We start from the raw sequence: 115,343 nt of genomic DNA, 5'->3' as shown, positions 1-115,343 counted from the left end.
TGAAAAAACAAAAAAGTATATTGTAACATTCGTGTTGTGAAGTGTGGTCGTTGGAGTGACCGCTCCTCGCACACTTACAAACACAGGTTACTAAAAAAACAGAACACCTACGAGGATGAAATGATTTTCGTAACCATTTATTATTTATGGTCAAAATACTATTTAAACTTAATTAAAATAGTCGCTAACGGAAAGCGAAGTTTACAATCCATAGCTGGGGCTATAAACAAATATCACTACTTTTTACAAAAAAATATAAAAAAGAACTATTCTTTTTTACATACTTTTATGAATTAGAATCAGAATTACATGAAAGATTTAATGATAAAAGGGTTAATAAAATTAACATGAGAAAAGAATTCTTCCGTATTAGTATTGATGATGTTAAACAGATTGTTGAAGAGAATAAAGGTCAAGTTCATAGTTTTATTGAGCATCCTGATGCTGAAGAATACTTTGATACTTTGAAAATCGAGAAAAGGAATAGTTAAGTTTTTTAACTATTCTTTTTATTTTATTACGTTGTACAGTTTGCTATCTTTTACTATTTTTTGTTAAACACTAGATTTTAAAACACCGGTGTTTTATTTTTTTGACTGTACAAATTAATATATTTGTATTGAACTGGTTAAACATTGTTTAATTTAATCAAATAATAAAGTTTATATATTCAAAATTAAATAATCTATTATTAACTCAAAATAAATGGGATTTAAAATGTCATTCGAAAATAAAATAAAAGAATTCTCAAAAGAAATAAACACAAAATTAGAACATATAGATAGTGAAGAAACCACAAAACTAGCATTAATAATACCATTTTTAAAATTAATGGGTTATGATACTGCTAATCCTGCTGAAGTAAGAGCAGAATACACCGCAGATGTTGGAACAAAACAAGGAGAAAAAGTAGACATTGCAATAATAGAAGATAACAATCCAGTAATATTTATTGAATGTAAACAAGTCAACAATCCGCTAACTGCAGATTATATTTCGCAATTATATCGATACTTCAGTATAACAGATATTCAAATCGGAATATTAACTAATGGATTAGAATATAAATTTTTCACTACTGGAGATGATAATAACAGAATGGCCGATAAACCATTTTTAGATATTGATTTGTTAAATTTAACAAAAAATGATATTAAAGAACTGGAAAAATTTATTAAAAGTGAATTTAATATTGATGATGTTGTTAATCGAGCAGATGATTTGAAATATCGTAATTTAATTAAAAAAACTTTAATACAAGAATTAGAAAATCCTTCAGAGGATTTTGTTAAAGTTATTGGTAAGCAAGTTTATGAGGGAATTTTAACCCCTGCTATTAAAGAGAAATTCACTTCATTAATTATATCTGTTAATACTGAAATACTTAATGAAAAAGTTGAAAAAAGATTAGTTGATGCAGTAACAAATAATGATAAACTTGAAGAATCCACTCAATCTACTTTAGAAGAAATTGAGGAAACTGTTGAAGATAAACCTAAAATTATCACAACTGATAAAGAATTAGAAGGTTTTTACATTATTAGATCAATTGCAACTGAAATAACTGATTGTGATAGGATAGCAATTAGGGATAGACAGTCTTATTGTAATATCTTATTTGATGATAATCAATATTACCCAATTGCTAGATTCCATTTCAATAATCTTAATAATTTAAGAATTGAATTATTTGATAAAATTGAAACTTATGATTATGGAACTAAAAAAGGAGATAAGATAGATATAATTAAGATATCAGATGTTTATAATTATAAAGAAAGAATTTTAAACATTATAAAGAAATACATTAAGATTAAAGATGAAAATTAACAATAATCTTTCATTCTTATTTTTTTTGAATAAAAGAATATAAATAATTTGAAAAACAAAGTTAATGATTGTAACAATAACGTAGGGGGTCTTAGGAACGGCAATTCCTCACCCCTACATCGGTTACTAAAAACAGAATACCTTGGACGGATATAATGAATTCTGTAACCAATAATAATTTATGGTCAAAATACTATTTAAGTTTTTGTTTATCTTTTAAACAAGATATGATAAATTTTAAAATAGTCGCTAACGGAAAGCGGAGTTTAAATTACTTAGCTATGCTTTTAAACTTTTTTTATAAATATTTTAAAAAAAACATATTGCATATCTTGATTTTAATTTGGTTATTTTATTCTTGTTTTTTAGCAATGACTTTTATTTCTCCATCTTCAATATCTACTTGCCAATTCATAGTATCGCCTGGTTTCACATTTAAAACTTTAACAATTTCTTTAGGCAATCCTACTTTTAATGATTTTGTTTCGGGATTAGCATAATTAATTTTACTAGTATAATTGAACATTATCATAATACTTCCTTTGTGGTTAGTTATATAAATATCTACACCTTTTTATATAAATAGGTTGCTTTTTAAATATATACCTAAATAGATACTTTTATATAGTATGAAATCAAAGTATAGTATAGGAAGAAAATTTTCATGAACGGCAATTCTGAAAATTTTTCTTTACTAAAATCCTTGGACGGATATAAAATGAATTTAAAGAACAGAGAAACAGAGATTAAACTATTTTTATGGCAAAACCCACATGACCAAAAATGGCACGTGGTAGACATTGCAGGATACAGCTATGGGGAATCACTCAATCCTCAAAAAGCAAAAAATTCACGCGAGTGATAGAAATGTCTGAAATAAAATTTGAAATTGAGATTAGGGATAATATGGTTTTTTTGTCTGGTAGGTGTATTCCTGAGGATGAATTGACTGTATTGGTTAAGCAAGGTTTGAAGTACGGTGCTTTGAAAGAAAAGTTTAATAGTATTAAAGAAGAGGGGATTGTATGAGTGTTTACTCTTCTCTTGATGTGTATCCTGCTGATGCTGATGAACTTTTTGATTGTGAAAGTCAGTTTTGTGATGATTGTAGTTTTGATTGTCATAAAGAAGAGGATGATTTGTTATCTTATCTGAATAATCTTCAATATGAAATCAATACTATTTTCAGTGAAAAAGGGTTTAGAAGTGGGAATCGGAATTATGTTCAGGATGATCCATGTTTAACTATGTACTTGAGTGAGGCTAAAAAATTTAGAAAACATATGGAGGAATATGGTTACAATGTAATTATTGGACCTGGTCATAATGAATTTTGGGCAACTGTACTTATTTGTGATGAGTTTGGTGTTGTGGATCCAAAAGATCTCCTGGATATTTTTCGTGCGATGGAGGGTATATAATGAATATCCTCCAATTCTTTTTTAATTTTAAGTCTAATGCTCCGGTTTATGATTTGAGGAAAAAGGAATCTAAATCCTTCACTGTTGAATTAAATAATTGGGTGGAAAGGAATTTTTACAGTATTGTTTTTTTAATTTTGGTGATTGTTGTAAGTTCTTTCCTTCTTTTTTGTTTAATGTGTGGGTTTTCTGCAACTGAGTCAGGAGCTATGAGGAATTTTATTGCAAGAGGTGTTTAAAATTGGTTCTTAAGTTTAAACAAAGAGGCACACATGACCTTAAAAAAGTCATGATATATGGAATGGATGGGAGTGGGAAATCCACTTTCGCAGAAAACTATTGTAAAGAAAACGGATTAAACCCTGTTGTCATCGATATTGATGATACTAATTACACAAGTTTACCTATTCTTGAATTGAGTTTAACTAATGATGTATCTACTTTTAGAAGTATTAAAGATGCGATAAGTGAGATTAGTAAAAGTAGTGATTTTGACACTATCATATTGGATGGTGTTACTTCATTATTGGAAATGTTAGTGTCTAATTCTAAAGGTCTTGCAAAGTATAGTGACCGTGCTATGAGGTTTCAGAAGATATTACAATCTTTGTTATCTTCTGGTAAGCATCTCATATTCATAGGGCAAATTGATATGAAGCTTGTTTATAATGAGGATGTTCAGTCAAGTAAGATGGTTATTAAAGTGAACAGTATTGTGAATGAGAAATACTTGTGTAAATGTGATGAGAAAGGGAATTTCACCCATGAAGTGGTGAAATTCAGAACCACTAATTCTATTGTTGATGGTGAAACCCCCGAAAGTGTTGTTGATGATCCAATACGTAACATTTGTTTTGAGATTAAAAAAATCTTAGAAGCAGATGGTAAACTTGTCACAAAATCCAGTATGAGAAGTTATGCTGTTAGAAGGATTAAAGAAGGAGAAATTGAGGAAAAATTAAGGCCTGATGTAATTAATTACATTAATAAACATTGCTCAGATTTGAAGGAGGAGTAATTAGTGACTACATATATTTTAAATGGATTTAGTTTTTTAATGAATCAACCAGATGAGGGTAATATTAAGTATAAGTATGTTAGTAGTTGCCCAGGAAACTATGTTCATGTGAAATTAAAGGAGGCTGTTGTATGAGTGTTTCTAAAACAATCATGGCAGGTAAGTTATGTAATGTTCAAAAAAGTTTAATGGAGTACAAGGTTGAGAGTTATAATCTTAACACTTTGCTCCCTTTAATTTTCAAGGAATGTTTAAAGGAAAATATGACTTTTTGGTTTAGTTTCATTGAAAATTATTGTGTTTTAAACTTACGTGATGTAATTAATGAAAACTATGAATTAAACATTAGACAGTACCATTCCAATAATGATAATCTTGATGAATTAAAAATCCAAGTGTTATGTAATACTTTCCTCTTAACTAATGAAAAATATCACATTTCACATATTGCTAGCTCAGCAAATGAAACAATAATCATTAGTGGGGATAAACCAACTCCAAAACACATCAGTAAAGCGATTGAAACTTTAAATGCTAAAGGAGTGCCAATAACTGTAGATTCTATTAAAAATCATCTTCCATTAGGTCAGATGAGTACATCTGCTAGATTAGAATGCAACAAGTATTTGGAACAAATGGGGGCCTGAATGATGTCTTTAAAACTCCTTGAGAGTAATGATGAAACATTATTCATGGAAGTATTATCAAGTGATGGTACACAATGGTATGATGTCTGGTATGATAGGGATCATCATTGGTTATGCACTTGTCCGGATTACTATTATCGGAAAAGGTATTGTAAACATATGAAACAATGTGCTGAATTGATAGGAATAAGTGATGTTGCTGTATATGCCGGGGTGAATGTATGAGGTCTGGTGATGATTTTCCATGTGTTGTTAGTGGTAGAGTTACTGCTAGAGCAAAACAGTTAATGAGTGAATATGGTTTTAGTGTACGTGATGCTGTGGAATGGTATTTGATTTATATCGTTGATCAAAAAAAGCGTAAAGAATTGGAGAAAAGTATTTTGCGTGCTGAGATTAATACTTTGAAGATGGATTTAATTGCAAAAGAAATGCAATTAGAAGAGTTAGAGGGGGAGGCTCTTGATGGAATCCAAAAATAAGAAGAAAGTTAGTATTAGTATTGATCCAGATATTTGGGAAGATGCTAAAATTAAACTTGGTAATTGTAGTAATTTTATTGAGAGTCAACTTGAGATGTATCTAAGTAATGATTTATCTGAAGAGCGTGAGGTGCTTAAACTTATTGAAGAGAAAAATGCTGAATTAAGTGTTTTGGAAGGGAAGTTGTGTAAATTACGTGAGGCTCGTTTGTCTAAAGTTGATGAAATGAATATTTTTGAGGCTCCAATGGTTAGTATTAATAGGATTCATGGAAATTTAGGGCATATTGGTAAGAATCAGATTAAAAGGTTTGCTAGTCGAAATGAAGTGCCTTATGATGCTTTGTTGGATCATGTAGTTAATGAGGGTTTGAATGTTGTGAATTTTGCTGAGGTGAGACAGTAAATGTTTACAAATTTGTTTACATCTGAACGGGTATATATGCGAAAATTGGTATGGATAAGTATGGATATCCATACTAGTATGGATAAATTTTCCATACTTAACCCGTTTAAACGTATACATTTTTGTTTACACGGAAAATTATTATTAATATTATTATTATTAATATTAATTTCTAAATAAATGAAATAATATAACATTGTTATAAAAAAAGAAGAGATTGAAAAATGGTGGATTATGACAAGGTTTACTTTGAGGTTAGGTAGGTTCTATGATGGTGATAAGATTCTTCAACATGAAGAAGTGCTTGAATTATTAAATAACTTTGATGAGTTATTGGAAGAGGTTAGGCATGAATTAGTTTGTATTACTGGTTTAAAAGCATATGATAATAATTCTAATGATTCTTTTGAATTAGATTATACTAAATTAATTAAAAGAATAGAGGAACATACTAATTGAAAATCAATGAATGGAGTGAAAATTATGAAAAAAATAATATGGCTATTAAAGCAAATATTGCCGTTTAAATATGTTACTACTTATAAAAATTCAAATGGTGAAAAATTTACTTGTAAGTGGAGAATGTGGTTAGGAAAACCGTTTTGTATTAAACATTCAAAAATATAAAAAAAAGATGGAAAGGGTTAATATTTACCCTTTCCTAAATTCACAGTTATGACATTTTGCACATGGAGGTAAAGTATCAGTATTGTCATCTAAAAATAGATCTTCACCACATTTTGTGCAAACATATCTTCCTTTTCCAGATTTTTCACCACAATGATATGCCATATTTTTTTTCACCTCCTTTTTATTGTGTGATTTAAAATTATGTTGTTTGAATTTATTAAAAAATTTGGGAATAAAAAAAAATTTGAGAAAGGGAGGGATGATAAATTGAAACAAAAAAAGAATCCAAAATATTCTTTCTTTGATGAAAGAAGAAAGTTATGAGTTATTCGCAAGAAAAAGAAATGGAAAAGTTGGGCTGTAAAAGCCAAAGTTGAAAAAAATTATTATATGAGGATTAAAAAAATGGTTCAAGCTGAATTAAACAGTAGTACATTAAAGGGTAATGGTTTAATAATTACTCGTAAAGTGTATACTAAAGAGTATGTTGATAAGAAATGTAAGATTTGGGTTAAATCCAGACAGTTGGGTTTTGATGGTTGGCCTTTCTGTTCATATAAACATTTGGAAGAAATTGAGTGGGTTAAGTGTGCTATACTTGATGCGTTGAATAATCCTGAAACTTTTAATGCGAGGGATAATTATGCTGCTTTGTGTAATTTGAAAGATTTGATTAAAGGTAGTAAGGCTGAAAAGTTACGTTCTAAGTATGCTGTTCCTGTGAAGTTGGAGTATCGTAATGCTAAGGGTGTTAATTGTATTGTTGATGTTAATCATGGTGATAAATTGGTTGTTCCTTTAACTTCTGGTGAATTGTTGGATGTTATTGCTGATTTGAATAAAGGTCGTAGTGTTGAAGATATTTTTGAGGTTTATGATTTTTATCATGGTATGATGACTATTGAATATTTGGAGAAGTTCAAAGCTTTGTATTGTAGTGGTAAGTTGAATAAGGTTATTCGTTTTATTTGTGGTAAGAGTAATGATCTTGGTGGGTTTCATGATTATGGTGTTGGTGTGATTCGTAATCGTTTAACTAGTTATTATTTATTTGATGTTCGTAGAAGAGGGGATGATTAAATATGACTGCTATAGAGAATTATGATTTGGTTAAAAATTTGAATGATTTGATTTTGGAGAAAAGTGAAGTTTTAAACACTGTTAATATTGCTGTTGATGAATTTGTCAATTTAAAAAATGAGTATATAATGCGTAGTAATGAGTTACGTTTAAATACTGATTTTAAAGAGGTATTGGGTTTGAGTAAAGTTGCTACTGAGAAACAACAACAAGCATATATTGATAATGTGTTAAAGGATTTAGTTCAGGATGTTCGTATTGCTGAAGAAAATGTGAAATCTTTGAAGCGTGATGTAGATTTACTTAATGATAAAATTACATTGGAAAAGTATCGTCTCAAATTATTAATGCAGGGGTTATAGATTATGCCAGTTGTTAGTCATGATATGGCTTTATGCAGTCAATGTTTAGAGTGTATTGAGTCTTGTTCTAGTGGTGCTTTAAGTTAATGAAGGAGTATTCTTATACTCCTCCAACAACTGCACAATATGTGAATATTGTATGGATAGTTGTGATAGTGGAGCAATAAAGGTGGAGTAGGTTTTGCAGATGTTTTGCAGTAATGATTTTAAAGTAAATCCAACATGTGAAAATTGCAGATATGCTAATTTATACACTCCATTTTGGACATATCCACATCATGATCCAAAATGCAGTGTACATAAAATTAATATTAAACCAGATGATTCATGTAGAAATTTTGAGTTACTTGGTAATTAAAGATGTTAATGGTACAGTTGTTGAATGTATAATTTTAAGTGATGAAAGAAATTCTGAAAATGATAAATGGTGAATATATGATTATTGAATCGTCACAGGAAGATATTCATAATGAAACAATTGAATTGTTCCTGAAAATGAAACCTTATTTAAATGAGGGAGATAGTTTCACTAAAGCATTGAAAAAAGTTGGTAAAAATCCTAGTACTAAAGCTGGATGGTACAAACGCATTCATCAATATGTATTAAGTCAAGGATATAAAATAAGGGGAAATAAGTTATGAAAATTAATCATGGAAGGTATTATTATCAGTTTCATAGATTAGTGGAAAAGTTAAGAAGTGAAGATAATACTTGTTTTATTTGTGGATCTGCAAAGAATGTTAAACCTCATCATATTAGGCGAGTTAAAGAATCAAATAAACAATATGCTTCAGCATCAAATGTTGTGTTATTGTGCAGTCATCATCATAATAAGTATCATAAAATTTATGGTTCTGGAAAAGGAGTTAATAGGGCTACTTTTGATATTTATGTTAAAAAGGAACATTTGCATGAAATTAATAAACTCACAAAAGAGAATAATCAATTGAAAAGTTATAAAGAAAATGTAATTATTACATTGGATTCTGCAGTGAAAAAGGAAAGAACAGAATTAGGTAATAATGTATTAAGAAATTTAGCAGCTAACCTGGGAGTGAAAATAGAATGAAACTTGAATTTCATGTGAAAAATTATAGTATTGCAGATTTTATTAGACTTGTGTCTGTGAATATTTTTCAAGCATTGCAAATTTTATGTAAAAATAATAGTGAAATTGAAGAATTACTAAAAAATTATTTGGATTATAACTTACCTGAAAGGGTGGAAGTGAATTCAGATAATACTTATATTACAATTAATTATCCTGGAGGATTAAATCAAAAAATATTAACTTTGTTGAATATCACTCAAAAGGATATTGAATTCCAAACTTACAGAGATTCTAGAGGAAAAGGTGTGGAATGTGTTTATTATTTGAAATGGGAACATGTATTACAATATGATAATCATAAATGAATTTTAAAACAACTTTAGATGGGGGTTTAAATGAGTTATAAAGTAAACAAACCAGTTAATATTATTAAATTTCATAAAAAATATTATTTAAAAATATTAAATAAAGATAAAACTCAAACTATGCGTTTAGCACGTAAAAGATTAGATGTTCATGAAAATGATATTGTCACTGCAGTTTTTCCTGGTTGGGATAAAACTTTGAAAATTAAAATTACAAAAATTGGGTATAAGCAAGTTAAAAGTATTAATGAAAAAGATGCATATTTAGAAGGTTCAAAAACAAAAGAAGAATTATTAAATGATTTAATAGGATTTTACCCAAATCTCAATATATGGGATAAAGTATATTATTATAAATTTGAATTAATCTCAAAATAATTATGTGGATGATGCTATGAGTCGTACTAGTTTTCTAATTAATAATTATGATAAAAAAAGAATGCCTTATGAGAATCCGAGGAAAAGAATATGATAAAATCCGTAAAAGGGAAAATCGAAAAAAAGAATTATATGAAATATGTGAGGAATTATTCTTTGAATGTGATAATTATAAAAAATTAAAATTAACTAATTATCAAAAAGAACGTGTTAATTTTCTTGTAGACAAATTTGGAAGTGATTTTAAAAGATTACATAGAACTTCAAAAAAGGAAGCAATAATTTTATCATTCATATTTTTTATAAAGAAGAATACTGTTTCGTCTATTAGGTTATCAGAGTATAAAATTGCCTCCAAGTATAATTTGACTAATGATGTTTTTGAGATGATTATTTGTAGATTATTAGAGTATTATATGAGAAATACTCCTCTACCAGTTACTGAATCAAGAACTCATAATCATGAAATTTTACTAAAAAATGCAGGTAAAATTTAGTAATATGTCATAAACTCATTAACTTTTAAATTTAAACCTACATTTAGGAAAGTGATTAATTATTTTGTACGCAGAGATGAAGACATCAAAAAAACTCCTTTCAAAACAAGTGCTACACATAAAAAAATTGATGAAAGTAATTGTACAAGTTTTTGTGTTGGTCTTGATTGGAAATTAATGTCTAAATATAAAGAATATAAGGATGAAGTAAAAAGATTAAATGAAAATTTTTCCAACATAAAAAATCTTTATGGATCAAAAGGACAGTTAGTTCCAGAAATGAATAGATTAATCGAAAAAATTAGTTATCACACAAGTTTTTGAAAGAGTCAATAAAGAAATGAACGGAGGATATTTATGCAAAAAGAAGAATATATATATGAAAAAATTAAAGTATATGAAACCACGGTTGATAATTGTTTTAAAAAAATGCAAACATTACCTATAGGGTCTAAAGAATATCAATCATGGAAATATGATTGGAGTTATTATAATGGACGCTTAGATGCATTAAAATGGGTATTAAATGAATTATAATTAATTTTTAACAAGTAAAATTAAAATACAATTTTTCTCATTGATTGGAAACTTTATTTAGAACAATATTTTCTATTTTTAGTTCCTCTTTTAAGCTTTCAGCAATTTTGTTTATTCGTTCATCGTTAAATTTATTGGATGTAACAGGGTCAATCTGTTTTCCTTTTTCATCGTATCCTAAAATATAAAACTTAAAACTATTTTCTTTGATTTTTTTAGGAATATCTTCTGTTAGATTTTTAGTAATTTGTTTATTGTTACCGGATATATAACTTGAGGATTTTAATTCAATTATTTTATCTTCTTTTATTTCACCATTAATTCTAATTTCTTCATTTAATTTTTTAATAATTTCTTTAAATAAAATCTTAATGGGGAAATTATCATTATATTTTATTAAACAACAAAATATTCCATATATTAAAAGTTTACTTATAGATGGGGGAAATTCATTTTCATTAAAATAATCAATTAAAGGGCTAAACATATCAATATTTAATTTATTTAATATTTTTAAATTTCCAATAATTAATGGTTCTTCGTTAATTGGGGGTTCCTGCATGAAAAATACATGTTTTTTCATTATTTAAAAGTTTAATCATAAGTTTATTTAGAAATTCTTCAGTCAGTTTAATTTTATCCCAACAAAAAAATATAAAAATATTTTCGTTATATTTTACAATATTTATTGTTTGATTTTCAGTTCCTACACGTTCAGGATAATCGTAAATTTTTTCCATATAGAGATCCATAGTCTGGTTTAATTTTTTATACTTATCACTATAATATTGTAATTGATATCTTCTAGATATATACTCTCTATGGAATGAATTATAATTATGGTATTTTTTATTTTGTCGAGTAATATGTTTTATTTCTAATCCTTTTAAAGGATTATTAAATGTAATGGATTTATTTTCTATTTTGATAGTGTTTTCTTGAGATATTTTTTCAATATCTTCATCTTTAAGTTCTATAACTATTGGATATCCATTTATCTCGGAGTAAAATTTATTTTCACCTCCAAATGTGTAAAATAAATTTTTTTCAGGTATGCCTAGCCATTCTCTAAAGAATTTTGATTTATTTTTCTCGTAATGTTCCATTTTTATTTCATTATTTTTATATTCGAATGAAACAAATCTCATGATGTTATCTTTATCTAATAATCTTTCAAAAACTTTAAAATCGGGATTTATGGATTTTTCTCCCATAGTACTATGTGCTAAAATTAATCTATTTTCTAATAAAATCAAAATAACATATTTATCTTGTTTTCTCATATTAGTATTCATTTCTTCTGAAAATGAGTTAAGGAGATACTTACTAACTTTTTTATTATATTCATTTGAGGTTAATAACTCTTTAATCCATTCTTTAGGGTTTGATTTCATATTTGAACTTTCTAATTTAAATGGTTTAGATTTATTTAAAGAGTCTAAAACATTTAATAAAGAGTTAATTTGTTTCTTTTTAAAATCATTTTTAGTTTTTTGTTCTTGTTTATTCACTAATCTGTAAGTCATTGTGAATTTATTAGAGATATCTGAATATTCTTCTGTTTTTATTATTTTTGTTTGTGTTTCCATAATTATGACCTAATTATAATTTTATTAATTGGGAGTTATTATTTTTTTCTAAATCGTTACAGTTTATATTGAAGGGAGAACTTAAAGATAATAATGTGTAATGTAGATGAAAATATTGTTGAACAATTAGATTTCTGCCCTGAAACAAAAACAATCATTGAAAACGAATGGGGGAAGAATACTGTAGTCAATGTGGCCTAATAGTGAGATCCCCATACACATATGTAGGAGGTCAATGAATCATCCTACCTTATGGTATTAAAATTTAAACAAAAATTATTCAATAAACTATTAAAATAAATTATTAATTTTTGTTGATTTTCATGATTAGGAGAAAGTTATTCTATTGCTATGTCCAACCTTATTTTTTAAGCATTTTAAACTAATTAATTTAAATCTAAAGAATTTTAAAAAGACTTTTTTTTTCAACCAATGCTTTTGCTATGTCCTCTATAGTATAGTAAGAGGGGGGTTATATTGAATTGTGTGATGAAATTAGTGATGATGCTAGATTAAAACATGAAGACCCAATCAATTATTATTTAAAACATTTCCACGATCAAGAAATTATGGGTGAACTCCGATGGAGTGATCCATACTTATATTTTCAAATCAGTAGAATACATTACATTCAAGAATTGAAAGATAAAACCCTGACATCTAAGTGTCCAGATTGCGGAGATGAAATCATCCAAGGTGAATGGGGAGAGGAATATTGTAATTCTTGTGGGTTGGTAACAAGATCAACTTATGATTATGTTGGGGGGTTTAAAATATATCTGCCATATGGGTTGAAATAGTAAAAATTTATTTTTATATCATCATTATTCTTATTTTTTCTTCAATGAATCATGTTTTATTAACACTTACATTATAAATTTTCAATCTCCAAAAAAAAAATGATAGTTTAGTTTAACTAATAAAATAGAATAATACATGGTTTCAATATCTTCCTCTTATACGTCCTCATTTTTAATTTAATATTTATCTTAATGGTCCTGAAAAAAACAAGAAAAAATTCTATTTTTAAATGGTGTGAATATATTTTATTACCTCTTTTTTTTGATGAGTTTTTTGTTATCTTTAAATTTTTGCTTTGTTTTCTCAGATTGGTTTGATTCCTTCCAGGGCCCCTTTAAAAATAATATGGAAATACAATTTGTTTAAAAAAATTAACAAAATATTATTAAAATGTTCAAGTTAATTTTAAAAAATCCTGTATTTTCGAAAATCATGTTTAATAAAATATTTAAAAAACTGTTCAAAATAACAAAAAAATAATAAAGGTGAAAATTAAATGGCTGAAAGTTACAAAAACAAATCAAAAATAGCAACTGCTATATCATTCATAGCAGCATTAATAGTATACCTTGGTAAAGATGGATTAACACAATTACTACCAGTAGAATACGCAAGTATAATCCCATTACTCATATTTGCAGCGGGATATATTGTAACACAATCAACTGAAAACAAAAGAGTAGAAATTGCAGAACAATTAACCCAAGAAGAATATGAACGCACTGAACCTGAAGATGATTTAACCGAGGAATATTAAGGAGATCAAAAAAATGTCTCAGGATATTCATGATTGTGTGCGTGAAGAAACATTCATAAACATAGAAAAAAGACTCACAAGCAACGAAGAAAAAGTCAACACAATCACAACCGAAACAACCAGACTAGAAAAAACACTAAACAAACTAGATGCAACTCAAGACAAACTAGCAATAGAAATAGCACAATTAAACAGTGCATTCCATACAATAAAATACCTAATAGGTATTTCAATAGCCCTCTTCGGAACAATATTCGCATTCCTAATCACAGAACTAATCAAAATAATCTGAAAAAACAGGATGGGAGGGGAGTTTTTTGATTGAATTATATAAAAGAGATTGTTTAGACATACTACCTACCTTAATCAATAATGGGCAAAAAGTAGATTTAATTTTAATAGACCCACCATATCTTATAAATTACAAAACAGGTCATCGTAAAAATAAAAAACATTTTCTGCAAACCCATACTAAATGATAATAACCCAGAAGTATTAAAAAAAAGTTTTAAATTACTATATGAGTTATTAAATGATAATTGTGCTTTCTATTGTTTTTGTAATGCAGACAATATTGATTTTTTTAAACAAGAAATAAACAAATATTTCAAAATTTTAAAATATAATCGTGTAACAGGAAAACTACAACAACATCAAAACCAAAAACCAGTAGATTTATTAAAATTTTTAATTGAAAAATCTTCAAAACCCCACGATACAATACTTGACTGCTTCATGGGCTCTGGAAGTACAGGAGTAGCATGCACACAAACAAATAGAAATTTCATAGGAATAGAACTCGATGAAAACTATTACAATATAGCAGAAAAAAGAATACAAAAACACTAGTTTTTTTTATACTTATACAATCCTTTACAGTGTAAACCTTTACAGACCATTTACACTTTACACTTGTAAACCTTTACAAAATTTAATAAATTAGATACTATGCCTCCAAAAAGTGCAGTTGAAAGAAGTGAGCATAGAGATGAAATTGACGACTTATTAATGAAAGTATTTCTCACACTAAATAGGAGATGATATGTTTTGGTTAGAAGTAAAAAAATAGAATTAATTGAACCTATTTATGAAATCCAAGAAAAAGAAACTCCAAAACAATATTGGTTCGCAAATGAATATTTCCATTTTGACGGAACTATTGAGTCATTTTTAGATTATTGGTATCCTGAAGATAAAGACGGCAACACATTACCTACACCTAAGCAAGCTCCTAGCGGGGGAAAAAACCCATTTGCAAAACTACCTGCAAGAGCAACAATGAAAAATTGGAGTAAACTAAAACGATGGTATGTTAGAAAAAAAGCTTATTGGGCAGATTTCATCAAAGACATTCAAAATAATTTGAAAAAAGACATTGGAGAATTTTTTAAAGAAGATAGTAAAGAATTAATTAAATCTTTAAATAATGACTGGAAATTAGATGTGAAAATTGATAAGTCTAGAAAAATCAATCCTCATACAAAAGCCAGAGGCAAATCTGATTTGGCAAAAGCTCATAAAAAAAAAGTAGATACATTACTAACAGAATCTGGTATGCCTAAAGATATCTCCAAAAATGATTCCACAGTTAAAGTTGATGCTGAAATAAATACTAAAAAAGAAAATTATTTATTTGTTAATGAATTAAGTGATTATAATTTAGATGATGTGTTAACTGAAGTGACTGAAAATGTTGATAGAAAATAAAATATCAATAACTAATAAAGAACAGTTGTTACTTCAAAAAACTATCATAGAAAATCCTTATTGTTTATATAAACCGTACCCTAAACAGTTAATACCAATTATTTTAGCTAATCGTGAAGAAAAATATGCTGAAGATGGAACTAAAAAACCTAACGCAGTATTAGCTGGAGCCGGAGGATATGGAGGTAAAACATATCTTGGAAGTATGTTATCAGTACAATACTTACATAAAGATGAAGATTATACTTGTTTAGTTACTCGACGTAATCATGCAGAACTAGTTGACACTAACAGTATTTGGGATAATCTTGTTGACTGGTGTTGTGGAACACATTTACCTGAAGATATCTGTTGTGATTTTAAACAAAGTCCAATTCCACAGATAACTGCTCCTAATGGCAATACTATTTATTTCAAAGCATTTGATCATGATGAAAAAAAGCAAAAATTCAAGTCCGCTAGTTATGATCGTATTGTTAATGATGAAGCTTCAGAATTACCTGAAGCCGTATTAAGATTTCAATATAGGTCAATGAGAAATACAACTCAAATTCCTAGAAGCATAATTAACTTATCTAATCCTGGTGGGGATAGTACTGAATATTTGGTTAAAGAATTTGTTGATGGTCTGAAACCTTATATTGCTTTAGATTGGCGTGATAATCCTCATATTGATAAAGCAGCTTATGAAGGTTCTTTAAATGAATTGGATTATATTGATCAACAGTACCAAAAATATGGTAATTGGCATTACAGACCTACTGCTGGGGATTTGATTAATCGTGATCAATTAGTTAATGCTTATATTGATGTAGAGGATTATGTTGAAAGGGAAGTATTGTTTTGTACTATGGGTATTGATACAGCAGGTACTGGAAGGGATAATACTGTTGCAATGAATCTTATTAGATTAGATAATGGTTTAACTGTCTTGAACGATTTAAGTATTGATGGGTCAGCTTATCCTGAGGATAGTGTTTATAATATTATTGAGAAGCAAATACTTGAGAATAATTTATATAATGTTGATTTTGAAGAAGAACCTGGTGGAGATAGTGTGTATGCATTAAGATACTGGGTTGATGATGTATTATCTGATTTAATAGAAAAATATAGTATTGATGTAAATGGTGTTTCAGCAATTAAATCTAAATATACTCGTGCTAGACCTATTGCAAAAGCAATAATTAAAGGTGAGTTAAAATTTAGTAGTCATTTAAAAGAGCAATTAGAAAGAAAAGATGGTTTATTCGACCAATTCATGTATGTTAGTCCAAATCCTGAAGAAATGAAAAAACATAAATCTCCAGATGAATTAGATGCATTAGGATATGCATGGAATAGTATACTAACTAATTTTGTGAATACTGTTGAATTAGAATTAATTGAATTGTGATATTTTATGAAGATTATAGATTCGATAAAAGGAGTGGCAAATCATCTTCCAGGGTTACGCAGACCTGAAAGATATAGTTTATATGATCTGTTCATGGATGAGTATGGATGGTCATTCACTACTCCTGATAAAAATATAGGTGATTTAAATACTTATTATCAAGCATTTAAAAAGAATGTTTGGGTTAGGCGTTGTTGCATGGTTACTTGTGATGAAATATTATCAGAAGGGTTTCAAATTAATAATCCCAATACAACTACTGTTAACCATGAAAAAGTTAATTATTTAACTGATTTATTCAATGCTCCGGCAGGTAAATATGCTGAAGATACATTTTCCTCATTAATTAAGCAAATCGTACCATCTTGGAAAGTGACTGGTGATACATTCATTGAAGTTAATCATGATAAAATATTCGATAATATACCGAATGGGTTTAAATTCATACCTACTGAGTTAATGGGTTATGATTATAATCGTGATGCTTGGTGTATCAGGAATACTGAACATGTCTTTGAACCGGAGAATATTATTCATATTTATGAACCGAAAATCCAGATACGTGGTAGTAAATGGGGTACTAGTCTTATTGATACTATTGCTATGAATATTAGTCTCGAAGCACTTGGTTTGAATCATAATAAGAATGTTTTCGAAAATCATGGTTTAGATCCCAGAGGAGTTTTAAGTTTTGATAAAGATTTAAAACCACAAATTGTTAAAGAGAATATTCAACGTTTGAAAAAACAGAAGAATCAGAAAGGTATAATTGCCATGCAAGGAGGTAATTATCAACACACTAACAATAGTAATAAAGACATGGAATTTTTAGAGTTAATAAGATATTCTCGTGATTGTGTAATAACAATGTTTGGTGTGCCTCCTGCTAAAGTAAGTATTATTGAAACCGCGAATCTTGGAACGGGTAGTGGTGAATCACAAGATAAAAACTTCGGTAAAGTAATAAACAGTAATTGTAAAGTTATTGAAGATGCATTCAATAAAAACTTGGGGAGATCCGGTTTTCAAGAATTATTTGAGTTTATTCGTGAAGATCATGAGAACAAATTGAACCGTGCAGAAATAGAGGATAAACAATTACGTAATGGAACTACTTTTATCAATGAGGTAAGGTCAGGTTATGGTTTATCTCCAGTAGATTGGGGTAACGTACCAATGAATTACAGTCAATTTGCTTTAGCCACCAGTCCAGAAAACATAGATAATTCTGTTTTAATAAACCCACAAGAAAACGAAACAAAAAACCTTGAAGAATTTGCCATGTTAAAATCAGTGGTTATGGACAGAATAGATAAAGGTTATTAAAATGAGTATTCAATCTGAAAGGAATTATACTAATGAATTAATCTTAAATTATCTTGATTTGTGGCCTGAATTCCAGTATAAAAGTTTAGAGGATAGTAGATCATTAAGATATTATGTTTTATTAATGAATCTTATTGATAACCAATTAGACGCTGGAATACGTTGGTTAGACAGTGATGATGCTAGAGATTATTTTTTCGCTGAAGCGGAATATCAACGAGAGGTATTTCAATCATTAGAAAATGAATGGGATGAAATTCTTGAAAGCAAATATCCTAGTGTTGAAGCATTGCTTTCAGAGGTTTACCGTAGAGGTAAAGCACAGGGATATTCTGATATGCAAGAACATATCAAGTACACTGAAGCAGATAAACAAGCTTTACGTTTTATTACAGAATATAATGTGGGTTTAATACAGCGAATTGATAATGATGTTAGAACCCAAATCAAATATAAATTAGTTAAAGGAGCGATTGCGGGTGAACACCCCTATAGTTTAGCCCCTCAAATATTAAGTATAGCGGAAGAACAATTAGCAGACTCTATTTTCACACCTCGACACAGAGCAACAATGATTGCTCGTACAGAAATAAGTCGCACACAAAACACAGGTATTCTTCAATCTTATGTGAATGAAGGTTATACTGAAGTGAAAATATTAACTGCTGAAGATGATAATGTTTGTGCTACCTGTTTATACTATGCTTATCATTTTGATAGGGGTGCGGAGTTAACTTATGCTAATCGTAATGGTGAAAAAGTTCATAATATTAAGAAATTACTTGATGGTGGAAATTTTCCACCTTTCCATCCGTTATGCAGATGTACTTATTTGTCAGTATGGGAAAGTAAAAATAGCAGTGGTGAGAAACTTGATGTTGTAAATTTAACTATTGATCATAGTAAATATATTGAGGAACTTTTAAATAATGGGTTCCATAAATATACACCTAAAGGCAGGCCACATGGAGTCTATATTAAAAGAATCACAGGAGACTCTCAGGAATTTAGAGAATCATTATTAAAATCTAAATCCACTAATAGTAATCGTGATAAATGGCGTGTAGATGTTCATGATGCAACAGATTATGATGATTGCGAATTATTCATAACAGACCACGGCAGCACTATTGCAATTAAGCCTAATGGGGACATAATCTCAGTGTGTGCTAGCCAACATCCTAAGGATAGTGGTGAAGCATTATTAAGATATGCAGTTGCTAAAGGTGGAACCAAATTAGATAGTTATGATGGAAATTATAAATTTTATCGTAAGTGTGGTTTTGAACCTGTAAGTTACTGTGAATTCGATGAAGAATTCGCTCCTGATGAATGGGTAAAAGGAGTAAATAAGCCTGAGCACATTATATTTTTCAAGTATACTGGTAATCAAAGTGAATATGAAACTAAACATGATTTTTATGATGTTGTTGAGGTTAGTGAAGGAGAGAGTGATTTGTCTGCTTATGATGTTGCAGAGAAAGTAAGGGATGATAGTTTATGAATATTTTGGGGGTTATTTTATGAAAAAGATTGATGAGTCCAAATATCCTATGACTGAAGAGGAGTTTATTAAACGAGTTAAAGAATTATACCTGGAGCACAGTACCTGGCCAATGGATATTAAATTAGATTACATCAATAGTAAAATGGGGCTTGAAGATATGAAACATGAATATGTAAATGAATGTTATGATTATGATAGGTATGTTAATGATTATCCAGAGTATCCTAATCTTGCTTTTACTGATGAGGGAATCTTAGGAACTGCTGTAAGTACTTTAGATCTTATAACCGAATAACAATTATTTTTATTTTCATTTGGGATGATGCTCAATGGGGTCACTGAGCTTAAATGTGGCCTTTTTCAATGTACACGTCTGCATCTTCGTCATCATCATCGTAGATGTGAACTTTCAGAATCACGATTTATCACCTCCTATTTTTATTCTTTTTCAATATGTTTTTATTTTATTTATAGTCATTTCGCTATTTTAAATTCCACCTTGGCGCATTATTGTGGATTTTAAACTGTTTCCATTATTTTTTTTAATTTTTTTCCTGTAATGTGGGATTAATTATTATTAGTTATTTTATGTTTGAGATGGTTTGATTCCATCATCCCACTCTATTTTTTAATAAAAAAATATTTTTTTTTGTAGTTGAGGAAATTTATGACAACCGAAACAATAAATGAATTGAAACAATTCCAACTATACGTTCCATTCACTACTAAATCTCAAGAAGATTCAACTCAGTATACTGAGAATAGTAATGGAACATTAACAATAGACGGAGTTGCTTCAACATCGAATAAAGACCTTCAAGGAGATATTATACTTCCATCAGCTATACGTTCCATGAAAAAGCAGTTGCTAACAACTACTAAAAACTTACATGGAGATCATTGGTATGGTTTGGAGGGAATATATGGTGCAATTAAAGAAGTGTTAGAATCAGATGATACTTCTTTAAAGATTAAAGCAGATATTTTAAAATCAAAATCCCCACAAATCAAAGAAATGCTTGATGTTGGAGTTAATCTAGGATTATCTATTGGAGGGAAAATAACTGAGTACACCATCCTTGAAGATCAAGGGTGGGAGATTAAGGATTTACTCCTTATGGAAATATCATTAACAGGCATGCCTGCAAACTGGGATACTTACGGTACAATACAAGAATCTGTTGATAAAAATATTGTTAAAGCTAAGTGTCTTGCTGGTGCTTGTCATGTTATACGTAAAAATAGTGGTGATACAATGACCCAAAAGAAAAAAATAAGAACTTTCAAAAAGAAGAAACTGACGGTTTCACTAAAGATGATGCAGTTGATTTATTCAATGAATTAATGGCAAGTAAACAAGATGAAATTGTTCGTGAAATTGCTAGTGAAACTGTAAAACAAGTCAGTAAAGAAATTCCAAGTTTAGTTAAATCAGAATTTGAAAAATTAAAAGACACTTCCTCAAAACCTACTGAAGAAGAAGATGATGAGAGCGAGGAAGAAACTGAGGATAAAGAAAAAACCTTAACAGAGTTAATTAATAAAACTGTGAAATCTGCTGTTGAAGAGAATATAAGTAATCTCTTCAAAGATTTAGAAAAACATCGTGAACCTAAATTCAAAGTGGATACTGTTAAAGAAAAAGATTTAGATAATGAATCCAATAATGATGATGATGATGTTGATGCTAAAGGCATGACTAGTCAAGAGATTGCTGAGAAAATGTTTCAAAACCAATCTCAAGATAATATGATTAGATCTTTATTAGGATAAAAAAAACTAATTTTAAATATAATTTTTTTTTAGGTGATTTATTTTATGTCAACAATAAAAGATTTAGAAGCAAAAATTGCTTCCACAAATGAAAATATTGCAACTTTGCAAAAAGCGTATGATGATTTGAAAAAAGATGCAAGAATGATGGTAACTGGTGACGCACCAGTATCTACTCAAATTCAATATAGTCCAGATTTAAAATCTAAAGTGTTTGAAAAAGCACCTTTCTTCAGATTCTTGGAATCTAAAGGAAGAGTAGATGATAGTTTCAGTTCTGTTTATGCAGGATTTTATAAAGAAGTTGATGGAAGTCTTGCTTCATGGTTAGATGAAAATGAGGACATTCCTGCTGCAAATGCTTCTGAGTATAAAGAAGCAATGAGTAAAATGAAAACTTTAATCCACCCAATTGATGTATCATTAATGGCTCAAATGGGGAATAATGCTATTGATATTCTTGCAAAAGAAATTGATAAAGGATTTATTAAAGTAACTAATGAATTAGATAGAACTCTCTTGCAAGGTACTGGTACTTCTGCTGCTAAAAACTTTGAAGGTTTCACTAAACAAGTAACTAGTAATGTTGAAACCATGAATGCAAATGAAGCAATTAGTGAAGATGTCATTGATAATATGTTAACTAAGATTATAGATGGCAATGGAGGAACTGTTGATTGTATTGTAACTACTAATGGCGTTGCAAAGCAATTGAAAAAACTTGTTGCACCATACAGAAGATATAATGATAAAATAGACATTGGTCTTGGTCATAGAGTTGTTGCTTATGAAGCTCCGAATGGTGCGGAAATTCCAATCCTTATTGATTCTAATTTGGATCAAGTGTCTGGTAAAGATTTAATGTTGTTTGCTGATTCTTCAACTATTGAAGTAAAACGTTTATTGCCTCCAACATTAATGACTAATTTACCTACTAATAAATTAGGTACTAAAAATGCTGTTGTATCTTTTGCAACTGCTAATGTTACTGCTGAGTTCTGCAATGGTATTATTAAAGGTATTGATACTTCTTTAGAAGTTAAATCTCTGTTTAATGTTAATGTCACTACTTCAGCTGGCGGATAAAATATTTTAAATTTTTTTTTAGGGGAGTGTGTAACTCAAAAATGCCTAATCAAGAAACAACTCCTGGAGATACTTCAGGAAATAACTTAGAAGAAATTTTAAAAAAACGTTTAGAATTAGAGTTAGGGTTACCTTTAACTCCACAACCTGGAAAACAAGTGGAACAATTTTTTGATGATAATATTATTCTTATTAATAATTTTCCAATTCAATCTATTAAAATTTTAAAAATAGATGATGTGATTCTCAATGAGGAAGATTATATTTTAGATGAATCAGAAGGTTGTATTTACTTAAAAGAAAATCATAACGGTTTATTATACTTAGAGTATGTTTATGGTTTACAGGAATCTGAGTATAAAACTTTACTTGATTTGATGATTGAGTATGAGAATGATACTAGTTGGAATAAAAATGCTTCTAGTGTTAAAGAGAACAATGTAACTGTTTCTTATGATACTAGTGTGGGTAAAGGTGCTCGTATTCAAAATATGATTCAAGATTTACGTAATAAGTATAGTTGTTATGTGGAGATGATTTAAATATGAATCCTCCATTTTTCCCAAATGAAACTATGAACATATACACTTTAAAAGACAATAGTGATGATTACGATTACTATGGTAGTAAAAATGAATATGTTCTAAAGGAAACAATACCTGTGGACATTCAACCACTATCTCCAACTTCATCTCTTCGTGAATTTGGTAAAATACTTCAAGACACATACAAAGTCATATTCAATATCGAAGTAGAAATCAAAGACACAGACCAACTAAGAATAAATGATACCAATTATGAAATAATTGGGTCAATCAGCACATGGAACCATGTTCTACCTCACAAAGAAATGCTAATTAAAAAACAAAGAAAAAAGGCATTATAAAAATGGTTGCTACTCTAAGTGTGAAAGTTGCATTCAGTGACGATTACCATAAAAAATTAGGATTTAAAAATAAAAAATATTTTTACAAAGTAATAGACCCGGCAGTAGATCATACTCTACATGATGCGGAAAATATTATTAAAAGAGAAGCTCCAAGACCTGGACACTCAATGTCAAAATCAATTCCCCCTTATAAACCTACTGGTAACCTTCAAAGAAGCTTTCATAAAAATAAAATTTCAAACGGCAGAGGGGATTTAAGGAGTAATGCAAGAAGTAATGGAGTATTATACTGGCCATTTGTACAATATGGTACAAGTAAAATGCCCGCTAATCCTTTTGTAACTAGAACTGCAAGAAAAGTTTCACCTAACCTTCAAAAATATGTGCTTGAAGAATTAAAAAGAGCAAATATCATAGAATAAAAAAAATAATGCATTTTTTAGAAAAAGAATTCATTGATTTACTACGAAACCATCTATATATCAGTAATGATAAAATTTACGCAGGAAACAGACTTCGAGTAGAAGACATAACTCCCTGTGTAAATCTACTTTTAGCAGATGAAACATTCATCAGAAGAAAATATGTTGAAATCAATAACCAACAATACATTCAACAATATTACAATGCTGAATTATGGATTAATATTTGGTGCAATACTGAAGAAGAAAGACAACAATTAATTTCAGAAATTACTTTAAGAATTAACCAAGCATTAGCTAATCATTACACTACATGTCACAATTTCATTCGTAACCAAACGCTTTGTAGTAAAACAAATGAAACATGTGAAGCGTTAACATCACAAAATACAAGGGCAAATAAAAATCAATGTCCAGATTTAACGAAATACCAATCTTTTTTCAACTATTGTCACATACCCAAAAGAACATTTCATATTAATAGTATCACTGATTTAGATGAATTAGAATTATCTGAAACATTATTACGCTCTATTCTTAAACTCAATATGAATTATTATACTTATTATAAGATTGGTGGAAGAGTATTCACTGATTTCACAGTAGAGGAATAAAAATTATGACTGCTAAAAAAAATAAAACTGAAAAGAAAAAAGACGATTCTGCAAAGAAAGCACCTGGAGAAAAACTAATTCTTTGTGAACTCGTTGAAGCATATCCTGTTGAAAAAAATATCATATTAGGTGCTTTAGCAAAAGCAGGATTATTAGACCAATACACTCATGAACTCATTGTTCATGAAAAAGAAGAAATTAAACCATCAATAACTGTTGATGAGTTAACTAAAATCTTAAATGACTTTTTATAAAAAAAAGGAGAATTACAATTTATGATTACTGAAAATCCAAAAATCAAACTGTATGAAGCTGATTCAAGTGCTCTTAATAGAGGTGTTGGTGGACAAATACCAATATTTATTAGTCCAACTATGAATAACTCTCCAGTTCCAGATATAATTACTTATACTAATTATACTGATGCAGCTAAATTAACATCTGCAGGAGGAATTGGAACTGATGAATCAAATATTTTATTACCAATACTTAAAGACTTTTTTGAGGAATCATTAAAAGTTAATAATGATGATATTGGGGTTCCAAATGTTCATGTAAAAGATTTAGGAACATCTGTTCCTGGAACTGCAACTCCATGGATTAATGCAATTGAAGAAGTTAAAATTAAAGATGATGTTCAAGTTGAAGCATACATTTTCCAAAAACCATCTGGTGCTAATGCTGAAGCAGTAACTGCATTAACTAATAGTATTATTGGGATTATGACTAGTGTTGCAGAATCACTTAAAACAGAAGCTGGAAAAGGAAAACTTCGCATTGCATACTTCACTATTCTCGGATTCACTGAAGAAGAATTAAAAGAATTAACTAAAACAGCAAATACTAGTAAAATTCAAGAAAGTAGAGTGTACTTAATGGCACCAGAAAGCTTTGGTAAAAGATTGGCAAGGATTTGTACTGCTCCTTACTATGATGAACCAGGTTACTATGCTTATCGTAGCGTAAAACCAGGAACTTTCACTGAAAGAACTGATGCTGCAGAAGAAAGTTTAAGAGAAGCAGGAATTGTATTTGATCATGATGAAAAAACCAATTCTGCAATTTATCCAAAAATTAACTTATGTGTTGCAACAAGTTATGCAAAAGGAGATAATAGGCCATTAGACAGTTTACTTCATGTTAGAAGAAATGTTGATCAATTAGTACGTGAAGCAGTTGATATTGTTTATGCTCAATTGAAAAGAAGAGAAACTGCAGGATACCTCTCAGATACTCAAGCAGATTTAGATTTATTAGTCCATGAGAAAGTGGATGCAGGATACATGAAAAAAGACACTAGTATTTCTGTTGTTGAGGATGAAAATGCTCCAGAAAAATTAACTTTAATCACACATGCATATCCTGTAAATATCACTGGATTAATTGAAATGACAACTTACATACATTAAATGGAGGATGATTAGATATGCCAATTGATATTGACCCTGAAAATAGAGAGTATGATATGGCTGAATTCAGATTCAAAGACCAAGTTGTACACTCAAACAGCCTTGAAGTAGGTAATACTAAAGATGGTGGAGATGAAAAAACTGTAACTAACAGTGATGTTCCAGTAAGATATGGTAGATCTCTTAAAAAAAGAACTTGGAGTGCATCAGACATCTTACCCGAATATTATGATTTATTCATGGATTACTATGAATCTGGAGAATTAATTCCAATTAAAGTTTTCAACTTTGGTCCTGATGGAGAATTTTCTCATAAAGGTACTTTAACTCATGCTAGTGTTGATGAGGTAACATTGAACTCCGATGATGATGGAACTGGTTTTGATGCTAGTGGCAAAGCATTAAATTTCATCAGATCATAAAAAAAAGAGAGAAAAATTCTTTTTAATTAACTATTAATATTTTTTTAACTCTTTTTTTTATATTATTTTTTTTATAATTATTTTATTTTTTTTTGAAGAGGTTTTACCAATGGATTATGATATTGATACAAAAGCAAGAGATGATTTTTTATTAAAAACAAGATTTCCCGAAGAATGCAAAAGACTACCCTTTGAATATCTTGAACCTAATGAAAAAATAATCGCAGAAAAATGCATAAACAACGAAAAATTAACTGAAAAAGAACTACATGAATTAAAACAATTATTGGCAGATTACAGGCCATATATGAAGAAATATGATAGTGTTCAAGTAGAACAAAATCTTGAAGAAAATGTAAGAATAATCAAATCTTCAAGAGAATTATTAAGCTTATTAAATAACCCCGATCGTTATAGATTTGACATGCATTATAAAATTAACGGAGAATTGGTAAGATTCCAGTTCAGGATAAAACCTTTGTCAGATAATGAATATATTGATTTGTTAAATGTTCAAACTAGAATCTTCCGTGATTTAAATAATAATGAAAAACTTGTGTACAGTAAAGCATCTAATCAAATGCAATTATCTTCTAAAGAAGAAAAAATGCTCAAAAACATTGAAGATAAAATTATTGAAAAAATAGGAGATGTAGATAATAATAATGATATGATTACTAATTTTTTAATAGATCATGTTGAACTTGTTGATGATGAATCATTAACAAGAATAGAACAAGAATCTTTATGGACTAGTTTCGATATTGGAACTCGTACATTAATTTTCAATAAATGTAAAGAAATTTTAAAAGTTGATGAGGATTTAGAAGTTGATTTATTTCCAGTTATTGGATAGTTTCATTGGTGAAGTTTATTTTCGTGTTAGTAAACATTTAAGTATCCCTATTTCAGAAGTTGTACGAGGTTTTTATGCTCATGATTGGGATGTCATATTACTTATGAGAAGATATGGTGAAGAAATAAAAGCTGAAGCAAAAAATGCTAAAAAAATCAAACAAGATAAACCTTCAAAACAGAAACGTAGGCGTAGAATGAGGGGATAGGAGAGTATGAATACTACTGAACAAATTTTATTAACATTAGGTGCAAGAAATGAAGCTTCTGGTGTTTTTGGTCAGGTGGATAGAGATGCTAAAAATATGGCATCCAGTATTTCATCTGCATTCGCTAGTGTTAATAGTGGAATGATGAATCTTGGTGCAGTTACTGATAACATAATGCAGGGACTAACTGGGAAATCTGCATTAGATAATATTCTTGGAACTAGTAGTAAAGCAGAAACTAATAAAGTTCTCCTGAATAATATGACTGAAACTAAGAAAGGTGCTGAAGATTTATATAATACTGTTGATAAAGTAACAGATTCATCTTTAACTAGTATGCAGGAATTAATACCTGCAATGAAAGCATTTAAATCAGCTACTGGTGCATCAGATAAAGAGATGAATAATATTACTGATGACATGGCAAACTTTGGTGCTGCAGTATTGGCTCAAACTGGTTCAACAGACTTAGCACAACAATCCATGATGGATCTCAGTAAAGGTATTAAAGGTGCTTTTGCAGCGTTAGACCAATATGGTATTACAGAAGAGTCTCTTCGAAGAACTGGTTATTGGAATGGTGATGAAAAAGATGTTGAAGGTTTCATGAAAGCAGTTAGTAAAGTCACAGGTTCCACAAAAGAGTTAATGGAAACAAATCAAGGATTAGATGCACTTATTGGAAAATCTTTTAGTAGAGCAGGTAAAAAAATAGGAAATGAATTTTTACCTGTCCTTAAAGATATAAAAAAAGGTTTTATAGATCTAGATGATTCTGTTGGTGGAGGGCTTGCAGCTTCTATTCTAATGGTTTCTGCAGGAGTGGAAACTGCAAATAATGCTTTTTGGAATATCTCAACAACAATAAATGGTGTTAAAGACTTAGGAAATGCATTCAAATTTGTCATCAACAACATTAAAGGAGTTGAAAAAGCAGCTGAAGGTGCAAGTGATGCATTAAACACTATAAGCAATGTTTCCGATATTGGTGCAATGGGATCAGAAGTTTCCAAAGGTAAAAAATTTGTTGAAGTAAGTCCTGAAATTGCTGAAGCAGCTGCTTTTGCAAGTAGTGGTTTTGGATATAATGCTGGAAGTACACTTGAAGAAATAGAAAAATATGCTGGAACTGCAAAAACTACTGAAAAAGATGCCTTAAAATTATTAAACGATGGGATTGAGTCACAAAAAACTGTATTAAATAAGGCTAATGAATTTAATGACGTAGTTGATGATGTTGGGGATTTAGGTAAAACTATTTCTGGTGCTGATGAAATTGCTGATGTAACTACTGGTCTTGCGGGTGCTGGAGCTGCAGTAGGTGCTGCGGGTCCTGAAGCGGCTGCTGCAAGTGTGGCTATTGAAGAAACAGCAGTTGCAACTACTACTTTATCTGGTGCTTTTACATCTATGATTGTTCCTTTGCTTGCAATAAGTGCAGTTATTGCTATTATGATTCCAATTGCAACAGGATTAGTTATTGAGGCTTTGTTTTTCTTAAACATTATTCAGCAAGTTTTCGCTGCAATGAATTTTGGTGATGTTGATTTAAAAGATAATATTGATGGGATTAAACAATTATCTGAAGGTATTGCATGGATTGGTGTTGCAATGGGTGCAATGACTTTCACAGGAATCATGACTGGTTTAGCAGTTATCACTGGAGGTTTTCTTGGAATCACTGGACCATTAAAAATTGCAGTTGATACATTAACTAAAGCAGCAGAGTTATTAAAACAATTTGGTACTGTGGGTATAGATCCAAATATTCCGGATAATTTGAAAAATATTAGTGAAAGTTTAATGAGTGTATCTTCTGCAATGGGAGCTTTAACTTGGACTAATATTACTACAGGATTTAGTAATTTTATTGCAGGAGCTCTTGATTTTGGTAGTGTTAGTGAAGGTTTGGAACAGGCAAAAACTGATATTATAAATGCATCTACTAAATTAAATGAATTTTCAGGCATGACTCCATTAGATAAAGGTGTTGCACAAAATATTCAAAATGTTTGTGACTCTTTGGCAAGTGTTGGTGATGCAATAAGTGCATTACGTAGTATCAGAGATGGTCAAAACTGGGATGATTTAATTGGAGGATTCATTGGAGGAATCTTCGGTGAAGGTGTAGATATTCAAACTGCTTTATTAAATGTTAAAGATGATATAGTAAGAGCTAGTCAATCATTAGCACAGTTTTCAGGAATAAGTGATATTCCAGATGGTGTTGCAGATAAAATTAAAAAAGTTTCAGATACTCTTACAAGTGTTAATGATGCTTTCAACACTCTACGAGGAATGAGAGATAATAGTTCTTGGGATGAATGGATGAACGGTTTGTTTGGTGGTGTTGATATTGCAACTTCATTAGATCAAATTAAAAAAGATTTAATGACCGCTTCCCAGAAACTCGCAGAATTATCTGCAATGAGTGAAATAACTGATGACACAACAACTAAAATTGCAAATGTAGGAACTGCATTAACAAAAGTCTCAGAAGTATGTTCCACTTTAACTAATCTCCCTCCAATGGAAAGTTTTGATCCAACCCAAATAAGTACTGCAGTAAATAATGTTCAAACTGCAGCTAATGAATTAACTAAATTAAATGAAACTACTTTTAGTAGTGACAGTGTTAATAGTGTTTTAAATAATGTTCAAACTGCATTAAACAATTTAAAAACTACTCTTAGTAGTGCAAGTGGTTTTTCAGAAGTATCGTTAAGCATTGGTTCTCAAATAGTATCGGGTGTTCAAACTGGTCTAGCACCATTAAGTCCTGGAGTACAAGGCAAAGTTGCTAATGCTATCAATTCTGCAAAACCCACCGCAAATACTTATGGTAAAGGTTTAGGATATAATTCTACTCAAGGATTTAAATCTACTTTAAAATTATCAGAGGTAATGAGAACTGAAATGACTTATGTGAAAACCGCTGTGGATAATGGTATTGGTGCTGCTAAAATTGCTGCTCAAAATGGTGCGGCTGAAGTTGTTGAAGCATTTAAAAATGGAATTGATGCACATTCTCCAGGACTCATTGCCCGTACAATGAAAGGCGAAATGAATTATACTCGAGAAGCAATTTTAAATGCATATTCCTCTTTAAAAGAATCTGCTTATAATGCGGGTTCTTTAATTGTTGATTCATTTGGGAATCCATCACTTGATGTTGGAAATAATGGGCAATTAACTGCTGAATATATTAATGCTTTAAAAACAACAAGTAGCAAATCACCAGATAATACTAGTAATAAATCTGTAACAATTATTGTTCAAGAAGGTGCAGTTGCTGTTGATGCAAGAAATAAAACAGAACGTGAAGCTCGTGGAATATTAACTATTGCTTTAGAATCATTAGAGAATATTACCAATGTCGATGTTGAGGGTGAGGGATATTATGGGAATGTATGATGATATGGTAAAAGGAGTATCTGAAAGCATTACAATAATGGGCATTCCTTTTTATGCAGAAAACATTCGCCCAAAAGAACCTTATAATAGACGTGAAAGAGAATTCACACCAATTCTTGGAGGTACAGAAATAGTCACTCAAGGAAAATATATTCATAGAGAATGGACTTTTAATACAACAATTTTTTTCCCAACAGACAAACCAGATGCATATGATAACCAATTTAGAGAAATGCTTAGTAAACCCGTTGAAGTTATCTCAAGATATATGGGTGGAAAATTCAATGCTTTAATATCATTATCTCCTGAATTTCCAGAATACTCTATTAATCACATGGAATTAGAGATTACAGTAACAGAAATACCTGATAAAAAATCACGCATTCCTGGAGAATCATTCATCATACCTAAAACTAAAAAAGTATCTACTAATTCTAAAGTCACTACAACTAAAAAAACTACTAATTCTAAAAAATCTTCTAAATCAAAATCAAAAAGAAATCAAGTTGCAAAGAAGAAAAAAAGGAGTTAAAAATAAATGATTGCTCAAGATAGTTTAGCAAGGTCAGGATTGGAGATATACAAAACAAAAGATTCAAATGTTGAAAAAGTATCTGATGAGGAAGATAAAGAAGGATTAGTTTTACAAAATGGCACAATAATTGAAATAGATTATTTCAATGAAATGTTTAGTAACAGTTTTGACTATGACTACGAAGACATTAGTAGTAATGGATCTGTTAAATTACCTAGTGTTGATGATACAATTTTTTATAAAGGTAAGAAAATACTACTTAAAAAAGAGTGGAATCCTCAGAAATGGGAGGATTTAAAAAATTGTTTATTGGGTTTTATCACAGAACAAAAATATTCAGAAGATGGAGTGGAAATTAAAATATCAGGAATGAGTAAATTATTAGACCAGAAAAAAGAATTTAGTTTCACTAAAACAAAAAGAAGCAAAATTCTAAAAAATATTATAGAATCTGCAGGATTAAAAGCAAATATTAATACTAAAGGTTTGAAAGATGAAAAAATTAATTATAGAAATGTCTCGTCATCTGGAACAAGTTTTAGTGGTAGTGAACAAGTTAACTCCCTTGTTCAAAGAGCTGTTGGAAATGAAACTGATGATTATAAAAAAATGGAATTAATCAATAAAGAAGTAAATAATGTCTTAACTTATAGTAATTATCCTTGCTCGAAGTGCAGCACTCCTGAGGAAGTATTATCGAAAAAAAAGGTTAATTGTGCAGATACTTCTTTATTAGAATGCGCATGCATGAAAGCAGCTAACCTTAATGCAACTGTTGTGCATGGTTGTAATCATTTCTGGACTGTTGTTACAATAAATGGAAAAGAATATGCATGTGATGCAACTAATAGTCGAGGTATTGGATATGTTTGGAATTGCAAAACAAGAAATTCTGAAAAAGTATCCGGTGGAGGACCATATCATAAGAAAAATGGAGATAAACCAGACTGTTAAAGAGGTGAGGTTTTTTTGGCAGATATTTTATTAGGTTGTGATTATCACAGTAAAAGTTATGATCAACAATCTCAAAAAGTTGTTAAAAATATTCTTGAAAAAGCAGGGCATAAAGTTGAAGTGTTAAATGTTGGACCAAACCACACTCAAACAGCAATGGGTAAAAAGAAAAATAAAGGTAAAATTGCAATCTACATGGTAAATGGTGCTGATTTACAAACTTATAAAGACTTTGCTCAAGGAATTAAACAAGGATATTATCATGTGAAATATGCTTATTTTGGATTACAAGGTTATATTAATAGCAAAACATGTAGTTGTAATGGTGCTAAAACTGCAAAACTTAAAAAAGCTCATGATGATGCAAGTTCAGATAGTTACACAAAAAACCTTTGGGGTATGACTACATCAGAAGTATGTGAAAAATACAAAGCACAAATAGCATACGCATGTGGAGCTACTCGTGAAGAATTAGGAAATAACCTAGTTAAAATCATTGGAGGAAATAATACTTCAAATTCATCTTCAAAAAATTCATCTTCAACCATTAAAGAAGCATTAAAAGACGTGCTTTATGGATGGGATGGAGATGCAGAATGTTTCATAAAAGGAGATACAGTTCACATAAGAAAAATCAAATCCCCTTCAACAGCAAAATTAAGCATTATTGAAGGGGATAACATTCATGCAGATAGTGTGAATGTTAATGATATTAATCCATCTACTGTTAATCATTTAACAAGTGATTTTAAAAATACAAGTTTAACCATTAAGGATGATTATTTAATTAAAAGATTTGGGAAAATCTCTTCAAGTATAGCAATAGATGATTCAATTAAAAAGATAGATGATGCAAAAGATTTTTTACTGCGTGAATGGGCTAAAATCAAAAGAGATAATGGACATTCACTTGAATGTAAAGTTCAGGGGAGCAGTAAATGGCAACCTGGATGGTGTTATGTTTATTTACCTTCTTTTAACATTCAAGATTACATGTACATTTCAAAGATTTCACAAGATGATCAAGATGGGGATTGGAACTGTAAATTAACATTAGTTGATTATCCACCAGGGTTTGGTGAACCAATAAATAAAGAAAATGATGAAACAAATAATGGAGAATGATTGAAGCATGAAAACTTCAGAAAATATTACAGTTACAGATGCTCGTTTAAGAAACGCATTAAAAAATGAATTTAATTATAGCATCTCACCAGAGATTAATACTAAAATTTCAAAAGTGACACAAGACTTGAAAATGCAGATAGGAGTAATGACTAAATTTTACCCGTATCTTGATAAAGCCGAAATTCGATTAAAAAATAATAAATTAATTTTATGTAAAATTCTACACCGTTACACAGGTAACCTTATTGATTTTTTCACTCCTGATGGAGAAGATGATTTCTGTGATAAACTTAAAGAGCCTTGCATTATTCCTCGTAGTGAATTAGAATGTCTTATTTTAGATATTAATAATAATACTAAAGAGCAAATATTAGTTGGTTTCATAAATTCTGAAGAATTAATTGGTTTAAATCCAGCAAAAAAAGGTAATTTAAAATTAATGGACATTGAAGGAACAAATCAATATTGGATTAAATTTGGAGGGGATGGTTTAGATTTCAGATTACCCTCAGATTCAACAATTAATGTTGGTGAATTGGATTCTGATATGAATCTTATAGAATATACTAGAAAATCTGATTTTGATGCTAAAATAAATGAACTTGAAACTAAAGTAAATAATATTGATTTAGGGAATATTGAATTATTGGATTATGTTAAAAAAAGTGATGTAGGATTAAATATTGATTTAATGAATAATGGTTATTTAAAATTAGATTTAAATATAGGAGAGTAGAAAATGGTTCAAATAATAAAAGATATTGTAACATGGTTAAAACAATGGTTCTACACAGAATCAGAAGTAGACGTGTTTATTAATGGTTTACAAAGTCAAATAAATAATAAAGCAGATGCAAGTGTTGTTAATAATATAACTAATAATGTTGAGAGCAAAACAGTTACTGTTGAAGAACAAAGTATTGCTGAAAATGGATTTTTAAAAACATATGTTGTGAAACAAGGAGGAATGCAAGTAGGAAGTAAAATAAATATTCCTAAAGATTTCCTAGTTAAATCAGCAACAGTTAAATCAGCAACTTTACCAAATGTACCTGTAGATGGGTTAAGTATTGGTGATAAATATATTGATTTTATCATTAACTCAAAAGATAATTCAAGCAATGATGAACATATATATTAAATTAAGTGACATTATGGATTATTCACATTTTAATAATATATATGCTCCAAGAGATCATGTTAGTTCTGGAGCTACATATGGTATAGGTACTACTGATAAGTATGGTCATGTTAGAATAATTAATGGATTAACTCAAGCAGCACATCAAAGTGGATTAGCTTTATCAGCTTATCAGGGAAAAGTTTTGAAAGATTTAATCACTGAAGTTGATGAAGAATTATCTAATCTTCAACAATTGAATGCGAATAGTATTCAATATTCCCCAAATCCGAATGATTGGGGAGAAGCAACTCAAGTTGCAACAAATATAGCTAATGCTTTAACATATTTAATGCAGAACAGTAATTTAAAATCTTATAAAAATCAAACATTAGGGGTTAATATCACTTTAGTTGATAAAGGCAAAACTAATGAAGGTTGTATAATATTCAATACAATCAACTGAGGGAGTGTATGATATGACTCAAATAATTAAAGATTTGGTTACTTGGTTACGACAATGGTTTTACACAAAAGAAGAAATTGATTCAATAGTAGAGGGAAACATTGTAGTTACAGATACTGGTTGGCTTTTACTCACATTAAATAGCAGTGATGTACAACAATATTCTGTTGATGCTAAGCCTAGGATACGATTAAAAGATGGTGTGGTGTGGATTTCAGGTGCAGTTAAAAAACAGACCAGTATCTCTAATCAAACCAGTTACAAAGTGGCAACATTACCCGAGGAGTATCGACCAACATATACACATAATTTTGTGCAACAGGGCACAGGTGTGAACCGATTCAACCTCAACATCAAAACAAATGGTGAAATCATAGTTGAAAGATACTCTGATAATGACACTACAGCACAAACCATACCTAATGAACATTGGTTGAATTTAAACTGTTCTTACCACATTTAAACCTTTTATAAAAAAATATACGGATTATAATTGAGGTGAAAACACGAATGTCATTACCAATAAACAAATCTGATGATTTCTTATTCTACAAAACATTAAATGAAGATGTTAAATTAAAATCAAATAAACATAGTAAATATGATATCCAAATGAGTAATGGAGATTATGTTAATGTTACTGGACAAGAATCATTAAAAAATGCAATAATAATTGCAATAATGACTCGATACAATGAATTAAATGATATTCCAATATATGATAATTTTGGTTGCCGTGTACATGAACTCATAAAAGTAAGGCAAACAGGCATGACAAGGTATAAAATGGAATTGTTCATTACAGATGTCCTAGAAAACATGCGTAGAATCAAAGAAATAAATAATATTGAAATTAATGATGAGTCTCATTCATATTTTGTGAAATATAGTGTTACAAGTATTGATGATGAACTTATCAACGATGGAGTGACTTTATGAATTATGCTGAAAAACAATATGAAGAAATTTTTGAAGCAATGCTTGATGACTCACTGAAAAAAGGATTAATAAGTCATGCAGAAGAATTTCCAGCACTTATTAAAAACAATGAAGACATCAGTAATTATTATGTCATGGATAAAAGTGTTATTGCATTAATGTTTAGTAAAGTTTACAAAGATCTCACCAAAGTTTATGAGTCTGCAAAAGTAGAATATGCTGAAGGATCAGACCTTGATAGTTTAGGTGAAATTTTAGGTATTTCAAGACCTCGAGCAACAAGTGCTGAAGTAATATGTGTTTTCACTTTAAATGAACCTGCTGAAAATAATATTAGTATTCCAGAAGGAGTAACAGTTAGTACAGATTCTGGAGTGGAGTATATTACTCTTGAAGAAATATTCATCAGTGCCGAAGAGATACAGACTAGTGTTGCTACACGAGCAATTGTTCCTGGAGTATCAAGTAAAATAGTTGAACATCAAATTACAAAGATTGTTGATGATTTAGAGTATTCGTTAATTGTAGATAATCCAGTTTCAAGTAATGGTGGAGAAGAAGAATACAATGATGATGAATACAGATATTTGTTAATTAACTGGACAAGAATTCACTTGAAAGGTTCTATTGAAGCTTATGAGAATTATTTTGCTTCTTTTAATGGTATTGATTCTTATAAAATAATTCCTAATTGGGATGGTGCCGGAACAATAAAATGTGTTTTGGATCCTGGAACGGATTATCAATTAAATAAAGCATACAAGGAATTACAAGAAAATATTACTCAGGCTACGGAAGACATTTTCATGTCGTCTCCTACACCTAAGCCAATTGATATTTATGCTAAAGTCAATGTTGATATAGATCAAGTTAATCCTTACTCTTTAATGGAAAAAGAAGATATTAAATCAAAAATTATTAATTGTATTAAAGTTTTTATTGATGGGGGTTATAGGGTTGATAGTTCATGGTATCCTGGGCTTGTTTTAGGGGAGGATTTTATTCCTCATAAACTTGCTGTTTTTTTAGATGATGAAGTATTTGAATTGAAGAATATTACTTTCATTTATCCTGAAGAGTATATTAGTATTCTTGAGGATGAAATTGGGATTATTAATAGTATTACTATCGAGATGATTTGATATGGTTAGGGATAGTTTAAAAAGTTTACTAGATATGTTTCCATGGTTTTTGGATAAAGATATAAGTTCAAATTTTTATAAAAGTCAAAATGTTTCTAATAATCAATTCAAGAAGATTTATAATGATCTCAATAATATATATCATAGTTTCAATTTAAATAAAAAATGTTTGATTTGGCGAGTACAAAATGAACCTTACAAATATACTGTTAATTTTATTGCAAATTATCCTCATTTAAAAAATGTGACTTTATATAAAAACAATGAAGTCATATATACTGAATCATATCTTTCTGAGAATAATATTTCTTCTTTTAATTATTCATATGTTCACAACACATCAAATGATATTGAAATTGAAACTAGTAATGATTCTGATGAGGAAAATCCAGAAAATATTAATGAACCAGATATTATACCCCAAGATAACTTCAAAATAATTATTGAAACATTTGATGAATACACTATCATGAAAGGATACCCTGAAAATGACACTATTCAAAATAATGTGTATGATCATGATATTAGTCTTGATGAAATAGGAGCATTATACAATCTTCCACGTAAAGATTATCAACCAGTAACTGAGGAGGAATATTTTTTAACTGAACCTCCATTCAATGATAAATTAACAGAAGATGATTATCATTACATGAAAAGAATAATTAATTATATAATTTTAACCCATACTGTACCTTTGCCTGTTGCTGAAATATATAAAATATATGGGTTAACTACTGTAATGGAAAATAGGAGTAGGTATTTATTGAAAGTGTTTGATATTTTCCAACACCCACATTATTATGATGATTCTGTTGATGAAAATGAGGATTACTTTTGTGATGGAGATAGATTATTCGTAAATGAATGGATTCCTCGTGAATGGGAGCATAAAGATAAGTTTTATGATTATCAATTAGAACATGGAGCATATTTTTTCACAAGAATCAATACTAAGTTACCATCCCCTAATCAAAAGATAAGATTATCTTTTCGTTTTTTGAATAATCTTGCAGAAGAATTAATCGGAGATTATCTTGTTGATATACAATTAAATGATACTAATATTATCTCTAATTTTAGGGGGAATAATTACCCACCAGAAGGTTCTGAAGAAAATTATCCATATATTCATGAATTATTAAATCCTTCCAAAGATAATGTTTTAAAAGTAACTGGTAAAAACATAGATGGTGAAATTATAGGAGTTACACACATTACCATTCGTGTTAAAGGATGTGGTACTGGATATTATTATGTTAACCCTATCATGGGGGATGATAATAATGATGGAACCATGAACTTCCCATTTTTAACATTAAATAAAGCATTATCAAAGGTTACATCAAATAAAAATATTGTTGTATTAACAACTGGTGAACATACTATCGATTCTACAATTAATTTAAATAAGAATGTTACTCTAATGGGATGTTCAAATACAGAACATGGAGTAATTATAAATTCACCATCAAATCAATTTTTCAAACTTTCTTCTGGTGTTGAATTTAATCTCCAAAATATCGTATTAAACAATAATGAAAACACTCAGCATATTACATCTAATACTTACACTAACAATAATTTTAATCATCCAATGTACATTGAAACAGAAAACAATCAAAAAATACTATTTAACCCTTTATTCGATGGTTCAGAGAACATGATAATACAAGGAGACAATTCAAATGCTTATAGTGTATATAATAATGTTGGAGTGTTGAAAGGCGCATGTTTTAGTGAGGGATGGGACAATACGGGTTTATGGGAATTATCCGTTGATGTTGCATATTTAACTGGGTTAAGATATGTTGGTTTAATTTTATTAACTAGTCCAGATAATCCGTTTAATGGTTGGGGGATATTTGGATGGGAAGGAAGTGTAACTTCAAATCCACGTTTAGATAATAATGGAACTCCAAATTATACTAAAACTCCAGATTCTAATCTTAATGATTTAACAGGAAGTATTTGGAGTAATCCTACTGTGGACTGGTACACATTGCATATGAAAAAAACAAGCAGTACTACCTTGGAAGTATGGAAGAACAATAACATAGAAGATAAAGTTGTTTATGAATGGCTTGAATTATCTGACAAACCAATTGTCACTATGGGAGCCAGTACAAACATGGCAAACCTTGCTTCACAGGAATTATTTGGTTCTATTTATTTGAAGAATTTAATTGTAACCAAAATATAAAACATGGAGAGAGTATTATATGAAGTTATTTAATGAAAACTGTAAAATATTCCGTGATGAAAACGAAATGAATCCATCTAATTTTGATATTTATGTAAATCCTAATGATGTACCTGCAAATATCAGATTAGAAAAATCTTCACAATTACAAAGAAGATTGCAAAAATTAATGCCTGCTTCTAAAAAAATTCATTTTCATTACATCAGAGAACCAAAAAAATTACCTGCAGGTAATAATATCGTATTGTCTACGAAATTACGAATTAACAATAGGGCTGTGAATCTCATATGAACATTATAGGTACATATAAACTAACAAGCAACGGAAGAGTATTATGTGAAAATCATAATATTATTACCTTACTTGGTGAATCATTTTTCCTACATCGTGCGATAGATGATGAATTCAATCCAATACAGTATATTGTATTAGGTGATTCATCTATTAGTGCTAATAAGAATGATTTAACTCTAGGTAATGAAACTGTAAGGAAAATCTGCACAAAAGAAGTAAATCTAGATACTAAACAAATTATTTTAAAATGTAATTGTTCAATTGGAGAAATTGAAAATACGTGTGAGATTGGTGTTGCAAATAATAATATTCTAATAAGTCATGATGTTTATGAACTCCCAGAAGACATGTTAGACTCAAGTATGGAGAGTGTAGATATTAGTTATATTTTCCAGTTAACTACTTTAACTGATAGGAGGGATTGGAAACCAGCCACTAGTTTTGATGAAGAAACTGTGAAATATAATATTTATTATCTTTATGAAGAGAATAATGTGACTGGTGTTTTTGAGAAGGATACCAAATCAGGGTATCATTATGTCAATAGTGCAGAATCATTAAAAGAAAATACTGGTGCATACTATTATGATGTAGTTACTGGAACATTGTATATTCGTACAATTAATAAAAACAATCCTAAAAATAAGGAAATTCTTATTCAAACACAATAAAAATATGAGGTTTAAATATTATGGTAAAATGTAAACCTGTTTATAAAAATCTAAACTTAATAAAATCATTCAGTGAACAACAATATGCTACTGTTCAATGGGCAGAGCAATGTTGTCAAAATGATGAATGGTTACGTCAGCAAGTCGAAAAATTAAAATATTTAACTCCTCCAGCTATTCGTAAAAATTATAATATTCGTACATTTTTTGATGAAAAAAGTAGTTATGGTTGTAAAGTCAATGGGGGAGAAGTAGGATTTAATAATAGTGTATCTGAATCAATTCTTGTTGATTTCACCGATATGAGTTTAATTGATTATTCAAAATCCACTGTGGATTTTGTAACTGAAGATATTGGTGATGGCGAAAGTGTAACATATTGTAGATTACAACAACACCCAGTTAAAACTCCTCCTAATGTGGAAACATTCGGAACAAGTACTGGTGGGAGTAACAATAGTTTCTGGTATGTGGGGTATAATAAGTCTAAGAATTATAATTTAAAAGCTGATTGGTTAAAGGATTGGAAAAGATATGATATTCCAAGTGTTTGTCGTGCTCAAACTTTTAAAGCTAAGTATTCTGGTGCTTTAACAAGTATAGATTTAAAATTAGATTATAATGGATCTAGTAGTAAAAGTTGTGCAAGTCCAGTATATGTTCAGATCTGGAAAACTTATAAAAAATTTGTCCCAAAAACTAAATGGAATAAAACTAAAAAGAAAATGGAATATAATTATGTCCCCTATGCTTCAAAATACAAGGGATATCAAAGATATAATAAATATCAAAAGAAATTAAAATACACTAGTGGTAAACATAAAGGTGAGTACAAAAAAGATAAAAATGGCCATATACTCACTGAAACTGCATATCGTAAAGCAAGTAATGGAACATATGTTATTGAAAGAGAATACATTCAATGGTTAGGGCATAATAAAAAGAACCCTAAATATCAGAAAGGAGTTAATAATCCTTATTTATCTGATGTGTATCATCCATTAGCAGAAGCTGTTTATGATAAAGCAGGTAATCCTTGGCCGAATATTCAGTTTGAAAAACCTGTGAATATTAAGAAAGAGGAAACTTATGCTATTGTAGTGTTTAGTCCTTTGTCTGATTGGAAACATTGTCCAAGATGGGGTGGATGGGGTCGTAATTGTAAAAGAGACAATATTTACCCTGATGGTAATGCATTCATGTCTGAAGATAATGGTCGTACTTGGAAACGTTATGGTAAAAATGGTGTGGATACTGGAGAGAATGGTAAACTTTTAGAGTATAAAAAAGGAAAATACACTCCACAGGATTTTGCATTTCAATGTCATGTGGAAACAAATTCAGGTTCATCTAGTGCTGTTTATAATGATGATGTGGAATATTTGTATTTAAATCCGATTTTCTCAAATCCTATTCGTCAAGTAATTTTGTCATATAATGATAATGGTAGTGAAACAGTAAATTCTGAGAATCATATTCATGTTGAATATGAGTATTCAACTGATGGGGATTATTGGACAAAAGTCACTAACACCAGTGTGATTACTTTTGATGAGAATAAACCTACTATGCTTCTTTTTAGAGCGAAATTATGGAGAGACACTAATGTTGTAGAAGGTAATGATACGTATGGCAATCTCACTCCACATATTGAGAATATTAATATTAATCTTGTAACTGTTCCTGCGAAAGAAATGTATGCTCGCACATCTTTTCATGATCCAAATACTGAAGGCATTCTTGGTGCTAGTGTGTGGGGGCGCATTTTCGCTCCATTCTCAAAAGATGCAACTGTAAATTGTGAGGTGGAAATTATTCAAGGATCTACTGTTACAGATCATTTTGATTTTATTAGGTTAAATGATGTTGATGAAAAATTGTCTTTACTTGGATTAGATTATCCTGTTGTTGCGAATTACATTGATGAAGAACGTGCAATATATTTAACCGACCATCCTGAAATTCTAACTGAATTAAAAAGTAGATATGTTTATGTTAAACCTTATGAATTTGAGAATAAGTTATATCTATTAAGTTTCAGTCCATCTCCTGAAGACATGATTGTTTATAAAACAAGTGATGATGATGCCTTTTCTGATTATGATCTTGGAGGTTTAAGTTTTAGTAATGAAGTTGCTTTTCCTATTCAAAAGGTTCGTTTGCAAGCTCCAGAGCATGAGGGTCTTGATAATGGTGTTGATGTTTTTAGTGAGTGGATTGATTATACTTTTGATTATGAAAATAATAAGTTAATATTTAAACCTGAAACAATTGATGACATTGTTGATGGTGATTTATATATTACTTATAATCCAGTTTTCATTAGTGGATTGTCTCCTGAAGAAGTGGGAATTCATATTGATAGTAGTACTGGTTTGTATAGTGAAGGTTTGATTCTTGATTATTTTAAAGAAACAATACTTGTTGAAGAGGTTCATCTTGAAACAAGACGTGTTAGTTTGAAAGCCAAACCCGTAGATCCTATACGTCAAGTGTATTTGTATAAAAATGGGATAGATGATGAGCCATTGGAGTTATTTGAGAATAAAGATTTTATATTGGATATTGAATCTAATGAGCTTGTTTTTACTGTGAATGTTAATGATTCAGAAACTATAATTCTTAGTCAAGGAGATATTTTAGAGATTGTTTATACTCCTAATTTGGAGGATAATAAGATTGCTTTAGGTTATTATGCAACAAGAGAAGATATTGATATGCAAGTTCATATTAAAGATGTTTATTTTGAAGTAAAAGTATAAAATTGGAGAGGTTATTGTAAAATGGTTTCTATTGAAAGTAAAATTTATAACAAAAGCAGTGATAATGAGACTATTATTGGTGCAACTATCATATTATATAATGATGTGAATAATGAAATTACACGAGTTAACGTTGTTGATGAACAAGAAGTTAATAATTTAAAATCAAAATTGAATGTTATCGATGAAACATACATTAAATACAATGAAAATAGTCATTTAAAAGGCAGAACAATTGATGACATATTAAATAATAGTCTTCAGAATATTGATATTAATGCAACAAAACTATCTGGAACTCCTAAAAGTAGTTTTAGTCAAGTAGGACATGATCATGATGACAGATATTATACTGAATCTGAAATAACTTCAAAATTATCTGGAAAAGCAAACAGTGTACATACTCATAACTCTGCAACAAACACTGATGATGGGTTCATGTCCTCTTCTGATAAAAATAAATTAGATAATATTGTTTATGATAGTGGATGGCAACGTCCTATCTTAAATCCAATTGCACAATCAGTATTTGTGGAATATGATAAAGCTAGATCTGTAAGGTATCGGAGAAAAAACAGTATTGTTCAAATTATTGGTGCTGTAAAACCCACTGCAAAAATAGTTTTGAGTGGGGCACAAACTATACCAGTATTAAAATTACCTTCAGACTGTTGTCCTCCTCAAGATCTCGTTATTCTACAACAAGGAACAGATTCATTTAGATTTGTGATGATAATTAACAGGGATGGAATGGTGTATATTTCAAGGTATACTAATAACACTAGTATTGGTCAGAACATCCCTCAGGGAGCTTGGCTTAATTTGAATTGTACATATATGGTGTAAAAGGGAAGTGTAACTTTATGAAAATTAATAAAGAATGTAAAGGATGTTGTTATAGGAGAACATGTGCCCAAAACTTAGAAAATTGTTGTTACCTTGTAAGAAGAGAGAGTATACGTAATTGCCCTCCTTCTTTTATTAATCTACAAAAATCAGGAGTATGAAAATAATGATATGGAATGATACTGTGAGCATAGCAGAAACTGTGAAAGAATATGTTGAAAAAAACAAGAAAATTCCAACTAAAGTGAAAGGATTAACCTACGCTGAATATGGATGTTTATTAACAAAAGCAGTTATATCTCCAGGTAAAGAATTAGTGAAATTAAATATTAAAAATGCACCTAATCCTAATGGAGATAATGTTAATATTACATTGAGTAAAAGTGAATATGTGAATCTTGCTAAGATTATTAATAAATTTATTTCAACTAGTAATAGATTACCGAATTATGTAATTTATAATAATAAAAAGATTAATCCGAAATTATGTATTTATTGTTTTGCAAAAATTGTAACTTTTTATAATGCAAATAAAAGATTACCAAACACTTGCACATTCAATAGTGGAGTGTTCAAATCATCCTCAGTAAAATCTAAAAATAAGCATGGGCATGCAATAAAAAGTGGTTGTGATAATGTTGGGCAAAATAATGGATATTATTGTGGGTGTCATAGTCTTCAAGAAGTGTTTCGTAATTTAACTGGTAAAGTTGTAAAACAATCTACAATTGCACGTGTTGCAGGAACTACAACTAGTGGTACTGACCATAAAGGTTTAGAAACTGCCGTGGCATGGTTTAATAAGAAATATGGTTATAATTTACGTGTGGAATGGAAAAATTTATCTGATATTGGTTGGAAAGGAATTAAAAAAATAATTGATAGTAATAATCAAGACTGTGTAATTCACAATAAATATCGTAGAAAATGGGGACATTATGAAGTGATAAATAATTTAAATAATGGCATTGTTAAAGTACAAAATAGTCTAGGAGATAAATGCAGTAAAGGTTGTTATTGTGGTTATGTTGAAAAACGCAGTACAAATGAATTCACATCATATATTCAGCTCATAAGTCAAAAATCAATCATGATTATAACAAAGAAATAGTATGAGGGTATTTTTTTATGAAACAGATAATAATAACAATATTAATTAATTTAGCACAAGCATTGCTCAACAAAGCATACAATCGTTCAGGTTTAACAGATAGGATACTACAGGACCAAATACGAATTAATGAATTACGTAATAAATATGATATACCGGACAAAAAACAAATTAATGAAGATGGTTATGTGCAATGACGCCTGAAGAATTTAAAGTTTTTAATGAAATTAATCAACGTAATATTATTCGTGCAAAGATTAAAGCTTTGAATTTTAGATTATTAACTTGTTTAGATGATGAATGTCAAGAAATTGAAGAAGAACTTGCATGTTTAAGGGTGGAATTAGATAAACTTATAAAAGAAAATTTTTATATATCTGGGATGTCAGATTAATTATTACATTTTATTAAAATATTTGTTCGTTAGTATGTTGCTGAACATTTATTTTTCATGTTTTTTTAAAGTCGTTTTAGGTTTGAAAAAATCAAGTAACTAACTTCGACTATAGAACAAAAATATATTTATTCAATTAGAAGTAAAAATTTAAGGTAGGTGTAATTATGGAGTATGAAGTTAAAGTTATTCCAGAACAAAAATTGGGAGTTATTAATTGTAAAACTCCTATTTCAGATTTAGGTGTTTTCCTTTCCATGCTGATGGGGTGGGTTGATGCTGAAGAGATTGAAACTGAGGGTGAACCATTTATTGTTTATTTCTCACCAAGACATGAAGTTAATCAAGGCGATGCAGTTTACGATGTTAGTATTACAATTAAAGAAGATGCTGATGAGACCGATAAGATTCGTGTTGTTGATATGATTGCAAATAAAGTTTTAGCAGGTAAACATTATGGTCCGACAGATAATATTTTGGATACCTATGCCGAATTAGTTGAAGTCGCTCAAGAAAATCATTATGATATTATCGGATCTCCTAAGGAAGTTTTAGTTAGAAGTTTCCACAATTGTGATGATGAAAATGAATTTATAACTGAAATTCAATTGCCAATCATTGAAATGTAAGTGATAATATGGCTAAAAAAGAACTGGATATTGATGAGGAAATTAAAAGAATTGCCCGTCAATCCAACATAAATATGAGAAAATCCGAATATTCTTTTGATAAGCAATTAAATAGATTGGATAAAGAAATTAATAAGCTTTCAGATGATAAAATTAAAAGCTTTGATGATAATAAGAAGATGACTCATGATTATCTGGAGCTTGATTTTAGTCATGATACAGTTGATAGATATCGGGAAAAATTGAAAAAAATCTAATTTTTCTCAAAAAAACTTTTTTTTAAAATAATTCTATGAATTCGTTTAAGGGAATGGCTAGTGAAAACTTGCTAAATGGATTAATAGCTATTCCAAAATATTCTCCATCACTATCCTGAATTATTTCAGCTAAGTTTTCAGTATAAATATTGATTACATCAAATTCCACATTACTTTTAATAACTTCGTCTTCATCACTAAACAATGCTATAAATTGATTTTCATTATCATCAGCTATTTTCAATGGCTTAAAACGTAAAGGTTCTTCAATATTCTCAATGGTGCTGTTTTTAAGAGCATCTGCAGAAATAATTTCAATAGGCATTATCAATTGGGCTTTTTTTAACTCTTCAACTAATAATTCATCATCTTTAGAGCTTGCTTCACATTCAGGTATTGAAATTAATTCTTTGAGTTTTTTGTTCATTGTCCAACAACTCTTAAATTATGAACTAATAATTTTGGAATAATGTAATGTCCATATTGTTTGACTTCGGATTTCACTCCTTCAATTTCTTTCATAATTTCAAATACATTTCCAGAAATCATGGCTTTGTTGATAGGATCGCCCATTTCTCCATTTTCTATTTTAAATGCATTACTTACTTCTACTGAAAAGTCTCCAGAAATGGGATTTGCAGTATGGGCTCCAAGCACACTGGTTGTTAAAACTCCATTGCTGATTTCAGACAAATCCTTCATTTCACTGAATTTAAATTCGAGGTTTGTTGGTGAAATCATTGGTGTTGATAAGTATGTTCCTCTAATTCCATTGGAAGTAGTTTTTACGCCTTCACGATTGGCAGTGTAGATGTCATAAATAAATGAGCTTAATCCACCATCCTTAATTAGTGCTGTTTTTTGAGAAACACTTCCTTCTCCATCACATTTGGAGGTATACATTCCCTTTTCAAGTAATGGATTGTCAATAATGGATAATGTTGAATTTGCAATATTTTCCCCTAATTTATCTTTTAAGATTGATCTTCCTCTACTTACATTTTCACCATTAAAAGCACCTAAAAATGTTTGCAGAAGTCCAACTGCAGCATAATAATCAAGTACCACATCATAATCTCCAGTTTCAACAGGTTTTGTGTTAAGTGAACTTTTTGCAAGGTCACATGCTTCATTAGCTAGTTTTTCACCATCTATATCAAAGAATCTTGATGATTGTGAGTTATAGCCAGTTGCAATTTCACCATCTTTTTGTATTGTTACAGATAAACCAAGACCAAATCCTGTTCCTTTATTTTCAATGGAGACATCATTTGAATTTATAATTAATGATTTTCCTTCACTTGCACTAAATCCAGAACCAGTTACTTCACATCCGCTTTCACCAGCAATTGCAATGGCATGTTTTAAAAATTCCACCATTTCATCAAGACTTAAATCTTTGAATTTATTGTCGTAAACTTTTTTTACTTCAGCTACTTTTTCAGCTTCCGCAAATGCATAATTCTCATCTACTTTTGTTAATTTAGTGTTATCAATAGCTTGCAACCCGGTTTCAGCTACTTTGTCCAAGTTTGAGGTAAATGCAAAACCTTGTTTATTGTCTTTTATAACTCTTACTCCAAGACCACGTTCAATTTCTTCTTTTGCAAAGTTTAATTCATCTTTAAGTGAATCTAATTGGATTGTTTTGCTTTCATCAATATAAATTTCGTAAGCATCACATTTGTTTTCAACAGCTTTTTTCACATCTTCTGCAATTTCATATATCATATTATCACTATAATGCAAATTTCTCAATGGCTTCGGCTACTCCATCACCGAAGAAATTTTCACAAGTATAAGTACTAACCTCTTTTAATTTGTCGTCTGCATTTCCAACAGCTATTTTATATCCAACTTCTCTTAAAAATTCTTCATCATTTAGACTGTCCCCAATAGCCATTACATTTTTCATGTTTATTCCATTTCTTTCACATAAATATTTAAGGGAAGTTCCTTTATTAACACGTTTATCGGTAATGTGAAGTGCAAAACCACTATCGTAGATTTCAAGCTGATCACTATATTTAAAATCTTTTAGGGCATCTTCTATTTCTTTTTTATAAATAGTTTTGTAAAACACGGTTTCTGTTAAACGGTACATATTATCGTGAGATGCATGTTCGTTAAATTTATCACCTAACTTTTCTTTTAAGTGATTTTCAGCGGAGGTTATAAAATCACGTTCTATCATGGTTTCAACAGCATTGTCATTTTGACCTTCCTTAAAAACGATTCCTCCGTTTTCTGCAATTAATCCTCCGCTGCATCCGATAAACACTTCTGCAGCATATGCAAAATTAACAACATTTCCGGTGACTATAATTGTTGGAATTCCCGCATCTTCAGCTTTTCTTAAAGCTTCGATTGCTGAGATGCATATTTGACGTTTCTCATCGGTTATTGTACCATCAATATCAACTGCTATTGCTTCAATTGTCATGTTATCCTCTTGAATATCTGTGGGCAATGTTACAAGTTCCTTCTTTGCTTACCATACATGCTCCGATTGGGTGAAGTGGATTACATGCTTTTCTAAATAATGTACAATCGTCAGGTCGTGCAAGACCTCTTAAAATCGGTCCACAAATACAGCCCTTTGGAGCTTCATTAACATCTTTAACTTCAATATCATATTTTTCACGGGCATTAAAGTCATCAAATTCTTTTTTAACTTCTAAAATCGAATTTGGCATTTTGGGAAATCCTCTCCATTCTCTAGATGTTACATCAAATACCTGATTAATCATATCTGTTGCAACTTCATTTCCTTCTTCTCTAACAGCTCTTTTATATTCATTTTCTACTTTCGGTGTTTCATTATGAATTTGTCTTAAGATCATATAAACTGACATTAATATGTCTAATGGGTTAAATCCGGCCACTACCTGTGGGATTCCATAATCTGTTGAGAAGTATTCGAATGGTTTAGTTCCAATTATGGTGCAAACGTGTCCTGGCTGGATTAAAGCATTTAAACTGGTCTCTCCGGAATTGATTAAAAAATCAATTGCCGGTGGGATTAATCTGTGACAGGACAATACTGAGAAGTTTTCTGGAGGTGTTGAAAGTAATTCTGCAGCGGTTGTTGGTGCGGTCGTTTCAAAACCTGCTGAGACAAAAACAACATCATTGTCTACTTTTTCAGCTATTTCAATAGCTCTATTGATTCCATAAACTACTCTTACATCTCCACCTTCTGCTTTAGCATCTGCAAGTGATTTTTGTGAACCTGGAACTCTTAACATGTCCCCAAATGTGGTTACTGTAACGCCCTTATCAATAAGTTCCAGTGATTCATCAATTTCACGTGATGGAACTACACAAACGGGACATCCTGGTCCGGCAATTATTTCTACTTCTTCGGGAAGTAAACTCCTAATGCCGTTTTCCATGATGGTATGTTCATGTGAGCCGCAAACATGCATTATTTTAACTGGTGTAGCTAAATCATTTATTTTATCTAACAATTTTTTTGACATCTCTTTCATATTCATTATAGCACCGAAGATTTAATATTATATTATTATAATATTTAATATTGCATTAATTAAATTTTATTGTAATTTTTAAGGGATAGACATGTTTAACAATAATAAAATTTTAGTAGTTATTCCTGCAAGAGGGGGTTCAAAAGGTATTCCTCGTAAAAATATTCGTTTACTTGATAACAAGCCTTTAATCTCTTATTCCATCAATATAGCTAAATCTTCAGCATATGTTGATGATGTTGTCGTAACTACTGATGATTCTGAAATAGCATTATTATCTGAAAAATTTGGTGCAAGCGTTATAAGACGCTCTAAAGATTTGGCGAGGGATGAGATTCCACTTGATCCGGTTGTTTATGATGCTATGATTCAAAAAGAAAAACAGGCTTTTGATGAATATGATTTGGTAATCACACTTCAACCAACTTCCCCATTGTTAAAAACTTCAACTTTAGATATGGCTATTGAAAAATTTGAAGATTTTGGGATAGATAGTGTATTGTCTGTTGTAGATGATAGGCATTTAAGTTGGAGATATAATGAGGATAATCAGAGATATTTCCCAAATTATGTTGAGAGAAAAAACAGACAATATTTGCCAAAAAATTTTAGAGAAACGGGAGCAATTCTTGCAACCCGCAGACATTGCATGCATGAAGATTCACGTTTAGGAGTTAATGTTGACTTAATTGAAGTATCACGTGAAGAAAGTGTCGATATTGATAATTATGAAGATTGGTGGATTGCTGAGAATTATCTGCAGAAAAAAAGAATAGCTATTGTCGTAAATGCTTATGATGAAATCGGCACTGGCCATGTTTACAGGTGTTTGTCAATTGCCTCTAAACTGGTTTTCCATGATGTATTATTTTTCCTTGATGAATCTCATCAGTTAGGAATCGACATTGTAAATAATTATAATTATCCATTCACTACATATGATGGCAGTGATGATTTATTAAATAAGTTAAGACAATACTCTCCACAGCTTGTAGTTAATGATATTTTAGACACTACTCGTGAATATGTTACTATCTTAAAAAATAATGGTTATTTTGTAGTTAATTTTGAGGATTTGGGAACTGGTACGGAAGTAGCTGATGTGGTCTTTGATGCATTATATGAGCATGAGATTGGTGAAAAAAATGTTTTCACAGGTCATAAATATTATATTTTAAAAGATGAATTTTACTTTCAACCTCAAAAAATCATCACTCAAGGGGTTAACAACATTTTAATCACCTTTGGCGGAACCGACCCAAATAATTTCACAGAAAAGGTCATTGATTCAATTTTAACTACTAATTATGAGGGAAGAATTAATGTAATACTTGGATTAGGTTACAGGGATATTGAAGGACTTATTTCTAAATATGAACCTTATCCGTCAATTCAAATTTATAAAAATGTTTTAAATATTAGTGAATTCATGTTCAAAGCAGATATAATATTTACTTCTTCTGGCAGAACAATGTATGAGGTTTGTTCACTGGGTGTTCCAACAATCTGTCTGTGTCAAAATGAAAGAGAGTTAACTCATGTCTTTGCTAACAGTAGAAATGGTTTTATTAATCTGGGTTTGGGTGTTGATGTTGGAAGGCAAGAAATAATCGATGAATTTATTAATTTAGTTAATAATTATGATTTAAGAAGAGAAATGAATGAAAAAATGTTGGCTACTGATTTAAAAGACGGTTTTGAAAATGTTTGGTCTATTGTTCGTGAAGAATATCGCAAATTTGTCCTAGAGGTAAAACATGAAAATTTTTAAAAGATACCCATATTTAATAGCAGAAATCGGTGTTAATTTTTATGACATTGCTAAAAAAGAAGGAATGTCTGACATGGCCGCAGCTAAATTCATGATTAATGAAGCAAAAGAATGTGGTGTAGATGCAGTAAAGTTTCAATCATATAAAGCTGAAACAATAGCATCAAAAAACTCTCCTGCTTATTGGGATTTATCTGAAGAGCCGACTACTTCTCAATTTGAACTGTTTAAAAAATTTGATAAGTTCGGTGTTGGGGAATACAGGGAACTTGCAGAGTATTGTCAAAATATCGGAATCAACTTTTTATCCACTCCATTTGATTTTGAAGCCGTTGATTATTTGGATGAATTCATGGATGTTTATAAAATTTCCTCTTCTGATTTAACGAATATTCCATTTATTCAATATATTGCAACTAAAAACAAACCTATTTTACTTTCCACCGGCGCATCAACATTAAATGAGATTAAAGCGGCAGTCAATGCTATTGAAGAAGTTTCCACTATCGATATTGCAATTATGCATTGTGTTTTATCTTATCCTACAGCATATGAGGATGCTAATTTGTTGATGATTAAAGATTTAGCTGCAAATTTCCCTGATTATGAAATAGGGTATTCTGATCACACAAAACCTGATAAGAATATGGCTGTTTTAACAACCGCTTATAGTTATGGAGCAGCAATAATTGAAAAACATTTCACATTAGATAAAACACTTCCGGGTAATGATCACTACCATGCAATGGATCCTGATGATGTTATTAAATTCAAATGGAATGTTCATTTCTTATCAAAAATTAATGGTAAAAAGAATAAACAGCCATTAATTTGCGAATCTTCTTCCAGAAGACAAGCAAGAAGATCAATCGTTGCCGCAAATGATATTAATAAAGGTGATGTGATAGCTGCTGAGGATTTAACATTCAAACGTCCGGGAACTGGTATTTATCCTTCCGAAATTGACTATGTCGTTGGAAAAACTGCAAAGATAGACATTTTGGAAGATACATTACTTGATTTTGACATGTTGGAATAATTTGGTGTTTAAATGGTTAGTGTTCGCGATATCTGTGAGGCATTTTTTAGTCTTGAAGAGAAATATAATCTTAATTATCAGGAAATTCAAGGCTGTTTTGCTTGGCAATTAATTAGAATGCATCTCTATTATGATATCACACGAAAAACACAAATGTTTGGAGCCCCCCAACAAAAATCTTTATCTCTTTTAGATAAGGTAAATTCATTTTTACCTTTTTTTAAAAATTCATTACTTCACAATCCTTTCACTGGAAAATACAATAAGGACATTTTAATTTTTGACCATTCCCGTAAGGTTATCTTTAATGACGAGTATTGTGATATTTACAGTAACTTTTTAGTGGACTTTTTAAGTGATGACTATTCATTTGAGGTTTTGGAATCTCCTTATTTAAATCATCATTTCACACAAAAACAGGATTATATCTCATACACTGATGCGATTCAGTTAGGTTCTTATATTCACAAAAAGCTTAACAAGATAGAATTTAGTCAAAGTGAAAAGGAACTTATTTTAAAAGTTCAAAATGAACTTGAATCAATTTTTAACATTGAGCTTAATATTCCATGGATGTTAACAACACATATTTTAAATTTTCAATATGATTATAAAAAATATATTGAGTTGTTTAAAAAAAGAAATCCTAAAATTGTGTTTGTTGTTGTAGCTTATGAAAATCATCCTATTGTAGCCGCCGCTAAACATCTGGGAATTGAAGTCATTGAACTTCAACATGGAACCATTACAGATTATCATTTAGGATATTCTTATCCTGAAAAAACTAGATTAAATGGCGAAATTCCCTATTTCCCAGATAAAATATTGTCTTTTGGAGATTATTGGCTGAATGAGGATACTTGTCCGATTATCCGGGAAAATGTCATTCCTATTGGATTTTCATATTTCGAATCCCAATCTAAAGACTTCATTGGCATTGAAGCTATTGATAATCAAATACTGTTCATATCTCAGGGGGTAATAGGCAGATATTTATCAAAACTCGCAGTTGAATTTGCAAAAACTCAAAAGGATTTAAAAATTATTTATAAATTGCATCCTGGAGAATATGCAACTTGGAGAGAAAACTATCCTGAATTAGCTGAAGTTTCAAGTTCTCACAATTTTGAAGTCATCGATAATAGTGAAGTTCCTTTGTATAAGTTATTGGCGGAATCTAATTATCAGGTGGGAGCATTTTCAACAGCTATCTATGAAGGTTTGATGTTTAATTGCAAAACATTTATTTTGGATGTTCCGGGAGTTGAATATCTAAATGATTTAATTGAAAAGGGTTATGTTTTTAAAATTAGGGATGCTGATGATTTAAATGATAATTTAGATGAATTCAAACCAGCTGTTTATGATAAAAATTTCTTTTTTAAGAATTTCGATAAAGGCCTGTTAAAGAGAGTGGTTGACAATGGATGAATATGTAAAATTCATCAAAAGAATTGGCATAGTGGGTATTGCAAATATATTAATATCTATCAGCGGATTAATATTCATTCCAATCATTACTAAGAGTTTTTCGACTGCGGATTATGGTGTTTGGTCTCAGGTAAATACGTTTGTATCTTTGGTTCCAAATATTGTTAATTTGGGTCTTCCATATACTATGGTGAGATTTTTAGCTGCTGAAAAGGACAAAACAATTATCAAGCAATCATTTTACTCAATGATGCTATTGGTTTTAGCGTCAACAATAGTCATGATTGTAGCATTGTCAATATTCTCAAACCAAATAGCTTTAGCTTTATTTGATGGAAGCATGCAGATAATGTACATCGTTATTGTGATGGCATTTTTCGCATGTTTAGATTTGATGTTATTGAGCTATTTTAGAACATTTCAGCAAATTACTCTTTATTCAACTTTCTTAGTGTTGCAGACTTATATTGGTGTGATATTAAGCATTATTTTAACATGGATGCATCAACCAATAGATGTGGTTGTTTTAGGGCGTTTGTCAGGTTTTCTTTTGGTATTTGTAGCAATGGCTATTTTAATTGTTAGGGATTTGGGTTTTACAACTAAACTTAAGAGTCTGAAGGATGAATTGAAATTTGCCATTCCTACTGTTCCGAATAATGTATCTTCATGGGTTGTTGATTCATGTGATAAAATAGTTATCGGTGTTTTTCTAGGATCTGCTGCTGTAGGATGTTATTCTCCGGGTTATTCGCTAGGAAATATTATACTGATGTTTTTAACTCCATTTGCAGTTTTACTCCCCGCGGTATTGCCTGAATATTATGAAAAAGGGGATATGGATAAGGTAGATACATTTTTAACTTATTCATTGAAATATTATCTTTTAATCACTATTCCTGCTACAGTAGGTTTAAGTTTACTTTCTAAACCGGTGCTTTATATTTTAACTACAACCATTATTGCAGATAGCGGATATTTGGTCACTCCAATGGTGGCTTTAGGTGCAATGTTTATGGGTATATACGGTATCGTGAATAACATAATCATTTTAGAGAAAAAAACAATGATATTAAGCCATATATGGATTACTGTAGCTATTTTAAATATTGTATTGAATATATTTGCAGTTCCATATATTGGAATTTATGGAGCAGGTATAACCACTTTAATTTGTTATTTCTTTGCATTTGTAATTACTTTAATTTATTCTAAAAGATATGCTCGCTTACCATTTGATTATAAATCAATAGCTAAAATAATAATTGCATCAGTTGTGATGGGTGTGTTTGTTGGCATTGCAAATCCAACGGGCATCATTAATATTGCAATCGTTGTTTTGGGGGCGGTTGTAATTTACTTTGCAGTGTTGTTCTTGTTAAAGGGAATAAATAAAAAAGAAATAGAGTTAATTCAAAGTATGGTGTAAGTGAATTTTATTAGTGGAATTTCCCTTCTTGTTTTAATTCTTCATAATGGTCAATATCGCGATGTTTAAAGACTTTTGCAGGATGGCCTCCGGCTATTGCATATTTTTCAACATCTTTAACTACGACGCTTCCTGCCTGAATAATTGCACCTTCACAAATCCTTACTCCGGGCAATATTGTCACACGATTTCCTAGCCATACATTATCTTCAATTATAACGTCTTTTGAGATAATTGTATTGTCATAGGGTATCGCATCACCATTATCATAATTGTGGATGCTTGTAATTATCATGCATTCAATGCCTGAATGGAAATTGTCCCCGATAATGACATTGCCGTTTCCTTGAATTTTCATTCCATTAAAATTAACATTATTTCTCAAAGTGGTTTTTGGTGTAACGTAACTTTCCCCATTTACCTTGAAGCCGCTACCATAACTTTTTGCAACTCTCTGGCATCTATGTTGATAAAATTTTTTCTTTAATTTATCAAAAATCATAATATCTAAAAAAAGAAATTAAATTTCCGCAGAACAGTCTGCAGAATATTTATTAACTAAAACAGCACATTTGTCAATAGTTTCTTGGTCTAATTTAATAGTGCTATTTTTTATTTGATTTAATAATTCTTCAATGAATAAATCTTCATCAGTTAAAGGCATATTGATTACAACAACCTCATGGTTAATAAATCCAACTAATGGTTCAACAAAGCAATTTTTTATATTATTTTCGCTTAAAAAGTTAATTAAATCTTCCCCTAGGGACAATGCTTTTTGTTTTATTTTATTGTCTTGTGAAAACTTAGCCTGTTTAGTTGTATACCTGAACCTTCTTTCGCTTCCATAATTTGGAATTTCTTCAAGTTTATTTTCATCACTTTCACTAGAACCGATTAAATTTAAATTTTCATTTTCCGATTCTAATCTGAGTTTAGGATTATATTTTTGGGATAATAAAGCATAAATTCCAGTTGGACCAACAACTAAATGATTTATACCAGATGGAGCGGTTGGTATTTTAACATTGTAAAAGACATAGTATTCATTAGGAAGAGTCAATAAATGTTCCCGTATGATTCTTGATCTTTCTTCGGTTTGTTGAACGTCCCTAGTCTTATAAATTCCATAACATAATAAAATTACTCCAATAAATAATGTTATGATTCCCACACCACTGTTAATAGTTAATATTTCAATGATACTGCCTATAAAAATAAATGCTCCAATGATTAATATTGTCCGATTCATATCTATATTAACTTCATCATAATTTAATTCATCATTAAGTGAAGTTTCATTAGGCACTATTTCATCATTTTCAGGTTCTTTAATACTTATCCTATTGAGAAAACTTCCAGAACTCTTTTGTTTTTTTCCAGTATTGGGATAATATTTATCCATACTCTTAAAGAATTCTGTTTTAAGGAAATCCTTTAAAATATAATAATCATTTGTTTTTGGAATAGCAAATTCTTTTCCGAATTTAGATAAAACAGCATCAGGAATTGTAGTTCTTGCGGTTTTAATAAATGGTTCATCTTCAATTTCCTGTTCATTTCTCTCATCATGAGCTATCTGGAGCATACTTTCTTCTGAAAAGAATTCTCCAAGTTTGTCAGTAAATGATTTTAAAGAGTGGTCTTGTTCTTCATTTGTTATTTCTTCAGATGTTGGTTCGTTGACATTAGATTCCTGCTTTATGTTTTCAAGCTCTATTGTTCTCTCTTCAATATATTTATCCAATTCTTTATTCATGTCATCGTCTAAATATCTTAAAAATCCACCACAACTATCACATTCATAATCAAGTATGCTGTCGCTACTTTTAATTTTATATTTTAATCCGCAATCTTCACATTGAACAATATGGGAATTATCATATTTGAATGTATTAGTAAATGACTTGTTTTGCCTAATTTCACCATTAGAATAATTTTCTAAGTATTCTAAGTCACCTGCACATGAAGAACACTCAAATGTGGATATATCGTCATCATCATCGAGCTGGTATTTTGCACCACAGTTCTTACAGCATACAACTTTCATTATTATCCTCTTAAAATTGCTTTATGGTAATATTTTTTAATTTTTTTTATTATATATGTTTCTAATATTTATATAATGCAATTTTCATAAATGCTTTCAATTTGCTTGGAAACTTTATTCCAGTTATATTTCTCCTCGATAAGTTTTCTACCAGTTTTTCCAAATTCTTCACATAATTTTTCGTTATTCAATAATTTTTCAATACAATTACTCAAATCATCAGTATCAAATTCACATACAAGCCCCACAGAATCCTTAACCCATGTGTGGATATGATTATTTTTTGTTAAAATTAATGGCTTTGAACATGCCATTGCTTCAAGACCGCTGGTTGTAAATGATTCATAACGTGATGGCATGACAAATATGTCACAATCAATTAGCGCCTCAATTTTATCACTGCCAGTCAATACTCCTGGAAATATAACTTTTTCATTTAAGTCAAATTCGTTAATTAATTTCTCAACTTCCCCTTTAAAACCATAATCCTCACCAACTATTGCTAATTTGATATTGTCATTTGAAATCTGGTTAAAACTTTTAATTAACAAATCCAAACCTTTAATTTCATGAATTCTTCCTAAAAATAATATTAATTTATCATTTTCATCAATATTTAATCGGGATTTAAATTTGCCTTTCTCTGGAAAGTCAGTATAGTCCTCTAAATTTATGCCTAAGGGAACAATTTCAATATCTTCTTGTTTAATTCCCATTTTTAGATATTGTTCTTTTTCAACTTCTGTTAATGCAAATACTTTAGATGCATCGTGCAATATGTCAAATCCCCACACCTTATCGAAAATTTCTTTCATTTTTTCTTTTTGGAAAAATGGAAGAACAGACCCATGAGCTTGTAAAACATAAGGAATATTATTTTTTTTAGCATATCTGTGTGTCGCTATAGCTAAAGAGTGTCTGTGTTCATGTAGGTGGATTATATCAAAATTATTTATTGTTTTTTTAAGATATCTAATTAAAGAAATCGGCATGTCAATGGTAAGTTTTGTTTTAACACTATTTGAAATATTTCTAAAATAAAAAACCTTTATTCCATCAATATCCTCATTATAATTATTTTCAAGTTTAATTCGCTCTTGGCAGCTATCTGTAGTATAGACACACACGTCATGTCCATTTTCAACTTGTGTTTTAGCTATTTCATAAGCCGCATTTACAACTCCTCCAGCTGAAAAGCAAGGAGCAAAATATGTTACAACATGTAAAATATTCATATTAAACACTTTTTTTGTATAAATATAGGTTACCCATATTTTTTATTTCATCATAATTATTTAGCTTGTCTAGCTGTTTATTTGAAATATAATATGTAACATTACTTTCATCAATTGCCGTTTGGTTACTGTTGACTATTCCAACTACATTTTCACCTAACCACCAGCTATATGGGCGGAGATTGTATGCTCCAATTGATACTGTGTCATAATGAGGGTCATTGTCAACAATATACTTAGACATCTCTTCAGGATGTCTAAATTCATCGTTTACATCAAATGTTGAGGTAAAAGCAAATGCCTGTATAATGAATAACACGATTAAAATTATAGGTATGAAGCTTTTGTTGATTTTAAGATGATTATGAATTTGAGTAATTCCCATTAAAATAAAGTAGATTAATGGTGGAAAGACAGGTAAGATATACCTATTGACTTTTATGCTATAATAACTGTAAAAAATAAAGTTGGTTAAAATCCAACCTGCCATAAAATATCCTGTTTTATTCTCATTATCCTTGCCCATTAAGAACAATGTAAGTAGAGATAAAAGTATTGTAATAAATGAACTAATATGTGAAAAAGTCGCGATTGTTATGATTATGAGGGTTATGACAATGCCATCTTTCTTATTGAGTTTTCTTTTATTGTCATACAACCATAATCCGGCACCGATTAGCAATATTGCAAAAATGGCCCATGATAACACTGTCGGATTTTCTAAAATAGGATTGCCTTTGATTATGGTGTGGGAATTAGATATGAAATTAGGCAAATTCATTAAATAATAGCTTTCATCTGCATTGTATGCTGGATCGAGCTCAGATCCTTGCTGTCCAGTAATGCCTGAAGATATTTGATATCCAGCACCAAATTGGCCACTGCCCATTATTAGGAGTATTGCAAGAACAATAACGCCCAGTATTGCCGCGATTTCAATGCCTTTTATTATATATTTCTTATCTTCAGACTCAATTTTAAATCCTTTTTCATAAACATAGTATAACATTATTGCAGGCAACACTATCATTACAGAATATCTTGTGAAAACTCCTAAAACAAATAGGGTAAATAGATATTTGTAACATTTAGGGTTATTTTTAATAGCAATAATTGAAAATAACACAATCCAAATAGTCATTGTATTTGCAGGAATGTCTAAAGTGCCGTTTGCCAACCATGTTAGGTAAAGTGTAGATGCGGAATAAATTATTGTTCCGGTCAAACTCATTGTTTCATTAAAATATCTCTTTAACAACAAGTAAAAACCGATATTTCCCAATATTGCAAAAGCTCCGGTTACGATATAAATCACAGTTCTATCAACAAAGCCCATTCTAAAGAAAATCGATGTTATAAAACAAATTACTGGAGATAAATAAATATTGCTTGTAGAATGTATATTTTTTCCGGTATAATAAATTGAATTTAGTAAATAAACATAAACATCAGAACAATAAATGCCGAGATTAATATTAAATTTAATATAGTATGCAACTAAAACAGTAGTGAAAATTATGATAAATAATAAATAATATTTATCTTTTTGTTTTATATCCAAATCTTGTATCATTGCTTTTATTTTTTTAATATTTTTATATAAATATTAGATGGTTTTTAATTTAAAATGATCCAAAGATAAATGCAACAAACGCAATCAACATTCCAATTTTTAGATATTTGGCTACTTTAGCTGCAGTATTTCTGTTCTGTGATTTAATAATGGACATTGCACAGTAAAGAAACATTAAAACTGCAACTGCAATAACTACTAAATAATAAATTCCGAAAATGTGGTGGAAATAAAGTATGGGACATAATGCAGAGTCAATGATTATTAAAATAGTTGCAATAAGTGCAGGAACTTTTTCACCGATTAATATTGGTAATGTCTTAGCTCCGTCTGCTTTATCACCTTCTATATCCTCAATATCTTTAACAATTTCACGTGCAGTTGTCATTACAAAAGCAAAGAAACCTAAAAATATTGAAGTCATCACAATACTTGGATTGTTTATTGTATATCCTCCGAAGACAAATCCAAACCCGGTCATGAATCCTACAGCTAAATTTCCAATTAAAGGTGTTGCTTTTAGTTTATAAGCATATAAATAAAGTATCACATCAGCTATTAAAACTATGATAAATGGAATCCAGTTGTTTGTCAAATAACTAATTAAAAATCCACATATTGTTCCTGCTAAAAATAAGAGATATGCATAATTTTTTCCTTTTCTTAAGGAAATTCTACCTGAAGGAATAGGTCTTTCAGGTTTATTAATTAAATCAATATCATAATCAAAACAATCATTGATAACGTTTCCCGCTGCGGTTTCAAAAAATACTGTTATAATTGCAAGTATTATGGGAATGCTGATAGTTTTATCAATAAGCGCAATCAAAACTATTGAAATTGCTCCCATAATTGCATTTCCCGGCCTCAAAATTTCAACATATGGATTCATATAATTTCCTCAAGAATTTTTGAAAAGTTCTTTGCAGTATTTTTTAAAGAGTAATCCTCTGCAAATTCATTTCCACTATATTTTAATCCGTTATTATAATATTTGGAATAATAATCATAAATAGCTTTTTTACATTCACTAACGCCGGATACATGATATCCAATATTTGTTTTTTCAATTAACTCTTTAAGGGATCCTTCTTCATATCCAATTGATAAAACTGGCTTTTTACATCCAATGCAATCATAGATTTTTCCTGGAATAAACATTTTTTCCGATTCGTTCATCCAGGAGATTAACAATAACACATCCGAGTTCATCTGGTGTTGCAGGACTTCATTTTGAGTTATTCTTCCATGAATATTAACATTGTCCTGAATATTGTATTTTTGAGAAAGTTCTAAAAGGTTTGTCTCATCTCCATAAAAATCAATAATAATTTTATCTTTTTCTATTCTGTTTTCATTTATTAATTGATTTATCGCATCAAATAATATTGATGGGTCTCTTTTTCCATTATAAAGGGAACCGGCATAGATCAAAGTTAATTTTTCGCTGTGTTCTGTCTGTTTTGCACTTTCAAAATCTATTGGGTCGAAACCCGAAATGACAGGAATAATCTTTTTGCTTGGATGGATTCTTTGCAATGTCTGTTTAGCTAATTCAGTAGTTGTAGTCAATACATCAACATTTTCAAATGTTTTCATCTCTAATCTTTTTTCAAATTGCCTTCGAATAATGTTGTGATTAATATAGGGGTTCAAATTCCATAAATCTCTTAAATCAGCTACCCATGGAATGCCATATTTTTCTTTTAAATCATGAGCTATGAGATGTGAGGTCATGGGAGATGAGGTTGACATTATTGCATCTATTTTTTCATTTTCGATAATTTCAGATGCCACTTCAGTTGCAGGTTTCTTCCAATATTTCATGCTGTCTGGATATGCGAATATTTCTCCTGCAAGGGATAATGCTTTAGACATGAATTTATTGGACTGATCATTACCACTCACTTCACGTTTTCTACCGGCATTATTTTTATTGGAAATGGGCATAAATTTTGAAATCATGTCTCGGTAATCGCTTTCAACAACTCTAACATTGTCAATCTGCACTGTTTCATTTGAAGTTCTAGGTACAATTACAATAGGTTGCCAGCCAAGTGTTGGCAGGTATTTTGCAACACCTCTTAATCTTTTTGATGCAATTCCGGTGTCATGATTATAATTAAATGCAACATAAATGACTTTTTTCATCTTCTCTCTCAGGTTGTCATTTTCTTTAAAAGTATTAATAACATGATTTTTTAGCTTAAAATACACTTTAAACATAATAACTGTTTTTATATTATAATTTTTTATTTGCAAATAATTTATATATTTAACTATTGGATTTTTTTTGTTCTTATTATTATCATGCTCTTTTCTTTAAAAAATTAATTATATGGTGTAATCTGTTTTAATTATAAGTTTAAAGAGTATTTTGCCCATAAATTTATATATCTGATATATTTAAAAATATAGTTTGAAGTTTTATTTTATCATTCAATAAATTTCATATGCTGAAGCTATTTTTACTTAATATTTGGTGTAACTATGAGTTTGGAAGACTATTATCTTAAATTGCCCGATTTTATAAAATTCAATTCTAAAGTTCTAAAATTGAGTTTTGATATTGTAGGTAGGATTAATAGCTCCACGGGAGTGTCACCTCAAGACTACATTTCAGAATTATCTTCTAGGGATGATAAGTTTAAAAGAACTCATAGTAAATTTCAGGTATTATATGTGGAATTGCTTATTTTCATAGATAAGGTTTGTAATAAATATGGAATTGATTATTGGTTAGGTTTCGGTACGCTTTTAGGTGCTGTAAGGCATGGGGGTTTTATTCCCTGGGATGACGATATTGATTTAGTTGTTCTTAGAAAGGATTATAATAAGTTAATCGAAGCACTCCCAAAAGAACTCAATAAACATGATTTAAAAGAATTTTGCGGGTTAACATTACTTTTGGAAAATAGAAAAAATTATTTCAATGATTTTAATAGTGTTTATGATGTTAAAGATAAAGAGGGCAATAAAATAATTGATGGAAAATATAACTTTTTACAAATCGCCTGGTTAAAACCATTTGTTAAAATAGATCTCTTTCCTTTTGATTTTATTGAAGATGACAAGTTAGGTGATATTTATACTAAATTTGCACCTGCCCAGTATAAATTTTATCATGAAATGTTATCGAATAAATCTAAATATGTTGATCAAATTGATTTGGCTCGTAAGGAAGTTGGATTTACAGATTTGAAAACAAAGCAGTTTTCGGATACTATTGAAGGGGTTCCCCATTGGAAAATAAGAATTTTCGATACTGATAAAACATTTCCATTAACTTCCATAAAATTTGAAGGACATGAGTTTAATTGTCCTAAAAATGTTGATCATCATCTCACTTCAATGTTCGGCCCTCATTATATGGATTTTCCTGAAGTTATTGAGAATCATGATACATTGGAATTAATTGAAACTCAATTTAATTCAAAAGAAGAAATGGATAATTCTTTTGATGAAGCAATTAAATTCTTAAAAAATATTAATGAAAATTTCGAATAATTTGTAAAATAGCTCCATAAAACAATAATTTTATAAAGTATATAATGTAACATAATATTAGTATTTAAATTATTTTAAAGTATTAATTTTATATTAATTAATTAGCTGGTGTTTATATTGGAAAAAATTAAAATAGGAATTGTTGGATTAGGAAACTGTGCAAGTTCTTTAATCCAAGGAATACATTATTATGATGGTAAAGACCCAAAAGATGCAATAGGACTTATGCATTGGGATATTGGGGGATATACTCCTAGTGATATTGAAGTTGTTGCAGCATTCGATGTTGATGCAAGAAAAGTTGGTAAAACTATTGACGAAGCAATATTTGAAAAACCAAACTGCACAACTGTTTTCCAAAAAGATATTCCAAAATATGATGTCAAAGTAAGCATGGGTCATGTTTTAGATGGTGTTGCAGAACACATGTCTAATTATGATGATGAATACACATTTGTAGTAAGTGAAGAAGAGCCTGTTGATGTTGTTAGTGTTTTAAAAGAAAGTGGTGCTGAAATTCTAGTAAACTACTTGCCGGTAGGTTCTGAAGAAGCTGCAAGATACTATGCACAATGTGCACTTGATGCTGAAATCGCATATGTAAATTGTATGCCTGTATTTATAGTAAGTGATGACGAATGGGATGCTAAATTTAAAGCTAAAGGAATTCCTATTGTTGGTGACGATATTAAAGCTCAAATCGGTGCTACTATCACACACAGAACACTAGCTAGCTTATTCATGGATAGGGGTGTAAAACTGGATAGAACCTATCAAATTAATACTGGTGGTAACACTGACTTTTTAAACATGCTTAATCGTGAAAGATTGGATTCTAAAAAAGAATCTAAAACTGAAGCTGTTCAATCAGTATTAGATGAAAGAATGGATGACAGGGATATTCACATTGGTCCTAGTGACTATGTCCCATGGCAAAATGATAATAAATTATGTTTCCTTAGAATGGAAGGCCGTACATTTGGTGATGTTCCAATGAATATTGAACTTAGATTAAGTGTTGAAGACTCTCCAAACTCTGCAGGATGTGTAATTGATGCTGTAAGATGTTGTAAAATTGGTTTAGAAAGAGGAGTCGGTGGTCAATTAACTTCAATCTCCTCATATACTATGAAGCATCCTCCAATTCAATACACTGATGATGAAGCATATGAAAATGTCGAAAAATTCATTTCTGGGGAATTAGAAAGATAATTTTTCAATTTATTTCCTATATTTTTTAATTTTAAATAGATATTGTTTAATATCTATTAATGATTCATTTTATTTTTTGTTTTAACTTATTTTTAATGATTATTTAGGTATAATAACATAATTTATATAAACTAATAAGGACATATATTATAGTTGGATAATTTAAGATTACTTTATGATAAAAATTTAGAGAGGTGTAATTAATGGCTAAAGTAAGATTTACAGAAACAGCTCTTCGTGATGCTCACCAATCTTTACTAGCAACTAGGATGAGAACAAGAGACATGATTCCTATTGCTGAAGAGATGGATAAGGTAGGATATTTCTCTGTTGAAGCGTGGGGTGGAGCAACCTTTGATACTTGTATTAGATACTTAAACGAAGACCCTTGGGAAAGATTAAGACAATTAAAATCTGAATTTAAAAATACTCCAATTCAAATGCTTTTGAGAGGACAGAATTTAGTTGGTTATAAACATTATCCTGATGATGTAGTAACAAAATTTGTTGAAAAATCCTATGAAAACGGCGTCGATATATTTAGGATTTTCGATGCTTTAAATGATATTAGAAATATGGAAAAATCAATTAAAGTTGCTAAAGATCAAGGTGCACATGTTCAGGGAACAATAAGTTATACTTTAAGTCCAGCACATACATTAGATGATTTTGTTAATTTAGCAAAAGATTTAGAATCTCTTGATTGTGATTCAGTAGCAATTAAAGATATGGCAGGTTTAATAACTCCTACTGCTGCTTATGATTTAGTATCAAAACTTAAAGAAGAAACTGATTTGCTTGTAGATTTGCACTGTCATTGTACTAGTGGAATGACTCCAATTAGTTATTACGCTGCATGTCAGGCTGGAGTGGACATATTGGACACTGCAATTTCACCTCTTGCTTGGGGAACATCACAACCTCCAACAGAAAGTATTGTTGCATCACTACAAGGAACGGAATTTGATTCTGAATTGGATTTGAAATTATTGAATAATATTAAAAAATACTTCTTGAAAATCAAAGAAAAATACTTAGGAATACTCGATCCTATTTCTGAAAGTATTGATACTGATGTATTATTATATCAAATTCCAGGCGGAATGCTTTCAAATCTTATTTCACAATTAAAAGAACAAAATGCTCTTGATCGATACACTGATGTATTGGATGAAATGCCAAGAGTTAGAAAAGATATGGGTTATCCTCCACTTGTAACTCCAACAAGTCAAATTGTAGGTATCCAATCAGTAATGAACGTTTTAGGTGGAGAAAGATACAAAACAGTATCTAATGAAGTTAAAGAATACATGAAAGGAATGTATGGTAAACCACCAGCACCAGTAAATAACGCAATATCAAAAAGAATTATTGGTGATGAAGAAATAATTACCTGCAGGCCGGCAGATTTACTTGAACCTGAATTTGATAAATTCAAATCTGAAGGTAAAGAAAAAGGATTTGTAAAATCTGATGAAGATGCTTTAACTTATGCATTATACCCATCAATTGCACCTAAATTCCTTAAAGGTGAAGCTGAAGAAGAAGAACTTAAACTAGCTCATACAATCAATGATGATGGAATTGGCATACCAACTCAATATAATGTTGAAGTTGATGGAGATATGTTTGAAGTTAAAATCATGCCTACTGGGTTTATGGAAATTGAAGAAACTCAATCTGGAAACTTTAAACCGGTTGAAGGGGCAGTTACTTCACCAATGCAGGGTATGGTAATCAAACTCAATGTTAATGTTGGGGATAAAGTTTCACAAGGATCCACTATTGCTGTAATCGAAGCTATGAAGATGGAAAATGACATACAATCTGAAGTAAATGGTGTTGTTGAAGAAATATTCGTAGAAACTGGTGATGCAGTAAGTATTGGGGATACTTTGATGGTAATCAAATAGATTGCCGTTATATATTTCTTTTTTTTGAGAGTAGTGAGTGTTGGCAGCAATTATTTGATTTGGAATATTTCTCATTTTCTCCTTTTTGATAATTTTTTATCAATTATTTTACTATTTTATGGAATGGGTATTAAAATTAGTACTAAAACAGTGACTAAAATTATTGAAAAATTTACTTATAAAAATTGTGAAAAAATATTTGAGAAAACAATAATAAAAGTTAATGAAAAAGTTTCATTATATAATCCTTATGAATTAATCAACCCAGTTAATTTAAGAAATTTATTTTTTAATTTTTAATTATATTATATTTTTAAAATAAGTTTTACCTCTTTTCTAGCCTAATTAGATTATCAGCAATATTTTCACATCCAAATCGAGAAAAATCACCAGATTGATGGAATTCAGAAAACTCTGGAATAAAATCGGAAAGTTTATATTCTTTTAACTCCATACACTTCATGTGGAGCTTTGATATTGTTGTTTTTCATATTAATATTTAAGTTCCACATTTTATATTAATTTTACTACTTTTAAATTAAAAATAAAGAAAAAATTAAACGAAAAAAAATTCGTGGCTCAAAAACTAGTGAAAATTCAAATCACACAAGTTGAAAGAGAATTATTAAAAAGGTTTTTATACACAATATAATAATATTATTACTCATGGTAAAAGATGATAGAAGTGCATTAAATCCTTTCACAGGCAAAAAACATTTTGACATGGTAGATGATGATCAGTTCCTTCAAGAGTCGTATAATGAATATTATGGAATGATTAATCAAGCACAACTTTTAGATAATTCTCAAAACGGTCAAACAGTCATTAATGTAGCTATTAATTTAATTAATGCTGTTAATGAGTATTTAGCTAAAATTGATAGATTAGATTATGTTGAAGATTACTACGATTGGGATGTTCATTTAGTGGCAGAGGATACTGTAAATGCTTTTTGCATGCCTGGAGGTAAAATTGTCATGTTTTCAGGTATTTTGTCATTTGCAAATACTGAAGAGGAAATTGCATTTATTTTAGGTCATGAAATGGCACATGCACTTCTTGATCACTCAAGAACAAGAATCAGCGCTCAAAATGCTCAAAATGCTATAACTTCAGCTGCTTGGATTGGTAGTTTTGCAATGGATTTGGTAGGTTTGGGAGGGCTTGGTTCTCTAACTCGTGCAGCTACCAATGTTGTAAGCATTGGCTCTCAATTTTTCCTGATGAATCCGTGGGGAAGAGACCAGGAACTTGAAGCAGATCATTTAGGAATGCTTATAATTCATTGGGCAGGATATGATATTGCTCATATTCCTCATTTCTGGCAAGCAATGTCTAATCAAAACTCTAATGAGCACGATTTTTTCTCTACCCATCCTTCTGATTCTAAAAGAATTGCAGCCATGAACGAAATAATTGTTGAAATTAATAATGCTGATGATTTTCATTCAAAACCAGTTATTGGTGAAGTTCCTACTCCAAAATCAGAATTTAGTGATAGTCATTTGACTGAAAATAATATTAAATTTTGTCAAAACTGTGGAACTAAAGTCGGTTTGAATGATAAATTCTGTACAAATTGTGGTTTTAAATTTTAAGAAGAACTTAAATATCCTAATGTGAAAATAAGATTTAACGGTGGTTTTAATGGTTGGTAAACAGAAGTATGTGGAAAGGTCTTCTTATAGGGTTCGAGTTTTAAAAGCTATTGGTGGCGGTATTAAAATTCCAACTCAAATCGCTGATGATAGTGGGATATTGCGCAGTCATATTTCTAATGTCTTGACAGAACTTAAAAATGAAGAATTAGTCGAATGTCTCAATCCCAATGCTAAAAAAGGCCGTCTTTATAGATTGACTGATGAAGGCATTGATATTTTAGAAAATATTAAATAGTTAATGTTTCATCGAAACATTTCTATGATATAAATTATTAATATGTTGTGAATAAGTTAAATATAACTTATTAATATGCAACTTGGGGATATGAAAACAGCACCTCAAAACGAAATATTTGATTTAATTTTTATCATGGATCGTAGTGGATCTATTATAGGCTCAGAAAAAGATACAATTGGCGGATTTAATTCTTTTATTCAAAGAGAAATGAAAAAAGACTCAGAAACTACAGTACTTTTTGAATGCTCTATTTCGCCTAACGCAACTTTCACAAACACCACAAGGTTCCTCTTCTCCTTTATAGCAGGAATAACTTAATTTCATTGGAGCACCAATTTTAACACCAAATTCAACTAATTCCTCTTTGGTTAAATCAATACATGGTGCTTCAATTTTAATATTATTTGGTGAACCAACCTTAATTAACTCATTAAACTCTTTTAAAAAATTTTTGGAATTGTCTGGAAAAGTAGCGCCTTCTTCATTATTCCAACCAACAATGATTATCTGGGCACCAATGCTTTCAGCATAAGAAAGGGCGATAGATGTAAAAACAGTATTTCTGGCAGGAACCCAAACATTACTGGCGGTTTCACTGCTTTTATCTAAATCATTCAAATCACTTTCAGATACTTCAGGAACATCTTCATCAGTATTTAAACTTGAATTGCTAATATCTGAAAGCCAAGGAAGGTCAATTACTTCATGATTCCAACCCATTTTTTCACAAATTTTTTTAGATACAATTATTTCTTGTGTTGCAGCTTTTTGACCATAATTAAAGGTTATTGCAAGGATTTCGTAATCATTATCAAATACAGTTGTTGCAACAGTACAATCAAGACCTCCTGAAAAAACTGATACTGCCTTTTTCATTTTATTATCTCCTTAACCTTCATCAAAGCCAAACCGCTGTCTTTTGCAATTTTTTTCAAATCCTCGTATTCAGGTCTTTTGGAAATTACTTCGCCATTAACATAACCTATTTTAAATGTTACCTCATAAGTTTCACCGTTAATTTCATAACTTTTTGTTTCAAATTCTCTTTTGGCTATTCCTCTATGAGTATTAGGTGCAATTCTAATGCCTAAACTGCCGGTCTCTTTAAAGATAGTTTCAATCATTATTTCTCTGTATTTTTTTTTGGATATTACTTTTAAAAGACTTCCTTGACGATTTTTTTTCATTATAATTGGAGTTACTGATACATCACTGGCGCCTGAATCTAAAAGCACATCAAATAAATAACCGATTTCTTCACCAGTTAAATGATCAAGATTTGTTTCAATAACATCGATTTCATCACTTTCAGTCATGTCTGAACTTTCAATTATTCTTAAAACATTTGGATGTTTAAAATCTTTTCTTCCAGCTCCATAACCTGCTTTTTTAACTTTAATTTGAGGAATAAAATCTTTAATTTCATCACATAATTCCATATAAATGGCCGCGCCTGTTGGTGTTGCAAGTTCACTATCTACCGGACCACCTATCATTTTAGCATCTTTTAAGATTTCAACAACGGCTGGTGCAGGAACAGGTATTATGCCATGACATGTTTTAACTCTACCTCCTCCAATAGCTATTGGTAGGCCAATTATTTTTTGATTATCATAACCTAGTGAATAATATGCATAAACAGAACCTATCACATCAGCAACGGCATCACTAGCTCCTACTTCATGAAAATGAACTTCGTCAAGACTTTTGCCGTGAACTTTGCTTTCACTTTCAGCAATTCTTTCAAATATTTTAACAGAAGTATTTATGATTTTTTCATCCAGATCCAGCTCTTTAATTTTTGATATAAATTCCTTAAAATCAATAGAGTGGTTATGTTCAAGCATTTCAACATGGCAGAATGTTGAAATGATCCCGCATTTTGAAACTTTAGTGAATGTAACTTCAACTTTTCCAAATTCTAAAGCTGATTTTTCCATAACTTCTTTTAATTTGTCTGCATCTGCTCCTAAATCAACAAATGCTCCTATTAGCATGTTTCCCGCTATTCCACTAGACTGTGGATCAATAATAATTGTCATGTGTTAGGTCCTTTTTGATATTATAATATAGGTTTAAATTAAATAATTAATATATATTATCTCATGGAATTTAATATCATCGAAAAAGATTATGGTATTTGCATCAATAATCCAAATCATTTTTTAGCATTCAGTGATTTCACTGTAAGTGATGGGATTGATATTGTCCAAAATGTTAATATAATCAAATCTAAGAATGAATTTGAAGCTACAGCTAAAAGAGCAGAAGTTTTTAACAATATGGAAGGTTCATATATTGCTCAAGCAACCGAATCTTTAAACTACTTTAAAAACACTTATGATGATTTATCTATTTTTACTTTCATGGCAAATGATGTCATTGTCGATGATTTTGCTGATAAATTACAAGTTGCAAATTCACATAAAGGTTTTACTGATGCAAGAATTAATTTAAGTCATGTAATTTATATTGATAAAGCAATCTCGCCAAAGGATTTACTTAAAATCTTTAAATTAGTAGCCAGTACTAAGGCTAAAACATTAGCTAATATGGGTTTGCCTTTACATATTCAATATATTTTAAATGATAATGATTTTTTAGCAGTATTGTCTAATGTTTCAGATAATGGTGGCGGATCTTTGGATATTAATAATGCAAAATGGGATGATATTGATTTTGAAGATTTAAAAATACGAATTAGTGATGCTATTGAGATAAGTATGGAAGACGCATTTAAAAATCTCAAGCTAAGCTTTGGCATTCTTGATTACTTGGTATCTGAAGGAATACAGATAGGTGATTTAGTTGATGCTGGAATGGAACTTTTACATGATGTTGAAATAACTCCGGTGTTAAAAGATAAAATGACAGCACAAATTTTCAAATCATTAATTGATATTAATGTTATTGCATTATTGATGGCAGGTATTAGGCTAGAGCAAGATTTAAATCATAACCGCCTGAGGGAAGTTGCTACTTGTGATGATTCAACTTATCTTTATGGGGATGAGGTATTGGGTTTTGCAATTTCAAATCAAATTGCTGGAACAAAAGCTGCATTCAATTTCAAAAGATACAATGAAATTAAACCTGGAATCATTGGAGGTTTGCCTCCGGTGCTTGATAATATTTTCGCCGGATTGATTGCAGGATGCATATCTAAAATATTTGAGGAATAATTATGGAAGATGATAGTTACTTTGAAGATGAAGAATTTTCACCAATAAAATCCATTTTAGGACTTTTAACATTCTCAACAATACTTCCAATCAATGTTTTCACATCGATTGAGTATATGACTAAATTAACATGGGTATGGCCATTTTTACATATATTGATTGGTATTTTAGCGGCAATTTGTGGTTATATTTCACTTGAGTTCTTACATTTAAATTCATTTTTCACGGCTGCTGTTGTATATGCATTTTTGATGATAATAACTGGTTATAATCATCTTGATGGTGTAATGGACATGGCCGATGGGGTTATGGTTCATGGGGATGCTGAAAAGAAAATTAGGGTAATGAAAGATTCTAGTGTGGGTGCTGGGGGAATTGCTACACTGTTTTTAGTTGCAAGTCTCACAATTGCTGGAATTTACAATATTCTTGATTATAATTTTATAATGGGTATTATAATATGTGAAATGTCTGCAAAAACATCTTTATTGACTACTGCATTGCTATCAGAACCTTTAACACCAGGTATTGGTAGCTATTTTATAAAAGAAACTAATGTTCCTAATTATTATGCTTCAACAGTGATTGTAGCAATTATTGCATATTTGCTTGGTGGATGGATTGGTATTGCGGGTGTTCTAGGTGCAATGCTTTCCGGTGTTATAATCGCAAATATTGCAAAACGTAATTTTATTTTAGCTAATGGTGATGTTTTAGGAATGAGTAATGAAGTTGGACGTTTATTATCATTATTATTCATGGCAATAACATTGTTTTTCATTTAAATAAATTTAATGGCTTAAATTCAATATTTTAAGTAATTTATAGATTATTTTACATATTGGGGAGTTTAATTTAGTAGTGATGAGATTTGCCCATATTTAACAAATTTCCAATATTTATTTCTCATATTAATAAATCTTGCATTGAAAATTAATGCAATGCATGCATCAAATTTATTGCAAAAGTTAGTTAGAAGTGGTTTTTCTCATCAAATTTATATAATTTTAACAAGTAATAATTAACTGATTAATATGGTTGTTAATGTTTTAAGATTAGATCACAGATTAAAGAGGGATACTAGAATTACAACTCATGTTTGTCTAACCGCCCGTGCATTTGGTGCAAGTAAAATATACTTGGCTGGTGAGAAGGATACTCAGTTAATGGAAAATGTTAAAGACACCGCTTCAAGATTTGGCGGGAATTTTAAGATTGAATATGCTGAAAGTTACATGGGAGTAATTAACAAATGGAAGGCAGATGGTGGAAAGGTTGTGCATTTGACAATGTATGGTACACAAGCTCATATAACTGCAACTGAAGTAAGAGAAGATGGATCAGATATTTTAATTATTGTTGGTGGTTCCAAAGTTCCTGGAAAAGTTTATAAGGCTGCTGATTGGAATGTTTCTGTAACAACACAGCCTCATTCTGAAGTTTCTTCCCTTGCAATATTTCAACACTTGTTGATGGATGGTAAGGAATTCGATTTAGAATTTGAAAATCCAGTATTGGAAGTAATTCCAACAGCTCATGGTAAAAACGTTAATGTTCACAATGAAAATCGTTAAGAGATAAAGTCATCTAATCTTTTTATGGCTTTTAACTTTTCATCTTTTTTTATTCGTGCCCGGTCAAGTGCATCTCGTATAGTCTGGATAGAATTATCATATGTCTCTCTATCAACCGGATATGGAAAACCGTCTTTGCCTCCATGTGTAAAGCTATATTTGACGGGATCCTTCCAACTTGCAGGTTCGCCATAAACAAGGTCGGATATTAAAGCAAGCGCTCTTATTTTTTTAGGGCCAATGCCATTCAGTAAAATCAATTCTTCATAGTTTTCAGGTTGGATTTCCCAAGCTTTTGTTAGCACTTCAAATTCTTTATCAGAAATGTCCATGTCAAGTACTGGATGATGAGAGGGCATTGAAAAATCTTCTAAAAGCATTTGATTATCTTTTCTTTTAAAATATTGTCTTAAATGATTTGGATTGTCATTAATTAAATCAACACTAATTTTTTGTGCTTCTTCGCTATCTTTTGAAGACATATTTAATGTATTGGGAGTTTTTAAATCACATGAGATTCCGCTGTGAGGTTCATTTAATAATTTATCTATTTCATTACCTAACCAATGATAACGTCTAGCATATTTATTTTCACCATTCAATCCTTGTTGAACAACTGCCCAGTCTCCTTTTTCAGTTATAAAGAAGTTATGTTGGTATAATGTGTAGCCATCTTGAATACATGAGTTATCAATCTTAGCAGATAATTTACTTGTTTCAACTAATTTTTCTGTGGTTTTTGTTTTTAAATTAAACACATCTCCAGCATGTTTTATCCCTTCAGGTGTTTTTCTCGATCTTCCACCTTTCCCTCCAGTTAAATAAATTCCATGCTCTTCAGGGGATAAGGATGATTTCAAAGCACCAAGGGTTGTTGTGGTAGTTCCAGAGGAGTGCCAATCAAAACCTAGGACACAAGAAAATGCTTGAAACCAATAAGGATTGGAAATACGATTTAAAAATTCTTCTAAACTATATTCCTCAATAATTACTGAAGCTAATGCTCCAGATAGGTCAACCATTCTTGAAAATAACCAACGTGGAGGATGCCCTCTGTGAAGTGGTAAATTAACTGATCCTCTTTTTTGCATGGATAATATTATCTTTAACATAGATATTAGTGTTTCACTAAGAGCATTTGAAAAGTATTTATTTTTCAATGACACTTATTTTATACATTTTTCTTCTAATCAAACAAAACTTTAATAAATGATGCTGACTAAAATAGTTACTGTTAGATTTATTAACAATTTATATAATCAAAATTATAAAGGAGCTTATATTATGACTATAGATAACGGAGATTTTGTTAGAGTAAATTTCACTGGTAAAATAAAAGACACTGATGAAGTATTTGACACTACTTATGAAGAAATTGCAGAAGAAGCTGAAATTTTTGATGTTAAAAAAGCCTACAAACCAATTCCAATTGTTGTAGGTGGAAACCACTTATTGCCTGCTATTGAAGAGGCAATTATTGGATTAGAAGAAGGTGACAAGAAAACTATTGAAGTGGATTCTGATAATGCTTTCGGCCCTAGGGATCATTCATTAATTCAATTAGTGCCTATGAGAGAATTCAAAAAACAAGGTATGACTCCGGTTCAAGGTATGAAAATCCAATCTGATGGTGAAACTGGTAAAATCTTAACTGTTAATGGTGGAAGAGTAAAAATCGACTTTAACCATGAATTAGCTGGAAAAGACTTAGTTTATGAAGTTGAAGTAACTGAAATCATTGAAGATGAAAAAGATAAAATCAAAAGTATGATTGAGTTACATTACTCTAATTCTAATGTCGATGTTGAAAAAACTGAAATTGACATAGTTGATGGTGTTGCAAACATCAAATTAGATGAAATGGCTAAATTTGACCAACAACCCTACATGGACATTACTTTTGCAAGATTCAGAATAGCTAAAGATATCTGGGATAACATCGATGAAATTAATAATGTTAATTTCATTGATTCCTTTGAGAAAAAAGAAGAAACTGAAGATGAAGAAGAAGCAGAAGAATAATCTTCATATTCTCTAACAATGGGAATAAAAAGATATTAAGAATATAACAAATAACTATTAGTTCAATTTGAATTGATAGAATACTGAGAGTTATCTTGCCTTATAACTCTTATTATTTATTTTTTTAAGGGATTTGCCAATATTTTAGTTTTTTAATATTTATATCAATTTTTAAGGTAATTTATTCTGTTTTTGAGAGTGGTTATGCTTTTTTTTGTTGGAAGGTTTTAATCGTAATTTTTATTGGAGTTGAATTTCAAAATTAATTTGAACTTCCATTTTTTGAATTTATGTGTTTTCGGTTTGAAATTTAAAAAAGAAGTGGATTTAAATTAAATTTAATCCACCGATTTGTATTTGACTTTTTAAGTTAATCACATTATCAGATATGTTATTTCCAGTATATTCAGTATAATACCCAGTATCTTTTGAAGTGTAGGATTCAGCGTTCACTCCACCTAATCTTTCATGGGATTTTAAATTTAAGTTTCCATTAGGTTCCATGTTTATACCGCCAATAACGATTTCAGAGTTCATATCAACTTTATTTTTAGCATTTCCGAGGATATTTGCTCCTCCGGTGTTTATAGTTGTGTTAATTTTCTTTACATTTCCGTTGGTGAGTATTAAGTTTTCGCCGCCGAGTATAATTTTGGAGTTAAAGTTTTTAACGTCTCCATTTTCAAAGTTAGCAGTTAATCCTCCAATAGCTATGTCTGAGTTGATATTGTATTGGTATTTATTGCTTAGTTCAAATGTCGTATCTGATCTATTGGACTCGAGGTTTATATTTAAAGTATCTCCGTTTTTTGTGTAGTTAAATTTAACTGGGTCTTTGGAATCACTGGTAATGTTGTAAATATTGTCTTTATCTGTGAAATTAATTTTAACTCCACCTATTTCTTGTTTTAAGTTTATATTTACAGTTTTTATTCCATTTAAGTCATTTTTGGTTAAATTTAATTGCCCATCATTAAATTCAGTTAGATTGTAATCTTTCTTTTCATTAGAACTATTGATTGAAAAGATGGTGGCCGCAAATATTGAAAAGACAAGTCCAATAATTATAATTATTCCTAGAATTTTATAATTGTTCATAATATTAACCCCATTATAATAATTAAAATTAAAATTACTAATGCATATGATGCGATAAATGATTTACCGTATCCAAATTCAAACACACTATTTACAGCTATAACATTTACAATTAATTTCCATAAATCCACAAGTATGATTAATGGTATTACTATCAGGTTACCTGTAAGTAAGGCAATTCCAATACCTGGGATGATTAAAGCATATAAAGCCCCATCATAACACATTAAATTATATAATTGGCTAAATTCAGCATCTGCTTTATAAATCATTGCAATAACATAGGTTATTAGACTGTGTATTAATTTAGAGATTAACGCTCCAATTATTAAAGTAATTATAAGTATTATTGTAATAATTACACTTTTTGTTAAAATTCCAAAAATCAGTCCTAAAATTGCCATATAAAAAATTAATGAAAAAACTCCATCATAATTATGGGTTGCTTTTTTTTCACTAAATAATTCATCTGGATTTAAGAAAACTTTAGCACTATTTGTGAAAAATTCCATTATTTTAGTTTTCATGAAATTATATTAATTTATCATTATTAATATACTTTAAGCTAGATTTATTAAAAAGAGTATAAAGTGTGGATTTTTTTTAATGGATTTATCAATAATCTAGTTTTATAATAATTTCCTTTTAATGTATTTTTATCCTTTGGTTTGTTTGCGGGAGGTTAAAAAGTTAGCTGATAGAATTCTCTTTGATTTTTATTTTTAATCTTTTTATTTCATATTTTTTGGCACTTTCAAAAAACTTGTGTGATAGATTATTTTTTGATTAACTTATTCACTTAAATTATTTCACGATAATCGAGTTATTAACTTTAAAATATAAAAATAACCTAAAATTTTTAATAAAATTTTGTTTAAAATGAAATCACAAGTTTTTGAAAGAACTTGATTCACATTATAAAAAAGATTAATAACGACTCTTTCAAAAACTTTGTTGATTTTCAAAATCCTTTTTGCGATTGTCATTCCAAATTAAATCTCTGCGATAGATTCGTTTTAAAACACCTCGTTTGGTCTTGAATGTTCTTTTTCTAGATTTTGGCATTGTTTTTTGGAAGGCATTTTCAATTTTGTTACTTGTTTTTTCAATTCGTTTATCTTTTAAGTGATGAATAAAGCTTTTATATCGAGGAGTGATTGATTTTCTGATTATTTTGTAAATAACTGGATGAAAATCATCTTTGCGATAAATTAAAGATTGTACTTCATTTTTGAATTCATCGTAATCATTTAAATCGAATAAATCTTTGATTATTTTCAGTTGTTTGTGGCATTCTTGATATTCTTCGTCAGAAATGAGATTTTTATCTTTAAAAGTTTTTAATTGTTTATTTAAACTTTTTTTAGTATGGAAAATACATAATTGGTGTTTAAAACCTAGTTTTGGTATAATTGAGGCATATTTTTTATCTAAATCTGTTGTGATTGCAATTTTATTTTTATTTACTGTAGATTCTCTTAAAAACTTCTCAACAGTGTTTTCATCTTCAGTATCGTAAATTGCATCGGCTACGATGCAATTTGAAATTGAATCAAGTAAGGTGTGTCGATATTTCCATTCTCCATTGATTTTTATCCATTCTACATCAAAGACATAATATCCCGAGCAACGACCTAAATCAAATTCTAAAATGTTTTCATCAACAAAAAGCCAAATTTTCAATCGTTTGATGTGAAACTGTTATTCCAAAGAATTTTTTAAAAGATTTACAAACATTTTTCAAGCTTCCCAGATAATCTGAAATTAAATGCTCTGATTTACTTTTCAATTCATTCGTAAAATTACTGTTTTTATCAACAAGACTTGTTAAATCAGTTTGAAAGGTTTTACCACAACGTTTACAAATATAACGCTGAACTTTCACCTTAGTTTTGCCTATTTCTTTAAATACTAATGTTCTTTTTGTAAAACCATATTTAACTACATGACGAGTTCCACAATGAGGGCATCGAGCTAAACTCATTTTAAAATACGGAACATCCTTCTTAAAACTCAAATCAAAAGATTTCAGAGCCTTTTGACAGGATTTAAAAATTTTCACAAAACAAGGATCTGAAAGGACAAATCCATCATTAAAATCACAAAATATATATTGTTTAACATCTAAAATACTATTTGGAGTATTTGTTTTTTGATTAGGCATAATAAAAACTTTTACTCCACCCTATTTATTAAATTTAACTATTTTTAGACAAAATTAAAAATTCCAAACTAATTTTCATCAAAAAATTTCAAATCAACAAAGTTTTTGAAAGAGCCTTAATAACTAAATTAAATACATATATATTAAGCAAGTATATTATTATAATACTTGAAAGTTAAGGAGAAAAAACATGAATAAAAAAATAATAAGTGTAATAATTATAATCTGTAGCTATTACAACATTATTAATGGGTGAGAATAACTCTAACTCTAATAATACTAAAGGCACGTCAGATAATGACAATTATAAACTACAAATTAATACCACTGGAAAATGGAGACTAGATTTAACTATAAATGGAAAATACTCAAGTGACGAAAGTACTGGACAAAAAACTATTGATGTTGGAGATGTTGAAACTGCTAGTGTAACTGTCAATCAATATGAAGGTGGACCAACGGATGTTTATTTACTTGATCCAAATAATAATGTAGTTGGTGAAGGTAGTACTTCAAGTGAGGGTGTAGGAACTATCTATTTCTATTACAGTAAATAATTATTTGAAAGGATGTTTAAACTTCCTTTACTTTTTTTATTAAATATTATTATTAATCTTGTAGAAATCATCATTTAAATACTTTGATTGTTCAGTAAATATTATATAATGCATTTGAGTTTAGTTTCTTGTTTTGTAGTTGTACTTTTATTATAGTTTCCTCAGTTGAATCTCTTTTTATCACAAATATTGCATTTACATTCATTGTTTGTGTATATGTCTCTTTTCAAAAGATTTTCACTATTTAATATAATTGTCCAGTTTTCACTAAAAACTAATTTCTCTTCATCATCGACTATCTGAAATATTCCAGGATATGCTAATATTTTACCTCCAGACATACAATATGCATTAACTTCATTCTTATTATCTAAATGAAACTCCCAATCATAGTCATAAACATAATCATAGTGACCAATTTTAATTAAAAACTCTTCAACTGTTTTAATCAATAGATACCACAGTTAAAATCATTCCACACTCATGAGCATTATATAATAATTCTGCATTGCCAATATCATCATAATACCACTTATAAATCATTTCTAAGAATTTATTATCATTAACAGTATCATAATGCTCTTTATCTGTATGGATTAATTGGACTTCTATCATCTTTAACCATTATCACATGCCAAAACAAATAGGCGAGGCAATTAATGTGTTCACAAATCATATTAGCAACTTTTGGCACGATTAAGAAAATATGGTCTTGTTTATAATATAACATCTCGAATCCTTAAAGGAAAACTTTAATCATTAACAACAGATGGAAAAAGAGTTTTAGAACTATATTAAAGAACAAGAACATATTCTAAACAATCATCGCTCCAATTAATTATTACACTAAATATAAACCCTAGAGAAATAACAATTGAAAAACAGATACAGTTAAAAGCAATAATAAAAATGCAACTATCAATCAGTTAACAATTGGCCCATTCTATTCAATCACCACTAGATTTGTCAACAGATTTCTAGTTTGTTTAGTGGTGCTATTTTTTAACTTTTTTGTTTAAACTGGAGCTATAAAAATATTTTTTTATTTTTAGCATGTTTGTATATTTTCATTATTGTTGAAATTAGCAGTTGAATCCCATTGATCGTGTCATGATGATTCTTTGTTAATTGGGTATATGTCTGTTTAACTGTATCATTAGATTGATATTAACTCCAAAGTAAATGCAGAGCTAATATGTAACTGCATTTTTCAGCATATGATTGGCAAATGAGTATAATGGGAATTTCATGATTTTTGAAGGTTCAATGCCAAATTTCAGTAAAAATTTGATTTATTTTTAAAATAACTCTAATTATTGTTTTTTTATTTAAATAATCTTATTTCCTTTGTGGATAGCTACTATTCCAGGAATATTTTTTACTTTTAACTCAAACATGGCTTCCATGCCTTCATTTTCAAACAAAACACACTTTTTTTCTAAAACTTTGTTTGTAAGGAGAGCTGCAACTGGCGGTGTTATTACAAATATGGAATTATTTTCATCTAATGATTTAGCAGTCCCATCGCTTAACATTCCTTTTCCAATGTGTATTTTAACTCCAGATTTACTTAATGGTGCTATTGTAGATTCAATTTCTACCTTGCTGCTGGTAGTAGGTGCTATTCCTGCATTACTAAAAGCCGTATGCATTATTACGCTGCCATCTAAATCAAAAGGAACTTCATTTTTTTCAATTAACTCAACAAGTTGCGGAAGTGCCGCGTCACGTCCGGTGTAAATTGTTCCGGAAATTTGTATCTTATCTCCAACTTTTAGATTGTCAATATCTCCATTACTAATTGGTGTTGTCAGAGGTTTCATAATTATAATATTTATTTTATTTTTTAATAAATTTTCTAATTTATCATGATTTGACATAAAATATTTAAATGTTCATTAACATAAGTAACATACATTCTAGATTTATTTATCATAGAATTATTAAGGAGATTCAAAATTGATTATTATTGACGAAAAATTGTGTAAAGGTTGTCATCTTTGCTTATTCATGTGTTATAAAAATGTTTATGCAATATCTCCAGAGATTAATAAAAAAGGAGTGCAATTACCATTTGTTAAATTTGAAGAGAGATGTAATAAATGCGGTACTTGTGAAGTTGCATGCCCTGACCAGGCTATAACTGTGGATTTGCCGGATAATTGGTGGATGCAAGAGGACAACAATATGAATTTTAATCCTTATTTCACAAGGGGGAAAAAGTAGGTGTTATGAATGGCTGAAGAATTTTTTATTCAAGGAAATGAAGCATGTGCTAAAGGAGCATTAACTGCAGGATGTAGATTTTTTGCAGGTTATCCTATTACTCCGTCTACTGAAGTAGCGGAAACTTTAGCTCGTGAGTTACCAAAAGTGGGAGGTTCATTTGTTCAGATGGAAGATGAAATCGCATCAGCAGGTGCGATTATTGGAGGTTCTTGGGGAGGATCCAAATCAATGACTGCAACATCAGGGCCTGGTATTTCCTTAATGCAAGAAAATATAGGATACGCGTTTATAAGTGAAACCCCTATTGTCATTGTCAATGTTCAAAGAGGTTCTCCTTCAACTGCTCAACCAACTATGGCAGCGCAAGGCGATATGATGCAAGCACGTTGGGGATCTCACGGAGATTATGAACCAATAGCATTATCCCCATCAAGTGTTCAGGAATTTTTCGATTTTACAATAAAAGCATTTAACTTATCCGAGGAATACAGATGCCCAGTATTTGTAATGGCTGATGAAATTATAGGACACATGAGAGAAAAAATCACTGTTGAAGATGATATTGAGATTGTTCCAAGAAAAAGGTCTGAAAAAATTGAGGGCTATTTGCCATTTAAGAATGTTGAAAATGGAACAAATCCAATGCCTTCATTTGGTGACGGATTCAATATTCATGTAACCGGACTTACTCATGATGAAAGAGGTTATCCAGATACAAACAATCCTGAAACTCATGAAAAACTTGTTCAAAGAATTTGTGATAAAATTTTAAACAATAGAGATAAAATTTGCTCTGTCAAATCTGAATATTGTGAAGATGCGGATGTTATTATTGTTTCTTATGGTTCACCGGTTAGATCAGCTGTTGAAGCTACAAGAAGAGCTAGAGATAATAATCAAAAAGTAGGTTATGTTAAAATTGATACTCCATGGCCGTTTCCAGAAGAACAGTTAAAAGAACTTACAAAAAATGCAGGCGATGTAGTCGTCGTTGAAATGAATTTGGGTCAAATGTATTATGAAGTTGACCGTGTACTTAAAGATACTAATGTGCACTTAATGGGAGTTATTGGTGGATTATTGCCTACTCCAGATGAAATTTTAGATAAAATTGATAAAATAGGAGGAAACTAAATGACCGAACATAAAGAAAATAGGTTTCTCCCTTATTTAAGAGAAGATAGATTGCCTCATATTTTCTGTCCGGGTTGTGGAAACGGAGCAATTATTAATGCTTTTTTAACTGCAATGGAAAAGACAGGAATGGATTTTGATAATATTGCAATGGTTTCAGGAATCGGATGTTCTTCAAGAATTCCTGGTTATCTTAATTGTGATTCCCTACACACTACTCATGGAAGAGCGTTAAGTTTCGCAACCGGTTTAAAAACAGCCAATAAGGATTTGGATGTTGTTGTTTTTACCGGTGACGGTGATGCAGCTTCTATTGGAGGCAATCATTTAATTCATGCAGCTAGAAGAAACATTAATTTAACCGTAATTTGTATCAATAATAATATTTACGGCATGACTGGGGGTCAAATCAGCCCTACATCTCCTAAAGGTAGTTTCGGAACAACTGCTCCTTATGGTAATCCAGATACTCCATTTAATTTAGCTGAACTTGTTGCAGCATCTGGTGCAAGTTATTCTGCAAGATGGACAACAGTTCAATTGGACAACTTAATTCTTTCAATTAAAGAGGGATTGGAAAATCCCGGTTTTTCATTTATTGAAGTTGCAACCCAATGTCCAACATATTTTGGTCGTAAAAATAAACTTAAAACCCCTACTGCAATGGCTGCAGTAATGAAAGCAAACACTGTATTTAAATCAGCTGCAGATAGGATGAGACCAAAAGAATTGGAAGGCAAAATCGTAGTTGGAAAATTTGCAGATTACACAAAAGATGAATTTACAGAGAATATTGATAAATTAAGTGTAGAAAAATCAGGTAAGAAAACTCTTATCAATTCTGCATTTGAAACAGAATTTTAGGAGAATAATATGAGAACTGAAATTAGAATTGGAGGATTTGGAGGTCAGGGAGTAATTCTTGCAGGCATTATTTTAGGTAAATCTGCAAGCCTATTCGATGAAAAAGAAGCTGTTCAAACCCAATCCTATGGGCCTGAAGCTCGTGGTGGAGCTTCTAAATGCGAAGTTGTTATAAGTGATACAGAAATTGATTATCCTAAAGTTCAAAATCCAGATATTTTAATCGCAATGTCTAATGAGGCTTTAATTAAATATATTGTGGATTTAAAAGATAATGGAACATTAATTGTTGATCCGGGAACAACTGATGTTGAGGATGTTCGCGAGTTCATTGATGAACATAATATTGAAGTTTATGAAGCTCCAGCAACCAAAACAGCTACTGATGAAATTGGTCTTAAAATTGTAGCGAATATTGTTATGGTTGGAGCTATTGCAAAAATTACTGAAGTTATATCTAAACAAGCAGCTATGAAAGCTATTGAAGATAGTGTTCCTGCCGGAACCGAGGAAAAGAATATCAAAGCTTTTGAAGCCGGATATGCTTTAGTATAATTAGGTGTATATAATGAAATTTTTTGAAAATGTAGCAAAACAAATTTTTAATCAGGAAGGCATTCCTGTTCTGGAAGGCCATGTTGCTTATTCTCCTGAAGAGGCAATGTCGATTTATTCGGAAATGAATGTTCCAGTTGTTATAAAGGCACAAGTTTTAACTGGAGGTAGAGGTAAAGTTGGTGGAGTCAAATTCGCTAATAATCCAGGTGAAGCTTTAAAAGTTGCTGATGAAGTTTTAGGAATGGAAATTAAAGGTGAAAAGGTAAAGCATCTTTTAATAGAGGAAAGAGCTGTAATATTCAATGAATATTTTGTAACTGTATCTATTGATAGGGGCGCTAGAAGGCCGGTTATTTTAGCAAGTAAAGAAGGCGGGATTGAGATTGAAAACCTAGCCAAAAACCATCCTGAAAAAATTATCAAATATTATCCGGATCCTTTGCTTGAATTCTTGCCTTATGAAGCACGTGAAATTGCACGTCAGATGGGTGTTGAATCAAATTTAATCTCTCAGCTGGGAGATATTATTTGGAAACTGTATAATGTATTTGATAAATATGATGCGGATACCGCTGAGATTAATCCATTGGTATTGACTCCTGATGGTTTAATAGCTGCCGATGCTAAGTTAGTTGTTGAAAACGATTCTTTATACAGGCATCAGGATTTGGTTGAAAGGTTACATTATAAAAAAAAGGCCGTTGATTTTGTCCAGCTAGACGGCAATATTGCGGTAATAGGTAATGGTGCAGGTTTAACATTAACTGCCATGGACATGATTAAGCTTAATGGAGGGGAACCAGCAACATTTTTAGATATTGGTGGTGGAGCATCAGAACAGATTATCAATCAAGCTTTAAACATAGTTTTAAATTATCATCCAGTTAAAGTGGTCTTTTTAAATGTTTTAGGAGGCATTACTAAAGCGGATGATGTTGCTCGTGGTGTAATTAAAGCTTTAGAAAATGTTGAACGTAAAGTGCCAATTGTCATTAGATTGACTGGGACTAATGAAGAGGAAGGCCAAAGGATTTTGGAAGAAGCTGGAATTTCCTATGAAATCTCTATGGAAAAAGCAGCCAAAAAAGCAGTTGATATTTGCAATGAATTAAAACAAGAAACAAGTTAATTTGCTATTAAAAAATCATTAACACTTAAGGAGTTAGATGTAATCTGTGTTTTATTCGAGCAGTACAACTCGACTAATTTCAGATTCATTTACTATTTCTTTGCCACAAGCATCCACTAGCTTAGAAGCAAAATTTTTGACTTCATCAAATGTCGGCATATTGTCTAAAGTTAAACGGTCACGTGATGAGCCGACACACATATATGCTTTCACTTCCACATAATCAGGATCAGCTTTTTTTATTAATTTCCCATAATCTTCAGGGTTTTCCATATTTTTTCCTTTAACACATGTATTTCTTATACATGTACGGGAGTCAAAACTAGATAATGTTTCAAGTGATTCATTTAAATTGCTCCAAGCACCATTTATTCTAGGCCGACATACATCATTAAATGTTTTCTCATTAGGTGCATCTAATGAAAGGTATAGTTGGTATGGATCATTTTCTAGATTTCTTAATCGGTCTACACATTGGCCATTGCTTACAACAAATGTTGTAAAATCACGACGATTAAATTCGCCTATTAGTTCATCAATTTTAGGATAAAGCGTAGGTTCTCCTGCAAGGGATATTGCAGCATTAGTTGGTTTTTTAAGTTCTTCTAATTTTTTCTTATTTGCCTTGTCATTTCCATAAAAACCGCATAATAAATTATTTTGAGCTTTAATTGCCTCATCCACTATGACTTTTGGTTCATCATAGTCATCATCTTCCCAAGTCGTTTGGGTATAGGTTAAATCCCTCCAGCAAAATTCACATTCTTGTTGACAGTTTGGTACAGCAGGAGACATCTGGAGGCATCTATGAGATTGAATTCCATAGAATTTTTCTTTATAACAAACTCCTTTATCAACTATACTTTGACGGGTCCAGTGGCATGTTTTAACTGCGGTATGACCATGTCTACCCACAAAGCGATATCCACTTTTTTCTAATTTTTCTATTTGGCTTTTATCAAATGACATAAAATCAAGTTTAACTTTGGATTTGCTAGTATATACAATTTTATATGATTGCAATATTACACATATTGAACAAAATTTACTTTATTTAATTAAATATATTCACATGTTTAAGTTAAATAGTAACTGCTATGGGATTATGTTGTAAAAATCCAGAAAAATTATTCTCTTATTATTCAAAAAAATTCCCGTCATATGAACATTTATTTTATAAAATTTCTAGTGGAAGATATGTGGAAGGCTTGCCAAAGGAATATTATGGTGTAAAATCAACTCTTTAAGTTAAAAATTCATTAATTAGAAATTTTACACAAAAATTGGGCCTGTGATTTGCTTAATAATATTTTAGAATCTAAAAATTCATATGTTGTTCAACAGGCAATAATGCTGGCAATTGGAATATCTAATAACTCTCCAGAGGGCATTATCACTGCTAATGTAAATAATAAGGTATTAATGCTTGAAGAAGTTAAATTAATCTTTGAAGTTAAAATATCAATTGTCCGGAATTGGGAATATGATATGATTCCAAATCCTCAGGAATTCATTAATTGTTTCAGTCATCTCATTTATCATCTTGATTTTGCAAAACAGATTATTTAAAAAGCACAGGTTTAATTTTATATTTAAACGCTATTTGAAGTATAAAATGATTATATGATTTTAAAACCAAGTTCGGGACAATATGAAATCTGCAGCTGCTTATTGGCAAATTTTTTTATTTAGTGTTATTAATCAAGAACATGTTGATTTATCTCAAGTGATATTAATTAATCAAAAATTTATTTAATAATGTTTTCTAAATATTTAATTAATAAAAAGTTATTGTGGGATTATTATGGACACTCCAATTGTAATATTAAATTATAAAACTTATTTGGAATCAAGTGGGTTAAATGCTTTAGAACTGGCACATGACTTGGAAAGTGCTTCTAATGAATCTGGAATTGCTATGGTTGCAGTTCCACAATCTGCAGATATTTATAGAATTAGTGAAGAAACTTCATTACCTCTTTTTGCTCAACACATTGATGCTGTTTCTCCAGGGGGCCATACTGGATCTAATTTAATTAGCACTTTAATTGAAGCTGGAATCAGCGGGTCACTAATTAATCATTCAGAACAAAGAATGAAATTGGCGGATATTGCTGAAGTAGTAAAATTGTGCAGAGAAAATGAAATTGAATCATGTGTTTGTACAAATAATTTAGAAACTTCAAAAGCAGTGGCTACTCTTACTCCGGATGCTGTTGCTGTGGAACCGCCAGAACTCATTGGCACTGGAATTCCAGTATCTCAGGCTCAACCTGAAGTTGTTGAAGATACTGTAAAAGAAGTTAAAGCAATTAATAAGAATGTTAAAGTGTTATGTGGTGCGGGCATTACAACTGGCGAGGATATGAAAGCGGCTATGGATTTAAGTGCTGATGGAGTATTACTTGCATCTGGGATAATTAAAGCGGAAAGTCCAAAAGATGCATTACTTGATTTGGTTAGTAAATTATAGAGTGAAAAAATGGTTAAAGAATTTAATACGATAGATGATTTTGATGTTGAAAATAAAACAGTCCTTGTGAGAATTGATATTAACTCGCCTGTGGATCCGGGTTCTGGAATTATTTTAGATGATACTAGATTAAAATTACATGCTCAAACTATTAAAGAATTATCAAATAAAGGTGCTAAAGTTGTATTGCTTGCCCATCAGTCACGTCCGGGTAAACAGGATTTCACAACTTTATCTCAACATGCTGATGCTCTATCTGATATTTTAAACTTGAGGGTTAAATATATAGACGCATTGTTTTCAAATTCTGCAAAAGAAGCAATTAAATCTTTAAAACCTCATGAAATTCTTTTACTTGAAAATGCAAGATTTTTTTCTGAAGAAACCCTTTCCAGAACTCCAGAAGAACAATCAAAGTCATTAATCATACGTAATTTATCTCCATTAATTGATTATTTTATAAATGATGCATTTGCAGCAGCTCACCGTTCTCAAGCATCATTGGTTGGTTTTACTGTAGATACTCCTTCTGCAGCAGGCAGGGTCATGGAAAAAGAATTAACTATAATTCAGGATGCCCTTGATAATGTCGAACATCCCTGTGTGTTCTTATTGGGCGGAATGAAACCTGATGATTCCATTGAAGTTATGGAAAATGTTTTAAGCAATGGAACTGCTGATTCAATTTTAACAACAGGTATTGTTGGAAACATTGTTTTGTGGGCATCAGGTGTAGATATTGGTGAAGTTAATAAAAAATTTATTATAAATAGGGGATATGAGGATATGCTCGCTAAATCAAAAGAGTTGATTGATAGATTTGGCAATAAGGTAAAATATCCTGTTGATGTTGCATGCAATATTGGTGGAAATAGGGTAGATATTGATTCTGCCGAAATTCCAAATGAATCCATATTTGATATTGGTGTTAAAACAATTGAGTATTATGCTAAAGAAATAAGAAATGCTAAAACTATATTTGCTAATGGTCCTGCAGGAGTATTTGAAGATCCTGATTTTGCAATGGGTACCGAAGATTTAGTTAATGCTATTGCATCTTCAGAAGGTTTTTCACTTATCGGTGGAGGGCATATTGCAGCCGCTACTGCCGGACTGGGTTGTGAAGATCAAATGAGCCATGTAAGCAGTGGTGGCGGAGCTTGTATTAGCATGTTGGCAGGTAAAAAATTAGCTGCTGTTGAAGCTCTAAAAAATAGTAAAGATTAACTATTAAAAATATTTAATAGTTTTTCTGCAGATTCTCTAGGATTATCAGAGCTCATAATTGCACTTACAACAGATAGTCCTTTTATTCCAGTATTGGTTAGTTCAGAAGCATTATCTAAGGTTATTCCTCCAATAGCCACTACGGGAATATTAATTGATTCTACAATTTCTTTTAAATCCTTTTTTGTTATTTTTGGAGCATCATCTTTTGTTGCAGTTGGAAATACTGCTCCAGTTCCAATATAATTCGCACCATCTTTTTCGGCTTTTTTAGCTTCATCAATAGTGGCGGCGGAAACTCCTACAATTTTATTTGGACCTACTAATTTACGGGTAACATCACAGGGCATATCTGATTGTCCAATATGAACTCCATCAGCATCAATTGCTAATGCCACATCAACTCTATCGTTGATAATTAACGGCACATTATATTTTGCAGTAATCTCTTTAACTTTTAAGGCTAAATTATAAAAGTCTAAGGTATCTTTTGTTTTTTCTCTAATTTGGACTACACTAACTCCGCCGTTAATTGCATCTTCAATAGTTTTTAGGAATTTTTCTTCATCATCGTTTTCATCTGTGACAAGGTATAGTGATAAATTTAGGTTTTTCATAATATCTTGATATTTGCTTCATTTACTAAAGTTTCACTGTTTGTTTTGTAGAGATAATCAATTAAATATGCTCTAAATGATCCGGTTCCTTCATTTTTTTCATCTACTTTTGCCTTTGCTTTTTCACCAGCAATATTCATAGCCAAAATTGCGACAAGACTTCCATCAAAGGCATTTGATCCTCCAATGCAACTTCCAACAATTGATGATAACATACACCCACTTCCAGTGATCAATGCCATCATTTCATCTCCATTGTCAATTACGACAGTTGTTGTACCGTCACTTAAGATATCAAGAGGGCCACTTGCTAAAATCACTGTATTTAATTTTTTTGCAAGTGTGCATATTAAATCTCCATTTGCTTTTAAGTTTTTTTCAGTAATTATGTCATCAGCATTAACATCAACACCTTTTGCAGTGTTGCTTTCATCTAATACTCCCACCAATTTAGCTATTGCTTTTATTTCACTTATATTTCCACGTATTGCAGTAATTTCATAGTTTTCAATTAAATCAAGTGTTGTTTTGTTTCTAAGTTCTGTTACTCCAACCCCTACGGGGTCTAAAATTATTGGAGTATTGGTTTTATTTGCTGTTTTTGAACTTATATTCATTGATTCAATTTGATCCTTACTTAATTTTCCAATATTGATCACTAATACGTCGGCTATTGTTACTACTTCTTCAAGTTCTTCGCTATCTTCTGCCATAAATGGGGATCCGCCAATTGCAAGAACTGCATTTGCACAATCATTAATAGTAACTGAATTAGTTATACAATGGGTCAATGCATTTTTTTCTTTAATATTTTTCAATGTGGTATCTATTTTATTAAGTAAATCGTTTTTGTTATTTATCATGATTATTAATTATAAATTTTTTAATATTTAAATTTTAATGAAAATGGTACATTTATAGTAAAGTATTTAAATAACTTCTAAGATAAATTATAGTGTTCTATAATATTAACATCTTGCCTCGGTGGCTCAGTCTGGTAGAGCGCGAGACTTGTAATCTCGTGGTCGCGGGTTCAATTCCCGTCCGGGGCTTTTAATTAATAATTTTTATATGCATGTTTTTTATAGAATATAGGTTAAATTATCGAAATGTTTATATACTTATAAAAATATATTACTATTAGTATGTTGTCCACGTACATATTGTATGTGGGTCCGTAGGGTAGCTTGGTCGATCCTTTGGGCTTTGGGAGCCTGAGACTCCGGTTCAAATCCGGGCGGACCCATTGTCCCGCCTTAGCTCAATTTGGCAGAGCGTTGGACTGTAGATCCAAATGTTGCTGGTTCAAGTCCGGCAGGCGGGATTTCAATTTATTTATTTGAAATCATATGTATTTTTGTAAAAAAATGTGATTTTTCCAAAACATTTATATATAATGAAAATTATATTAATTGTTAGTGTATTATTACTATTTGAGGATATGCCCTGGTGGTGTAGGGGCTATCATGTGGGCCTGTCGAGCCCGCGACTCGGGTTCAAATCCCGGCCAGGGCGCTCATATCTAAATAGTGAATATATCATATAGGCCTGTAGCTCAGTCTGGCAGAGCGCTTGGCTTTTAACCAAGCGGCCGCGGGTTCAATTCCCGTCAGGCCTGTTCTAATTTTATATTTTAACTTTTCTATCTGGAGGAAAAAATTTGAAAATTGATATTCAAGACCATATGCTTGTACCAAAGCATGAAATCATGACTGATGGTGAAATTTCAGATGAATTTAGCGAAGTAGATTATGATTTTAAAGATCTTCCTAAAATTAAATCTGATGACCCTGTTGTGAAAGCTATTGGTGCTGAACCTGGAAATATTTTAAGAATAACTCGTGAAAGTCAAACCGCTGGGGTATTTGTAACCTATAGGATTGTAGAAGATTAATCGTTTTTATATAAATTTAGAGTTGTGAAATTTAATATAGTATAATTTCTGTATTTTTTTGTTTTTTTAGAAATTCATTATAATAAATTTGAACTTAGTTTGAGAGGAATTATCTTAATGGGAGATAGTTATGAGTAAATTAAGAATAATGATTAAATGAATTAGTTAAACTTAGGTTTAATCCTAATTGAATTTTATTTTTATTTAGTTAATTATTTTTATTGCGTACGTAATTGCTGGAGGATATCCATGACAGAGAATAATTGGAAATTAGTTGATGCATTTTTTGACAAATATGATTTAGTGGATCATCATATTAAGTCATACAATGATTTTGTGAATAATAGAATTCAAAATATCATTGATATTACCGAACCTATCACTTTAGATGATGGTAAATACACTTTAAAAACTGGTAAAGTACGTATTGAAAAACCATCAAATAAAGAGGCGGACGGTTCTTATAGTGAAATCGATCCAACTGAAGCGAGACTTAGAAATTTAAACTATTCTGCAGACATGTACCTTGAAATGGCTTTAAATGGAGAAGGAGAAGATAATGAACTTGAAGAAGTATACATTGGTGAATTACCGGTCATGCTTAAATCTGACATTTGCCATCTCAATGGACTTGGTCGTGAAGAATTAATTGAGAAACATGAAGACCCTCAAGATTTAGGAGGATACTTTATTGTAAATGGTTCTGAAAGAGCTGTTGTTACAATGGAAGAAATCGCTCCAAATAAAATTATTCTTGAGCGTTTTGATGAACCTGAAGACAGACATGCAAAAGCTGTTGTTACTTCTATTAAAAGTGGTTTCAGAGCAAGAATCACTCTTGAATATAAAAAACCACGTAAAAATGGAGTATTTTTAAGAATTTCATTCCCTTACCTTCCAGGTGAAATTCCATTAGTTATTTTATTAAGGGCTCTTGGATTAGCCACTGATGAAGAGATTATTACAGCGATTTCAGATGATAATAACTTCCAAATGATGATTGCAGACGATTTACAAGTATCTTCTGAATCATTAAAATTAGATCAAAATGAAATGGATGGCATGTCTTTTGATGAAAGAAGGGATTATTTGCAGCTTGCCGCCATTAAATATATTGGTAATAGAGTAGCAAAAAATATGCCTAAGGATTATCGTTTAAAACGTGCTCGTGATGTTGTAAATCGTTATTTATTGCCTCACATGGGTACTGAAGAGGAAAGATGTTATGATAAGGCTATATACTTAGCTGAAATGACTGAAATGTTATTAGAAGTCATTGAACAAAAAAGAGAGCCCCATGATAAGGACCACTATACAAATAAAAGACTCAGAGTTTCTGGAGATTTAATGGAAGATTTATTCAGAGTTGCATTTACAAACTTAACTAGGGATATGAGTTATCAACTTGAAAGAAGTCTTTCTCGTGGTAAAGAGCTTTCAATTAAACAAGCTGTTAGAAGTGATGTTTTAACTGAAAATATTAAACATGCTATTGCTACCGGAAATTGGGTTGGTGGAAGAGCTGGTGTAAGTCAATTATTAGACAGAACCAGTTATATGGGAACCCTTTCTCATTTAAGACGTGTTGTATCTCCGTTAACAAGAAGTCAACCTCACTTTGAAGCAAGAGATTTGCACCCAACTCAATTTGGAAAAATATGTCCAAACGAAACCCCAGAAGGACCTAACTGTGGTTTGGTAAAGAACTTGGCTTTATTGTGTAATATCTCTGAAGGTTCAGATGAACAAGAGATTATTGACGTGATTGAAGCAATGGATGTTGAATTGATCAAGGAGGTGTGATGTTGTCTAGAATTAAAAAACCTACTACTGATGAAAGAAAAGCATTCTATTACTTTGGATTTGATGCTATAGTTTCTTACAATGAAATTATTGGCAGAATTGAAGAATTAAAAGAAGTTGCTGCTAGCAATGATAAATTTGTAGAAAGAGTTAATGAACATGCTGAAAATATTGAATTGTATTTTGATTCTGATGAAATGAAAAACGACGATTCAATTTTTGAACAATTTAATAAAGATAAACGTAGACAAAAATGGCAATCTTATAAAAAGGATTTCAAGGGTTTTGAATTTTCAGCTGATGAAATTTCTAGTGAATCAACAGATATTAAACCTGTAGAAGAAGAACTCACCAACACTACAGACTCTGTTGTGGAAGATGAGGATCTAGTTGATGCTATTGCACCTGCTGGTGATGAAGAAGAAATCATTGTTGAAGATGTTGAGGATAGAAAAGAAATCGCTCTTCCTCCGAGACAGAATAAACTTCATCAACCTAGGCGGGGTCAAACTAAAATTTACATTAACGGTGAACTTTTAGGTTATTGTAAAGATCCAGTAAACTTCACTAAGGAAATGAGAGAAAAAAGAAGAAATGGGGAAATCTCATATGAAATGAATATTACTTACTATGAGGATAACAATGAGATTTACATATTCAATGACCCTGGCAGAGCAAGAAGACCGTTAATCATCGTTAAAGATGGAATTCCATTGTTAACTGATGATCATTTGAACAAAATCGCAAATGGCAAACTTAAATGGGATAATTTAATTGAAAATGGTCTTATTGAGTATTTAGATGCTGAAGAAGAAGAAAATTCATATATTTCAATGAATTTAGCAGGATTAAATGAAGACCATACTCACTTGGAAATCGACCCGGCCACTATGCTTGGTATTTGTGCAGGAATTATTCCATTCTCAGATCACAACTCTTCTCCAAGGAATACAATGGAAGCAGGTATGACAAAACAAGCTTTAGGATTATATGTTTCTAACTATGCATTACGTACTGATACTAGAGCCCACTTATTACATCATCCTCAAACTCCAATTGTTAAAACACGTATTATAGATTCAACTAATTATGATTTAAGGCCATCTGGTCAAAACTTTGTTGTAGCATTAATGTCTTATGAAGGATATAACATGGAAGATGCAATGGTTATTAACAAAGGTTCTCTTGAAAGAGGACTTGCAAGATCTTCATTCTTTAGGGCATATGATACTTCAGAGAAAAGGTATGCTGGGGGTCAAGTAGACAAATTCGAAGTGCCTGATAAAAATATTAAAGGGTACAGGTCTGAAGAATCCTATAGAAACTTAGATGAAGATGGTGTTGTAAATCCAGAATCATATGTTGAATCTGGGGATGTTTTAATCGGAAAGACTTCACCGCCAAGATTCTTAGAAGAAGACTTTGGTACTGTTGCAGATAGGAGAAGGGAAACTTCAGTAACTGTAAGGCATGGAGAAAAAGGCATTGTCGATGCAGTACTTTTATCTGAAACTGTCGAAGGTTCAAGATTAGCTAAAATCAGAGTAAGAGATACCAGACAACCTGAATTCGGTGATAAATTTGCATCCAGACACGGTCAGAAAGGGGTTATTGGTTTAATATTGTCTCCTGAAGACGTACCATTTACAGAATTTGGTGTTGTGCCTGATTTGATAGTCAACCCTCACGCGATTCCGTCTAGGATGTCTATCGGTCAAGTATTGGAAATGGTTGCAGGTAAAGCAGGCTGTCTTGAAGGAGAACGTGTAGATGCAACCCCATTTAACCAGGCACTTGAAGATGAAATCAAAAAACAACTTATTGATAACGGATTTGAATCAGCAGGATGCGAATCCTTATACAGTGGAGTAACTGGCGAAAGATTAGATGCTGAAATTTTCGTTGGTGTTGCATATTACCAGAAATTACATCATATGACTACTGATAAAGTTTATGCTCGTTCAAGAGGTCCAGTGCAAGTACTTACACGTCAACCTACTGAAGGTAGAGCACGTGAAGGTGGTTTAAGATTTGGAGAAATGGAAAGAGATTGTCTTATTGCACATGGTGCGGCTTTAACCTTAAAAGAAAGACTTCTTGATGAATCTGACAAATATGAGGCCATAGTTTGTGAAAACTGTGGCATGTTAGCTGTATTCGATAAAAATAAAAATAAAAAATACTGCCCTATTTGTGGGGATGTAGAAACTTATCCTGTTGAAATTTCATACGCATTTAAATTATTATTAGACGAACTTAAGAGTTTATGTATTTTCCCTAAATTAGTTTTAGGAGACAAAGCATAATATAAATTATTAAAGGAGCCAATACATTGAAAGGATTTATAAAAAAAATTGAGCAAATCAACTTTGGGCTAATGTCTCCTGAGGATATTCGTGCCATGTCTGTTGTGACTGTTGAAACTCCTGATACTTATGAGGATGATGGTTTTCCTATTGAAAAAGGTTTAATGGATCCTCGTTTAGGTGTTATTGATCCAAGTTTAGTTTGTAGAACTTGTGGATTTAGAGGTGGGGATTGTCAAGGACATTTCGGCAGTATTGAACTTGCAAGACCAGTTATTCACATTGGTTTTGGTGATATTATTCACAAAATTTTACGTTCAACTTGTAATGAATGTGGCCGTGTTCTTTTAAACGATGAACAAATCGCATATTTCACTGAAAAAATTCAGGAAGCAATGGATAATCGTGAAAGTTTGAGTAGTATCTTAAAAGAAGTTTATAAAGTAGCTAAACGGGAATTAAAAACAATGCCTGATGAAGATGAGGAAGTTGACCCTAAATATTGTTGTCCTCATTGTGGCGCACCTCAAGAAGCAATTGTATTAGATAAACCTGTTACTATTCGTCAAGGTGATTATAAATTAACCGCTTCTGAAGTCCGTGAAAGACTTGAAAGAATTACTGATGCTGATTCTTTTGTTTTAGGTGTAAACCCTGAAGTTGCAAGACCTGAATGGTTAGTTTTAACCGTATTGCCTGTTCCACCAGTAACTGTAAGGCCTTCAATTACATTAGATACCGGTGAGAGATCTGAAGATGATTTAACTCATAAATTAGTAGATATTTTACGTATTAATCAACGTTTACTTGAAAATATGGAAGCTGGAGCTCCACAATTAATCGTTGAAGACTTATGGGAATTATTACAATATCACGTTACTACTTACTTTGATAATGAAGCTAGTGGTGTTCCGCCTGCAAGACACAGATCTGGAAGACCTTTAAAAACTTTAACTCAAAGACTTAAAGGTAAAGAAGGACGTTTCCGTTCTAACTTATCCGGTAAACGTGTGAACTTTTCTGCACGTACTGTAATTTCTCCAGATCCAAATATCAGTATTAACGAGGTCGGAGTTCCAGAAATGATTGCAAAAGAAGTAACAGTACCGGTTTATGTAAATGAATGGAACATTGATGAAATGATTAAATACATTAAAAACGGATCTAATGTTCACCCTGGTGCAAATTATGTAATCAGAACAGATGGAAGAAAAATCAGAATACGTAATGAGGAAACTATTGAATTAATTCTTGAACAGTTAGAACCTGGTTTCATCGTAGAAAGACATTTAAAAGATGGGGATATGGTTTTATTCAATCGTCAGCCTTCATTGCACAGAATGAGTATGATGGCACATGAAGTTAAGGTTTTACCTTATAAAACTTTCAGATTAAACTTATGTGTATGCCCTCCATACAATGCGGATTTCGATGGTGACGAAATGAATATGCATGTATTCCAGACTGATGAATCAAGAGCGGAAGCTAAATCATTAATGCGTGTACAAGAGCACATTTTGTCTCCAAGGTTCGGAGGACCAATTATCGGTGCTATTCACGACCACATTAGTGGAGCATACTTGTTAACTCGTGATGGAGTTGAATTCACAGAAGAACAAGCTTTACAGATTATCAGAAAATCTCACTTAGCACTACCTGAATTCAAAGGTGGGCAATGGGTTTTAAAAACCGGGCTTGATTTAAAATCTGATAGTGAAATCCCTCAGGATATTGAGGAATCTTACATCTACAAAGATAAAGGTGCAATGTGGACAGGTAAAGAACTGTTCTCATTATTATTACCAAATGATTTAAATTTATCTTACAGTGCTGAAATTTCTAAATGTCCTGCAGTATACCCTGAAAGTGATGAAACCGTTGTTATTAAAAATGGTATTCTCAAACAAGGTGTAATTGATGAAGCTGCTTATGGTTCATTTTCAGGTAAAATCTTAGATAAAATTGTTAAAGAATATGGTCCTGGAAGAGCAAAAGACTTTTTAGATAGATCAACCGATTTAGCTATCTGCGGAATCATGAAAACAGGAATTACAACTTCCTTAAATGATGAAGAAATTCCTGAAGAGGCTAAAGACCGTATTAATGAGCACTTGGATAAAAAGATGGCCGAAGTAGATAAACTTGTAGAATCTTACGAAGAAGGGTATCTCCAAGCTTTACCTGGCAGAAGTTTAGAAGAAACCTTAGAGATGAAAATTATGCAAGTTCTAGGGGAAGCTAGGGACATGTCTGGTAGTATTGCTGAAAATTACCTCACTATGGGTAAACAATCTGATGATGATCCATATGAACATGTAATGGCAATTGAAAACCACTCTGTAGTAATGGCACGTACTGGTGCAAGAGCATCCATGTTGAACCTTACTCAAATTACCGCTTGTGTAGGACAACAAGCGGTTAGGGGTGGACGTATTGAAAGAGGATACTTAAACCGTACATTACCTCACTTTAAAAAAGGTGAGTTAGGAGCAAAGGCGAAAGGATTTGTACACTCAAGTTATAAATCTGGACTTGACCCTATTGAGTTCTTCTTCCACGCAATGGGAGGAAGAGAAGGTCTTGTAGATACAGCTATTCGTACTGCTCAATCTGGTTACATGCAAAGAAGACTTGTAAATGCGCTTCAAGATTTAAAAGTAAAACCATCTGGACTTGTTACCGATAATCAGGGCAATGTTATCCAAACCATGTTTGGGGAAGATGGGGTGGATCCTGCAAAATCAGACTTTGGTAAACCAGCTGAATTAAATAAACTCATTGATGAAATAAGAATGGAAAGCAAATAGGTGTAACTATGGATGATATTGAAACTAAAGTAATAGAAACTATTACTCAGCTTAATGATGATGAAAATTTAGGTATTGATTTTCCAGAAAGTTATATTGAAGATTTATCAAAAGCTTATATTAAAAGTGAGTTAACTGACGATGAATTAGCTGAACTTATCAGGAAACTTAAACAAGCCTATGACCGAGCTCACGTTGAAGCTGGCGAGGCTGTTGGAACAGTAGCTGCACAGTCTGTAGGTGAACCTGGTACTCAGATGACTATGCGTACTTTTCACTATGCAGGGGTAACTGAGTTAAACGTAACATTAGGTCTTCCAAGACTTATTGAAATTGTTGATGCAAGAAAAGATATCGCTACTCCAACCATGAATATTTATTTTAATGAAGAAAAACGTAACGATGAAGAATTTGTCAAAACTTTAGCCAATCAGATTGGTAAAAGTACCATAAATGATATTCTTTTAGATTTCAACTTAAACTATGGTACTATGGAAGTTGAAGCGAAATTAGATTCTAAAAAGATCGAAGAGAAAAGACTTGACCGAGAAGAGATTAATAGAGCAATTGAAAAACATTTCAAAAAAGCCGATATCAATGGTGATAAAGTTGTCATTCCTTCTTCAAAATCTGACAAATCTGATTCCAAATTCGAAATTCGTGAACTTCGTTTATTAGCAGATAAAGTTCGTGATTTACAAATTAGTGGTATTAAGAATATAGGTAAAGTCATTATCCGTCGTGATGATAAAGAATTTATTATACATACCGAAGGTTCAAACCTTAAAGAAATTCTGGATATGGATGGTATTGACTATATTAGAACCACTACTAACAATATTCATGAAATCGGCGAAGTTTTAGGTATTGAAGCAGCTCGCCAATCAATTATTAATGAAGCTCAAAATACCCTTTCTGAACAAGGTCTTAGTGTTGATGTAAGACATATCATGTTAGTTGCAGATATTATGACTTCTGAGGGTCATGTCAAATCCATTGGAAGACATGGTATTAGTGGTGAAAAATCAAGTGTTTTAGCTCGTGCAGCTTTTGAAGAAACAGGTAAACATTTACTTAACGCAAGTATTCGTGGTGAAGTGGATGATTTAACAGGTATCATCGAAAATATTATTATTGGACAACCAATACCTCTTGGTACCGGTTCCGTCGGTGTCAAAATGGATTATAAAAATGAATAGGAGGCTAGATGATGGACGTAGATAGAGGAATCAGGGTTGCTGTTGACACTGGAGATGTAACATTAGGCTCTGAAAAATCAATTCAATCTTTAAAATTAGGAAAAGGCCAACTTGTAGTAGTTGCTGCTAATGCTCCTAAAGAAATTATTGAAGATGTTGAATATTATGCAAATCTTTCCGAAATTCCATCCGTTGTATATGATGGAAGCAGTGTGGATTTGGGTTCTGTTTGTGGTAAACCTTTCACAGTTGCTACATTAATCGTAAACGATCCAGGAGATTCTACAATATTAGACGATTTGAGGTAGATTTAAGTGTCTATTAAATTTAGTGCAAATGAAATCAGATTCATAGCTCTTTTTGAAAATATGACTGGAGCAATGGTAAAGGATTGCATTATCGATGATGAACGTGGAAAAGTCACATTTGTAGTTAAAAATGGTGACATGGGACTTGCAATTGGTAAAAAAGGAAGTTCCGTATCTAAAGTTCAAAGAGCAGTTGATAAAGGTATTGAAATTGTAGAGTTAGATGATGATCCAATACAATTTATTAAAAATTGTTTATCTCCTGCAAAATTACAATCTGTTAAAATATCTCAAAAGCAATCTGGTGAGAGAATAGCTATTGTCACGACAGATAATGTCAATAAACGTATCGCTATCGGTAAGAACGGAATCAATATTGAAAGAGCTAAATTATTAGTGAATAGGCAATATAATATTGATAATATTATTTTAAAATAGCTTTTGAGCTATTTTTTAATTTTTATTTTTTTCATTTGTTTTTTTTTTAAAAATTTTTTTTTATTTTATTTTCATGCTAAAAATGAATACATTTATAAATGTGTATTAATATAAACTATCATAAGATATCTGTACTTTTTATAACATGACTATGTGTGCTTTTTGTCAATGTTTTGAATCATATTTCAAGATATCTTCTTTTAGGTAAATTATTTTATCTAATTAATTATTATCACTGATTGATATCTTTGAATTTAGATTGTACTATGGGGATAATAGTATAAATCGCAGCGGTGGATTCTTAGATATATTTTTAACAAAAAATTCGAGGAAAAATTATGCCAGGACTTTTTGCTGCAAAAAAACTTAAAAAGAACAGACAAAATTTTAAGTGGAAAGATGTAGATTATAAAAGGAAAGCTTTAAGATTAGATGTTAAAGCAGATCCTTTAGAAGGAGCTCCTCAAGCAAGAGGAATTGTAATTGAGAAAGTGGGGATAGAAGCAAAACAACCTAACTCTGCTATTCGTAAATGTGTACGTGTTCAGTTAATCAAAAACGGTAAACAATTGACTGCTTTTGCACCAGGTGACGGAGCTATTGGTTTTATCGATGAACACGATGAAGTAATGATTGAAGGAATTGGAGGGCCGTCTGGAAGATCCATGGGTGATATTCCTGGAGTCCGTTGGAAAGTTTCCAAAGTTAATAATGTAGCTTTATCAGAAATGGTAAGTGGAAAAATAGAGAAACCTGTAAGATAAGGTGGTTAAATTTATGAGTAAATTATTTAATAAATGGGATCTCGATGAAGTAAAAGTTGAGGACTTAGGTTTAGTAAAATATATCTGCTTAGATGAAACTTTAGTTCCACATACTTCTGGTAGACATGTAAAAAGGCAATTTGCAAAATCTAAAGTATCTATTGTTGAAAGATTAATGAATAAAGTAATGAGAACTCATCTCAACTCTGGTAAGAAAAACAAAGCTTACAATACTGTTAAAGAAGCTTTAGAAATTATTAATAAGAGAACTAAAAAGAATCCTGTTCAGGTTTTAGTTACTGCAGTTGAAAATACTGCACCTCGTGAAGAAACTACTCGTATTAAATACGGAGGTATTGGATATCAGGTTGCTGTAGATATTTCTCCGCAAAGAAGAGTTGACCTTTCATTAGGATTCTTGACTAGAGGTACTTTACAATCTTCATTCAAAAACAGAAAATCTGTTGCTGAATGTTTAGCTGATGAATTAATTCTTGCTTCTGAAGGAGATTCAAGAAGCTTCGCTTTACAAAAAGCTGAAGAGAAAGAAAGAGTTGCTAAAGCAGCACATTAATCATATCATATTTTAGGTGGTTATTTTGAGTAGAAGAGACAAAATGATTGCAAAAATCAAAGAATTAATGTATGAACCTGAACAAATCAGAAATATTGGTATCTGTGCTCATATCGATCACGGTAAAACCACTTTATCAGATAACCTTCTTGCAGGTGCAGGAATGATTTCCGAAGACCTAGCTGGTGACCAAAGATTCTTAGATTTTGATGAACAAGAACAAGCTCGTGGTATTACTATTGATGCAGCTAACGTATCTATGGTACACGATTACAAAGAAAAAGAATATTTAATTAACTTAATTGATACTCCTGGTCACGTTGACTTTGGAGGGGATGTAACTCGTGCAATGAGAGCTGTAGATGGTGCAGTAGTTGTAGTTTGTGCTGTAGAAGGTATCATGCCTCAAACTGAAACTGTATTCAGACAAGCATTAAAAGAAAATGTAAAACCTGTATTATTCATCAACAAAGTTGACAGATTGATCAACGAGTTAAAATTAGAACCTGAAGAGTTACAAAACAGATTCTTAAAAATCTTCATGGAAGCTAATAAATTAATTAGAAACATGGCTCCTGAAGACAAAAAAGAGGAATGGAAATTAAATTTCACTGATGGTAGTGTAGCATTCGGTTCCGCATACCACAACTGGGCTATTAATGTTCCAACTATGCAAGAAACAGGAATCAACTTTAAGGATATTATTGATTACTGTAATGCCGATAATGAAAAAGAACTAGCACAAAAAGTACCATTATCTGATGTATTATTGGGTATGGTAGTGGAACACTTACCTTCTCCTAAAGAAGCTCAAGAATACAGAGTGCCTAACATTTGGGATGGAGACATTGACTCTCCTGCTGGCGAATGTATGATAAATACTTCTCCTGATGGACCTTTAGCAGTAATGGTTACCAACGTGTCTGTAGATAAACACGCTGGTGAAATCGCTACTGGTAGGGTATACGGAGGAGCTATTGAAAAAGGTACAGAAGTATACCTTGTCGGTTCTCACGGAAAATCTAGAGTGCAACAAGTTGGTGTTTACTTCGGTCCTGAAAGGGTTAATACTGATAGGGTTCCTGCAGGTAACATTGTATATGTCGCTGGTGCAAAAGGAGCTATTGCTGGTGAAACTTTATGTTCTCCTGAAGACAAAATTAAAGAGTTCGAAGGTTTGGAACACATTTCAGAACCTGTAGTTACTGTAGCTGTAGAAGCTAAAAATACCAAAGACTTACCAAAATTAATTGAAGTATTAAGACAAACTGGTAAAGAAGATCCTACAGTTAAAATTGATATTAACGAAGAAACTGGCGAACACTTAGTCTCTGGTATGGGTGAACTTCACTTGGAGGTTATCGGTTACAGAATCAATGACAAAGGTGTAGATATCACCACATCAGAACCGATTGTTGTATACAGAGAAACTGTAAGACAATTATCTCCACAAGTTGAAGGTAAATCCCCTAACAAACATAACAGATTCTACATTACTGTTGAACCTATTGAACCTGAGCTTTACGATGCAATCCAAAATGGCGAAATCAAAGATGGTAGAGTAAAAGGTAAAGAATCAGCTAATGACTTCATGGAACATGGTTTAGAAAAAGATGAAGCCAGAAGAGTTTGGGCTGTTCACAACAGAAGTATTTTCCTTAACATGACTCGTGGTATTCAATACTTAGATGAAGTTAAAGAGTTATTACTTGAAGGATTCGAATCAACTTTAGAAAACGGTCCATTAGGAAATGAAATTTCCATTGGATTAAAATTCAAACTCCATGATGCAAAACTTCACGAAGATGCGATTCACAGAGGACCTGCTCAAGTATTGCCTGCTATCAGAAACGCTATCTTAGGTTCCATGATGCTTGCTGAACCTGCATTACTTGAACCAATGCAAAAAGTAGTCATTGACACTCCTAATGATTACATGGGGTCATGTACTCGCGAAATACAAAACAGAAGAGGTCAAATTGTTAACATGGGTCAGGAAGGAGACATGGCAAGAATTGAATCTAAAGTTCCTGTAGCTGAAATGTTTGGTTTTGCTGGGGATATTAGATCCGCTGCTGAAGGCAGATGTTTATGGTCTACTGAAATTGCAGGATTTGAACCACTTCCACGTGAAATGCAAAATCAAATCGTAAAAGAAATCAGACAAAGAAAAGGCTTATCTGCAGAACCATTCCCTGCAAGCCACTACTTAGGTGATTTATGAAATTAAAATTTTAATCTTTTAATTTTTTAATTTTTTTAAATTTTTATTAAAATACATGAAAAAAACATTATCTTTTTATATGTTAAAAAACATATAAGGAATTTAAGCTATCATTTAAGCTTATTGTTAATATTATTAAAGAGGTTATATAATGGCAAAAGAAAAAGAACATCTTAACTTAGCATTTATTGGACACGTTGACCACGGAAAATCCACTTTAGTTGGACATTTATTATTAAAAGCTGGTGCAATTGCTGAACAACAATTAGACGACGGTGAAAACAAATTCAGATTTGTTATGGACAAATTAGGGGAAGAAAGGGAAAGAGGAGTAACTATCGATTTAGCTCACCAAAAATTCTCCACTAAAAAATACGACTACACTGTAGTAGATTGTCCTGGACACAGAGACTTCGTTAAAAACATGATCACTGGTGCTTCCCAAGCAGACGCTGGTGTTTTAGTAGTTGCAGCAGATGACGGTATTATGCCTCAGACTAAAGAACACGTATTCTTATCCAGAACTTTAGGTATTAATCAATTAATCGTTGCAATTAACAAAATCGATTTAGTCGATTACTCTGAAGACAAATACAATGAATTAAAAGAAGAAGTTAGTAACTTAATCAAAACCGTAGGTTTCAATCCTAAGGATGTACCTTTCATCCCATTATCTGCATTTGAAGGGGACAACATTAAAGAAGCAAGTGAAAACACTTCTTGGTACAAAGGCGACAGTTTAATTGATGCTTTAGATAAATTAACTCCACCTGAAAAACCTACTAATTTACCTTTAAGAATTCCTATTCAAGATGTTTACTCCATTACTGGTGTAGGAACTGTACCTGTAGGAAGAGTAGAAACTGGTTTAATGAAAAAAGGAGACAATGTTATCTTTGAACCTTCTGGAGCTTCCGGAGAAGTTAAATCTATCGAAATGCACCACGAAGTATTCGATGTAGCTGAACCTGGTGATAACATTGGTTTCAACGTAAGAGGTGTAGGTAAAAACGATATCAGAAGAGGAGACGTAGCTGGTCACATCGACTCTGCTCCTACTGTTGCTAAAGAATTTGATGCTCAAGTTGTTGTTTTACAACACCCTGGTGTAATTACTGTTGGATACACTCCAGTATTCCACTGCCACACTTCCCAAGTAGCATGTACTTTCTTAGAATTATCTAAAAAATTAAACCCTGCTACCGGTGCTGTTGACGAAGAAAACCCTGACTTCTTAAAAACAGGTAATGCAGCTATTGTTAAAATTAAACCTACCAAACCAATGTGTCTCGAAAATGCAAAAGAAATCCCTCAAATGGGTAGATTTGCTATCAGAGATATGGGTCAAACTGTTGCTGCAGGTTTATGTCTTAATGTTACTTCAGCTAAATAAGTTTGTAAACAATAATTAGAAAGTAATTTTTACTTTCTTTTCTTTTTGTTTTTTGGAGGAGAATAAATGAATCAAGCAAGAATTAAACTCACTGGAACTGATCCAGAAAAATTAGCATATGTTTGCGATCAACTTAAAAAAATCGCTGAAAGAACTGGTGTTGATTTGTCTGGTCCGATTCCGTTACCTACTAAAAAATTAGTAGTACCAACAAGAAAATCTCCTGATGGAGAAGGAAAAGCTTCTTGGGAAAAATGGGAACTCAGGATTCATAAACGTTTAATCGGTATTGGAGCTGATGAACGTGCTATGAGACAAGTTATGAAAGTCAACGTTCCTGATAATGTAAGTATTGAAATCGAACTTAAAGGTTAAATATTTAGATTTTTTCTAAATATTCCTTTCTATATGCCGAGATAGTCTAGTCTGGTAAGGCGCAGGACTTGAAATCCTGTGAGGGTTTCCTCGCCTGGGTTCAAATCCCAGTCTCGGCGTTTATATTTATATCTATTTTTTAAAAAAGTTTTTTTAATTTAATATCTAATTCCTCTAAATTAGATACTATGTTGTTTTTATTTAATTCATCTATTTTTGGTCTTTGAATCATTACCACACCAACATCTTTTTCATTTGCTGCTTGGATTTTTTCAATAACTCCTCCAATGTCACCGCTTTCTTTGGTAATCATCACGCTTGCATCATATTTCTCCATTAACTCAATATTTTCTTCAATACTTGCAGCACCATTCATTGGAATAATATGGGACGGATCAACACCTAATTTTTCACATTTCACAATTGAACTTTCTACTTTTAAAATTCTTGGATAGAATCTATCTGCTGAAACATATTTCATGATGTCTTCCATAGTGTTAGCTCCTGCAAAATGCAACACATTACCTTCCTTAAATTCCTTTTTAATTAATTTCCCCGCATCGTCAAAGGAATTAACATAATGGACGTATGATGTGTCTATATTTTCAAGGTTGGTGGTAGGTCTCTCAAAGCGAATATATGTTAGGTTCAACTCATTAGAAATACTTACGCTAGTTTTGGTAATGTGTTCTGCAAATGGATGTGTTGCATCAATTAATATTTCAAAACTTTGTTTTTTAATAAGATCAGTTATTTCATCCTTAAGAAGAGGGCGGGATATGACTTCGTCACTACCTGCTTTTTTAGCTAATTTTCCACCATATTCAGTAGTTGTGGTTGTTAAAATATATGCATCATATTTTTCTTTAATGTGTTGGATAATATTGGTAGAGTCTTTGGTTCCGCCGAGTAATAATATTTTCATTTTATCACACTATTCATTACTTTTTTAGTAATAATGATTGTTGATGCTACAATCATAATCATTATCCAATCAGTTAAATTAATTGATGATGTTCTGAATATAATTTGCAATTGAGGTATGTATATGATCAATAATTGGAGTATGAATGAAGTAATAATTGCTACATACAAATAAATGCTTCTTTTTTCGGAGTTTGCTTTTCCGTTATATGCATTAAATAGCTGATACATCACGAATAATGTAAATGCAACTGTCATCGCTTTACTTTCAGTCGAATTAATGCTTAACTGGTAAGCAAATACGCAGATAGTTCCAATTGCCATTACTATGCCTGAGATTAGAATTTCAGTCAATGTCTTTCGGGTTAGGATATCTCCGGTTTCAGGCGGACGTTCCATTAAATCTCTTTCGGCTCCTTCAATTCCTAATGTTTGAGCTGGAGGTCCGTCCATAACAATATTTAACCATAATAATTGAACGGGGTTAAATGGCAGGGGTAAACTTAAAAGTGATGTTCCAACAATTGTTAGTATTGCTCCAACATTTGTTGATACTTGGAATTTAACAAATCTTTTAATATTGTCATAAATTTTACGGCCTTCTTTAATTGCCTTTACAATTGTGGAAAAATCATCATTTTGCAAAATCATATCTGATGATTCTTTTGCAACATCGGTTCCATCACCCATTGCCACTCCAATAGATGCTTTTTTAAGTGCAGGTGCATCGTTTACACCATCCCCGGTCATTGCAACAACATTGCCAGTTTGTTTTAGCGCTTCAACAATTTTCATTTTTTGCGCCGGTTTCACTCTTGCATATACTTGAATATCCTCTGCAATAGCTAAGTATTCTTCTGTTGTAAGTTTACTTAGCTCTTCACAGGTTATTGACTTTCCATCAGTCAATATTCCCAAATCTCTTGCGATTGCACATGCTGTTTTTTCATAATCTCCTGTTATCATTTTAACAGTAATTCCAGCCTTTTTACAATCGCTCACTGCTTGTTTAACATCACTTTTTGGGGGATCAATTAGTCCAAGCAATCCTGTAAATGTTAAATTTGTTTCTATTTTTTCATCATCATTTATTTTGTATGCAAAACCAATTACTCTTAATGCCTTATCACTCATTTCATTAACTTTTTTCAATATGTTTTCCTTACTTTCAGCATCAAGAATTTCAATATTTCCATCATTATCTATGTATTTGCATTTGTCTAAAATTATTTCTGGTGCACCCTTTGTTAAAATAATCTTGTTTTCACTATCCAATCTATGTATCGTTGTCATCATTTTACGATTACTGTCAAGTGGGATTTCATCAAGTCTTTCCAGGTCTACTTCACAGTCTTGACAGTATTTCATAATCGCACCGTCTGTCTGATTACCTATGGCCTCTCCTTTATTGATACTGGCATTATTGCATAGTTTTCCAATTTTCAATGTTTTATCTTCATTAGTGTAATAGGAATCAACAACGGTCATTTTGTTTTCAGTTAAAGTGCCTGTTTTGTCACTGCAAATGATGGTACATGAACCTAGAGTTTCAACTGATAATAATTTTCTGACAATTGCATCGGATTTTGCCATTTGAGACATTCCTAAAGCAAGGGTCAATGTTAAAACTGCCGGAAGACCTTCGGGAATTGCAGCGACGGCAAGGGAAACTGCAGTCATAAATGTCTCAACAATAGGAATTCCTTTAAATGACTCTAGAATAAAAATGGCAATACAAACAATGATTGCAATTACGGATAGTGTTTTTCCTAATTTCCTTACTTTAATCTTAAGTGGGGTCTCTTCATCGTCTTCCTGAATGATCTTTGCAATTTCACCTATTTGCGTGTTCATCCCAATTGATTTAACGACTCCTAGACAGTTTCCAGATAAAATATTGGTATCCATAAATAATTCATCACCAACTTCTTTAGAAACTGCTGCGGATTCTCCGGTTAACGTGGATTCATCACATGTCATATCATTAGCTTCAATTATGATTAAATCTGCAGGTACTTTGTCCCCTTCATCAAGAACAACAATATCTCCAATGGTTATATTTTCGGAATTAATTTCTTCAATAATATTATTTCTCTTAACCGCTGCCTTTTTAACAATTAAACTTTTAAGACTTTCCATTGCTTTTTGGGATCGATATTCTTGAATAAATCCCATAACAACATTTAACAATACTGCAAGAACAATGACTCCTGCATCTATAACGTCTCCAATCACATAAGCTGCAGCTGCCGCAATTAAAAGAAGCCCTATTAAAATATCTACAAATTGTTCTAAAAATAATATAACTAAATGGGTTGGTTTTTTATCTTCAATTTTATTTAAACCATACTTATTCTGTCTTTCAATGACTTCTTCATTAGTCAATCCATTTTTTGAAGTGTTAAATTTTGATAAGGGGTTTTCCATTTCATCACCTTAAAGTATAAAAGCTAGCTCTCTTGTAATTTTTTAATTTCATTTTAATTTTACCAGTATTTAAATCTTCGTTAGTTAAAGGCTTAATGATTAATTGTGCGTTGATTTTTAAAGCCAGGTTCACTAAATGTGGTTGAAGTTCGCTTGGGGGTCTGATTGAGTAAATAACCTCTACACCTTTATATAAATCTAGATTCGGATTTGCAATATCGTCTCTTATAATACTTTTATCCTTGGGGTGGATATCTGTTTTTATTAGAGTTATGTTCTCGTTCATAGCTAATTTGTTTGCAATTTTATCGAATCTGCCAACAGCAACTTCTGCAATTTTAATATTGTTGTCTCCAACTTCGTTTAGAATATACTCTTCAAAATCATTCCACATTTTATATCCTCAGTTTTATATTCGTAATACAAACTATTAAATATCTTGTATTTTATATTTTTATTCTGTATGATTATAAGGAAATTTAATCCAAATGATTTAAAGAGAGTTTTTGAAATAGAAAACATGTCTTTTGACCAATCTTATGGTATAAACATGTTTCAACAGTTACATGAAATGGGTGTTGGATTTTTGGTAGCTGAACATGAGGGTTATGTAATTGGATATGTGATTTTTTGGATTAAATATGAAAAGCAAGGCCATATTATTTCCATTGCTGTTGATAAAAATCATCGTCGCCTAAAAGCAGGAACTCAACTTCTTGTAAAAGCCATTTCTATACTTTCACTTCTAAATCTAGACACGATTTATTTGGAAGTAAATGAAAATAACACCGGTGCAGTTGAATTTTATAAAACATTTAACTTTAAAGTTGAAAGGGTGGTTCCGGGGTATTACGATAATGGTGACGGAGCTATTGTAATGTACTTGCCTTTAAATTGATGTAAAATTTCCTGCAAGTAATTGTTTATATTGGGTTAGTATGTCAGATGGAATTTGTCTGGTTGCAATCAATATGATGATTACCAGTAAATAGAATAGGAATATTGATAATTGAATATGTCCATGTTTTTTAGCTACAGGATCTTTTCTTGTAGATAAATAAATTGCAATAATTAAACCTAGGAGTCCTCCAAGAATAGAGAAGATATATCCAAAAATTATTAACCATTTGCTTGTTTTTGGTTTCCTATAATTTTGAGCATTATCTGAAATTTCTTTTTTAATAACAATTGGATTCAAATTGCTATCGGGGTCACCTGGAAATTTTTGTTTAAAAACTAATGGAGTTCCACATTTAACACAATAATCTGCTTCTTCAGGATTATTATATCCACATAATGGGCATCTGTCTGCATCAGATTCAATTTTTGGAAATTCATGACCGCATTTTATACAAAAACCATACATATCATCTGTTGCCGTACCACACTGTGGGCATCTTCTTATCATATTATCACTTATTTTAATAATTACAAATGATTATTATATAAATGTTTGTAATGCCGGATAAATATATTAAACTTGTAAGAGATAGAATAATTGATGATTAAAAAAATTGAAGTCACCCAAAGATTTAACTTTAAAAGACTGAACCGCCATTATGAATGTTTTACATTGGATTTTGTTAATAAAAATGCTTATTATAAAATCTCAGAGCGAGGAAATGGGGATAAATTTTTAAATGAAAATCCACTTTGCGATGATTCATGGAGGGATATACTTGTTGATTTAAGGCGTAAAATGACTAGTGAAATCTATCATTTAATTGATAGGCAGATTGATGATTTTTTAGGTGATTTTCATAATTTAAAATTATTTGATGGATTTAAATCTGAAGATTTTTCTTATTTTGAAAAAATAGAGTTGATCTATTCATGTAATGTGATTATTTATTCAACTGACAGTTATGAGGAGTATAGCTTTAAAAATAATTTTCCGGATAACTGGGTTAAATTTGGTGAGATTTTAAATGATTTATTTGATTTTGATGTTTTGCATTTGAATTATCAAAAGCAATTGGCAACTCCACTTTATTTTGACATTAAAGGCGATGGAGTTTATCTGGAGGATAAATTGCCAATTAAAGCAATTGAATTTGGACATTACAAAACTTATCCATATGAACTTCCAAACCCAAGATTAATAGTTAATTTTAGAAATAATTCAATCGAGGGATATATTGAAAAAGAGATGGATTCAGCCGATAAGGAGTTAATTTATAGTCTCCTAGAAAAATATCATGTTTATTCATGGATTTTCGATGAATACCATATTAAATCAAATACACGCAATCCTGATGACTTAGAAGGTTATGATTGGTATTTGGAAATTGTTTTTGAGGATAACATTATCTGGCATATATTTGGATATAATGATTATCCGGATACTTATGTTCATCTAGCTCGTGAAGTGAGGGATATTTCTGGAATGGATCTGCTTGAAATCGATACTATTTCAGACAAGGATTTAGAATTATTTGAAAAATTTGGAAAAATGAAATTAACTGATTAACTCAATGTATTCATTGAGCAAATCAAATAACTCTTCTTTTGTATTTATTTTAAATATTTTAGGTTTTATCTCAGAGTTTCTCCATTGATTTTTAAGATAATATGCATTATGGGTTCTCATTTTATGCATGGCTACTTTTTCAGGCATAATTTCACTAATCAACTCAGCATGTTTTCTTATCATGTCAAGCTTTTCATCAATTGTGATGTTTTCAGGTTCAATTCCTTTGTCTAAATACTCAATGCATTGGCGAATAAGCCAGGGATTGCCTAATGCTCCTCTTCCAACCATTATTGCATCACAACCAGTTTCATCTATCATTTTTTGAGCATCATAACATGTTCTGATATCTCCATTACCAATAACTGGAATTGACAATGCTTCTTTCACCTGTTTTATAATGGACCAATTGGCATTTTCACTATATCTTTGCTGACGGGTTCTTGGATGGACCGTAATTGCTGATGCTCCTGCATCTTCAATAATCCCAGCTACTTCAAGGGCATTAATGGAGCTATTGTCCCATCCACTTCTGATTTTACAAGTGACTGGAACATCAATGCTTTTAACTACTGCTTCAACAATTTCACCTATTTTCTGAGGATTTTTTAAAAGTGCACTTCCTGCCTGTGAACGTATGGCTACTTTAGGAACTGGACAGCCCATATTAATGTCAATAATGTCTGGGTTCATATTCTCACAGATATATTTAGATGCAATTTCAAATGATTCTACTTCAGCACCAAATATCTGCTGTGCAATTGGTCTTTCGAATTTGGTCATGTATAACATTTCTTTGGTTCTTGTGTTTTCATACACTATTGCCTTATCAGACACCATTTCTGTTGATATCAGTCCGCAGCCCATTGATTTAGCTATTCTTCTAAATGCTGAATCACATATTCCTGCCATAGGTGCTAGAACAACTTGGTTGTCGATTTTAACATTTCCAATTTTCCATTTCATAAAATTCACATTAATTTATGCATTTTTGATAGTTTTTTCATTACTTATTTATATTTGTATTTATATAATTATAACTATTATATTAATTTAATTTTTAGGGATAACATGGCTAAAGTATCATCAAAAGAATTATATGAATTTAAAAAAACCTTAAAAGAATTAGCAAATAAAAGAGGTAGAGGTACAGAGCTTGTTTCCGTTTATATTCCACCAACTAAACAATTAAGTGATGTTGGTAAGCACATGAGAGACGAAATGGGTCAGAGTGCTAACATTAAAAGTAAACAAACAAGAAAAAATGTACAGTCTGCGATTGCAGTAATTTTAGAGAGTATTAAATTATATAAACAACCGCCGGAAAATGGTTTGGTTTTATTTGTGGGTATGATTCCCAAAGGAGGTCCGGGTACTGAAAAAATGGAAAAATATGTTTTGGAACCGCTGGAACCAATCACAACTTACTGGTATAAATGTAATAATGAATTTTTCTTAGAACCATTGGAGTACATGATTGAAGAGCATGATGTTTATGGTGTGGCGGTTATTGATAGAAATGAAGCTACTTATGGTACTTTAAAAGGTAAAAAGGAAAATATTCTTGGTCATTTAACTAGTGGTGTTCCTGGAAAACACAAAGCCGGAGGACAATCTCAAAGGAGATTTGACCGTGTAATTGAAGATCTTGCTCATCAATTCTTAAAACGTATTGGTGAACATATGAATGAATCATATTTACCACTTAAAGACGATTTGAAAGGAATTATTATTGGCGGGCCGGGATTTACTAAAAAAGATTTCTATGATGGGGATTATCTTCAATATGAACTTAAAAATAAAGTTATAAGTATAGTTGATACTTCTTACACTGGTGAAGAAGGTATTCGCGAGGTCATTGCCAAGTCTGCTGATGATTTGGAAAACCTTGATGTAATGCATGAAAAGAAACTTGTTCAAAGGTTTATTAAGGAATTGATCAAAGAAAAAGGACTTGCTTCTTATGGGGAAAAGGAAGTTAGAAATAACTTAATCATGGGGGCTGTGGATGTTTTACTTTTATCTGAAGATTTAAATAGTATGCGTAAAAAATTTACTTGTTCTGGTTGCGGATATGAGAAGGACATTACTGTTAAAACACAAGCTGAAGCAGATAATCTTAAAGAAAAATGCCCTAATTGTAATGAAACTTTAAAAGAAGTTTCTTCAATTGATTTAGCTGATGAATTTGTTGAAAGGGCTGAAGAAGTAAATACTGATGTAGAATTTATTTCCACTGAAACTGAAGAGGGTATGCAACTTTTAAGAGCATTTGGTGGAATTGCAGCAGTGCTTAGATATTACGTTGAATATTAGTCATTTTATATGGCTCTATTTTTTTATTTTTATTTTAAGTTTGGTTTTTCCACCACCATTTCTTTGCTGGAAGGTACTTTCCGACTTGTTTATAATTTGATTATTTTTATTGTTGATTGTAGATTAATATGGTAAAAGACATGTTTAAGTTACTAATTTCTTTTATATATTTTTATTCATTGTTTAATAATTGTATTAATTTATTCGAATAATCTTATATAAATTATGGTAAAAATGAATAATATTTAAATATGAGAAGGTGTATATAATTAACTATATTGTTAAATTTTAATGATATTTAAAAATTAATTTAAATTTTATTTGGAGGAATATTTTTGTCATATGTAGATGAAGTAATTGAAAATATAATAGCACAAAACCCTTCAGAACCTGAATTCCATCAGGCTGTACGTGAAGTAATGGAATCTCTAAGGGTTGTAATTGAAGAAAATGAAGAAGAATACAGAAAAAATGCGCTCCTTGAAAGATTAACTAACCCTGAAAGACAATTTAAATTTCGTGTCCCATGGGTTGATGATGAAGGGCAAGTAAATGTAAATACAGGATACCGTGTACAATTCAACTCAGCTATTGGACCTTACAAAGGAGGATTACGTTTCCATCCTTCTGTAAATATAGGTATTATTAAATTCTTAGGATTTGAACAAATCTTCAAAAACTCTTTAACCGGACTTCCAATTGGCGGGGGTAAAGGAGGGTCTGACTTCAATCCCAAAGGAAAATCCGATAGGGAAATCATGGCATTTTGTCAAAGTTTCATGACTGAATTATGCAAATATATTGGTGCAGACACTGATGTTCCAGCAGGGGATATTGGAGTAGGTGGTCGAGAAATTGGTTTCTTGTTTGGACAATACAAAAGAATTAAAGGTTTATACGAAGGAGTATTAACTGGTAAAGGATTGACTTTCGGAGGATCTCTTGCAAGAACTGAAGCGACTGGATATGGGTTATTATACTTTACTAATGCAATGTTAAAAGCCAATGATATCGATATTAAAGATAAAATTATTGCAGTATCCGGTGCAGGTAATGTGGCAATCTATGCTATTCAAAAAGCACAACAATTAGGTGGTAAACCTGTAACTTGTTCTGATTCTACTGGTTGGATCTACGATCCGGAAGGAATTGATGTAGCATTGCTTAAGGAAATAAAAGAAGTAAAACGTGAAAGATTAACAGCTTATGCTGAAGCAAGGGAAAGTGCAGAATACCATGAAGGTAAAGATGTTTGGACTATTGATTGTGACATTGCCCTTCCATGTGCAACTCAAAATGAATTACAATTAGAAGATGCAAAAGCATTAGTTGCAAACGGTGTTTTGGCTGTTGCAGAAGGAGCGAACATGCCAACTACTATTGAAGCAACTGAATACTTGCAAGAAAAC

The 115,343-nt window shown here is 30.9% G+C and carries 130 protein-coding genes and 6 tRNA genes (1 of these 136 only partly in view); 104 read left to right on the top strand and 32 right to left on the bottom strand.

All coding sequences use genetic code 11. The features are described 5' to 3' along the window. Nucleotides 1–206: 206 nt before the first annotated feature. Both Q9969_RS05810 and Q9969_RS05805 read left to right on the top strand, forming a co-directional pair. The gene (locus Q9969_RS05810) at nucleotides 207–491 is read left to right on the top strand and encodes a GIY-YIG nuclease family protein (RefSeq protein WP_342766062.1); all 285 of its coding nucleotides are present in this window, start codon (nucleotides 207–209) and stop codon (nucleotides 489–491) included. Nucleotides 492–717: 226 nt separating this feature from the next. Next, the gene (locus Q9969_RS05805; RefSeq protein WP_305555416.1) at nucleotides 718–1,830 is read left to right on the top strand and encodes a type I restriction endonuclease; all 1,113 of its coding nucleotides are present in this window, start codon (nucleotides 718–720) and stop codon (nucleotides 1,828–1,830) included. Nucleotides 1,831–2,182: 352 nt separating this feature from the next. Here Q9969_RS05805 and Q9969_RS05800 read toward each other — a convergent pair whose 3' ends face one another. Further along, on the bottom strand, nucleotides 2,183–2,362 hold the full coding sequence (locus Q9969_RS05800; protein ID WP_305555413.1) for an AbrB/MazE/SpoVT family DNA-binding domain-containing protein: 180 nt from the start codon (nucleotides 2,360–2,362) through the stop codon (nucleotides 2,183–2,185). Between the two features lie 251 nt (nucleotides 2,363–2,613). Here Q9969_RS05800 and Q9969_RS05795 point away from each other — a divergent pair, with 251 nt between their 5' ends. The 9 genes from Q9969_RS05795 to Q9969_RS05755 all read left to right on the top strand — a co-directional run bounded on the left by Q9969_RS05795 (nucleotide 2,614) and on the right by Q9969_RS05755 (nucleotide 6,263). Continuing rightward, nucleotides 2,614–2,859: a hypothetical protein gene (locus tag Q9969_RS05795; RefSeq protein ID WP_305555410.1), complete on the top strand. Its 246-nt coding sequence runs from the start codon at nucleotides 2,614–2,616 to the stop codon at nucleotides 2,857–2,859. Further along, nucleotides 2,856–3,251: a hypothetical protein gene (locus Q9969_RS05790; RefSeq protein WP_305555407.1), complete on the top strand. Its 396-nt coding sequence runs from the start codon at nucleotides 2,856–2,858 to the stop codon at nucleotides 3,249–3,251. The genes Q9969_RS05795 and Q9969_RS05790 overlap by 4 nt, the downstream gene beginning before the upstream one ends. A gap of 241 nt (nucleotides 3,252–3,492) precedes the next feature. Continuing rightward, a complete protein-coding gene (locus Q9969_RS05785) occupies nucleotides 3,493–4,269 on the top strand; it encodes an AAA family ATPase (RefSeq protein WP_305555404.1) in 777 nt (258 codons plus the stop codon). A gap of 3 nt (nucleotides 4,270–4,272) precedes the next feature. After that, nucleotides 4,273–4,404, top strand: a complete 132-nt coding sequence (locus Q9969_RS05780; protein WP_305555401.1) for a hypothetical protein — start codon at nucleotides 4,273–4,275, stop codon at nucleotides 4,402–4,404. Further along, nucleotides 4,401–4,916 (top strand): hypothetical protein, encoded by a 516-nt coding sequence (locus Q9969_RS05775; protein ID WP_305555398.1) that lies wholly within the window; start codon nucleotides 4,401–4,403, stop codon nucleotides 4,914–4,916. Before Q9969_RS05780 ends, Q9969_RS05775 begins: the two co-directional genes overlap by 4 nt. Then, nucleotides 4,917–5,141 carry a hypothetical protein gene (locus tag Q9969_RS05770; protein ID WP_305555394.1) on the top strand — a complete coding sequence of 75 codons (225 nt, stop codon included), beginning with the start codon at nucleotides 4,917–4,919 and terminating at the stop codon, nucleotides 5,139–5,141. After that, nucleotides 5,138–5,398 carry a hypothetical protein gene (locus tag Q9969_RS05765; protein ID WP_305555392.1) on the top strand — a complete coding sequence of 87 codons (261 nt, stop codon included), beginning with the start codon at nucleotides 5,138–5,140 and terminating at the stop codon, nucleotides 5,396–5,398. Before Q9969_RS05770 ends, Q9969_RS05765 begins: the two co-directional genes overlap by 4 nt. After that, nucleotides 5,382–5,804: a hypothetical protein gene (locus Q9969_RS05760; RefSeq protein WP_305555389.1), complete on the top strand. Its 423-nt coding sequence runs from the start codon at nucleotides 5,382–5,384 to the stop codon at nucleotides 5,802–5,804. The genes Q9969_RS05765 and Q9969_RS05760 overlap by 17 nt, the downstream gene beginning before the upstream one ends. Before the next feature lie 234 nt (nucleotides 5,805–6,038). Next, a complete protein-coding gene (locus Q9969_RS05755) occupies nucleotides 6,039–6,263 on the top strand; it encodes a hypothetical protein (protein WP_305555386.1) in 225 nt (74 codons plus the stop codon). 192 nt (nucleotides 6,264–6,455) lie between these two features. Here Q9969_RS05755 and Q9969_RS05750 read toward each other — a convergent pair whose 3' ends face one another. Further along, a complete protein-coding gene (locus Q9969_RS05750; protein ID WP_305555383.1) occupies nucleotides 6,456–6,608 on the bottom strand; it encodes a hypothetical protein in 153 nt (50 codons plus the stop codon). A 216-nt stretch (nucleotides 6,609–6,824) separates the two neighbouring features. Here Q9969_RS05750 and Q9969_RS05745 point away from each other — a divergent pair, with 216 nt between their 5' ends. From Q9969_RS05745 to Q9969_RS05700, 10 genes are all read left to right on the top strand, one after another. Beyond that, nucleotides 6,825–7,514 (top strand): hypothetical protein, encoded by a 690-nt coding sequence (locus tag Q9969_RS05745; RefSeq protein ID WP_305555380.1) that lies wholly within the window; start codon nucleotides 6,825–6,827, stop codon nucleotides 7,512–7,514. A gap of 2 nt (nucleotides 7,515–7,516) precedes the next feature. After that, the gene (locus Q9969_RS05740; protein WP_305555377.1) at nucleotides 7,517–7,876 is read left to right on the top strand and encodes a hypothetical protein; all 360 of its coding nucleotides are present in this window, start codon (nucleotides 7,517–7,519) and stop codon (nucleotides 7,874–7,876) included. Between the two features lie 187 nt (nucleotides 7,877–8,063). After that, on the top strand, nucleotides 8,064–8,234 hold the full coding sequence (locus Q9969_RS05735; protein ID WP_305555374.1) for a hypothetical protein: 171 nt from the start codon (nucleotides 8,064–8,066) through the stop codon (nucleotides 8,232–8,234). 77 nt (nucleotides 8,235–8,311) lie between these two features. Further along, nucleotides 8,312–8,518: a hypothetical protein gene (locus Q9969_RS05730; RefSeq protein WP_305555371.1), complete on the top strand. Its 207-nt coding sequence runs from the start codon at nucleotides 8,312–8,314 to the stop codon at nucleotides 8,516–8,518. Next, nucleotides 8,515–8,946, top strand: a complete 432-nt coding sequence (locus tag Q9969_RS05725) for an HNH endonuclease signature motif containing protein (RefSeq protein ID WP_305555368.1) — start codon at nucleotides 8,515–8,517, stop codon at nucleotides 8,944–8,946. The genes Q9969_RS05730 and Q9969_RS05725 overlap by 4 nt, the downstream gene beginning before the upstream one ends. Further along, nucleotides 8,943–9,293 (top strand): hypothetical protein, encoded by a 351-nt coding sequence (locus tag Q9969_RS05720; RefSeq protein WP_305555365.1) that lies wholly within the window; start codon nucleotides 8,943–8,945, stop codon nucleotides 9,291–9,293. The genes Q9969_RS05725 and Q9969_RS05720 overlap by 4 nt, the downstream gene beginning before the upstream one ends. A 30-nt stretch (nucleotides 9,294–9,323) precedes the next feature. Next, complete coding sequence (locus Q9969_RS05715) at nucleotides 9,324–9,671, top strand: ASCH domain-containing protein (protein WP_305555362.1); 348 nt, start codon at nucleotides 9,324–9,326, stop codon at nucleotides 9,669–9,671. 68 nt (nucleotides 9,672–9,739) lie between these two features. Beyond that, nucleotides 9,740–10,168 carry a hypothetical protein gene (locus Q9969_RS05710; RefSeq protein ID WP_305555359.1) on the top strand — a complete coding sequence of 143 codons (429 nt, stop codon included), beginning with the start codon at nucleotides 9,740–9,742 and terminating at the stop codon, nucleotides 10,166–10,168. 51 nt (nucleotides 10,169–10,219) lie between these two features. After that, nucleotides 10,220–10,492, top strand: coding sequence for a hypothetical protein (locus tag Q9969_RS05705; RefSeq protein ID WP_305555356.1), 273 nt, complete (start codon nucleotides 10,220–10,222; stop codon nucleotides 10,490–10,492). Nucleotides 10,493–10,525: 33 nt separating this feature from the next. Continuing rightward, nucleotides 10,526–10,705 carry a hypothetical protein gene (locus Q9969_RS05700; protein WP_305555353.1) on the top strand — a complete coding sequence of 60 codons (180 nt, stop codon included), beginning with the start codon at nucleotides 10,526–10,528 and terminating at the stop codon, nucleotides 10,703–10,705. Between the two features lie 37 nt (nucleotides 10,706–10,742). Here the strand turns inward: Q9969_RS05700 and Q9969_RS05695 are convergent, their stop codons facing one another. Both Q9969_RS05695 and Q9969_RS05690 read right to left on the bottom strand, forming a co-directional pair. Next, on the bottom strand, nucleotides 10,743–11,267 hold the full coding sequence (locus tag Q9969_RS05695) for a hypothetical protein (RefSeq protein ID WP_305555350.1): 525 nt from the start codon (nucleotides 11,265–11,267) through the stop codon (nucleotides 10,743–10,745). Next, nucleotides 11,248–12,294 (bottom strand): hypothetical protein, encoded by a 1,047-nt coding sequence (locus Q9969_RS05690; protein WP_305555347.1) that lies wholly within the window; start codon nucleotides 12,292–12,294, stop codon nucleotides 11,248–11,250. The genes Q9969_RS05695 and Q9969_RS05690 overlap by 20 nt, the downstream gene beginning before the upstream one ends. Nucleotides 12,295–12,776: 482 nt before the next feature. Between Q9969_RS05690 and Q9969_RS05685 the strand changes: the two genes are divergently transcribed. The 39 genes from Q9969_RS05685 to Q9969_RS05495 all read left to right on the top strand — a co-directional run bounded on the left by Q9969_RS05685 (nucleotide 12,777) and on the right by Q9969_RS05495 (nucleotide 46,333). Next, nucleotides 12,777–13,094: a hypothetical protein gene (locus tag Q9969_RS05685; RefSeq protein ID WP_305555344.1), complete on the top strand. Its 318-nt coding sequence runs from the start codon at nucleotides 12,777–12,779 to the stop codon at nucleotides 13,092–13,094. A 497-nt stretch (nucleotides 13,095–13,591) separates the two neighbouring features. After that, nucleotides 13,592–13,852, top strand: coding sequence for a hypothetical protein (locus Q9969_RS05680; protein ID WP_305555341.1), 261 nt, complete (start codon nucleotides 13,592–13,594; stop codon nucleotides 13,850–13,852). Between the two features lie 13 nt (nucleotides 13,853–13,865). Beyond that, on the top strand, nucleotides 13,866–14,144 hold the full coding sequence (locus Q9969_RS05675) for a hypothetical protein (protein WP_305555338.1): 279 nt from the start codon (nucleotides 13,866–13,868) through the stop codon (nucleotides 14,142–14,144). A 755-nt stretch (nucleotides 14,145–14,899) separates the two neighbouring features. Next, nucleotides 14,900–15,559: a hypothetical protein gene (locus tag Q9969_RS05670; protein ID WP_305555335.1), complete on the top strand. Its 660-nt coding sequence runs from the start codon at nucleotides 14,900–14,902 to the stop codon at nucleotides 15,557–15,559. Continuing rightward, nucleotides 15,543–16,955, top strand: a complete 1,413-nt coding sequence (locus tag Q9969_RS05665; protein ID WP_305555332.1) for a phage terminase large subunit — start codon at nucleotides 15,543–15,545, stop codon at nucleotides 16,953–16,955. The genes Q9969_RS05670 and Q9969_RS05665 overlap by 17 nt, the downstream gene beginning before the upstream one ends. A 6-nt stretch (nucleotides 16,956–16,961) precedes the next feature. After that, the gene (locus tag Q9969_RS05660; protein WP_305555330.1) at nucleotides 16,962–18,281 is read left to right on the top strand and encodes a phage portal protein; all 1,320 of its coding nucleotides are present in this window, start codon (nucleotides 16,962–16,964) and stop codon (nucleotides 18,279–18,281) included. A 1-nt stretch (nucleotide 18,282) separates the two neighbouring features. Further along, nucleotides 18,283–19,785, top strand: a complete 1,503-nt coding sequence (locus tag Q9969_RS05655; RefSeq protein WP_305555327.1) for a hypothetical protein — start codon at nucleotides 18,283–18,285, stop codon at nucleotides 19,783–19,785. Between the two features lie 19 nt (nucleotides 19,786–19,804). Then, nucleotides 19,805–20,083, top strand: coding sequence for a hypothetical protein (locus tag Q9969_RS05650; protein ID WP_305555324.1), 279 nt, complete (start codon nucleotides 19,805–19,807; stop codon nucleotides 20,081–20,083). 372 nt (nucleotides 20,084–20,455) lie between these two features. Beyond that, nucleotides 20,456–21,133: a hypothetical protein gene (locus tag Q9969_RS05645; protein ID WP_305555321.1), complete on the top strand. Its 678-nt coding sequence runs from the start codon at nucleotides 20,456–20,458 to the stop codon at nucleotides 21,131–21,133. Further along, nucleotides 21,133–21,561, top strand: a complete 429-nt coding sequence (locus Q9969_RS05640) for a hypothetical protein (RefSeq protein ID WP_305555318.1) — start codon at nucleotides 21,133–21,135, stop codon at nucleotides 21,559–21,561. The genes Q9969_RS05645 and Q9969_RS05640 overlap by 1 nt, the downstream gene beginning before the upstream one ends. 45 nt (nucleotides 21,562–21,606) lie before the next feature. After that, complete coding sequence (locus Q9969_RS05635) at nucleotides 21,607–22,647, top strand: phage major capsid protein (RefSeq protein ID WP_305555315.1); 1,041 nt, start codon at nucleotides 21,607–21,609, stop codon at nucleotides 22,645–22,647. Nucleotides 22,648–22,688: 41 nt separating this feature from the next. Then, a complete protein-coding gene (locus Q9969_RS05630; RefSeq protein ID WP_305555312.1) occupies nucleotides 22,689–23,189 on the top strand; it encodes a hypothetical protein in 501 nt (166 codons plus the stop codon). 2 nt (nucleotides 23,190–23,191) lie between these two features. Beyond that, nucleotides 23,192–23,533: a hypothetical protein gene (locus Q9969_RS05625; RefSeq protein WP_305555309.1), complete on the top strand. Its 342-nt coding sequence runs from the start codon at nucleotides 23,192–23,194 to the stop codon at nucleotides 23,531–23,533. A 2-nt stretch (nucleotides 23,534–23,535) separates the two neighbouring features. Next, the gene (locus tag Q9969_RS05620) at nucleotides 23,536–23,958 is read left to right on the top strand and encodes an HK97-gp10 family putative phage morphogenesis protein (RefSeq protein ID WP_305555306.1); all 423 of its coding nucleotides are present in this window, start codon (nucleotides 23,536–23,538) and stop codon (nucleotides 23,956–23,958) included. 8 nt (nucleotides 23,959–23,966) lie between these two features. Then, nucleotides 23,967–24,572: a hypothetical protein gene (locus Q9969_RS05615; RefSeq protein ID WP_305555303.1), complete on the top strand. Its 606-nt coding sequence runs from the start codon at nucleotides 23,967–23,969 to the stop codon at nucleotides 24,570–24,572. Nucleotides 24,573–24,577: 5 nt separating this feature from the next. Further along, a complete protein-coding gene (locus Q9969_RS05610) occupies nucleotides 24,578–24,826 on the top strand; it encodes a hypothetical protein (protein WP_305555301.1) in 249 nt (82 codons plus the stop codon). 21 nt (nucleotides 24,827–24,847) lie between these two features. Beyond that, nucleotides 24,848–25,981 (top strand): hypothetical protein, encoded by a 1,134-nt coding sequence (locus Q9969_RS05605; protein WP_305555298.1) that lies wholly within the window; start codon nucleotides 24,848–24,850, stop codon nucleotides 25,979–25,981. Nucleotides 25,982–25,998: 17 nt separating this feature from the next. Continuing rightward, entirely contained in the window at nucleotides 25,999–26,403 is a 405-nt protein-coding gene (locus tag Q9969_RS05600; protein ID WP_305555295.1) for a hypothetical protein, read from the top strand. Nucleotides 26,404–26,512: 109 nt separating this feature from the next. Beyond that, nucleotides 26,513–27,259 carry a hypothetical protein gene (locus Q9969_RS05595; protein ID WP_305555292.1) on the top strand — a complete coding sequence of 249 codons (747 nt, stop codon included), beginning with the start codon at nucleotides 26,513–26,515 and terminating at the stop codon, nucleotides 27,257–27,259. Next, on the top strand, nucleotides 27,234–27,467 hold the full coding sequence (locus Q9969_RS05590; protein ID WP_305555289.1) for a hypothetical protein: 234 nt from the start codon (nucleotides 27,234–27,236) through the stop codon (nucleotides 27,465–27,467). The genes Q9969_RS05595 and Q9969_RS05590 overlap by 26 nt, the downstream gene beginning before the upstream one ends. A 6-nt stretch (nucleotides 27,468–27,473) precedes the next feature. Beyond that, entirely contained in the window at nucleotides 27,474–30,881 is a 3,408-nt protein-coding gene (locus tag Q9969_RS05585; protein ID WP_305555286.1) for a hypothetical protein, read from the top strand. Further along, on the top strand, nucleotides 30,868–31,413 hold the full coding sequence (locus Q9969_RS05580) for a hypothetical protein (RefSeq protein ID WP_305555283.1): 546 nt from the start codon (nucleotides 30,868–30,870) through the stop codon (nucleotides 31,411–31,413). Before Q9969_RS05585 ends, Q9969_RS05580 begins: the two co-directional genes overlap by 14 nt. A gap of 6 nt (nucleotides 31,414–31,419) precedes the next feature. Further along, on the top strand, nucleotides 31,420–32,370 hold the full coding sequence (locus Q9969_RS05575; protein WP_305555280.1) for a transglutaminase domain-containing protein: 951 nt from the start codon (nucleotides 31,420–31,422) through the stop codon (nucleotides 32,368–32,370). Nucleotides 32,371–32,385: 15 nt separating this feature from the next. Beyond that, on the top strand, nucleotides 32,386–33,495 hold the full coding sequence (locus tag Q9969_RS05570; protein ID WP_305555277.1) for a hypothetical protein: 1,110 nt from the start codon (nucleotides 32,386–32,388) through the stop codon (nucleotides 33,493–33,495). 7 nt (nucleotides 33,496–33,502) lie between these two features. Then, nucleotides 33,503–34,234: a hypothetical protein gene (locus tag Q9969_RS05565; RefSeq protein ID WP_305555274.1), complete on the top strand. Its 732-nt coding sequence runs from the start codon at nucleotides 33,503–33,505 to the stop codon at nucleotides 34,232–34,234. A gap of 3 nt (nucleotides 34,235–34,237) precedes the next feature. Then, nucleotides 34,238–34,639, top strand: coding sequence for a hypothetical protein (locus Q9969_RS05560; protein WP_305555271.1), 402 nt, complete (start codon nucleotides 34,238–34,240; stop codon nucleotides 34,637–34,639). A 13-nt stretch (nucleotides 34,640–34,652) separates the two neighbouring features. Continuing rightward, a complete protein-coding gene (locus tag Q9969_RS05555; RefSeq protein ID WP_305555268.1) occupies nucleotides 34,653–35,084 on the top strand; it encodes a hypothetical protein in 432 nt (143 codons plus the stop codon). 34 nt (nucleotides 35,085–35,118) lie between these two features. After that, the gene (locus Q9969_RS05550; RefSeq protein WP_305555265.1) at nucleotides 35,119–35,547 is read left to right on the top strand and encodes a hypothetical protein; all 429 of its coding nucleotides are present in this window, start codon (nucleotides 35,119–35,121) and stop codon (nucleotides 35,545–35,547) included. Between the two features lie 47 nt (nucleotides 35,548–35,594). Then, the gene (locus Q9969_RS05545) at nucleotides 35,595–36,023 is read left to right on the top strand and encodes a DUF2634 domain-containing protein (protein ID WP_305555262.1); all 429 of its coding nucleotides are present in this window, start codon (nucleotides 35,595–35,597) and stop codon (nucleotides 36,021–36,023) included. Continuing rightward, nucleotides 36,020–37,165 carry a baseplate J/gp47 family protein gene (locus Q9969_RS05540; protein ID WP_305555259.1) on the top strand — a complete coding sequence of 382 codons (1,146 nt, stop codon included), beginning with the start codon at nucleotides 36,020–36,022 and terminating at the stop codon, nucleotides 37,163–37,165. The genes Q9969_RS05545 and Q9969_RS05540 overlap by 4 nt, the downstream gene beginning before the upstream one ends. Before the next feature lie 169 nt (nucleotides 37,166–37,334). After that, a complete protein-coding gene (locus Q9969_RS05535; RefSeq protein ID WP_305555256.1) occupies nucleotides 37,335–39,368 on the top strand; it encodes a hypothetical protein in 2,034 nt (677 codons plus the stop codon). 19 nt (nucleotides 39,369–39,387) lie between these two features. Continuing rightward, nucleotides 39,388–39,660: a hypothetical protein gene (locus Q9969_RS05530; RefSeq protein WP_305555253.1), complete on the top strand. Its 273-nt coding sequence runs from the start codon at nucleotides 39,388–39,390 to the stop codon at nucleotides 39,658–39,660. Beyond that, a complete protein-coding gene (locus tag Q9969_RS05525) occupies nucleotides 39,657–40,334 on the top strand; it encodes a hypothetical protein (RefSeq protein WP_305555250.1) in 678 nt (225 codons plus the stop codon). Before Q9969_RS05530 ends, Q9969_RS05525 begins: the two co-directional genes overlap by 4 nt. 20 nt (nucleotides 40,335–40,354) lie before the next feature. Next, nucleotides 40,355–43,096: a hypothetical protein gene (locus Q9969_RS05520; RefSeq protein WP_305555247.1), complete on the top strand. Its 2,742-nt coding sequence runs from the start codon at nucleotides 40,355–40,357 to the stop codon at nucleotides 43,094–43,096. Nucleotides 43,097–43,117: 21 nt separating this feature from the next. Beyond that, nucleotides 43,118–43,942, top strand: a complete 825-nt coding sequence (locus Q9969_RS05515; RefSeq protein WP_305555244.1) for a hypothetical protein — start codon at nucleotides 43,118–43,120, stop codon at nucleotides 43,940–43,942. Nucleotides 43,943–44,108: 166 nt separating this feature from the next. Beyond that, on the top strand, nucleotides 44,109–45,053 hold the full coding sequence (locus Q9969_RS05510; RefSeq protein WP_305555241.1) for a hypothetical protein: 945 nt from the start codon (nucleotides 44,109–44,111) through the stop codon (nucleotides 45,051–45,053). Between the two features lie 193 nt (nucleotides 45,054–45,246). Continuing rightward, nucleotides 45,247–45,447, top strand: coding sequence for a hypothetical protein (locus tag Q9969_RS05505; RefSeq protein WP_305555238.1), 201 nt, complete (start codon nucleotides 45,247–45,249; stop codon nucleotides 45,445–45,447). 167 nt (nucleotides 45,448–45,614) lie between these two features. Then, nucleotides 45,615–46,076, top strand: coding sequence for a GyrI-like domain-containing protein (locus Q9969_RS05500; RefSeq protein WP_305555235.1), 462 nt, complete (start codon nucleotides 45,615–45,617; stop codon nucleotides 46,074–46,076). Between the two features lie 8 nt (nucleotides 46,077–46,084). After that, the gene (locus Q9969_RS05495) at nucleotides 46,085–46,333 is read left to right on the top strand and encodes a hypothetical protein (RefSeq protein WP_305555232.1); all 249 of its coding nucleotides are present in this window, start codon (nucleotides 46,085–46,087) and stop codon (nucleotides 46,331–46,333) included. Between the two features lie 22 nt (nucleotides 46,334–46,355). Here the strand turns inward: Q9969_RS05495 and Q9969_RS05490 are convergent, their stop codons facing one another. The 4 genes from Q9969_RS05490 to hypD are packed head-to-tail and all read right to left on the bottom strand — an operon-like array spanning nucleotide 46,356 to nucleotide 49,824. Next, nucleotides 46,356–46,760 carry an SseB family protein gene (locus Q9969_RS05490; protein ID WP_305555230.1) on the bottom strand — a complete coding sequence of 135 codons (405 nt, stop codon included), beginning with the start codon at nucleotides 46,758–46,760 and terminating at the stop codon, nucleotides 46,356–46,358. Beyond that, a complete protein-coding gene (locus Q9969_RS05485) occupies nucleotides 46,757–48,064 on the bottom strand; it encodes a TldD/PmbA family protein (protein ID WP_305555227.1) in 1,308 nt (435 codons plus the stop codon). The genes Q9969_RS05490 and Q9969_RS05485 overlap by 4 nt, the downstream gene beginning before the upstream one ends. 7 nt (nucleotides 48,065–48,071) lie before the next feature. After that, nucleotides 48,072–48,776: a phosphoglycolate phosphatase gene (locus Q9969_RS05480; RefSeq protein WP_305555224.1), complete on the bottom strand. Its 705-nt coding sequence runs from the start codon at nucleotides 48,774–48,776 to the stop codon at nucleotides 48,072–48,074. A gap of 1 nt (nucleotide 48,777) precedes the next feature. Next, nucleotides 48,778–49,824 (bottom strand): hydrogenase formation protein HypD, encoded by a 1,047-nt coding sequence (gene hypD, locus Q9969_RS05475; protein ID WP_305555221.1) that lies wholly within the window; start codon nucleotides 49,822–49,824, stop codon nucleotides 48,778–48,780. Nucleotides 49,825–49,915: 91 nt separating this feature from the next. Between hypD and Q9969_RS05470 the strand changes: the two genes are divergently transcribed. Genes Q9969_RS05470 through Q9969_RS05455 form a run of 4 tightly spaced genes read left to right on the top strand, consistent with a single transcriptional unit; the run spans nucleotide 49,916 to nucleotide 55,494 of the window. Further along, entirely contained in the window at nucleotides 49,916–51,595 is a 1,680-nt protein-coding gene (locus tag Q9969_RS05470; protein WP_305514878.1) for a UDP-2,4-diacetamido-2,4,6-trideoxy-beta-L-altropyranose hydrolase, read from the top strand. Beyond that, the gene (locus Q9969_RS05465) at nucleotides 51,582–52,634 is read left to right on the top strand and encodes an N-acetylneuraminate synthase family protein (protein ID WP_305555218.1); all 1,053 of its coding nucleotides are present in this window, start codon (nucleotides 51,582–51,584) and stop codon (nucleotides 52,632–52,634) included. Before Q9969_RS05470 ends, Q9969_RS05465 begins: the two co-directional genes overlap by 14 nt. A 12-nt stretch (nucleotides 52,635–52,646) precedes the next feature. Next, nucleotides 52,647–54,065: a sialyltransferase gene (locus Q9969_RS05460; protein ID WP_305555215.1), complete on the top strand. Its 1,419-nt coding sequence runs from the start codon at nucleotides 52,647–52,649 to the stop codon at nucleotides 54,063–54,065. After that, nucleotides 54,058–55,494: an oligosaccharide flippase family protein gene (locus Q9969_RS05455; RefSeq protein ID WP_305514872.1), complete on the top strand. Its 1,437-nt coding sequence runs from the start codon at nucleotides 54,058–54,060 to the stop codon at nucleotides 55,492–55,494. Before Q9969_RS05460 ends, Q9969_RS05455 begins: the two co-directional genes overlap by 8 nt. A gap of 10 nt (nucleotides 55,495–55,504) precedes the next feature. Here the strand turns inward: Q9969_RS05455 and Q9969_RS05450 are convergent, their stop codons facing one another. The 6 genes from Q9969_RS05450 to Q9969_RS05425 form a co-directional block, all read right to left on the bottom strand. Further along, a complete protein-coding gene (locus Q9969_RS05450; protein ID WP_305514870.1) occupies nucleotides 55,505–55,996 on the bottom strand; it encodes an acyltransferase in 492 nt (163 codons plus the stop codon). Nucleotides 55,997–56,014: 18 nt separating this feature from the next. Further along, a complete protein-coding gene (locus Q9969_RS05445) occupies nucleotides 56,015–57,544 on the bottom strand; it encodes an NERD domain-containing protein (protein WP_305555212.1) in 1,530 nt (509 codons plus the stop codon). Nucleotides 57,545–57,612: 68 nt separating this feature from the next. After that, a complete protein-coding gene (locus Q9969_RS05440; RefSeq protein ID WP_305555209.1) occupies nucleotides 57,613–58,779 on the bottom strand; it encodes a glycosyltransferase in 1,167 nt (388 codons plus the stop codon). Nucleotide 58,780: 1 nt separating this feature from the next. Continuing rightward, nucleotides 58,781–60,352, bottom strand: coding sequence for a glycosyltransferase family 39 protein (locus Q9969_RS05435; RefSeq protein ID WP_305555206.1), 1,572 nt, complete (start codon nucleotides 60,350–60,352; stop codon nucleotides 58,781–58,783). Between the two features lie 49 nt (nucleotides 60,353–60,401). After that, nucleotides 60,402–61,244, bottom strand: coding sequence for a UbiA family prenyltransferase (locus Q9969_RS05430; RefSeq protein ID WP_305555203.1), 843 nt, complete (start codon nucleotides 61,242–61,244; stop codon nucleotides 60,402–60,404). After that, complete coding sequence (locus Q9969_RS05425; protein ID WP_305555200.1) at nucleotides 61,241–62,503, bottom strand: glycosyltransferase; 1,263 nt, start codon at nucleotides 62,501–62,503, stop codon at nucleotides 61,241–61,243. Before Q9969_RS05425 ends, Q9969_RS05430 begins: the two co-directional genes overlap by 4 nt. Nucleotides 62,504–62,842: 339 nt before the next feature. On the opposite strand from Q9969_RS05425, the gene Q9969_RS05420 reads away from it, so the two are divergent. The 5 genes from Q9969_RS05420 (at nucleotide 62,843) to Q9969_RS05400 (ending at nucleotide 68,881) form a co-directional block, all read left to right on the top strand. Beyond that, complete coding sequence (locus Q9969_RS05420) at nucleotides 62,843–63,859, top strand: LicD family protein (protein ID WP_305555197.1); 1,017 nt, start codon at nucleotides 62,843–62,845, stop codon at nucleotides 63,857–63,859. Nucleotides 63,860–63,976: 117 nt separating this feature from the next. After that, nucleotides 63,977–65,071 carry an inositol-3-phosphate synthase gene (locus Q9969_RS05415; protein WP_305514856.1) on the top strand — a complete coding sequence of 365 codons (1,095 nt, stop codon included), beginning with the start codon at nucleotides 63,977–63,979 and terminating at the stop codon, nucleotides 65,069–65,071. Between the two features lie 203 nt (nucleotides 65,072–65,274). Continuing rightward, the gene (gene oadA / locus Q9969_RS05410; protein WP_305555194.1) at nucleotides 65,275–66,984 is read left to right on the top strand and encodes a sodium-extruding oxaloacetate decarboxylase subunit alpha; all 1,710 of its coding nucleotides are present in this window, start codon (nucleotides 65,275–65,277) and stop codon (nucleotides 66,982–66,984) included. 666 nt (nucleotides 66,985–67,650) lie between these two features. Further along, nucleotides 67,651–68,583, top strand: a complete 933-nt coding sequence (locus tag Q9969_RS05405; protein ID WP_305514737.1) for a M48 family metalloprotease — start codon at nucleotides 67,651–67,653, stop codon at nucleotides 68,581–68,583. Between the two features lie 49 nt (nucleotides 68,584–68,632). Then, nucleotides 68,633–68,881 carry a transcriptional regulator gene (locus Q9969_RS05400; protein ID WP_305514739.1) on the top strand — a complete coding sequence of 83 codons (249 nt, stop codon included), beginning with the start codon at nucleotides 68,633–68,635 and terminating at the stop codon, nucleotides 68,879–68,881. A 222-nt stretch (nucleotides 68,882–69,103) separates the two neighbouring features. Here Q9969_RS05400 and queC read toward each other — a convergent pair whose 3' ends face one another. Next, a complete protein-coding gene (gene queC / locus Q9969_RS05395; protein WP_305555191.1) occupies nucleotides 69,104–69,760 on the bottom strand; it encodes a 7-cyano-7-deazaguanine synthase QueC in 657 nt (218 codons plus the stop codon). Continuing rightward, nucleotides 69,757–70,926, bottom strand: coding sequence for a nickel pincer cofactor biosynthesis protein LarC (larC, locus tag Q9969_RS05390; RefSeq protein ID WP_305555188.1), 1,170 nt, complete (start codon nucleotides 70,924–70,926; stop codon nucleotides 69,757–69,759). Before larC ends, queC begins: the two co-directional genes overlap by 4 nt. A gap of 63 nt (nucleotides 70,927–70,989) precedes the next feature. Between larC and Q9969_RS05385 the strand changes: the two genes are divergently transcribed. From Q9969_RS05385 to Q9969_RS05375, 3 genes are all read left to right on the top strand, one after another. Then, nucleotides 70,990–72,066 (top strand): phosphatidylglycerophosphatase A, encoded by a 1,077-nt coding sequence (locus Q9969_RS05385; protein ID WP_305555185.1) that lies wholly within the window; start codon nucleotides 70,990–70,992, stop codon nucleotides 72,064–72,066. 2 nt (nucleotides 72,067–72,068) lie between these two features. Further along, a complete protein-coding gene (gene cobS, locus Q9969_RS05380) occupies nucleotides 72,069–72,851 on the top strand; it encodes an adenosylcobinamide-GDP ribazoletransferase (RefSeq protein WP_305555182.1) in 783 nt (260 codons plus the stop codon). Between the two features lie 249 nt (nucleotides 72,852–73,100). Further along, the gene (locus Q9969_RS05375) at nucleotides 73,101–73,640 is read left to right on the top strand and encodes a tRNA (cytidine(56)-2'-O)-methyltransferase (protein WP_305555179.1); all 540 of its coding nucleotides are present in this window, start codon (nucleotides 73,101–73,103) and stop codon (nucleotides 73,638–73,640) included. On the opposite strand, the gene Q9969_RS05370 is transcribed toward Q9969_RS05375, so the two are convergent. Then, complete coding sequence (locus Q9969_RS05370; RefSeq protein WP_305555737.1) at nucleotides 73,637–74,731, bottom strand: DUF763 domain-containing protein; 1,095 nt, start codon at nucleotides 74,729–74,731, stop codon at nucleotides 73,637–73,639. The two genes, Q9969_RS05375 and Q9969_RS05370, sit on opposite strands and share 4 nt — an antisense overlap. Nucleotides 74,732–74,924: 193 nt before the next feature. Here Q9969_RS05370 and Q9969_RS05365 point away from each other — a divergent pair, with 193 nt between their 5' ends. Next, nucleotides 74,925–75,662: a peptidylprolyl isomerase gene (locus tag Q9969_RS05365; RefSeq protein ID WP_305555176.1), complete on the top strand. Its 738-nt coding sequence runs from the start codon at nucleotides 74,925–74,927 to the stop codon at nucleotides 75,660–75,662. Between the two features lie 327 nt (nucleotides 75,663–75,989). On the opposite strand, the gene Q9969_RS05360 is transcribed toward Q9969_RS05365, so the two are convergent. The 4 genes from Q9969_RS05360 to Q9969_RS05345 all read right to left on the bottom strand — a co-directional run bounded on the left by Q9969_RS05360 (nucleotide 75,990) and on the right by Q9969_RS05345 (nucleotide 78,924). Beyond that, the gene (locus Q9969_RS05360) at nucleotides 75,990–76,760 is read right to left on the bottom strand and encodes a hypothetical protein (RefSeq protein WP_305555173.1); all 771 of its coding nucleotides are present in this window, start codon (nucleotides 76,758–76,760) and stop codon (nucleotides 75,990–75,992) included. Continuing rightward, nucleotides 76,757–77,287: a YIP1 family protein gene (locus Q9969_RS05355; protein ID WP_305555170.1), complete on the bottom strand. Its 531-nt coding sequence runs from the start codon at nucleotides 77,285–77,287 to the stop codon at nucleotides 76,757–76,759. The genes Q9969_RS05360 and Q9969_RS05355 overlap by 4 nt, the downstream gene beginning before the upstream one ends. A 415-nt stretch (nucleotides 77,288–77,702) precedes the next feature. Beyond that, nucleotides 77,703–78,443, bottom strand: coding sequence for a hypothetical protein (locus Q9969_RS05350; RefSeq protein WP_305555167.1), 741 nt, complete (start codon nucleotides 78,441–78,443; stop codon nucleotides 77,703–77,705). Further along, nucleotides 78,421–78,924: a hypothetical protein gene (locus tag Q9969_RS05345; RefSeq protein ID WP_305555164.1), complete on the bottom strand. Its 504-nt coding sequence runs from the start codon at nucleotides 78,922–78,924 to the stop codon at nucleotides 78,421–78,423. Before Q9969_RS05345 ends, Q9969_RS05350 begins: the two co-directional genes overlap by 23 nt. 248 nt (nucleotides 78,925–79,172) lie before the next feature. Here Q9969_RS05345 and Q9969_RS05340 point away from each other — a divergent pair, with 248 nt between their 5' ends. Next, complete coding sequence (locus tag Q9969_RS05340; RefSeq protein WP_305514760.1) at nucleotides 79,173–79,481, top strand: hypothetical protein; 309 nt, start codon at nucleotides 79,173–79,175, stop codon at nucleotides 79,479–79,481. Between the two features lie 161 nt (nucleotides 79,482–79,642). Here the strand turns inward: Q9969_RS05340 and Q9969_RS05335 are convergent, their stop codons facing one another. From Q9969_RS05335 to Q9969_RS05325, 3 genes are all read right to left on the bottom strand, one after another. Then, nucleotides 79,643–79,933 carry a hypothetical protein gene (locus Q9969_RS05335; protein WP_305555161.1) on the bottom strand — a complete coding sequence of 97 codons (291 nt, stop codon included), beginning with the start codon at nucleotides 79,931–79,933 and terminating at the stop codon, nucleotides 79,643–79,645. Further along, nucleotides 79,926–80,096, bottom strand: coding sequence for a hypothetical protein (locus Q9969_RS05330; RefSeq protein WP_305514763.1), 171 nt, complete (start codon nucleotides 80,094–80,096; stop codon nucleotides 79,926–79,928). The genes Q9969_RS05335 and Q9969_RS05330 overlap by 8 nt, the downstream gene beginning before the upstream one ends. Before the next feature lie 713 nt (nucleotides 80,097–80,809). Beyond that, nucleotides 80,810–81,304, bottom strand: a complete 495-nt coding sequence (locus Q9969_RS05325) for a fumarate hydratase C-terminal domain-containing protein (RefSeq protein ID WP_305514766.1) — start codon at nucleotides 81,302–81,304, stop codon at nucleotides 80,810–80,812. Nucleotides 81,305–81,440: 136 nt separating this feature from the next. Between Q9969_RS05325 and Q9969_RS05320 the strand changes: the two genes are divergently transcribed. Genes Q9969_RS05320 through sucC form a run of 5 tightly spaced genes read left to right on the top strand, consistent with a single transcriptional unit; the run spans nucleotide 81,441 to nucleotide 85,395 of the window. Beyond that, the gene (locus Q9969_RS05320) at nucleotides 81,441–81,707 is read left to right on the top strand and encodes a ferredoxin family protein (RefSeq protein ID WP_305514769.1); all 267 of its coding nucleotides are present in this window, start codon (nucleotides 81,441–81,443) and stop codon (nucleotides 81,705–81,707) included. A gap of 9 nt (nucleotides 81,708–81,716) precedes the next feature. Beyond that, nucleotides 81,717–82,844 carry a 2-oxoacid:acceptor oxidoreductase subunit alpha gene (locus Q9969_RS05315; protein WP_305514771.1) on the top strand — a complete coding sequence of 376 codons (1,128 nt, stop codon included), beginning with the start codon at nucleotides 81,717–81,719 and terminating at the stop codon, nucleotides 82,842–82,844. Further along, entirely contained in the window at nucleotides 82,845–83,708 is an 864-nt protein-coding gene (locus tag Q9969_RS05310; RefSeq protein WP_305514773.1) for a 2-oxoacid:ferredoxin oxidoreductase subunit beta, read from the top strand. Nucleotides 83,709–83,717: 9 nt separating this feature from the next. Continuing rightward, nucleotides 83,718–84,263, top strand: a complete 546-nt coding sequence (locus Q9969_RS05305; protein ID WP_305514775.1) for a 2-oxoacid:ferredoxin oxidoreductase subunit gamma — start codon at nucleotides 83,718–83,720, stop codon at nucleotides 84,261–84,263. 13 nt (nucleotides 84,264–84,276) lie between these two features. Next, entirely contained in the window at nucleotides 84,277–85,395 is a 1,119-nt protein-coding gene (sucC, locus tag Q9969_RS05300; RefSeq protein WP_305514777.1) for an ADP-forming succinate--CoA ligase subunit beta, read from the top strand. Nucleotides 85,396–85,446: 51 nt separating this feature from the next. Here the strand turns inward: sucC and twy1 are convergent, their stop codons facing one another. Next, the gene (gene twy1 / locus Q9969_RS05295; RefSeq protein WP_305514780.1) at nucleotides 85,447–86,364 is read right to left on the bottom strand and encodes a 4-demethylwyosine synthase TYW1; all 918 of its coding nucleotides are present in this window, start codon (nucleotides 86,362–86,364) and stop codon (nucleotides 85,447–85,449) included. A 327-nt stretch (nucleotides 86,365–86,691) separates the two neighbouring features. Between twy1 and Q9969_RS05290 the strand changes: the two genes are divergently transcribed. From Q9969_RS05290 to Q9969_RS05280, 3 genes are all read left to right on the top strand, one after another. Then, complete coding sequence (locus tag Q9969_RS05290) at nucleotides 86,692–86,964, top strand: hypothetical protein (RefSeq protein WP_305555159.1); 273 nt, start codon at nucleotides 86,692–86,694, stop codon at nucleotides 86,962–86,964. Nucleotides 86,965–87,199: 235 nt separating this feature from the next. Then, nucleotides 87,200–87,868 carry a triose-phosphate isomerase gene (gene tpiA, locus Q9969_RS05285; RefSeq protein WP_305555157.1) on the top strand — a complete coding sequence of 223 codons (669 nt, stop codon included), beginning with the start codon at nucleotides 87,200–87,202 and terminating at the stop codon, nucleotides 87,866–87,868. A 9-nt stretch (nucleotides 87,869–87,877) separates the two neighbouring features. Then, complete coding sequence (locus tag Q9969_RS05280) at nucleotides 87,878–89,095, top strand: phosphoglycerate kinase (RefSeq protein ID WP_305514787.1); 1,218 nt, start codon at nucleotides 87,878–87,880, stop codon at nucleotides 89,093–89,095. Here Q9969_RS05280 and thiE read toward each other — a convergent pair. Together thiE and thiM are read right to left on the bottom strand one after the other, a co-directional pair. Beyond that, nucleotides 89,092–89,712 (bottom strand): thiamine phosphate synthase, encoded by a 621-nt coding sequence (gene thiE / locus Q9969_RS05275; protein WP_305514789.1) that lies wholly within the window; start codon nucleotides 89,710–89,712, stop codon nucleotides 89,092–89,094. The two genes, Q9969_RS05280 and thiE, sit on opposite strands and share 4 nt — an antisense overlap. Beyond that, nucleotides 89,709–90,572 carry a hydroxyethylthiazole kinase gene (thiM, locus tag Q9969_RS05270; protein WP_342765951.1) on the bottom strand — a complete coding sequence of 288 codons (864 nt, stop codon included), beginning with the start codon at nucleotides 90,570–90,572 and terminating at the stop codon, nucleotides 89,709–89,711. The genes thiE and thiM overlap by 4 nt, the downstream gene beginning before the upstream one ends. A 118-nt stretch (nucleotides 90,573–90,690) precedes the next feature. Between thiM and Q9969_RS05265 the strand changes: the two genes are divergently transcribed. The 18 genes from Q9969_RS05265 to Q9969_RS05180 all read left to right on the top strand — a co-directional run bounded on the left by Q9969_RS05265 (nucleotide 90,691) and on the right by Q9969_RS05180 (nucleotide 105,916). Then, nucleotides 90,691–90,764: transfer RNA gene (locus tag Q9969_RS05265), tRNA-Thr, on the top strand. Nucleotides 90,765–90,883: 119 nt separating this feature from the next. Next, nucleotides 90,884–90,958, top strand: a tRNA-Pro gene (locus Q9969_RS05260). A gap of 4 nt (nucleotides 90,959–90,962) precedes the next feature. Then, nucleotides 90,963–91,036, top strand: a tRNA-Tyr gene (locus tag Q9969_RS05255). Nucleotides 91,037–91,155: 119 nt separating this feature from the next. After that, a tRNA-Asp gene (locus Q9969_RS05250) sits at nucleotides 91,156–91,227 on the top strand. 29 nt (nucleotides 91,228–91,256) lie between these two features. Further along, nucleotides 91,257–91,330, top strand: a tRNA-Lys gene (locus Q9969_RS05245). Nucleotides 91,331–91,372: 42 nt separating this feature from the next. Continuing rightward, nucleotides 91,373–91,606: a DNA-directed RNA polymerase subunit H gene (locus Q9969_RS05240; RefSeq protein ID WP_305514793.1), complete on the top strand. Its 234-nt coding sequence runs from the start codon at nucleotides 91,373–91,375 to the stop codon at nucleotides 91,604–91,606. 249 nt (nucleotides 91,607–91,855) lie between these two features. Next, a complete protein-coding gene (locus Q9969_RS05235; RefSeq protein WP_305514795.1) occupies nucleotides 91,856–93,409 on the top strand; it encodes a DNA-directed RNA polymerase subunit B'' in 1,554 nt (517 codons plus the stop codon). Between the two features lie 2 nt (nucleotides 93,410–93,411). Beyond that, entirely contained in the window at nucleotides 93,412–95,715 is a 2,304-nt protein-coding gene (gene rpoB, locus Q9969_RS05230) for a DNA-directed RNA polymerase subunit B (RefSeq protein WP_342766057.1), read from the top strand. Between the two features lie 26 nt (nucleotides 95,716–95,741). Then, nucleotides 95,742–98,522, top strand: a complete 2,781-nt coding sequence (locus tag Q9969_RS05225) for a DNA-directed RNA polymerase subunit A' (RefSeq protein WP_305555154.1) — start codon at nucleotides 95,742–95,744, stop codon at nucleotides 98,520–98,522. 8 nt (nucleotides 98,523–98,530) lie between these two features. Further along, nucleotides 98,531–99,721, top strand: a complete 1,191-nt coding sequence (gene rpoA2 / locus Q9969_RS05220; protein ID WP_305514800.1) for a DNA-directed RNA polymerase subunit A'' — start codon at nucleotides 98,531–98,533, stop codon at nucleotides 99,719–99,721. 8 nt (nucleotides 99,722–99,729) lie between these two features. Next, complete coding sequence (locus tag Q9969_RS05215) at nucleotides 99,730–100,029, top strand: 50S ribosomal protein L30e (RefSeq protein ID WP_305514801.1); 300 nt, start codon at nucleotides 99,730–99,732, stop codon at nucleotides 100,027–100,029. 6 nt (nucleotides 100,030–100,035) lie between these two features. Further along, entirely contained in the window at nucleotides 100,036–100,467 is a 432-nt protein-coding gene (locus Q9969_RS05210) for a NusA-like transcription termination signal-binding factor (protein WP_305514803.1), read from the top strand. A 338-nt stretch (nucleotides 100,468–100,805) separates the two neighbouring features. Beyond that, complete coding sequence (locus Q9969_RS05205) at nucleotides 100,806–101,231, top strand: 30S ribosomal protein S12 (protein WP_004033029.1); 426 nt, start codon at nucleotides 100,806–100,808, stop codon at nucleotides 101,229–101,231. A gap of 13 nt (nucleotides 101,232–101,244) precedes the next feature. Further along, on the top strand, nucleotides 101,245–101,805 hold the full coding sequence (locus Q9969_RS05200) for a 30S ribosomal protein S7 (RefSeq protein ID WP_305514810.1): 561 nt from the start codon (nucleotides 101,245–101,247) through the stop codon (nucleotides 101,803–101,805). 25 nt (nucleotides 101,806–101,830) lie between these two features. Next, nucleotides 101,831–104,029: an elongation factor EF-2 gene (locus Q9969_RS05195; protein ID WP_305514812.1), complete on the top strand. Its 2,199-nt coding sequence runs from the start codon at nucleotides 101,831–101,833 to the stop codon at nucleotides 104,027–104,029. A 151-nt stretch (nucleotides 104,030–104,180) separates the two neighbouring features. Further along, nucleotides 104,181–105,422: a translation elongation factor EF-1 subunit alpha gene (gene tuf, locus Q9969_RS05190; protein ID WP_305514813.1), complete on the top strand. Its 1,242-nt coding sequence runs from the start codon at nucleotides 104,181–104,183 to the stop codon at nucleotides 105,420–105,422. A gap of 66 nt (nucleotides 105,423–105,488) precedes the next feature. Beyond that, nucleotides 105,489–105,797 carry a 30S ribosomal protein S10 gene (rpsJ, locus tag Q9969_RS05185; protein ID WP_042691424.1) on the top strand — a complete coding sequence of 103 codons (309 nt, stop codon included), beginning with the start codon at nucleotides 105,489–105,491 and terminating at the stop codon, nucleotides 105,795–105,797. Nucleotides 105,798–105,832: 35 nt separating this feature from the next. Beyond that, nucleotides 105,833–105,916 (top strand) — tRNA-Ser (locus Q9969_RS05180). A gap of 20 nt (nucleotides 105,917–105,936) precedes the next feature. On the opposite strand, the gene cobK is transcribed toward Q9969_RS05180, so the two are convergent. From cobK to Q9969_RS05165, 3 genes are read right to left on the bottom strand one after another with little or no spacing between them, the layout of a single operon-like run. After that, entirely contained in the window at nucleotides 105,937–106,722 is a 786-nt protein-coding gene (gene cobK, locus Q9969_RS05175) for a precorrin-6A reductase (protein WP_305514816.1), read from the bottom strand. Next, nucleotides 106,719–109,148, bottom strand: coding sequence for a calcium-translocating P-type ATPase, PMCA-type (locus Q9969_RS05170; RefSeq protein ID WP_305514818.1), 2,430 nt, complete (start codon nucleotides 109,146–109,148; stop codon nucleotides 106,719–106,721). The genes cobK and Q9969_RS05170 overlap by 4 nt, the downstream gene beginning before the upstream one ends. A 4-nt stretch (nucleotides 109,149–109,152) precedes the next feature. Continuing rightward, nucleotides 109,153–109,542 (bottom strand): UPF0146 family protein, encoded by a 390-nt coding sequence (locus Q9969_RS05165; RefSeq protein ID WP_305514820.1) that lies wholly within the window; start codon nucleotides 109,540–109,542, stop codon nucleotides 109,153–109,155. A gap of 69 nt (nucleotides 109,543–109,611) precedes the next feature. Between Q9969_RS05165 and Q9969_RS05160 the strand changes: the two genes are divergently transcribed. Continuing rightward, entirely contained in the window at nucleotides 109,612–110,046 is a 435-nt protein-coding gene (locus Q9969_RS05160) for a GNAT family N-acetyltransferase (RefSeq protein ID WP_305514822.1), read from the top strand. On the opposite strand, the gene Q9969_RS05155 is transcribed toward Q9969_RS05160, so the two are convergent. Then, the gene (locus Q9969_RS05155) at nucleotides 110,038–110,556 is read right to left on the bottom strand and encodes a zinc ribbon domain-containing protein (RefSeq protein WP_305514824.1); all 519 of its coding nucleotides are present in this window, start codon (nucleotides 110,554–110,556) and stop codon (nucleotides 110,038–110,040) included. The two genes, Q9969_RS05160 and Q9969_RS05155, sit on opposite strands and share 9 nt — an antisense overlap. Nucleotides 110,557–110,646: 90 nt before the next feature. Here Q9969_RS05155 and Q9969_RS05150 point away from each other — a divergent pair, with 90 nt between their 5' ends. Then, complete coding sequence (locus tag Q9969_RS05150; protein WP_305555151.1) at nucleotides 110,647–111,618, top strand: hypothetical protein; 972 nt, start codon at nucleotides 110,647–110,649, stop codon at nucleotides 111,616–111,618. On the opposite strand, the gene dusB is transcribed toward Q9969_RS05150, so the two are convergent. Next, nucleotides 111,607–112,584, bottom strand: coding sequence for a tRNA dihydrouridine synthase DusB (dusB, locus tag Q9969_RS05145; RefSeq protein ID WP_305514828.1), 978 nt, complete (start codon nucleotides 112,582–112,584; stop codon nucleotides 111,607–111,609). The two genes, Q9969_RS05150 and dusB, sit on opposite strands and share 12 nt — an antisense overlap. A 105-nt stretch (nucleotides 112,585–112,689) precedes the next feature. Between dusB and prf1 the strand changes: the two genes are divergently transcribed. Both prf1 and gdhA read left to right on the top strand, forming a co-directional pair. After that, nucleotides 112,690–113,934, top strand: coding sequence for a peptide chain release factor aRF-1 (gene prf1 / locus Q9969_RS05140; RefSeq protein ID WP_305555148.1), 1,245 nt, complete (start codon nucleotides 112,690–112,692; stop codon nucleotides 113,932–113,934). A 335-nt stretch (nucleotides 113,935–114,269) separates the two neighbouring features. Further along, nucleotides 114,270–115,343 carry the 5' portion of an NADP-specific glutamate dehydrogenase gene (gdhA, locus tag Q9969_RS05135; RefSeq protein WP_305514832.1) on the top strand. The gene runs 261 nt beyond the window's last position, so 1,074 of the gene's 1,335 nt are visible here — the first part of the coding sequence; it begins with the start codon at nucleotides 114,270–114,272; its stop codon lies beyond the right edge, outside the window.

Origin of the sequence: Methanobrevibacter sp. V74, assembly GCF_963082495.1 — an archaeon.
Taxonomy (GTDB): domain Archaea; phylum Methanobacteriota; class Methanobacteria; order Methanobacteriales; family Methanobacteriaceae; genus Methanocatella.
This window is presented reverse-complemented; position numbering and strand designations above follow the sequence as displayed.

Excerpts from the sequence above, each read along its gene's own strand:
- Q9969_RS05805 (WP_305555416.1), top strand. The coding sequence starts at position 718 with ATGTCATTCGAAAATAAAATAAAAGAATTCTCAAAAGAAATAAACACA.
- Q9969_RS05800 (WP_305555413.1), bottom strand. The coding sequence starts at position 2,362 with ATGATAATGTTCAATTATACTAGTAAAATTAATTATGCTAATCCCGAA.
- Q9969_RS05795 (WP_305555410.1), top strand. The coding sequence starts at position 2,614 with ATGGCACGTGGTAGACATTGCAGGATACAGCTATGGGGAATCACTCAA.
- Q9969_RS05790 (WP_305555407.1), top strand. The coding sequence starts at position 2,856 with ATGAGTGTTTACTCTTCTCTTGATGTGTATCCTGCTGATGCTGATGAA.
- Q9969_RS05775 (WP_305555398.1), top strand. The coding sequence starts at position 4,401 with ATGAGTGTTTCTAAAACAATCATGGCAGGTAAGTTATGTAATGTTCAA.
- Q9969_RS05770 (WP_305555394.1), top strand. The coding sequence starts at position 4,917 with ATGATGTCTTTAAAACTCCTTGAGAGTAATGATGAAACATTATTCATG.
- Q9969_RS05765 (WP_305555392.1), top strand. The coding sequence starts at position 5,138 with ATGAGGTCTGGTGATGATTTTCCATGTGTTGTTAGTGGTAGAGTTACT.
- Q9969_RS05760 (WP_305555389.1), top strand. The coding sequence starts at position 5,382 with ATGGAATCCAAAAATAAGAAGAAAGTTAGTATTAGTATTGATCCAGAT.
- Q9969_RS05755 (WP_305555386.1), top strand. The coding sequence starts at position 6,039 with ATGACAAGGTTTACTTTGAGGTTAGGTAGGTTCTATGATGGTGATAAG.
- Q9969_RS05745 (WP_305555380.1), top strand. The coding sequence starts at position 6,825 with ATGAGGATTAAAAAAATGGTTCAAGCTGAATTAAACAGTAGTACATTA.
- Q9969_RS05740 (WP_305555377.1), top strand. The coding sequence starts at position 7,517 with ATGACTGCTATAGAGAATTATGATTTGGTTAAAAATTTGAATGATTTG.
- Q9969_RS05735 (WP_305555374.1), top strand. The coding sequence starts at position 8,064 with ATGTTTTGCAGTAATGATTTTAAAGTAAATCCAACATGTGAAAATTGC.
- Q9969_RS05730 (WP_305555371.1), top strand. The coding sequence starts at position 8,312 with ATGATTATTGAATCGTCACAGGAAGATATTCATAATGAAACAATTGAA.
- Q9969_RS05725 (WP_305555368.1), top strand. The coding sequence starts at position 8,515 with ATGAAAATTAATCATGGAAGGTATTATTATCAGTTTCATAGATTAGTG.
- Q9969_RS05720 (WP_305555365.1), top strand. The coding sequence starts at position 8,943 with ATGAAACTTGAATTTCATGTGAAAAATTATAGTATTGCAGATTTTATT.
- Q9969_RS05715 (WP_305555362.1), top strand. The coding sequence starts at position 9,324 with ATGAGTTATAAAGTAAACAAACCAGTTAATATTATTAAATTTCATAAA.
- Q9969_RS05710 (WP_305555359.1), top strand. The coding sequence starts at position 9,740 with ATGAGAATCCGAGGAAAAGAATATGATAAAATCCGTAAAAGGGAAAAT.
- Q9969_RS05700 (WP_305555353.1), top strand. The coding sequence starts at position 10,526 with ATGCAAAAAGAAGAATATATATATGAAAAAATTAAAGTATATGAAACC.
- Q9969_RS05695 (WP_305555350.1), bottom strand. The coding sequence starts at position 11,267 with ATGCAGGAACCCCCAATTAACGAAGAACCATTAATTATTGGAAATTTA.
- Q9969_RS05690 (WP_305555347.1), bottom strand. The coding sequence starts at position 12,294 with ATGGAAACACAAACAAAAATAATAAAAACAGAAGAATATTCAGATATC.
- Q9969_RS05680 (WP_305555341.1), top strand. The coding sequence starts at position 13,592 with ATGGCTGAAAGTTACAAAAACAAATCAAAAATAGCAACTGCTATATCA.
- Q9969_RS05675 (WP_305555338.1), top strand. The coding sequence starts at position 13,866 with ATGTCTCAGGATATTCATGATTGTGTGCGTGAAGAAACATTCATAAAC.
- Q9969_RS05665 (WP_305555332.1), top strand. The coding sequence starts at position 15,543 with ATGTTGATAGAAAATAAAATATCAATAACTAATAAAGAACAGTTGTTA.
- Q9969_RS05660 (WP_305555330.1), top strand. The coding sequence starts at position 16,962 with ATGAAGATTATAGATTCGATAAAAGGAGTGGCAAATCATCTTCCAGGG.
- Q9969_RS05655 (WP_305555327.1), top strand. The coding sequence starts at position 18,283 with ATGAGTATTCAATCTGAAAGGAATTATACTAATGAATTAATCTTAAAT.
- Q9969_RS05650 (WP_305555324.1), top strand. The coding sequence starts at position 19,805 with ATGAAAAAGATTGATGAGTCCAAATATCCTATGACTGAAGAGGAGTTT.
- Q9969_RS05645 (WP_305555321.1), top strand. The coding sequence starts at position 20,456 with ATGACAACCGAAACAATAAATGAATTGAAACAATTCCAACTATACGTT.
- Q9969_RS05640 (WP_305555318.1), top strand. The coding sequence starts at position 21,133 with ATGGCAAGTAAACAAGATGAAATTGTTCGTGAAATTGCTAGTGAAACT.
- Q9969_RS05635 (WP_305555315.1), top strand. The coding sequence starts at position 21,607 with ATGTCAACAATAAAAGATTTAGAAGCAAAAATTGCTTCCACAAATGAA.
- Q9969_RS05630 (WP_305555312.1), top strand. The coding sequence starts at position 22,689 with ATGCCTAATCAAGAAACAACTCCTGGAGATACTTCAGGAAATAACTTA.
- Q9969_RS05625 (WP_305555309.1), top strand. The coding sequence starts at position 23,192 with ATGAATCCTCCATTTTTCCCAAATGAAACTATGAACATATACACTTTA.
- Q9969_RS05620 (WP_305555306.1), top strand. The coding sequence starts at position 23,536 with ATGGTTGCTACTCTAAGTGTGAAAGTTGCATTCAGTGACGATTACCAT.
- Q9969_RS05615 (WP_305555303.1), top strand. The coding sequence starts at position 23,967 with ATGCATTTTTTAGAAAAAGAATTCATTGATTTACTACGAAACCATCTA.
- Q9969_RS05610 (WP_305555301.1), top strand. The coding sequence starts at position 24,578 with ATGACTGCTAAAAAAAATAAAACTGAAAAGAAAAAAGACGATTCTGCA.
- Q9969_RS05605 (WP_305555298.1), top strand. The coding sequence starts at position 24,848 with ATGATTACTGAAAATCCAAAAATCAAACTGTATGAAGCTGATTCAAGT.
- Q9969_RS05600 (WP_305555295.1), top strand. The coding sequence starts at position 25,999 with ATGCCAATTGATATTGACCCTGAAAATAGAGAGTATGATATGGCTGAA.
- Q9969_RS05595 (WP_305555292.1), top strand. The coding sequence starts at position 26,513 with ATGGATTATGATATTGATACAAAAGCAAGAGATGATTTTTTATTAAAA.
- Q9969_RS05585 (WP_305555286.1), top strand. The coding sequence starts at position 27,474 with ATGAATACTACTGAACAAATTTTATTAACATTAGGTGCAAGAAATGAA.
- Q9969_RS05580 (WP_305555283.1), top strand. The coding sequence starts at position 30,868 with ATGGGAATGTATGATGATATGGTAAAAGGAGTATCTGAAAGCATTACA.
- Q9969_RS05575 (WP_305555280.1), top strand. The coding sequence starts at position 31,420 with ATGATTGCTCAAGATAGTTTAGCAAGGTCAGGATTGGAGATATACAAA.
- Q9969_RS05565 (WP_305555274.1), top strand. The coding sequence starts at position 33,503 with ATGAAAACTTCAGAAAATATTACAGTTACAGATGCTCGTTTAAGAAAC.
- Q9969_RS05560 (WP_305555271.1), top strand. The coding sequence starts at position 34,238 with ATGGTTCAAATAATAAAAGATATTGTAACATGGTTAAAACAATGGTTC.
- Q9969_RS05555 (WP_305555268.1), top strand. The coding sequence starts at position 34,653 with ATGGATTATTCACATTTTAATAATATATATGCTCCAAGAGATCATGTT.
- Q9969_RS05545 (WP_305555262.1), top strand. The coding sequence starts at position 35,595 with ATGTCATTACCAATAAACAAATCTGATGATTTCTTATTCTACAAAACA.
- Q9969_RS05540 (WP_305555259.1), top strand. The coding sequence starts at position 36,020 with ATGAATTATGCTGAAAAACAATATGAAGAAATTTTTGAAGCAATGCTT.
- Q9969_RS05530 (WP_305555253.1), top strand. The coding sequence starts at position 39,388 with ATGAAGTTATTTAATGAAAACTGTAAAATATTCCGTGATGAAAACGAA.
- Q9969_RS05525 (WP_305555250.1), top strand. The coding sequence starts at position 39,657 with ATGAACATTATAGGTACATATAAACTAACAAGCAACGGAAGAGTATTA.
- Q9969_RS05520 (WP_305555247.1), top strand. The coding sequence starts at position 40,355 with ATGGTAAAATGTAAACCTGTTTATAAAAATCTAAACTTAATAAAATCA.
- Q9969_RS05515 (WP_305555244.1), top strand. The coding sequence starts at position 43,118 with ATGGTTTCTATTGAAAGTAAAATTTATAACAAAAGCAGTGATAATGAG.
- Q9969_RS05510 (WP_305555241.1), top strand. The coding sequence starts at position 44,109 with ATGATATGGAATGATACTGTGAGCATAGCAGAAACTGTGAAAGAATAT.
- Q9969_RS05505 (WP_305555238.1), top strand. The coding sequence starts at position 45,247 with ATGACGCCTGAAGAATTTAAAGTTTTTAATGAAATTAATCAACGTAAT.
- Q9969_RS05500 (WP_305555235.1), top strand. The coding sequence starts at position 45,615 with ATGGAGTATGAAGTTAAAGTTATTCCAGAACAAAAATTGGGAGTTATT.
- Q9969_RS05495 (WP_305555232.1), top strand. The coding sequence starts at position 46,085 with ATGGCTAAAAAAGAACTGGATATTGATGAGGAAATTAAAAGAATTGCC.
- Q9969_RS05490 (WP_305555230.1), bottom strand. The coding sequence starts at position 46,760 with ATGAACAAAAAACTCAAAGAATTAATTTCAATACCTGAATGTGAAGCA.
- Q9969_RS05485 (WP_305555227.1), bottom strand. The coding sequence starts at position 48,064 with ATGATATATGAAATTGCAGAAGATGTGAAAAAAGCTGTTGAAAACAAA.
- Q9969_RS05480 (WP_305555224.1), bottom strand. The coding sequence starts at position 48,776 with ATGACAATTGAAGCAATAGCAGTTGATATTGATGGTACAATAACCGAT.
- hypD (WP_305555221.1), bottom strand. The coding sequence starts at position 49,824 with ATGAAAGAGATGTCAAAAAAATTGTTAGATAAAATAAATGATTTAGCT.
- Q9969_RS05470 (WP_305514878.1), top strand. The coding sequence starts at position 49,916 with ATGTTTAACAATAATAAAATTTTAGTAGTTATTCCTGCAAGAGGGGGT.
- Q9969_RS05465 (WP_305555218.1), top strand. The coding sequence starts at position 51,582 with ATGAAAATTTTTAAAAGATACCCATATTTAATAGCAGAAATCGGTGTT.
- Q9969_RS05460 (WP_305555215.1), top strand. The coding sequence starts at position 52,647 with ATGGTTAGTGTTCGCGATATCTGTGAGGCATTTTTTAGTCTTGAAGAG.
- Q9969_RS05455 (WP_305514872.1), top strand. The coding sequence starts at position 54,058 with ATGGATGAATATGTAAAATTCATCAAAAGAATTGGCATAGTGGGTATT.
- Q9969_RS05450 (WP_305514870.1), bottom strand. The coding sequence starts at position 55,996 with ATGATTTTTGATAAATTAAAGAAAAAATTTTATCAACATAGATGCCAG.
- Q9969_RS05445 (WP_305555212.1), bottom strand. The coding sequence starts at position 57,544 with ATGAAAGTTGTATGCTGTAAGAACTGTGGTGCAAAATACCAGCTCGAT.
- Q9969_RS05440 (WP_305555209.1), bottom strand. The coding sequence starts at position 58,779 with ATGAATATTTTACATGTTGTAACATATTTTGCTCCTTGCTTTTCAGCT.
- Q9969_RS05435 (WP_305555206.1), bottom strand. The coding sequence starts at position 60,352 with ATGATACAAGATTTGGATATAAAACAAAAAGATAAATATTATTTATTA.
- Q9969_RS05430 (WP_305555203.1), bottom strand. The coding sequence starts at position 61,244 with ATGAATCCATATGTTGAAATTTTGAGGCCGGGAAATGCAATTATGGGA.
- Q9969_RS05425 (WP_305555200.1), bottom strand. The coding sequence starts at position 62,503 with ATGAAAAAAGTCATTTATGTTGCATTTAATTATAATCATGACACCGGA.
- Q9969_RS05420 (WP_305555197.1), top strand. The coding sequence starts at position 62,843 with ATGAGTTTGGAAGACTATTATCTTAAATTGCCCGATTTTATAAAATTC.
- oadA (WP_305555194.1), top strand. The coding sequence starts at position 65,275 with ATGGCTAAAGTAAGATTTACAGAAACAGCTCTTCGTGATGCTCACCAA.
- Q9969_RS05405 (WP_305514737.1), top strand. The coding sequence starts at position 67,651 with ATGGTAAAAGATGATAGAAGTGCATTAAATCCTTTCACAGGCAAAAAA.
- Q9969_RS05400 (WP_305514739.1), top strand. The coding sequence starts at position 68,633 with ATGGTTGGTAAACAGAAGTATGTGGAAAGGTCTTCTTATAGGGTTCGA.
- queC (WP_305555191.1), bottom strand. The coding sequence starts at position 69,760 with ATGAAAAAGGCAGTATCAGTTTTTTCAGGAGGTCTTGATTGTACTGTT.
- larC (WP_305555188.1), bottom strand. The coding sequence starts at position 70,926 with ATGACAATTATTATTGATCCACAGTCTAGTGGAATAGCGGGAAACATG.
- Q9969_RS05385 (WP_305555185.1), top strand. The coding sequence starts at position 70,990 with ATGGAATTTAATATCATCGAAAAAGATTATGGTATTTGCATCAATAAT.
- cobS (WP_305555182.1), top strand. The coding sequence starts at position 72,069 with ATGGAAGATGATAGTTACTTTGAAGATGAAGAATTTTCACCAATAAAA.
- Q9969_RS05375 (WP_305555179.1), top strand. The coding sequence starts at position 73,101 with ATGGTTGTTAATGTTTTAAGATTAGATCACAGATTAAAGAGGGATACT.
- Q9969_RS05370 (WP_305555737.1), bottom strand. The coding sequence starts at position 74,731 with ATGCAAAAAAGAGGATCAGTTAATTTACCACTTCACAGAGGGCATCCT.
- Q9969_RS05365 (WP_305555176.1), top strand. The coding sequence starts at position 74,925 with ATGACTATAGATAACGGAGATTTTGTTAGAGTAAATTTCACTGGTAAA.
- Q9969_RS05360 (WP_305555173.1), bottom strand. The coding sequence starts at position 76,760 with ATGAACAATTATAAAATTCTAGGAATAATTATAATTATTGGACTTGTC.
- Q9969_RS05355 (WP_305555170.1), bottom strand. The coding sequence starts at position 77,287 with ATGAAAACTAAAATAATGGAATTTTTCACAAATAGTGCTAAAGTTTTC.
- Q9969_RS05345 (WP_305555164.1), bottom strand. The coding sequence starts at position 78,924 with ATGCCTAATCAAAAAACAAATACTCCAAATAGTATTTTAGATGTTAAA.
- Q9969_RS05340 (WP_305514760.1), top strand. The coding sequence starts at position 79,173 with ATGGGTGAGAATAACTCTAACTCTAATAATACTAAAGGCACGTCAGAT.
- Q9969_RS05330 (WP_305514763.1), bottom strand. The coding sequence starts at position 80,096 with ATGATAGAAGTCCAATTAATCCATACAGATAAAGAGCATTATGATACT.
- Q9969_RS05325 (WP_305514766.1), bottom strand. The coding sequence starts at position 81,304 with ATGAAACCTCTGACAACACCAATTAGTAATGGAGATATTGACAATCTA.
- Q9969_RS05315 (WP_305514771.1), top strand. The coding sequence starts at position 81,717 with ATGGCTGAAGAATTTTTTATTCAAGGAAATGAAGCATGTGCTAAAGGA.
- Q9969_RS05310 (WP_305514773.1), top strand. The coding sequence starts at position 82,845 with ATGACCGAACATAAAGAAAATAGGTTTCTCCCTTATTTAAGAGAAGAT.
- Q9969_RS05305 (WP_305514775.1), top strand. The coding sequence starts at position 83,718 with ATGAGAACTGAAATTAGAATTGGAGGATTTGGAGGTCAGGGAGTAATT.
- sucC (WP_305514777.1), top strand. The coding sequence starts at position 84,277 with ATGAAATTTTTTGAAAATGTAGCAAAACAAATTTTTAATCAGGAAGGC.
- twy1 (WP_305514780.1), bottom strand. The coding sequence starts at position 86,364 with ATGTCATTTGATAAAAGCCAAATAGAAAAATTAGAAAAAAGTGGATAT.
- tpiA (WP_305555157.1), top strand. The coding sequence starts at position 87,200 with ATGGACACTCCAATTGTAATATTAAATTATAAAACTTATTTGGAATCA.
- Q9969_RS05280 (WP_305514787.1), top strand. The coding sequence starts at position 87,878 with ATGGTTAAAGAATTTAATACGATAGATGATTTTGATGTTGAAAATAAA.
- thiE (WP_305514789.1), bottom strand. The coding sequence starts at position 89,712 with ATGAAAAACCTAAATTTATCACTATACCTTGTCACAGATGAAAACGAT.
- Q9969_RS05235 (WP_305514795.1), top strand. The coding sequence starts at position 91,856 with ATGACAGAGAATAATTGGAAATTAGTTGATGCATTTTTTGACAAATAT.
- rpoA2 (WP_305514800.1), top strand. The coding sequence starts at position 98,531 with ATGGATGATATTGAAACTAAAGTAATAGAAACTATTACTCAGCTTAAT.
- Q9969_RS05215 (WP_305514801.1), top strand. The coding sequence starts at position 99,730 with ATGATGGACGTAGATAGAGGAATCAGGGTTGCTGTTGACACTGGAGAT.
- Q9969_RS05205 (WP_004033029.1), top strand. The coding sequence starts at position 100,806 with ATGCCAGGACTTTTTGCTGCAAAAAAACTTAAAAAGAACAGACAAAAT.
- Q9969_RS05200 (WP_305514810.1), top strand. The coding sequence starts at position 101,245 with ATGAGTAAATTATTTAATAAATGGGATCTCGATGAAGTAAAAGTTGAG.
- tuf (WP_305514813.1), top strand. The coding sequence starts at position 104,181 with ATGGCAAAAGAAAAAGAACATCTTAACTTAGCATTTATTGGACACGTT.
- rpsJ (WP_042691424.1), top strand. The coding sequence starts at position 105,489 with ATGAATCAAGCAAGAATTAAACTCACTGGAACTGATCCAGAAAAATTA.
- cobK (WP_305514816.1), bottom strand. The coding sequence starts at position 106,722 with ATGAAAATATTATTACTCGGCGGAACCAAAGACTCTACCAATATTATC.
- Q9969_RS05170 (WP_305514818.1), bottom strand. The coding sequence starts at position 109,148 with ATGGAAAACCCCTTATCAAAATTTAACACTTCAAAAAATGGATTGACT.
- Q9969_RS05165 (WP_305514820.1), bottom strand. The coding sequence starts at position 109,542 with ATGTGGAATGATTTTGAAGAGTATATTCTAAACGAAGTTGGAGACAAC.
- Q9969_RS05160 (WP_305514822.1), top strand. The coding sequence starts at position 109,612 with ATGATTATAAGGAAATTTAATCCAAATGATTTAAAGAGAGTTTTTGAA.
- Q9969_RS05155 (WP_305514824.1), bottom strand. The coding sequence starts at position 110,556 with ATGATAAGAAGATGCCCACAGTGTGGTACGGCAACAGATGATATGTAT.
- dusB (WP_305514828.1), bottom strand. The coding sequence starts at position 112,584 with ATGAAATGGAAAATTGGAAATGTTAAAATCGACAACCAAGTTGTTCTA.
- prf1 (WP_305555148.1), top strand. The coding sequence starts at position 112,690 with ATGGCTAAAGTATCATCAAAAGAATTATATGAATTTAAAAAAACCTTA.